Genomic DNA, 115,343 nt, shown 5'->3' on the forward strand with positions numbered 1-115,343 from the left:
TCTTTGATAATATCGCTCATCAAAGCAAAGGTATCTTTTTCCATACCTTTGGTCAAAGAAACAATAGATTGCCCACTAATAAAGGGAGCGATACTTTTCAGCGTTTCACGAAAAGCTAAGCCCGGTACAGCAATAAAAATAATATCAGTATCTTTTACTGCCGCTTGTAGATCGTGGCTGTATTTGAGGCGATCATCAAGCTTATAGCCTGGCAAATATTTTTTATTCATCTGCGACTTTGCCATCGCTTTGACGGTACGCTTATTACGTACCCAAAGCGTGGTATCACAACCATTGCGTGCTGCTAAATTTGCCATCGCGGTGCCAAAGCTGCCACCACCTAAAAAAGCCAAACGCAGCTTGGTCGGATTGTTATGAATCTCTGCCATATTTTTTGCTACGGCAGATTCCACCGCACTAGGATTTAACTTCTTACGTCCAATGCCTGATTTGGTGGCGCGCTCAATGATGCCGGACAACAGACTATTCTGTTTCTCAATCATTTTTTTATCATCTTGGTTACTATCTATATCTGTGTTTGTATCTGTATTTTTATCATTAGCGCTTGTCATATTTTTTTATCCAAATTGACTGACTTTATTATGAATAGAATTTATGCTGAGTATACAGTGAGACTAACATTATGTATGAACAATTATTTATAAAAATTAGCGGTATTTATTAAACAGTCAACTTAATTGAAAAAGCGTCTCAATCAAGTCATTGTTGTTATTACCCAGATTTTGCCAAGGCAATGCTACTCCGATAAATGTATTACTCAAAGCGTACGAGTGGCTCAATATCAATCGGCTTACGTGTTGGCATATCACAAGGACTACTACCAGTATAAACAAAAGCCGTGACATAATCATCTGGACCGACGTTGAAATAATCTTTAACGGCTGGCTCGTTACACAGCAGACCTGTACGCCAAACGGTACTAAAGCCTTGTGCTTTTAGCGCTAAAATGAGGTTTTGAACCGCTGCACCCGCACTGAGCATTTGCTCAAAAGGCGGTACTTTTTTATGCGCTTGCATATAGGTGACGACAGTAATAATAACTGGCGCGCGTAACGGCATGTTATAGGTTTTCTGTCGTGCTTTCTCAGACAGCGTTTCGCCCTCTTGCGCCGCTTGTGCTTCGGCTGCTGCCAAAAAGGCACGACCCAGCTCATGACGTGCATTGCCCTGCGTGATAATGAAACGCCAAGGTTGCAACTTTTTATGATCCGGGGCGGTGACGGCACAGTCGATAGCTACTTTAATCTGATTTTCTGTCGGCGCAGGGATATTAAGATTGCCGATGCTACGTCTCGATTTAATCCAATTAATCAGTTGTTCATCAGTCACTTGCGCGTTTGTCACTATTGGGCTTTCGGTATTGTCTTTCTGGTTATTTTCGTAATCCTTTTTATCTTTTGAGGTACTCATGGCTCATCCTTATTTATTACTATATATGGTTGTTATTTTTGGCAATTATTCGTAGGGTTGTTATTATAATTTTATAGAATAGGGATGGAAAAAAGCCAGCCTATAATAGCTGGCTTTATATAGTAGCTTAAATCACTAGCTTCAATCGTAGCTAACTTCAAATAAAAACTATGCTGCATCCTCATCTTCTGTACGATGCTCCATTTTCAGATAATCTTCTGACTGCATCTCAAGCAAGCGCGAACGGGTACGCTCAATCTCAAACGCCAGCTTCTCGCCTTGATACAACTCAAGAATTGGCTGCTGCGCTCTAACCAGTAACTTAACGCGACGATCATAAAACTCATCAACCAGATAAATGAAACGGCGTGTTGGATCGCGTAGGTCATCATTTAGAGCTGGTACGGCGTTGACCAATACGGTATTGAATTCCTTAGCGATGGCGATAAAATCAGACGCCGAACGTGGCTCCATACATAAATGACGGAAATCACAGAATAGAATATCTTCGGTTCGAGCATTGATTCTAATTTCGCGACCATTAATGATGATGGGCTCGTTACTGATCTTCTGATTATTAGATAAGCTGGCAAAACGGTTGGCTAACCAATGGTGATTGGCTTTGGTCATGGGCGATTCATACAGCTCGGCTTGCTGCAACACACGCAAGCGATAATCAATACCAGAATCAATATTCATCACCATGGTGTGGCGTTCAACTTCGGCGATAGCAGGCATAAAGCGATCACGATGCAAACCATCTTTATACAGTCCTGACGGCTCAATGTTCGAAGTCGCCACCAAAGTGATACCTCGATTGAATAACATAGTGAACAAATCACCTAAAATCATGGCATCAGAGACGTTGGAGACAAAAAACTCATCAAAACAAATAATCACGGCTTCTGCATAAATGATATCAGCAACCTTCTCTAACGGATCGCTCTCACCTTGTATTTTATTTAACTCTTGATGGACACGCTGCATAAAATGGTGAAAATGTTGGCGCATTTTGCGATCAATGGTCAATGAATCATAAAACATGTCCATCATCCATGTTTTACCACGTCCCACCCCGCCCCACATATACAAACCTTTGGGTGCAGCAGGCTTTGACTTTAGAAAACTAAAAAAGCCTTTTTTTTGTACCGCGCTATCATTGAGCTGATGGTACAGCTCATCTAAATAGCTCATCGCCTGATATTGCTGCTCATCTCGAGTAAACTCATCAGTGCTAATAGCTTGCTCATAACGTTGTAGGGGAGATAAACTCATAATACGACTCATCATTAGACAACATAAATACTAGAATAAAGTGTTGATACCGACAATCGCTACTAACTTATGATTTTTACACTGAGATAGTAGCAACTGATATATCAGAATGGCTCATCACAACCATTCTTTAGGTTAACACAGCTCAAGGTCGTACAAATAACCAAATGAACTACCCGCCGCTTTAGAAGCGGGGGTTTCTTAGGTAACACCCATACTTAGTACGATATTCTGTACCAGCGGTTAGGCGAATTGACTAAGCTAACTCCCTTGCACCAAGGGTTCTTTGAGTTTTAGACAGCGCAATCCTTCATTGAGGATATTGACACTGGCGTTGAGGTCACGGTCATTTTCGGATTTGCAACTTGAGCAATTCCACGACCTATCACTAAGTTTCAGCTCGTTTTTACCAAGAATATGACCACAGCCTGAGCAGGTTTTTGATGATGGAAACCATCTATCAACCTTAATAAGCTGCTTGCCATACCAATCTCCTTTATAGCTCAGCATGGTGGTAAAAGCTGACCATGAACTGTCGCTGATTGCTTTAGCGAGTTTATGGTTTTTGAGCATCCCGCTGACATTTAAGTCCTCAATCACAATAATGTCGTGGTTTTTGACAATATTGAAGGACTGTTTATGTAGAAAGTCTTTACGGGTATTGCTTATTTTCTCGTGAATTTTAGCGACTTTAAGTTTCTGTTTTTGATAGTTTTTACTGTCACGCAGTTTACGATTGTCTTTTTTGGCAACCAAGGCGCGTTTAGACATGATTTTTTGAGCACGAGCCAATTTATTTTGCAGCTTTGACAGAAACTTAGGATTAGCAACTTTAGTGCCATCAGATAAGACGATAAAGTCTGTTAATCCTAAATCAATACCGATGTTTGATTGGGTTTTTGGGAAGGGTGCCGCAATGGTTTCAACCAAAACACTAACGTAATACTTGCCTGTAGGCGATTTTGATACCGTTGCGCTTTTGATTAAGCCATGGATAGACCGATGGATATTAGCTTTAATAGGACCGATTTTAGGCAGCTTTATAAACGAGCCATCAATCGCCACTGTGCCTTTTTGATTATTGGTGGTGTAACTGTCTTTTTTACCTTTATGCTTGAATGTCGGAAAGCCCACATTAGGTTGTTTGAAAAAGTGCTGAAATGCTTGATGTAGCTGCATTTGTACATTTGCCAACGCCAAGCTATCTACTTCACGCAACCATTCAAACTCTTTTTTATATTGAGCTGGGGTGTTTTTAAGGCTCTTTTTATCCAGCTGGTAATGCTCTTTTTTATCAGCCAGCATTTTATTCCAAATAAAACGAGCGCAGCCAAACGACTTAGCAAAAAACACTTTTTGCACCTCGTTGGGGTAAACCCTAAACTTATAGGCTTTATGGATCTGCTTGCTCATTATTAATTTTTCTCGATGGTGACTGATGCCTGATTAAGTATTATACTACTTTAACAACCACTCGTTTTTAAGCAGTCATTGGCATCATTATGTCAGTGATCACAAAGCCGCATTCATCCCACCGCCTATAGAGGACGGGGGAGTTCTGCGGAGTGCTGTTAAATTATTAAAACATTTCAATACTGAGTGGCGCAAAACTAGTTTGAGTGACTAAAGCTTATCAAGCGTTTGTTAGACCATACTATGTATCGCCGTTATAAGTATGCTGCTCTAGTAGCTTTTTTAATTCCGACAAGCGCCCATGAAAAAAGTGACCGGCACCATCGACGACACTGACAGCTATCCCTAATTTTTCAGCAAATGCTTGCATGTTGTCAGGGTCAATGACTTCATCAGCATTGCCATAAATCTCAAAGGTCTTGTCCGCTGGCAAGCTGATATCACTACTGTCATTTTTTTCAACAGATGGCGCGATAAGGGCAATTTTTGATATCTCAAAATCGCTTAAACCCCATATATGCGGTGATACCATGACTTGCTCAGCCACGCGCGCGGTCACATAACCACCAAATGAAAAACCACCAAGCCATAATTTTCGTGCATGGGTTTGCTCTGCAATCCATTGTAACACGGTCATTGCATCCACCACTTCACCTTCAGCATAATCATGCTCGCCAGTTGACTGCCCCACACCGCGAAAATTAAAGCGTACCACATGCATACCGTTGTCACGAGCGAAGCGATACATGGTGGTGACGACTTTATTGTTCATCGTACCGTCGAACAACGGGTTGGGATGACAAAGCAGCGCCACTGTATCCGTATTGGAGTCATTAGGATTGTCTTGTTGCCATAACGCGTCGACTTCGAGCACGCCAGCAGGAGCGGGAATCAATTGCATAAAATACTTACTAATTAAAAATGAATAGCTCAATTATCCTAGATATGGTTTATATTTCAAGTGATTTGCTGTGTATTGCTCATGTATATCGCCTTTTTTGATTTTAATGGTACGACACAATAACCAAAATATAAGAAACAGACATAATCAGTGGCTTTTTGGCAAACTCAGCGCCGCTTTATTCATGCCAATTTTAGTATGCAATATAAGCGCAATACCAAACACAATAACCGCCTAGACACTCAATACATGAATAGGTTAGATTCATCCTGTCAAAGTGTTAGCTTGTTATTTTATTAACGCCTTAACGCCTTAACACATTGTTTAATTGATGCCATATTTAACCAAAGTACTTCACAATAATTATGTTTCACTTTTAGGTTCACGCTTGCATTTTTAATTTACTGGAATGAGGAATAACTTATGAATACTTTTAATAAAACCGCCACTTTAGCGGCAACTTTAGTCGCCGCACTCGCTTTGAGCGCCTGTCAAACCACGCCTTCATCACCAGTTATCCAGCGTGCAAACTCTCTTTATGAGACGACTGGTATCGCCCAAACCAAAGTAAAGGCTCAGCAAAACGCACTTGATAGCGCTAAGGCGACTTGCCGAGGTAAGCAGGTTATTATCGTTGATGATACGGTGAAATATAATGGCATATTAAATGAAAACACAGGTCGTATGATTGGTCAAGCTGGTGCAGTTCTCGGTACAATTCTTGGTACTGGCTCGCCAAACTTATCACGTGATGACGATTATGAATATATGATTAGTTTCCGTTGCCAATAAGCGATAACGTTAAACTGCCTTTATCTCATCAATAAGTAATATATAAAGGTAACCTAGAGCCAATAAGCTGCGATAAAGACCATATATTAATCGCAGCTTGTTGGCTTTGCTTTTTGTGCAGAGGCTTTTGGGGTAAACTACCCTATCTCACATTTCACCCTTCTACCTCGCCTAGCTGGTCTCTAAGCTTTCATTACCTTTGGTCTACTATTATGCGCAAACCCAATCTTTCAAATACTAAACAAGCGAGCACTGCAAAATCAAAGGTACTAGCGCCTGCCAAAGATTTAGCGACCTTAGAAGCTGAGCTGGCTGAGCAAGAAAACAGTCTAGAAGTCAATTTAGAAGATACGGTTCTGCGGCTTAGTGATTACTTATCAGCGGTTGATATGGTTATTAAACAAACCTTTAATCACCGTGTATGGGTCAAAGCTGAGATTCGCAACTTATCTAGCAAAGGTGGGCATTATTACTTTGAATTGGCAGAAAAAAATAATGACGGTAAAGTCATCGCCAGCTGCCGTGGCAATCTTTGGCGCTTTAAAGCGGCGCGCGTCTTAGCGAAGTTTGAACGTGCAACCGGTATGCCTCTTGACCGTGATTTAACGGTTCTATTAAAAGTATCAGCAGGCTTCCATGCGCAATATGGCTTCTCGCTCACGATTGAAGATATTGATCCTAGCTACACGTTAGGCGATTTGGCGCGCCAATATGCCGAGATGGTTGATCGCTTGACTGGTGAGGGACTATTACATCTCAATCAACAGCTGCCGACTCCGTTTGATATCGAACATGTCTTAGTCATTGCCCCTGAAAAAGCAGCAGGATTAGGCGATTTCCAAGCGGATGCCGATAGACTCGCTAGCACTGGGGCTTGTCATTTTCATTATCATCACGCGACCTTTCAAGGCAATCATGCCCCTGCTGAAATCCGCCAAGCAATCGTCAGCGCCCAGCAGCAATTTCAAGATACTTATCAGCATCTACCCGACTTATTGGTTATTATTCGTGGTGGCGGCGCAGTAGGTGATTTGGCTTACCTCAATGATTACGAGCTTGCCGCCTTAGTCGCTGAGCAGCCTATACCGGTTTGGGTTGGGATTGGTCACGAGCGTGACAAAGTCATATTAGATGAAGTCGCGCACAGCAGCTTTGATACCCCGTCAAAAGTCATCGCGGCGATCAGTAGCCATTTAGCACAGCTAGTCACTCAGACGTTACAGTATCAAGCACAAATCAAGCAAGCTGCCCAGCGCCAACTGAATATCGCTGAGCAACAAACGGCACGTCAATTAAGCCAAATACAATCACAAACGATTGGTCAATTAACGGCATTACAAAAAGACAGTGACTATGCGTGGCGTAGTATTCAGCAAAGTGCAAATCGCCAAGTGAAGCAAGCAGCCAGACAAACAGGCGAGCTACGCGCACAAATACAAGCCTCTGCTTATCAGCAATTATCAATCGCCTCCACTTATAGTAAAAACCATCAAAAAACGATTATGCAAAGTACTCAGCAGCAGTTAATACAAGCACGGCGCGATAGTGAGCATCTACGTGATATTGTACTCTTGCATCGACCGTCTCGCGTGCTTAAACAGGGCTATAGCATGCTCCTTGATGAGAAAAACCAACGTATACTAACCAGTAGCGTACAGCTTTATCCTGAACAGACTATTCATATCGTCTTAAAAGACGGTAAGGCAAAAGCACAGATTATTGATATTAAGATTGATAAAAAGCCCACAGAATCCACAGAAGCTTCAACCTAACGCCATAATAATACTCCACGATTATTTATTACTTACTTTCACTTTGAACATTAGGAAACCTTATGACCACCCCTACTCGCAAACGCAAAAAAACCGCCCCAAAAACCTTTAAGGCGGCTTACGATATTTTAAAAACCAATGCAGCTGAATTGCAGCAACAAGATGAACCTGATATTGATAATCTAATGACCACCGTTGAAGAGTCTATTGCCGCTTATCGCGTTTGTGAGACTCGCATTAATGCCGTACAACAAGCATTGGATGCGGCCTTTGCCGAAGAAGATAAAGCTGAGAAAAGCGATAGCTAAGCCAACTTTCTTTACTCTGGCTCATCCACCTCAAATACTTGGCGCAAATAGGCAAGATACGTATCATTATTGATCATGGTCTTGCCTGGACTGTCAGACAACTTCGCGACTGGCTGACCATTGCATTCAACCAATTTTAGGACGATATTTAATGGCGTTATACCCATATCGTTGGTGAGATTGGTGCCAATACCAAAGCTGGTTTTGATCCGATCTTTAAAGTATTGATGTAAATCCCACGCCTTATTAAGATCTAAACCATCACTAAAGGTTAAAATCTTAGTTCTAGGATCTATTTTTAGCTTGTTATAATGGGCAATTGCTTTATCGCCCCAGATATATGGGTCGCCACTATCATGACGCAGACCATCAAAAAGCTTGGCAAAATACAAATCAAAATCACGTAAGAATGCATCCATCCCAACGACATCGGTCAGCGCAATACCCAAATCGCCGCGATATTCATGCACCCAAGCTTCAAGAGCGGCTTTTTGTGAGTCACGCAAACGCACATCCAATGCCTGAAATGCCTGCATAAATTCATGCGCCATAGTACCTATTGGCGTTATCCCGAGCTTTTTTGCTAAATAAACGTTAGAAGTACCACTAACTATTTTTGGTTCGGCATTGTGTAATGTCTCAACCACATGAGCTTGCCAATGTTTATTGAAACGCCTACGAGTACCGAAATCAGCGACAATAAATGGCGGTATATCATGACTATTTTTCGCTTGTGCCGCAGCATAACTGTGCAATAATGCGACTTTTTTATCTAACCGACGCTGCCCTTCTTCAATCACACTAGTATCTGATAAAGCATTAAAATATAGCTCATTGACAATGGCTAGTACGAATACTTCAAAGAACATCGCCTGAATCATTGGGCCTTCGATATCGATAAACAAGCGACCTTTATCATCGGTGCTGACAGTAATAAAACGCCGTTTAAGTTTAAATAACTCTAAGTAGTCAACGAAGTCTGAGCGCATAAAGCGTAAACCACGTAAATACTCTAATTCATCTTCTAAAAACCGCAATTCGCATAAACTGTCTAGTTGTTTTTCTAGTTGTTCTTTAATATCAGCTAATGGATAAACGGTGTCTTCATTGTTACGACAGCGAAAACGGTAGACACCATGGGTCTGTGGAAACTGATGCAGCATGGCTTGTAGCATCGTAAATTTGTACAAATCGTTATCAAGTAACGAGGTGATAATAGGTTCAAAAGTTGTAGTTGTAGAAGTATGGGTAACGGTCATGTTACAGCCTTAAAAGCAAAGATGAAAAATCGCTAAACGAAGCAAGCGACAAAATAGGTGCACGTAGTTATAGTAACTATATAGAGTTATAGCTACTATATAAAAGTTACTGAAAGATTAATCATAAGCGTTTGAGTATAACGAAATTTAAGTTGTTTTTCATAATTCGCAAACTATAACAGCAAAAATACTACGATAACAAACCTGTTCATCATTTTTTTATCGTATGTCATATGAAAGTATGAGCCATAAAAAAGACGCTAAGCATTGCTTAACGTCTTTTTTGCAAGATTAAGTACCAACATTAATTATTAAGGCTTCGCTGGTTTAACCAATTTGACCAATGGTGCATAGCCTGATTGCGACATCACATCGACTGGGATAAACTGCAATGCGCCACCATTGATACAATAACGCAGGCCGCCACGGTCTTTTGGACCATCAGGGAATACATGACCGAGATGCGAATCCGCTACCCGTGAGCGAATCTCAGTACGCACCATATTAAATGCCATATCATCGTGCTGAGTAATCACTTGCATATCAATCGGCTTAGTAAAACTTGGCCAACCGCAACCAGATTGGTACTTATCAGTCGATAAGAATAATGGCTCACCGCTCACCACGTCTACATAGACACCAGGTGCAAATAATTCATCATATTCATGACTAAACGCTCGCTCAGTTCCGGCATCTTGGGTGATATTGTACTGGGCTTTGGTCAGTGTATTTTTCAGCGCCCCTTTATCAAACCCAGCATAACGCTTAGGATCTAACGTCTCAGCAACGCTGTTTACAGGCGCAAGCTTAGTACGTGCTGTGCCTTCAGGCTTATCATCAGCAAGGCTTAAATCAACATGACAATAGCCGTTTGGATTTTTCGCCAGATAATCTTGATGATACATCTCAGCCAAGTAGAAGTTGTCTAGTACTTCGTTTTCAACGACTACCTTTTGCTTATATTGACTTTGCACACGCTTAAGTGCGGCATCAATAACGGCTTTATCTGCTTTATCGGTATAATAAACGCCTGAACGATACTGTACACCGCGATCATTACCCTGCTTATTTAAGCTGGTTGGATCAACCACGCGGAAGTAGTATTTTAAAATAGTATCAAGATCGGTTTTATCGGCATCATAAGTGACTTTGACTGCTTCGACATGTCCTGAGCCACGAATCACTTGCTCATAGCTTGGGTTGGCACTATCGCCATTCGCATAGCCTGACACGGCATCTACGACACCATCCACCCGCTCCATATAGGCTTCAACGCCCCAAAAACAGCCACCAGCCAAGTAGATTGAGCGGGTATTAATCGCTTTACCTTTGTCATTATAATAAACGCCATCTTTTTGTTTGATGGTCTCAATCTTACTATTGTTATCCAATGCTTGGGCATTTGCTGGTTTAGCACTGCCGGCTTTTAACTCAGAAAAATCATTACCGGCATTTTCAGCGAGTGCATAGGCTTGCTCTGCTGACATATTACCTTTGACTAAATGCACCAAATTACCATTTTTATCGAGTATCGCCCAGCTTGGATAAACCTGTACGCCAAGTTTGTTAATCAATTCGCCTGAGGCATCGGATAATACTGGCAATTTTGGATAATCGGCTTGCACGCCAGCATACCAAGTACTGAATTCGCCATCAGCTTTTTCATTCAAATGACCGGGGCTTACAACAGTAACAACATTCAAATCGGCAAATTTAGGGTCAGTGCGCCATTCTTCAGTTTCTGCCAGCGTCCCTAAGCATAGCGGACACCAGCTTGCCCAAAACTTAACCAAGGTTGGTTTATTAGGGTCAATCACTGCTGCCCCATTCTTACCCAAACCTTTGGTCAGCTGTGGCAATGCTTGCATTTGTTTGAGCATATCAGATGGCAACATATCACGTGAGCTTTTCACGCCACTGTTTTGCGTGCTCTTGCTTGCGCTACTACTCGCATTATTCTCCGCACTGCTCATTTGTCCACAAGCGACTAATATTCCTGCACTCAATACCGTTGTCACGCCAAAAGCGCTGACGTTCTTTAACCAACGCGATGATGAGCGTTGTGAATTTGTCGCTAAATCATTAGCGTTGCTGCGATCATTATTGCGAATTTTTTTATGTGGCATGATATGTCCTTTTTACGAAGTCTTACGGCCATGAGCTAGAGATGATAAGGTCGCTCATGGTCTTCTTACGTTATTGATTAGAATGAGTGGGACGAGATTTTTGGAGAAAATAAACGTGCTGTAGAGCTACTCGCTACTTTTAAGCAAAGATAGGTAAAAAAATATGATGGTTGCACAAGAAATTTTGCAATCTGCTCATGTTATTAAAATAAAGCTATGTGCTAAAACAAACCTGTTTGATAAAAAATTATCTACATTAGATTATCTTAATAGTATACATCGATACTGGAGTTTACTTTAATAGTAAAGTATGAATTGCTACACTTTTTTAACAACGTAGTAAGAGTAGTGATATAGAAGAGGTATGCTTAATGCAATGGTTAGCATCTATATGTCATATATATAGAGATAAGGCTGAGTAAATAAAAGATATTATCAAGACAATCAATGAATTACCAAAAGTATTCATTAGATAACTTAATATAAATTGAGATTAAACTATCTTATTAATTAATTTTTAGCACGCATGAATTGTTTGACGTAGTCATCGGCAGGATGGTGGCGCAAATCACTTGACGTCCCTGTTTGTACCAAGCGTCCTCCATTTAAAATACTGATACGCTGACCTACTTTAACGGCTTCATCAATATCATGAGTAATAAAGACAATCGTTTTATGCAGACGCTCTTGTAACTCTAGCAATTGATCTTGCAATTGGGCACGAATAAGCGGGTCAAGCGCAGAGAACGCTTCATCCATGAGTAATATTGGATTGTCTGTCGCCAGAGCACGAGCCAGCCCGACGCGCTGCTGCATACCACCTGACAGCTCGTCAGGATAGCTTTGCTCCAAGTTTGAAAGCCCAACTTCATTAAGCCAGTGCCGGGCAATCTCATGGCGCGCGCGCGCGCTCATTTTTCGTACACGTAAACCATAAGCAACGTTCTGTATGACTGTCATATGTGGTACTAAGCCAAAGTGTTGAAATACCATACTGACCGTTTGCTGGCGATATTGCTGCAAGCCTTTATCATCAAGCTCTAAAATATTTATAGCAGATGGAGAATTTACAGTTTCTAATGCATCAGTAGCGGGTTTGGTATTAATAGCCGTATCGACCCATATTTTGCCGCTGGTTGGATCAATCAAGCGATTGATATGCCGTATCAATGTCGATTTACCAGAACCTGACAGCCCCATAATACAATGTAACTCGCCCGCCTTAATGTTTAAATTGATATCATAAAGGCCGACCGAATAGCCCGTTTGTTCCTTTACCGCAATACTATCCATACCCTCAGCTAGCAAGGCTAATGCAGACTGTGCTTGTGCGTTACTGGCATTATATATCTTACTAATATTCTCTAGCTGGATATGATTCATGATGACTCTCGTTATTTTTATTGTTCCATAGCTTTTATTATCACTAAGGCTATTTACGTATCTGACTTCTATCATCAAGCAAACTACTATCCAATTGGATGTTTGCCTGCGTCAATGGTTTTTTGCCGCGCGCGCTTGCCTTGCCCAAATGCTTGAGTAATACGGTCGATGATAATCGCTACGATAACGATAGCGGTACCTGCCTGTAATCCCTGACCGATATTGAGCGTTTGAATAGATTGTAATACATCTTCACCAAGCCCAGGCGCGCCAATCATAGAGGCAAGCACCACCATCGCAAGCGACATCATTACAGCTTGATTAATACCTGCCATGATACTGGGTAGCGCTTGCGGCAATTTAATCCAAATAAGCAGTTGCAAATGTGAACTGCCAAATGAACGCCCTGCTTCGACCATCTCATGGTTGACTTGAGTGATACCCAAAGTCGTCAGACGAATCAATGGCGGCAGCGCATAAATAACCGTCGCAAATAGCGCTGGCACTTTACCAATACCAAACAGCATCAGCACCGGTATTAAATACACAAAACTTGGCATAGTCTGCATCACATCTAGTATAGGAGTGACGATCTTGCGGAGCAACTTACTACCCGACATAGCAATGCCAATAGGAATACCAATCACCACCGTGACCAATACCGATACTATTAATAGCGCCAACGTGTCAATCAGCGCGCCCCATAATCCAAATGCCCCAATTAAAAACAAGCCTGCACCGCACGCCAGTGCAAACCAAATCTTACGTACGCCAAACCACGCTAAGACAGTCACTAACGCAATAATCAGCCATGGCGGAATAATGGTTAATAATCGCTCGATAGGGATGAGTAAATACGTTAGCGCCATCGTACTAATAGCACGGAATACGTCACCGTAATTTTGTACGACGCTTGCTAGTGCCTTATTAAGTGGCGTCTCAAGTGACCATGAGGGGAAGAACTTTGATGATAAGCCTAATGAGTTCGTATTAGATACTGTTGTATCAGTAGCGATAGTAGCGCCTGTTAAGCTAATACCTAACTTAGCAGCAAGGTTCTTGGCCGCCTCATTCGATACCCATTCTTGCCACACATTTGGGTTGTCACGCAAAAACGCCAACGCTTGCTCCTCCCCGCTACGCTTACTTTCACTCATCTCCAAGATAGCGCCATTGAGCTCATCAGAGGTAAACTGTACTTTTTTGAAAACATCCGCCAGCTCAGGATTGGCAGCGATAAACGGAGTAGATACAGCGATACCTAGAGGTGATACAGGGAATCCAGAAACACAAGCAGATATGCCATCAGCGAGTAGCAAGTCTTGCCAGCACTCATCTTTATAAGCTGCAAATTCTAACACTGCAAAATCATATTTTGCCATTAAACCAGTAGGCTGCCAATAATAGAACAATAGCGGTTTATGCTGCTCAAAAGCGGAGGCAATCTCCGCATCGAGAGCAGCACCCGTACCTGGATGCGCATTATTAAACACACTGTCCAAACCGGTATTTTTGAGAAGGCGAGTATTAAAAATCTCACATGTCCAACCAGATGGACAATTCATAAAGCGTGACTTACCAGGGTTTTCAGGATCCTTAAAAAGCTCAGCGTATTTAGGTAGGTCCTGATAGCCGCGCAATCCAGGGTTTTCATCCAGCACATACTTAGGAACGTACCAACCTTGAGTCGCCCCGCCTTTCAGCGTATCGCCAATCACTGCGACCTTATTCTGGGCAATGGCTTGCTCCATGATTGGGGAACGTCCAACCCATTGTTCACCAATGACTTGGATATCATTTTGTGACAATGCCGTTTCAAGCGCCGGACCTGCACCGGGCACTTCTGTTACTTGACAGCCGTAACCACTCTCAGCGATATATTTGAGTACACCCGTGGTGAACTGTCCACTCTCCCACGTTAGCGCTCCAAACTTAATCGGCGTGTCACAAGTTGGCAAGGCGGCTGATACTGGTGGAGACAGTAATAGCGAGCTTATGAGCAATAAGCTAAATGCAATCCATTGGCGCACGGCATGTCCTATTTATCATTTTTATCGTGACTAGAATGACTATCCTTTAGCTTAATAAAACTGATTTTTAACCAAGCCTTTATTGCTAGACATCCATTTAAAAGTAACAGCAATATCGTTTAGACTCACTACAAAGTGTAGCGATTTATAAGACTGATAACAAATGTTTATTTGTCAATCATTAAGACTACTCTCTACATTTTAATGGTCATAAAAGATATGGCTGTTAAGCTTGATAAAATTCAAAATTTAATTGTATATAAAAAAATAGCACCTACCTGAGTAGATGCTATTAATTACAGAAAATCTGTATGCATATTTAAAATTATTACTCTAAAGCTCTATTTCAAGAACAGCGCCATGGCCTTTTTAAATAAGCCACCATACGGCGGTAATAAGATATTCAGACCGTTAATTCTGGATTGTATAAAGATTGGCTTCATATGGCTTAAACGCTCAAAGCCCGCTTTACCATGATACGCCCCTGTACCTGAGTCGCCAACACCGCCAAATGGTAAGTCATGCTGCACCACATGCATAACAACTTCATTAATACAGAGACCGCCCGATACTGTGTGGGTACGAACCTTGTCTATGTCACGGTTATTATCACCGAATACATATAGCGCTAACGGACGTGGACGCTCGTTGATGAAGGCAATGGCGTCATCAAGGGTGTCGTAATGCATTAACGGTAGGATGGGTGCAAAGATTTCATTTTGCATCACGTCACTATCAGGAGCAGGCTCGCTGACAATTACCGGCGGCATTAGACGAGTTTCAACATTAGAGTCAGCAGCAGTAAGCTTATGAACACCCTCACCTGACAAACTGTCTAAATATCCTTTAACCCGTTTAAATTGCTCACCATTGATAATGCGCGAGTAGTCAGGGTTGTCTTCTATATTAGGATAGTGCTTTTCCATCCACTCTCTTGCTAGACGAATAAACTCTTCATGATATTGACGCTGGATGAGCACATAGTCAGGCGCAATACAGGTCTGACCTGCATTCAGGGTTTTGCCCATCATCACACGGTTGACGGCGTTTTCTAAGTTTGCACCTTCTAAAACTACCACAGGAGACTTACCACCCAGCTCAAGCGTGACTGGCGTTAAATTAGGAGCCGCAGCCGCCATGACCTTTTTGCCGACCGCTGTAGAGCCGGTATACAGCAGATGGTCAAAAGGCAATTTACTAAATTCTTCAGCAATCTCAACCTCACCAATCACCACACAAACCATATCGGGTGAAAAATAACGCGAAATAGTATCTGCAAAGGTTTGCGCAAATTGTGGCGCCGCTTCACTCATTTTAATCATAATGCGGTTGCCAGCGGTGAGCGCATCAATCATTGGTCCTATTGCCAAAAACAATGGGTAGTTCCAAGGAACCATAATACCAACCACGCCCAATGGTTGTGGCAGGATCTCATTGTGTGCAGGCATATAAAGCGCTGAAATCGATACACGCTGCGCTTTCATCCATCTTTTACCGTGTTTTTTAGCATGACTGATACCAGTAAAGCTAGGGAATAACTCGGCAAACTGAGTTTCTGACTCACTACGATAGCCAAAGTCTGCGCTAATAGACTTAGCAAGCAATGCTTGATTATCACTCAGCATCACCTCTAAATTATCAAGTTGATTTGCACGAGTGGCCCAATCATTAATGGGTTGAGTACGGCTTAATTTTTTCAAGCGTGAAAATTGCGCCTGCATATCAGCCACTGTCTTGACGGTACTAAGCGAGTCATACTCATTGTAAGTATCGTTCGTATTTTCGGCCTGATTGTTTTGGGCTTGATTGTTCTGATTATTGTCTGTCATTTATATTCCTTTTCATATGCGTTAGAGTCGGCACGCTATATTAAGTTTAAGACTCTATATTTTTTATTAGACACTGTGTTTATATAAATATCTTACCTACACAGTAGCGTCTAATAATGAAAGCTGATGAGATTCCATTCAATGCGTTCTATTCAATAGCATTTAATGTAGCGCATTGACCAACAAATGAACAGCACCTTTAATTGACTACTGGGTTTGTATAAGATGCGTGTCCGTTAGCTGATACGTGATTGATATTTCACGGTGTTTTTAGACTAGCTATAGAAGTGAAGGCTTAAAAAATGAGACAATTATTCTTAAAATTTAAATTTGGGCGACAATATTAAAACTGCTACACTCAATATTAGCTAGACACATCCATCTGAACAACAAAACTATAAGACAGCCACTCTCATGCAAAACGCCAGCCAACCGCTTAATGATACACTTATCACAAAATCGCTCTCAACCGCCGATTATGTTCCTACCCTCGATGCCATGCTATCGCGTACATTAGCGCGTATTGCCCTCAAAAAAGAGCAAGGGCTGCGTACTCCTGATGAGTTATGGATTGTCGATCACAATGACGTCTATACACTTGGACAAGCCGGTAAAGAAGAGCATATCTTACAGCGTACTAACACGCCTATTATTAAGACAGATCGTGGTGGTCAGGTGACATGGCACGGGCACGGTCAGCTGGTTATTTATTGGTTGTTTGACTTAAATAGCTTAGGCTGGAGTGTACGCAATATGGTCTCGCATGCTGAACAAGCCATCGAAGATCTGGTCAATGACTGTGTAAAAAGCCCATCATCATCTGACCCCATTCATATCAGCGCCCGTGCTCGCCGTGATGCACCCGGTGTTTACTTATATGCTGACACCTCTGAAGAAAACAATAGAGATACAGATGTAGAAGCATCTGCTGCTGACATAGATATCGATATCGATAATACAATTATGCTGGGGAAAATTGCTTCGCTCGGCTTCAAAATTAAGCATGGTTTTAGCTACCATGGTATCGCCATTAATTTAAATTGTGATTTATCAGCATTTAATGCCATTAATCCGTGCGGTTACGCTGGGATGCAAATGTTACGGCTGGCCGATTTTGTCAATATGGATAAACAGACGGACCAAGCGCTCAATGAAAAATCCGCGACCGATATTTCCAAATCGCTCACTTATGAGCAAGTCACTCAAAAACTTATAGACAATATCGCTGAGCGTCATGCAGGACGTATCAAATTGCGAGCACTAGCGCCAAAGTAAAAAGTAAATTGATTGAGTCTCTTTTTGCATAATCCTTTTTTGCATAATATCGTGCGCGCTTAGACTTAAGCATTGTGAGAAAATTTGATTCAAACTTGTTATAATCGTCAGCGGCACAAGTTGGGCGCAGCAACAATCCTTGTACGCCAACCTTTATCCTTTTACGACTCAAACATTCATAACAAAAGCAAATTGGAGTATTTTATGGCAGATTTCAATAAAATTTTAGACGCAGGTGACGTCGACGGTGGCATCATTAACGTGGTAATAGAAATTCCAACAGGTAGCAGCCATAAAATTGAGTGGAATCGCGAATTGGCTGTATTTGAGCTTGATCGTATTGATCCACAAATTTTTGCCAAACCTTGCAACTATGGTTTTATCCCGCAAACGCTTGATGAAGATGGCGATGAGTTGGACGCATTAATCATCACTGAATACCCATTAACGACTGGCATTTTCTTAAAAGCTAAAGTTATCGGTGTTATGAAGTTCGTTGATGATGGCGAAGTGGATGACAAAATTGTCGTCGTACCAGCGGATGACCGCAATAATGGCAATGCTTATAACAGCTTAGCTGATTTGCCTGAACAGCTTATCAAACAATTAGAATTCCATTTCAGCCATTATAAAGACCTTAAAAAAGCCGGTACAACGGTTGTCGAATCTTGGGGTGATGTTGCAGAAGCCAAAGAAGTGATTAAAGAGTCTATTCAGCGCTGGAAAGACATATAAACGATAGCCGTTTTACTTTAAAAGTAAACCAGCCCTGATAGTTTATAAAATGAGGTTTATCATAAGTAAGATAAACTTTATAAAAAATACCGCAGACACGCTGATGACTGCGGTATTTTTTTGCTTGAATTCCGCTCGTATAAAATGGTTATAATAACCCATATCATACCTACCTATTATCACGCTCAAATAAGGACAGTCATGTTTGACTCTGATTCAGGCTCAAAGCCTACCAATGCAAAGTTGCCAAGGACAGTTATTATGATGGTCGAAAAAGGCAATCTGGTAATGGCGATTAAGACTTTAGCCGCCGATGAAAATATCAGTATGGATGCCGCTAAATCTCGGATAGATGCTTACGAGCTAAAGCTGAAGAACGAGCAACAGCAAAAACTTAATACTATCGCCAATAAACAAGGTATACCGAGTCAAGCCTTTAGCTTTGATAGAGAGCCGGTTGAGGAAGAAACGGAGCGCTTGATTAAGAGTCGGGTCAAGTCTACCCCGCCCGAACAAGGTTTCCAAAGCTTACAAGATGGTGTCGACAGTCAACTCAATGATTTGGGCTATAAAAAGCCACTGTTGCCCTATTGGGCAAAACGATTATTAATTATCGCGATCATCATGGCAGGATTGTTTTGGATATTATGGCGTGTGTTTGGCTAGTCTGTTTTAAGTGGTTCCTTTATAGCAGTCTATTTTGAGTGGTCTGTTAATAGGTTTGAAGGCTGAAATAGCTGGTTCCGCTAGGGTATAGTTTTTTCTAACTATCTCTATTACTTTAAATATGAACAAAGGACATCAAGATGAATAAAGAACTACCGAATGATGATACTGGGAATGCATTGCAAAGATTAAAAGATGATGGAACAGATTTGACAAAAATGATTGAAATGGATTTTTTTATCTCAGTACCATCTGAGAGTTTTGGAATTTTAATAATAGAAAAAATTAAGGAAGCTTTACCAAATGCTACTTTCGACATTGAAGAAGAAGAAGATTTTACATGCTATTGCAAAATATCCATGATTCCTAGCTATGATGATGTAGTAGAAACTGAATCATTACTGAATGCTATAGCAAAGCCGTATGGTGGTTATATAGATGGTTTTGGATCTTTTGGTAATTAAATCAAAAACCAACCTTTGAGCTATACTGAAGAAACTGTAGAGATAAACATTGTAGATTTTAATCAGACAGCTCAGTGGTTATAACCCATACTATTAATTTCATAGTCATGAAAATCATATCTAACACCAGCAGTTCGAAGCCTATATAGCGCAACGAATATCTTCCCATAATGGTGTTAAATCGCTACCTTTTTACGGTCTGAAATGGGCGGTAGAAAACCCGAAAAACCCCCGATTATTCCCATAGCAGACGTTATGACAAATGAATTTAGAACCGAAAAAGTTATCAAGTAGATAACTATAGAGATATCTCACACCATGCTATTAGTTTGCATATATAATTAATGACATCAATAGTAAGTAGAAAAAAGTCATGCCACTGCTTAAGTTTTCGGTCGTAAATAAAACAACGATTTTTTTAATAGCGGCGATGTTCTCCGCCTCGGCTATGGCAATGGATTTTAATCAACCAGAACGATTAGCCTATCAAGGCGATGCTATATCTCAATCAAACCCTGAAGTGATGTACTACAAGGGGCAAAGAGAGCGTAAGAATTATATTGAATCAGCTAAATCTTATCAAAAATTTGCCGACAAAGGCGATGTTAGAGCTCACACCGTCTTTGCAATAAATATAACAATAGCCAAAATATGCGTCAAGATTATATCAAAGCAAGTGAGTTGTATTGAAAATTAGCCAGCTAATGGAATACTAGTGCTCAATATAGTGTTGGCAATTATTACTACTACAAGAGCAGAGGTGTGCGTTAAAATAAAGATAACGCAAACGCACTTTCAAACATTAAATAAAAGATAGTTCGCATTTCTAACCATACGCTAGCTAAAAAAACACCGCTATCCTATCCGTCTATATCATTATCAATAATTTTAAGGCATTAAAAAAGGACGCTGCAGCATCCTTTTTTATTTTAGGTCAAGGCTAATAAAAACCCTATTCTAATGGTGCTCACCAGGTAAGATTCTGGCAAAGGCACGCTGCGCAAGGTTTGGTTTTTTATCAGTAGTTAGACCAGCGCGGGTGCTTGGGAAAATACGATAGCCTATCGATTGAATACCAACGTTGATCGCTGGTGCTAATGAATAAGTAGCAGAAGCAAATTTACCCATGTTGCTAGCGATACTGTTTGGTTTATGAACAATCGCCTTTGCAACCATCATCGCCGCTTCATCAGGCATAAGCGCGGGCATATAACGATATAGTTTAGTCGGCTCAATCATCGGCGTACGCACCAATGGCATGAATATATTAGTTATCGTCACATTATCACCTTTTACTTCAGCGGCGAGGCAACGGCTAAAGGCGTCCAATGCCGATTTCGATGCAACATAGGCAGCAAAACGCGGACTATTTGCCAATACACCAATCGATGAGATATTAACAATTTGACCAGTCTGACGTTCAATCATCGTCGGCAAAAACCCAAGGATGATTTTGACGGCACCAAAGTAATTAATATCCATAGTGCGCTCAAAATCATGGAAACGATCAGTAGACTCGTGAACCGAACGGCGAATCGAACGACCGGCATTATTTACTAATACATCAACATGACCGAAATCAGCCAAAATTTGCGCGCTGACTGTTTCAATAGCATCCATATTGGTCAAATCACAAGGATAATAACTGGCCTTACCACCAAGCTCCTTAATACGTTCTTTAACGGCTTTTAGCTTATCTTCAGTACGTGCCAATAAGATAACATGAGCACCGCATTCACTGAGTAAAAAGGCTGTACGCTCACCAATACCGCTTGATGCCCCTGTGATAATAATGTGCTTATCTTTGACCGCTTTAATGATTTCTTTTTTTGAGGGATTGGCCATGAAACATCCTTTTAAGAATTAGACTTCCGTTAATGTTCGCCTAAAGAATAGCAAATATAGTTGGATTAAAGGTAATAAATAAGCCGTAAAGCCCATTTATTTTGATGGTTATTAGCATTTAATAGCGTATTAACCCGTTTATTGCTCAAATTGTGAGTTTTTGCTCGTTATTCGTGAGCGTGTAAAAAATCCTCGACTACCCGAAACTGACCAGCGGTGCTTTCTTCACCATACATGGCTTGGCGAAAAGCATTAGAGTTGGGAATACCTGTGGTATACCAGGCAATATGCTTGCGAGCAATTCGGCAGCCTGAGTATTCACCATAAAAACCGTAAAGCTCCTCTAAATGCGCCAGTACAATTTCTTTTATCTCGCTTACGCTAGGTGCATCAAGGTTTTCACCCGTACGTAAAAAATGTTCAATATCACGAAATATCCACGGTTGACCTTGGGCAGCGCGTCCAATCATCACCGCATCACAACCGGTCAAATCATAGACACGCTGCGCTTTTTGCGCACTATCAATATCGCCATTGGCGATTACTGGAATACTAATGCTTTCTTTGACCTCACGTATCAGCTCATAGCGTGCCTCTCCGGTGTACATATCTTCGCGCGTGCGTCCATGAATGGCAATCGCCGCAATACCAGCTTGCTCAGCTCGCTTTGCTACACGCAGGATATTCTCACGTCCATTCTCATAGCCCAATCGCGTTTTTAAAGTAACGGGTGCATCAACAGCATTGACAGCAGCATCCAATAAACGCGCTACCAAATCCTCATCTTGCAATAATGCCGAACCTGCCAGCTTACGGCAGACTTTTTTGGCTGGACAGCCCATATTGATATCAATAATTTGCGCGCCATTATCAATCTGATAACGAGCCGCTTCTGCTAACTTATCAGGTTCAGCGCCCGCTATCTGCGCAGAAATAGGCGCTATCTCATTATCAAAGTTGGCACGGTATAGCGATTTTTTGCGCGCATACAGTGCCGTATCAGCGATAATCATCTCGCTGACTGCATGACCAGCACCAAACGATTTACACAATCTGCGGAACGGATTATCCGTCACGCCAGCCATCGGTGCGACTATCAGACGGTTTTCAATCGTCAAGCCGCCAATCACTAATGGCTGCAATAAAGGGTGATCTGAGACAGGCAAAGACAAAGGTAAAACAGGAGAATCAATAGACATAAAAAACGGCTTGCATCCTAATGAAAATAAGTCAATGAAAACAAGCCGTTATTCTAAGCATTCTTAATATTATTGCAAGTTATTAAAGCAAGCTACTTATCAAACACACTGCCCTGCTCTAAGGTAATATCATCATCATGTTCTTGCATACGCCAAGGTAAAATATCCGGCGAAACATTAACGAAGTGTAGATATTTTTCAAATTGATCAATAATGTCATTAATCACTGATTCAGACTCATAACCATATAAATCATAAGTCTGGCCACCACGGCGCAGATATACTTCAGCGCGATGATCATGCTGTTGTGGTAATTTATCAGCGCCCTCTTCAGTGTAATAATCCGGTGTGTCATGCTCAGACAAACGTACCTCATACCAAAACTCAACACCATCGCCGCGTTGCAGCTCTAGTACCGCACGATTATTAATTGCATCGTAATTGACATGAGTCGTCCAACCAGTTTCTGTAAATTTCTCTGAGACTTCTACCATCGAAGGCATAATAGTCTCTTTGATATAGCTCAAGACTTTATCGCGAGTTGGCTGATCGGCCATATAGTCAATGCGCTCACGCCATGCGGATGGCTTGAGCAGATGTGGCGGGATTCTATTATCGTTATCTAGGCTCTGGTTACGATGCCCTTCAATACGTAGCGCGCGCCACATACCAAATATCGAAATTAATATAATAACGGCAAACGGTAACGCGCTGACAATAGCTGCTGTTTGTAGCGCTGTAAGACCACCGGCTATAAGGAGAGCAGCTGCTACTGCCCCTTCAGTGACCACCCAAAACGTGCGCTGCCACCATGGTGTATCACTACGTCCACCGGCTGCCAAAGAGTCAATAACCAATGAACCTGAATCCGATGAGGTTACAAAGAAGGTAATAATTAATAGCACCGTCAATGATGAGACAATCTGAGTAAATGGTAAGTTCTCTAATAGTTTAAATAACGCAATCGCTTGGTTATTTTGTACTTCAGTAATCAGCGATTCATAGCCATCGACCATAATCATATGTAGCGCAGTATCACCGAATACTGAAAACCAAAAGAAAGTAAACAAGGTCGGCACCAACATCACACCTAACACAAACTCCCGAATGGTACGACCACGGCTAATTTTGGCGATAAATAGACCGACAAATGGCGCCCATGCGATCGTCCATGCAAAGATAAATAGTGTCCAACTACCGATCCAATCACTCGATTGATACGCTTGCAAGCTAAAGGTACGCTCTACGATATTACCTAAATAACTGCCCGTATTTTCCATAAAGGCATTAAGAATAAATATGGTCGGACCAACAACAAATACAAACAGCATCAGCGCGGTTGCCAATACCATATTTAGAATAGACAGCCGCTTCACGCCTTTATCCATCCCCGCTAACACCGATATTAGAGCGGCCGCTGTAACCAGCGCAATAATAATCACCTGAACCGTGTTACTAACCGGAATCATATCTGGTAGCAGATAGTTTAAGCCGGCATTAATTTGCGATACCGACAGACCTAAACTGGTCGCGATACCGAACATCGTGCCCACAATCGCAAACACATCTACGGTATGACCGATAGGACCATAAATTTTATCACCGATCAATGGATATAATGTTGAGCGTATCGACAACGGTAGCCCATGACGAAAGGAGAAATACGCCAATGACACGCCTACCACTCCATAAATCGCCCAAATATGAAAGCCCCAATGAAAATAAGCAATTTGCATCGCTTCTTTGGCAGCCTCAATGGTTTGCGGTGTCGATAACGGTGGACTAGCAAAGTGTATCACCGGCTCTGCTACTCCGTAGAATAGCAAGGCTATGCCATAACCTGCCGAAAACAACATAGCAAACCATTCAAGAAACTTATACTCAGCTTCAGCATGATCGGGGCCTAATTTAATACTGCCATAAGGTGAAAATGCTAGAAAGATAATAAACATTAAAAATATGGCCACGGCCAACATATAAAACCAACCGAAAGTATCGGTGACAAAATTCAGTACGGTACTAAATAGCTCGCCAGCTGCTTCGGGATTAACCGCAGTGCCGATCACTAATAGCAGCATAATGGCTGCTGCCGGTACAAATACTGGCAATAAAATGGTGGAACGGGATGACTTACTCTTCATAAAGATGTTCTCATTAAAACGGACACCTTAAAGAAACCTCTAAAACCAGTTTCTTAAAAAGATATATCCTCAAATTATTCTTAAGGTGTTAAAAAACGATGCTTTGTTTAAAACCCTAAAATGGAATGAGCAATAATGTCAAAATAATCGACAACGCTCAGATAAGCGATAATGCCCAAATAGAAGTAATGTTTACCACAAACCCTTTATAAACCCCAGTATTGATGTTAGTTTGTAACATTATTTTAACGTTTATTACATGACTATTACCAAGTAATAAAAAAGGCAACTTGTTAGTTGCCCTTTTATAATTATTGAGAAAATCAATTCTTTATACTGTTTTGATTAAGAAAACTCATAGGAAAATCATAAGAAACTTCAAATTCAAGCGTTAATAATAGCTGCCAACTGCTGAGCCTGCTCTGCCAATTCGTCTTGATTGGCCATCTTGATGGCATGCTTACCTAATTCATGGATACTAGAGGGAATCAGGTGCACATGGTAATGAAAAACGGTCTGTCCCGCTTCAGAACCATTTAACTGCATTTGAATAATACCTTCACGTTTAAACACTTGACGCTGGGCCTGCATAATTTTTTTACAAGTCATCAAAACAGCTGCTGCGTACTCAGGCTCAAGATCAGCCAAGTCAACCGCTTTTTGCTTAGGGATGACCAATACATGCCCTTCTGCTTGCGGCATGATGTCCATAAAAGCGAGGGTTTTATCGTCTTCATAAACCTTATGATATGGAATATCACCGTTTAGCATTTTGGCAAAAATGTTGTTGTCATCGTAAGCGGTCTGTTGACTGACTTGACTCATTATTTTATTCCTTTAGTTGTTATTGAATTGATATTAAATTTGATGTCTACAATATAGTGGACGAAATATGGTAAGAGTACAAGTTGGTGACACCGTAAAGTAAGTTGAAAATCAAACGGTAATTAAGCAAATAGTGACTTTGACCATCCAAGCACGCTAATTTATTGGCGTGCAACCCTTATTAAATGTTATATTAATCCTCTATTTTAATAACCCTACGTTTATGGATTTGACAGCCTTGCCCACTCAATCATCAGATAATCATGACACTTATTCAGAACCTCACAATACAGCAACGGCATCTGTATTAGATAACGCTATGGCTGATAGCGATGGACAAGAGGCGTCTACTATCGCGAATAGTACTCAAATCACTGATCCTAACGCTATTATTTTAGCTGAAGCTGTGACCGATAAGACAATCAGTTGGCAGATACATAATTGCAAAATCAGTAAAAAGACCGTCACGCAAGATTTGCCGTTGCCGTTTTTATATCACTATGACAGCTTAGAGGATGCTATTAAACAGACACATCCGCTAACACCCGTTTTACTCGCTAAATTTAATACGCCCATGACTGCTGCTGAGGCCGCTAAGCTGATTGGTATCGACGAAGCACTCATATCCAGTCCGTGGCATGTCAAAGTGATTGGCTCATTGGTGGTATTTAGCGAAGCATTACAGTTAGCCGTTCGTTTGCATTGGACCAATACGGGCAAAGACACGCAGCAGATTTATACTCAAAACGAAGCTGACGCTATCATTGCTGCTTTTAAAGAATGGCAGTTTTTTGGTCGTATTGATGTCCTCTATAAAAACGATAAGCAAACACTAGTCAGTATTGATGAGCAAGCTGAAAGTAATAAGCAGCTACTTACTATTGATACGAGCGCTGATTATCAATTCTTGCCAGCGACTCATGCATTGGTCGTTATCGCTAAGCTAGAAGCAGATAAAACTGAGTTACCTTGGTTTGAAACCGCCATTTTAGAGCGTCTTGCATAAATTTTTGACCCTCAAGTCTTGATGATTATCGTCTAATTATTTTTAGTTACTCATATCTAATGGTATGGTAACGACCTAGTATTATTCACTAGTACTCACTCTCTATAAAAAGCACACTATTAATATAAAACCTAAAGGTGAAAAGTTTAAGTCACCTCGCCTCATTGTAAGGAATATCACATGGATTATCGCTCAAAAACTTCTACCGGCGGTCGTAATATGGCAGGTGCGCGAGCACTATGGCGCGCAACTGGCATGACGGATGACGACTTTGGCAAACCTATTATTGCTATTTCTAACTCATTTACCCAGTTTGTACCTGGGCATGTGCATCTGAAAGACTTAGGACAATTGGTCGCGCGCGAGATTGAAAAAGCGGGCGGCGTCGCAAAAGAGTTCAATACTATTGCAGTCGATGACGGTATTGCCATGGGACACAGCGGCATGTTGTACTCGTTGCCAAGTCGCGACCTAATTGCTGACTCTGTTGAATATATGGTCAATGCTCACTGTGCAGATGCATTAGTTTGTATTTCTAACTGCGATAAAATCACCCCAGGTATGTTGATGGCAGCTATGCGCCTCAATATTCCAGTGGTATTTATTTCAGGTGGCCCAATGGAAGCGGGTAAAATTATCGCCAGTACCGTGGCACACAGTCATAACAATGACGGCGGAAGTGATGCGCAAAGTGTTGACAGTAAAGGTAATGCCATTCGTAAGCTTGACCTCGTTGATGCGATGATGGATGCCGCTGATGACAGCATTAGTGATGAAGATGTGTTGGCGATTGAAAGCTCAGCCTGTCCTACTTGTGGTTCGTGCTCTGGTATGTTTACCGCCAACTCTATGAACTGCTTGACCGAAGCATTAGGATTGGCTTTACCGGGTAATGGCTCACTATTGGCAACGCACTCGCTACGTCGCGAGCTGTTTTTAGAAGCGGGTCGCACTATTGTTGCACTAGCCAAACGTCGCTATGAGCAAGATGATGATTCGGTGCTACCGCGCTCAATCGCCACTAAAGCGGCCTTTGAAAATGCCATGACCTTAGATATCGCGATGGGCGGCTCTACCAATACCATTTTGCATCTGCTTGCTGCTGCTAACGAAGCCGAGGTTGACTTTAAGATGCACGATATTGACCGTTTAAGTCGCGGTGTCCCTTGCCTTGCCAAAGTTGCACCGGCTTCACAAAAGTATCATATGGAAGATGTGCATCGTGCTGGCGGTGTATTTGCGCTATTAGCCGAGCTTGATCGTGCCGGCTTGCTCAAAACTGACTTGCCGACCATTCATAGCGCGACGATGAAAGAAGCGATTGATAAATGGGATATTATGAATCCTGAAAATCTTGAAGCGCGTGCACGATACATTGCAGCCCCAGGCGGCGTACGTACGACTCAGGCATTCTCACAATCGAAAGAGTGGTCGAACCTCGACGTCAACCGTGAGTCAGGTTGTATTCGTAGTGCCCAGCATGCTTATTCAACAGATGGTGGTCTGGCGGTATTGTACGGTAATATTGCGGAACGCGGTTGCGTGGTCAAAACCGCTGGCGTCGATGACAGCATCTTAGTCTTTACTGGTCGTGCGCGTATTTTTGAGTCACAGGATGACGCAGTCGCCGCCGTATTAGCTGACAGCATCGTCGCCGGTGATGTCGTTATCATCCGCTACGAAGGCCCTAAAGGTGGTCCGGGTATGCAAGAAATGCTCTACCCAACGACTTATCTGAAATCTAAAGGTTTGGGTAAAGAGTGTGCGCTACTGACCGATGGTCGTTTCTCTGGTGGTACATCAGGCTTATCAATCGGTCATGCCAGCCCTGAAGCCGCTGAAGGCGGTGCGATTGGTTTAGTCATGGAAGGCGATACTATTCATATTGATATCCCAAGCCGTACGATTAATATGCAGGTGAGTGATGCAGAATTAGCTGCTCGTCGCGAAGAGATGGAAAGTCGTGGTCGAGATGCTTGGAAGCCTGTGAGCCGCGAGCGCCATGTGACACCTGCGCTACGTGCCTATGCGGCGATGACTACCAGTGCGGATACTGGCGCGGTACGTGATGTGAGTCAAGTAGAGCGCTAAACGAGCCATTCAATCACCACCTTTTTAAACAGTCGATTATTATAGAGTGATCCAAAGCCTGCGCTATGCAGGCTTTTTTTTCACCAAAAAACAACGTAGACATTATTCTGATAACGTTTATTTGCGGTATTGCAAGGATTTTACCGTCATTATAATTACCTATTGATAACGGCTATGTTATGACAAGCGTATGGTCTGTAATTCAAATATATTAAATATCATCCACAACAGCCTTTTATTTTGATAAATAACTGACATTGATCGTTAATTTCAAATTATTGAATAAACATAACAGTGTGCGCAAACCTTATGATTGAAAATTATAATTTATTCTTATTGGTCTGCGGCATTGCCTTCTTATCTGGCGCCCTGTTTCCCATCCTTTTTAAACGCACTCCCATCTCATTGCCTATGTTACAGGTGAGCTTTGGCTTACTAATGGGCTATTGGTGGACGAGTCTGGCGTTTCTCAACCCTATCGATAATGGTCTGATTATCGAAAAATTGACGGAAATTGTGGTATTGGTTTCTTTGGTCGGTGCTGGTATCAAAATTGATACCAAGCTATCTTGGCAACTATGGCGCCCAACGATGCGCCTATTGATCATCACTATGCCGATTGGTATTTTTGCGATGGCAGTCTTAGGCTACTATGCCTTTGGTATGACACTGGGCGCAGCAATCTTATTGGGCGCCGTACTTGCCCCTACCGATCCCGTGCTGGCATCAAGCATACAGGTTGGGCCACCTAACACTGGTGGCGAAGATACACCGCGTTTTACGCTAACGTCAGAAGCTGGATTGAATGATGGCTTGGCGTTTCCTTTTGTCTATCTCGCGATTAAGATAGCGGAAGCCTATAACGGAGGACAGCGTTTTACGGGTGAGATGCTTTGGTCATGGTTTACCCACGATGTGCTATGGAAAGTTGGCGCAGGTTTGCTGGTTGGTATTATCGTTGGCAAAGTAATGGCAAAACTGGTGTTTTCGAAGTACAGCCGTGAGATGACTATTTCTCAAGGCTATGTAGTGATAGCCCTCACTCTGCTAGCATATGGACTGGCAGAATATGTCCATAGCTACGGTTTTATTGCGGTATTTATAGCAGCATTTGTATTCCGCCGCTCAGAACATGAGCATAGTTATCATCATAAACTGCATGATTTCGCTGAACAATCAGAAGGTTTGCTGATGTCGTTGGTACTCGTCATCTTTGGCATGTTCCTTGGTCAAGGTCTACAAGCTGGGGTCGAGCTGACGTGGCGCGTCTATATTGTCAGTTTCACTTTTTTATTGCTGATTCGCCCGCTTGGGGGGATTATTGCCTTATCCGGACTTAATCTACCCCGTACTGAAAAGTATGCTATTTCCGCACTGGGTATTCGCGGTATTGGCACCTTGTACTATTTGTCTTATGCACTCAACCAAGGATTTTTCAACGATGAAGATGCCCTGAAACTTTGGATAGTATGCTCAATTGTGATTTTAACGTCTATTTTTATCCATGGTTTAAGCGCAGTAAGGCTACTGAAAATGACACCAAATAAGCCGCATCAATAGCATTAACCGTATATCTCAAGACTGATATTCATAAAAATTTATGCCCATTAAATCTCAGAATCAACCAACGCTAATACTGCTTCAGTCAGCGCAAACTGACGGATATCATTGAGCATAGTCACATCAAAGTTATGGATAAAGGCAAAAGACAATTGCCGCGCAGGGTCACACCAAGCAACCGAGCCGTTATAGCCCATATGACCAAAGGCTTGCTCAGTATCATTTTCAGTATCATTTTCGGTATTATTGTTAGTATCGCTTATAGCCTCATTGAAACCATCACCTTGGCAGACACTAAATCGACGATGATAGCCCAAACGCCAATCCATATGGGCGGGCATCACCGCATCCATGCCAGTGACTTGCGGAGTTGATAATTGTTTAAAAGTTTTCTCATCAATCAGTGTTTGCCCTTGCCACACGCCACCATTGGCTAGCATCGCATAGATAGTCGCTAGGGCGTGCGCTGAAGCCACACCATTGGCAGCGGGTATGATTGCCTGTAGCGTCTGTTTATCGTAATAATCAATAGGTTGTTTATTGGCAAGTACGAGAGCAGCCTTATAATTTTTGAGATTGAGCTGACTGTTATTAAAATATAAGCGATTGATCTGTGCGGTATCTAAGCTTGGTATTTCATCAACAATTTCACTATCCGTTTTATCTACTGTTATTTGGTTTTTTATCGCTTTTTTCTGCCAACAAGCATAACTTGGTAAGCTTGTATAAGTATGTAGAGTATTTTCAGAGTCCGCTCTTAAGACTGGTTTACTACGGCGAGGACGCGCTTGTGCTGACTGCTGGCGGCTTTCTTGACTGCCCTCTTGCGCTACTACATCAAAATTCTTAACCAATCGTGCAACCTTGCTTACTTTGCTGTCTGGTACGCCAAAATAGCAGCTATCTACAATGCCCAAAGGGTGCGTCAAATAATGATGTAGCGCCTCAGCCAATGGCATATCAGTGACTGCTTCTATCACGCCTCCTAATACCCAGCCATACACCAACGCACTATAAGCGCTGTCATATAATGCGGCATTTTCAGGTACGGTTGTTGGCATTGCTGCGACTTTTTCGAGCATTACCTCCCAATCAAGCACCGTGTCATTATCTACCTCAATACTCTGAATCGAAAATACATTGGCCTGATGAGACATAACGTTACGCAAGGTAATTTGTGCTTTTCCCTGCGCTGCAAAGGCTGGCCAATAATGAGCAATAGGTAGATCATAATCAAGCATCTGCTGCGATACCAATACGTGAGTTAATGTTGCTAATATACCCTTACCAGTAGAAAAATTAAGCGACAACGTATTAGAACTCCATGACAAGTCTGATCGTGCCATACCGACACTCGCCTGCGCGATACACTTCCCAGCTTGGTAAACCACCAGCGCGCCACCTGCTGGCGCATCATCAAGCTGTAAATCCGTTAGTAGCTGCTGTAAGCGTTGCTGAATCTTAGGATTGATATGTTTATTAGAGTCTTGTTTATTATTTTCATCATTATTTATCATGACTTCCTCATTTTTTATCAAATATTGCGTTTTTATCGAGTATCTAAATGCTCAAGAATAAAGGTTTATGATATAAGTTTGCTAATAAAAAAGGCCACCTATTGGTCGCCTCTTTGTTATTCAGTAACAATTATATTTTAGCGCGGTACTAATAGGCGATTATGGACTTCTTCTGCAAGTTTGGTGAGACCATGACTGCGTCCACGCTCCATAGCCGTATCCATTTTACGCCCACGTAACCAACCGGCTCGCAGCGCCATTACTGCTCCTGCACGATTACCAGAACCACAATGCATGACTATTTTTTTACCATGATACTGACGTAATATATTATCAAATGCCAATATTTTAAGCTGTTTTAAATCTTCAACACCGCTGATAGGTAACTGCTCATAATACATACCTGCGCGCTCAACAGCCGCGCGCTCCTCAAAGCTCAACTCATCATCAGGTTGTAAATTGATCACCAATTCAACCCCAGCTGCTGCCAAGGCCGCCACTTTTTCGTCATCAAGCGCACCGCATACAATGGTGTTTTCATCAGGGCGAAAATAAGGCTCGAAAATAGCTGCGAGATTGATGCCGTTATCAGCAACAGTATTGTCTTTAGGCTGATTAGCAGCGCTTTGGTTTATAGCTGCTGAGTTATCAGCTTGGGTTGGATTGATCGCATTTTCAAGTAAAGTCATAATTATAAATTTGTTCGTTAGATAGGGCTATTAGGATAGAAAAATCTTAATTTACTGGTTTGCATCCTGCAACTTAATCACACCTACAAGATGCGGCTTGTCGTTTTTAGAGCTAAATAGCCCAAACTCACAACTGTCTTCTGCGCTTTGTAACTGCGCCAACGAATCAGCGATAAGCTCTACTTCTGCTGGCAAGAAAATAGGTAGCTTAAATGATACCTCAACCGTGCAAGCATCCGGCAGCTCATCCATCATTGCCAAACATTTGGCTTTTGACCACATGCCATGAGCGATTGCTTTTGGAAAACCAAAGGCGCGCGCTGATAGCGGATGCAGATGGATAAGATTAAAGTCGCCTGAAACAAACGCATAACGACGACCGATATCTTCTGGCACTTCAAAGATACTATGCACACCCTCTTCATTGACTGTCGGCTTAACCGTCACTGGACGCGGGGTGCTTTTTTTATCCTTACTACTGGCAGGTTTTTTGCTACGTGATAAATAAGTAGACGTTCCCTGCCAAATGATTTCATCCTGTGATTTTACAGTGGTAACAAAATCGAACTGCTGACCTTGCGCATGATCACGTAAATTATCAAACGTCACCGCCATTGCAACCGTTTCACGCTCGCCAATAGGGCGATACTGGGTCACGCTGTTATCAACGTGTACCAGACCTAACATAGCAAACGGAAATGGCTCTTTGACCATCATGTTCATCTGCAAAGTTTGTGATAACACAGAAAAATACGTAATAGGCACTTTGCCGTTGTCAGCAAAGCCACAAATCTTACGGTAATCGTTAAGGTTGCTTTGGTCAATATGCAAATCGTCCACATAGTAAGTCGCTTGCGGCAACTCATCGCGACTGACTTTACCATTGCCGATAGGCAATAAACTTTTTACGATATTAGCATAGGTAGTATGCGCTTTTGGCAACGCATCATAATGTTTGTCTGACATAATAAATCCTAAGTGGGGCTTGAGCAAATTTTATGGCTGCATCTAAAAAGTTATAAATTCGTTGATTGAAATGTATGGTTTAACAATAAAGTAGAGGCTACCTTTAATCAATATGATTATTTTTAATTAAAGTAATAATGGTTTACCAGAGTGAAAAATCATTCAACTTATTATTACTGTGTTTTTATCATAAAAAAGCCACCCTTGGGCAGCTTTATTACAATTTATCAGCAATTTTTTCGTAAGCATATGTGAGGTAAATTGAAATCACACTTGATAGCATGTATTTATCGCCGGCTTATTTATCACACATAGCTACTAATAAATCGATATTATGCACCTAGTAAGCTTTGACCACAAACACGAACCGTATTGCCATTTAGACCGCCAGAAGCAGGTGATGCAAACCATGCAATGGTCTCAGCCACATCTACTGGTAAGCCGCCTTGGCTCATTGAGTTCATACGGCGACCAGCTTCACGAATGGCAAATGGAATCGCTTCTGTCATTTGTGTTTCGATAAATCCTGGGGCAACAGCATTGATCGTCATGCCTTTTGCATTGTCTTCTAGCTGCTTAGCAGTTGCATTAACCAAGCCGATGACACCTGCTTTAGAGGTGGCATAGTTGGTTTGACCCAAGTTACCAGCAATACCTGAGATCGATGACACACAAACAATACGAGCGTTGTCTTTTAGCACATCATTATCAAGCAAGTAGCGGTTCAGCTTAGCGATACTGCCCAAGTTGATATTGATAACCATATCCCACTTCTGCTCATCCATATTGGCAAGCGTCTTATCACGAGTCACGCCAGCGTTATGAATAATGGAATCTAGTCCACCACGTTTTTTCGCCGCTTCGGCGATTTCTGCGCCCGCTTCATCACTAGTGATATCAACCATTAAGGCAGAACCGCTAATTTCACTAGCGACTTTCTGCAAGTCAGCTTGCTGCTGCGGTACATCCAAACAAATCACATGTGCGCCTTCACGAGCTAAGACACGGGCGATTGCTTCACCAATACCGCGACTTGCTCCAGTCACTAGCATGGTTTTGCCGCCTAAAGGCTGCGTCCAATCAACATCAACTGAGTCACCTTTACTAACACGTACGACCTGTCCTGAGACGTAAGCTGAACGGGCTGAGGCGAAAAAGCGTAGCGTTGAATCTAGATTCTGCTCTGCGCCTTCTTCAACATAGATAAGCTGGGCAGTAATACCACGTTTAAATTCTTTACCAACAGATTTCACGAAACCTTCAAGCGCGCGCTGAGCCAATGCCGTTTCGATATCAGTGATAGCTTCTGGTGGACGACCAATGACGATCACTCGACCTGATTTTTCTACACGGCGAGCAACGCTATGAAAAAACTCATAAACTTGTTTAAGATCAGCAGCATTACTGATATTACTGGCATCAAACAATAAAACTTTGAATTTATCATCACTGCCAGTATTGGCTTTTGCTTTAACGCCCGCATCAGAAAGCGCATCTTTTGCGTCATCGCCACTGTTCACAAATACTTCAGTGTGAAGTTCTGACAAAATACGCGCCACTGACTCACTGATCGTTTTATCAGCACCATTCGCACGGCCAACTAATACACTACCGCGTACCGAAGGTTGACCACTATCAAAACGATCAAGATCTACTGGCATGGGTAAACCTAAATTCTTCGCCACTTTTTTACCAATAGAAGACTGAACAAAATCACCATAACGGTCTGACATAATATAATCCTATAGTTAACGGTTAAAATAACAGTAAACAAAAATGCAATGCGCCTATTATAGAGACTCACCTACATCATCATTCATAAAAATTATTAGTATTTAGTAAATGGGTGTAAATCTGCCTTAACTATACACTTCCATGATAAACAAGTCCAAAAGCTACTAATGTCTATAACAATCTGTAAACAAGCCAGTATACAAGATGGCAACTTTTTCTAGCTTCAAAAAGCCTTAGCTTGTGCTAAAATCAGACCTATAAGTTATGGCAAACTCATTTATCGATAACAATATATTATCAAACGCACTGTTATGCAATGCTTTTAATCGATACTAGCCAGTTTATAAGGCTTATACTTATATCCATCAAAGCTTGCAACGACTGTAAATAAGCGTCACATCGTTTGCTAAAGATATACAGTAAGGCTATAAAAAGCGCCTTATGATCAGTAACCATGTTGTGTAATATGTGCCGCAATAAATGATAATATCTGCATATGTTGTTTAAGGTGTCTTGAGCTTGCTCGAAAGGTTTTAAATATCTTTTTATTGATATCTCTCTTTTCTTCTACCCATACTTTTTAAGGATAATATTATGAGTAATAAAAACAATCACCCAGATAGCCCTGTTGTTGAAGCTACTGTTGTTAAAGCTACTGATGCTAAAAGCACAGATACTGCTGCTGATAAAGCCGCGACTGATACGAAAAAAGCTGACACTAAGGCTACAGACTCAAAAGTAGCGAGCCCTAAAAAAGAAACTCCAGCTAACACTAGCAAAAGTACGCCTGCTAAAGGCGATACTGTTGCTAAAGATGGTGCTGCTAAAGAAAGCAACGAGAAAGCTAATAACGACAAAGACAGCACTGATAAAAAAGATGCTGATAAAAAGGTCGAAGCGACAACTGCCAAGAAAACAACCACGGCTGCTAAAAAAGCCAGTACAACCAAGCTTAGCTCAGGTCAGCATCGTGTGGCTATCTTAGGTGGTAACCGTATCCCATTTGCACGCTCAAACGGTAGCTACGCTGATGTTAGCAATACTGACATGCTAACGGCTGCATTAGATGGTCTGATTGAACGTTATAATCTACAAGATGAAAAAATTGGTGAAGTGGTTGCTGGTGCAGTCATGAAATTAAGCCGCGACATCAACTTAACTCGTGAAGCGGCCCTAAACACGGCGCTTAACCCACATACCCCAACTTATGATATCTCACAAGCTTGTGGTACTGGCTTGCAAGCAACATTTGCCTCCGCCAATAAAATCGCCCTTGGTATCATCGATTCAGCCATTACTGGCGGTGTTGATACAACCTCTGATGCTCCTATCGCGGTCGGTGATGGCTTACGTAAAGTCTTGATTAAATTGGGCGCCGCTAAAGACAACAAACAACGTCTAAAAGCACTAATGGGTCTAAATCCAAAAGATTTAATCGACTCACCACAAAATGGCGAGCCACGTACTGGTCTATCAATGGGCGATCATCAAGCGATCACCACGCTTGAATGGAACATCAGCCGTGAAGCGCAAGATGAGCTTGCTTTTAATAGCCATCAAAACCTAGCACGTGCTTATGACGAAGGTTTCTTTGATGATTTAATCACCCCATATAAAGGTCTGACTCGCGATAACAACTTGCGTCCAGACACCACTTTGGAAAAACTGGCCAAGCTAAAGCCTGTCTTTGGCAAAAAGAATGCCAAACCAACCATGACTGCTGCTAACTCTACCCCACTGACTGATGGCGCGTCTTGCATCCTATTGGGTACTGACGAGTGGGCTGCAGCACATGGCCTAAAACCATTGGCTTATATCGTCCATCAAGAAACAGCCGCTGTTGACTTCATCGGTAAATCTGGTGATACAGAAGGTCTACTGATGGCGCCTGCTTATGCCGTACCGCGTATGCTTGAGCGTGCTGGTCTAACTTTACAAGACTTCGATTTTTATGAAATTCATGAAGCGTTTGCCTCACAAGTGTTATCAACCCTTGCTGCATGGGAAGACGAGAAGTTCTGTGAAGAACGCCTAGGATTAGATGCGCCACTAGGCTCGATTGATCGTAGCAAACTAAACGTGAATGGTTCTTCACTTGCTGCAGGACATCCATTTGCTGCTACTGGCGGTCGTATCCTAGCAACTGCTGCCAAATTACTGGATCAAAAAGGTTCAGGTCGTGCGCTTATCTCTATCTGCGCAGCGGGCGGTCAAGGTGTTACTTGTATTCTAGAGAAGTAAGACTCGCTGTTACTTAGCTAAGCTATTGTTTAGCTAAATAGTAGCTCGTTATAAAAGCACCCTTTAATCCATAGATTAGAGGGTGCTTTTTTGTCTTAATGAAAATATTTTTTAAACGATAAGGCTAATAGCGCTAATAACGTCGTATCTAACAACCTAATATCCAACAAAATAGTGATGAAATAGTTAGATAATTAGACAGCTAAACAGTTAGACGGTGAAAAATAGCCAATACATAGCTTCATGATTAGATATGCTAAAGTAAAGGTCATACCTATAATAACCATAAAAATATTTATCAGGAGCTTACTATGAACAATCCCTTCTCAGCAAGTGACCCCAAATCCTTAACAGCGCAAGGATCTAGTGAAATGACCTTACCTGAGCAAGTGACGTTCATCGAGCGGATGGATAAAGATCTCTTAAACGACGAACTACGACGCAAGATGCATCAAGACTTAATTGATAGTTATGATGAAGAACTTGAAAACGAGATAGATGATTATGTGCGCGACTTTCGTTTTGATGGTCGCGAGATGAGTGAGCAAGAGCGCCTAGATCGACGCACTTATTTTCAAGAGCTGGTACGCTTGCAACGTGAGCTTATAAAACTGCAAGATTGGGTGGTTGATCGCGGTGAGCGCATTGTTGTGATATTTGAAGGACGTGATTCTGCGGGTAAAGGTGGCGCAATCAAACGTATTACCCAGCGATTGAATCCTCGTGTTTGTCGCGTCGCAGCTCTACCCGCACCCACTGAACGTGAGCAATCACAATGGTATTTTCAGCGTTATGTGGCGCACTTACCTGCTGCTGGTGAGATTGTTTTATTTGATCGCAGCTGGTATAACCGGGTAGGCGTCGAGCGTGTCATGGGGTTTTGTACAGATACGCAGTACGAAGAATTTTTCCAATCGGTACCGGAGTTTGAGCGTATGCTGGTACGTTCGGGCATTCGCTTGGTGAAATATTGGTTTTCAATTACTGATGATGAGCAGCATTCTCGCTTTATGAGCCGGATTCACGATCCATTGAAGCAGTGGAAGCTGTCGGCGATGGACTTACAATCACGGCGGCGCTGGGAGGATTATACCAAAGCAAAAGAGACCATGTTTGAGCGTACTCACATTCCTGAAGCGCCTTGGTGGGTGGTCGAGGGCAATAATAAGAAACGCGCAAGGCTCAACTGTATTGCGCATTTACTCGAGCAGATTCCTTATAAAGAAGTGCCGCGCGATGAAGTAGAGCTGCCTGAACGAAAGCGCGACGATGAGTATTACCGCGAGCCTATCCCCGATGATATGTATGTGCCGCCGCGTTATTAGCACTCACATTTTCCCATTGTCTAAAACTATACTGCTAATAAAAAACAGCCTTATAAAAGTATAAGGCTGTTTTTATGACATCATTTTTAATGGAGCCGTCTCTTTAATATCCATCTTAATCACAGCACCTAGGATTACTGATAGGCATCAATACTACATAGTATAAGTAGATTGTAAGCTGTCAATCTTACCCGCCAATAAACGTTCGACTTCGTTTTTGATTCTTAGTCCAGACATATCAGTGCCAATTTGTACCGCAAAACCCGCTGGTCGACCACTTTGAGCCTTGGAGTTAATCCAAACCACCTTGCCATTCATGGGTAAACGCTCGCTAGAATTGGGCAAAGTCACGGCAATAAACACCTCATCGCCCAGTTTTTGCGCTCGGTCGGAGGGTACAAACAATGCGCCGTTAGTAACAAAGGATAGATAGCTTGCATATAACATATCCATATTTTCAATATGACAGGTTAAAATCCCACCACGTCCTGGCATTGCCATAGTCAGCTTCCTTTATCAATGAAGTTTTCTGTATTTTTCAATACATTGTTAATGGTATTTAAGCGCAAACCATAAATATTAAATATGAATTTGATGCCACTAATCGTATTTTTTGGTTTGCTATCTATTATAAATTAGCCAATTCTTGCATCAGCTTATCATAGGCAAATTTTTCTTGCACATTTTGTTGTAGTGCTATTTTCGTCTCTAGTAAGCTATGTGCAAAAGCCTCTAGCCCAGTATCGACAGGTTTATAATCACTTAAAGTCGTTAAAAAATTAATGTCTTTTTGCAGCGCATCAAACCCTAAACAAACACGGCGGATATCAAGCAACATTAGCTCAGACAGCTGGATAAACTCTGTAATACCGAGCTGGGTTTGCCAATAATCGCTTGCTGCTACGCTACTACGTTTCCCGCTACGCAATGCCTGCCATGTTGTCAGCCAGAGCGCACGCTTGCTATACCACGGCGCATGAGCAAGTGCTATCGCCGCTAAAGGCGCACCATTCGCTAATTGTATGAGCTGCTCAATCGCATCCGTACCAATCGCTTCACGATTAATAGTACTACCCAACGCTTGAGTAACATAATCCATTGAAATAGCAGGGTCAATCGTTTGTAATGCCAGCTGCTGCACACGACTTTTGATCGTCGGTAGCAACTGCGCAGGTGCATCACTAATCAACAATAAATGGACTTGTGCTTGTGGCTCTTCCAAGGTTTTAAGTAGCGCATTAGCAGCAGCAATCGTCATTTTTTCAGCATGATCGAGCACACAAATCCGCATACCTTGCCCACCTTGATAAATAAAAGGCTGTAAGGCACGGATATCATCCACCTTTATCTTTAGTGCTGCATTACTAGCTGCTTTGGCAGACTTTTTGTCTTTGCCAGTACTATTGGACCCTTCTTCATTATGAGCATTATCGGCACTGACTGGCATACTGACAATTGGCAATACTTGTAAACTTGGATGGGTACCCGACCTAAGCCACTGACAGCTCTCACAATCTCCGCAAGCGCCGAGTGGATTGACATCACGCTTGCGGCATAATAGCCATGCTACCAAACGCCATACAAAAGCGCGCTTACCCATTCCTTGCATACCAGCAGCCAAGAGCGCATGCGGCAAAGATTGCTGCGGCATTGATACTCGCTTCGTCAGCTGTGACCATAGCTCTTTTTGCCACGGTAATAACGGTGCAAAATAAATATTATCTGTCACAGGTATCATGGACATCATAGGCACTGTACTTGTCGTTTCTGTCATGTCACTCATAGCTATCGCTCAATACTTTTGAATAAGGAATAATAATTTAGCACTTAACCAAAAATTATATTATTTTACTTAGGCTATTTAATATCAACCGTTTTGAAAAGCTGACAAACTCATGGCATTTAAGCGGTCTAAATCTTCTTGCGTATCAACGCCTGCTGGAAGCGGACACGCTGCTGTTGCGATAGCAATATGCCCGCCATTTTCTAACACACGTAGCTGCTCTAAGCTTTCTAGTATCTCGAGGGGCGTTTGTGGCCAGTGGACAAACTGCTGTAATAGACTAACGCGATAAGCATATAGCCCTAAGTGACGAAAGGCATTTTTTGGTGGTTGTTTATTATTCTCATTTGCTAATACGGCATCACGCTCACAAGGAATCGCTGCTCGACTAAAATAAAGCGCCCGCTGCTGCTGGTTAGAAATCTGACTGACTACTTTGACGACCGATGGACGTATAAAAGTATCATAGTCTTCGATCGGTTCACACAAAGTCGCCATCACACTATCAGCATCTTGCACCAATAATGCTTTGACTTGCTCTAACAATAACGGCGGCACTAGTGGCTCATCACCTTGCATATTGACCACAATATCATGCGCAGCCCAGCCTTTAATGCTAGCAACTTCAGCCAAACGGTCGGTGCCTGAAGCATGCTCGCTACTGGTCATCACGACATCAAAGCCTGCATCTATACAAATTTTGGCAATTGTCTCATCGTCAGTAGCAATACACATATCATCAGCAAAATCAGCCAATTGTGCTTTTTCAGCTACCCAAAGTATCATAGGCTTGCCATGAATATTTAATAATGGCTTGTCAGGTAATCGCGTGCTCTTAAGACGTGCGGGAATGACAATATGAGTTTTGACTGGCGTAACTGCTGGCGACATGGTCTATTCCTAAAAAATTATCCAAAGTTTTCAATTATAAGCTTTAGACGTTTGCTCTCTCAAATTTTTCATTATTCATAGCGATCTTCACAGTTCGTAATTGCTGCTGTAATTGTTCATAGCAACTATCGGATAATACTGCTGTCACTGGTAATACCCATAATCTGCTGACCAGCTCTTTATATTCATCACTAAGCGTTTGATTAATAGTAGCTTGCACTAGTAACGCTCTTATTTTAACCGCATCTTTACTCGTCACAATGATAGGATGCTCGGTATACTGCGACAATTCAGTTAGACTAAAATCATAATGGTCAGGATAAGGATGCTGGATGACCTCAAAATCAAGCGAGTCTAAGGTGTCAAAAAAACGCTGTGGATAACCAATACCACTCACCGCGTGTACTAGATTGCCTCTCTCAGGTGCCACAATATTTACTATAGCTAAACCATCGACTTGATCATTACATGACCATAAGAGCTCTAAATCATCCGGCTGTAGATGCATCGTTAAACGCTCAGTCAGAGAGGCATTACTGTCAGATTTATCATTATGAATTGATGAGGCGTCTGTCTTTTGATGATAGACGACTTGCGCCCCTTGTAACCGCGACATGGGCTCGCGTAAATATCCTGTTGGTAGCAGCTGCTTATTGCCAAATCCGCGTGCCGCATCTACCACAATCCATTCAATATCACGTTGCAGCGCATAATGTTGTAAGCCATCGTCGGCAATAATTAATTGCAAGTCAGGATATGACTCCAACAAAGTAGTAACCGCTCGCTGACGACTCGGACATACCGCCATTGCAGCCCCTGTCATATTGACAATCAAGCATGGCTCATCGCCCACCACACTGGGTAAACTATCCGACCTGACCAAGGCTGGCATCTGACTACTATCGCCACCATAACCACGACTGATGATGCCTATTTTTATGCCTTGCTGCTGCAAATGACGCACTAAAGTAATGATCAATGGCGTCTTGCCACTACCGCCAACTGTAATATTACCGATAACCATTACCGGAATAGGCGCGCGGTAACTTGCAAACAGTCCTATTTTATAAGCTTGACGGCGTAACAGTATAAGCAGAGTATATAGCCAACTAATAGGCAACAAAAACCAAAGCCAAATGGCTTGACGTTGCCATGCACGCGTCATTGTCGTTTCAATACTCATTATAATTTGCGACTTATCCTATTCATCTAGTACTATTTATTTTATTCGGCAAAACACTATCAATTAAAATTGGCTAATAACCGCTATTCAAAATCGCGAGCATACATTTGCGCATAATGACCGTGTAATTGCATCAGCTCAGCATGCGTACCTAGCTCGACGATCCGCCCGCCATCTAGCACAGCGATACGATCAGCAGACTCAATCGTGGTTAAACGGTGAGCGATGACCAGCGTCGTGCGATCTTTCATAATATTATCAAGCGCTTTTTGAATATAATATTCCGATTCATTATCCAAAGCACTAGTGGCTTCATCTAATATCAAAATCGGCGCGTCTTTCAATAATGCTCGTGCAATAGATATACGCTGACGCTGACCGCCTGACAATTGTAAACCTTCAGCGCCCACTTCACTCTGATAGCCATTCGGCATTTTCATAATAAAATCATGAGCAAACGCTTCCTTCGCTGCTTTCTCCACTTCAGCCTGAGTCTTATTGGCTAAGCTGCCATAAGCAATATTATTAAAAACCGTGGTATTAAAGAGCACCACTTGCTGATTGACCATAGAAATCTGGGCGCGCAAACTCTCAAGCTTAATGTCTTCAATCGGCATGCCATCAAGTGTAATCTGCCCTGAAGAAGTCGATAAGGTGCGCGTTAGCAAATTTACTAAGGACGATTTACCAGCGCCACTACGTCCAACTAGTGCCACTGTCTCGCCTGCACGCACGTCTAAAGTAAAGTCACGCAGTGCCACAGTTGAATCTGGATAAACCAAACCAACGTGCTCCAGTTGAATACTGCCCGTTAATGAAGGTTCCAGTATACCAGTGTCTTTTTCTTCAGGCTCATCCAGCAATTCAAATATAGATTCACCGGCTGCAAGACCTCTCTGTAGTTTCTGATTAACATCGGTCAGTGAGCGTACCGGCTTACTTAACAGCCCTGCTGCAGCGATATAGGAGATGAACTCACCTGCCGAGATATTTTCGATGACCGATGGACGTAGTGCCAGCCACACTACGACCGCCATCGCCGTTGCCATCAGTAACTGTACCGCTGGAGTATTAATACTATTGGTGACAACTATTTTCATACCTTGGCGCAGATTCTTCTTTGATACATCATCAAAGCGCTGCGACTCGTAGGCTTGGCCACCATAGTTCTTCACCACTTGATAGCCACCAACGACCTCGTTGGTTATATGACTAACCGCACCCATGGTTTCTTGAACACCTTTGGAGAGTTTCATATAACGCTTGGAAGCAAAATTAACCAACCATAAGATTGGCGGTAGTACCAAAAACAAAATCAAGGTTAAACGCCAATTGGTATAGAGCAAAAACCCTAACAAAGCTATCACGGTCAAGCCATCACGCACTAGCGTCTTCATTGAATCAGTACTAGCTGCTGTCACCTGTTCTACGTCAAAAATAAGCTTAGATGAAATTGTGCCAGAAGAATTGGCTAAGTAAAACGAGCTCGGCAAACGTAGTAATTTATTAAATACCTCTACCCTTATTTTATAGACAAGATTGCGCGATACCAAAGCGGAGTAATAATTACCCAAAAAGCTACCCAATCCACGCACAAAGAACAACATAATTATCAATGCAGGAAACCAAGCTTGTTTGCTTCGATCATTTTGATTAATAGCATCGGTGATATATTGTAATAACTTAGCAATCCAAATCTCTGTTGCCGCATTAATAGCAAACCCTACTATAACTAATATCAGCGCCCACCAATACGGCTTAAGATAACTCAATAGACGCAATAATGTCTTAAGCTTAGGTATTGGCGTTGCCTGTAAAATATCGGAGGTTTTGGTTATGTCAGGTTGGCTCATAAAAGCCTCAATTTAGGTATAATAACTAGAATGAATCGCACTAATCAAGCAGTGCTAACGATAGAGATAGAGCGTCATAAAACAATCGGAGCGCTTAATAGCGCTATTTAATAACACTATTTAATTCCATTATAAAAAACCATCCACAATTATTGTGGTAACGGTTGACCAAGCGGGACAACGGTACTGATGTTTATATTTAAAAAGCCTAATTTACCAGCGACGTCCATGACTCGTATCACTGATTGATGAGTGGCATTAGCATCAGCGGCAATGACAAATAGCATATCACGATTACTACCTGTCTCTTGCTGTAGCATGCTGATTAACTCAGCTTCGTTACTACTGGCAAGAGTGATACCATTGACCAGATAACTACCGTCTTCTTGCACAGCCACCTCAATACTATTTTTGTCTTCTGTCAGCGCGACACCCTCAGCTTCAGGAAGAATAATATTTAAGCGGCTAAAATGGTTAAACGAAGTTGCTAGCAGTAAAAATACGATCAAAAATAATAAGCAATCAATCATTGGGGTTAGATTAATTTCAAGCGGCTCAACAGTTGGTTTTCTAAAGCGCATATTACTCTCTTCAATGTACTTAATACTAATGGGCTTAATGTAGGATTATCATAACTACTATATTACTATTATTACAAACTAGCGGTTGCCACTTTATCTAAACCCAAGCCGTCAATTGAACGCTCGGCTTCTGCCTGATCATCTGCCATTATATGTTGCGCAGGCGTATTAGGCTTATGAGTATGCTCTAACAATTGATAATCATATAGCTCTTGAATCATGAGCCCTGCTTGGGTCTCAAACTGAGCATTGATATCAATAATACGGCGCTGGAAGTAACGATAGGCCACCAGTGCTGGAATAGCGACAATCATACCAGCAGCGGTAGTGATCAGCGCCTGTGACACGCCAGCAGCAAGCATCGTAGGGTCTTGCATCGCACCATCAGTAATGGCTAAAAAAGATGATATGATACCTAATACTGTGCCCAATAAGCCAAGCAATGGCGCAATCGCGCCTATGGTGCCAAGCATATTGATGTTTTTTTCTAATTGATGAACTTGTACACTGGCACGGTTTTGCATATGCATCGTCATCGACTCTAAGCCATACTGGCGATAGAGCAAACCCGTCGCTAGAATATCGCCAAGAGGGCTTTTTTCTTTGACACTTATTAACTGCGTACGGCCGATATCACCATTTTCACGTAGGCGAGTTATTAACTGCTCGCGCAATCTATTAGGTACAATTTTATTAAACTGTAAAGTATGGCTACGCTCGATAATAATCACTAACGCCAAAATTGAGCACAACACGATAGGCGTCATCAGCCAACCACCCGCCTTTACCAACTCCCACATACGAACTCTCTTCTATATTTTTATAAAAATAGTTGTCATCAAGATAACTTGACAAGATAATTTGAACAGTAATTCCAAACGCATTCAATACCTTAAGCTTGTGCTTCTATATGCTTAATTAAGGCGGCTAACTGATCTTGGCTATGGAAAAATATCTCGACGCTACCCTGCCCATCCTTTTTATGCTTAAGCTTAACTTCCGCCCCTAGCATGTCTGTTAGCCTCTGGGTTAAACGTTCAGCATCGCGAGATTGTGCTTGTTCAGTGCGATTGGCTTTGGGCGCTGGCTGCAAGATAGATTTAACAAGCTTTTCAGCTTCACGTACAGTCATGCCACCATCAATTATTTTTTGGGCGATAATAGGCTGCTGCTCAGAGGATAAGGCCAAAAGTGTGCGCGCATGACCCATATCTAGGGCGCTATTCGCTAAATGGTCTTTCACCGTATCGTGTAATTGATTCAGACGCAGTAAATTCGATACCGTGGTACGTGCCTTGCCGACTACTTCAGCAATCATGGCATGACTCATACCAAACTCAGTATGAAAACGCTGTAACGCTGCAGCTTGCTCAATCACTGACAAATCTTCGCGCTGAATATTTTCAATCAAGGCGAGCGCAATCGCCAGCTCATCTGATAGGGCGCGCTCAATCGCTGGAATAACTGACTTGCCTGCCATTTTTGCGGCACGCCAGCGACGTTCACCTGCGATGATTTCATGAGTCACAAACGCTTCACTTTTGTCCTCATTCGCCAGCAATGGTCGGATAACGATAGGCTGCATGACGCCGTGCTGCTCAATAGAAGATGCCAACTCTGCAAGCGCAGTCTCACTCATGTCACGCCGTGGTTGATACTTACCCGCTTGCAATCGTGTCACATCAATTTGCACCAAACTGATTTGATCTTCAGATGCACTATTTTCTGTGCCATTCACTCGATTAATAGTAGCATTGCTTTTAGTCATCGTGCGCGGCGAACGCGCTTTACGATTAACAGTATCTTTTGACTCCGAAGTAATTGACTCGGAAGCAAGCGACTTTACACTGGCTTTTGCCTGAACCGTTTTAGCAGACATTGTTGTATCTAATGTTTCAGTTGGCAAAGTCGCATCAAGCGCAGCCATATCATCTTGCAAGGCAGAGGCGGTAATTTTCTTTTCTTTTTTGATTGACCCCAATAAGGCATCCAAACCTCGATTGGCAGCCAACCCTCTTTTCTTCGCCATGATTACCTATCCTCTAACGCTAAAATAAAAGCCAAATAATTGTTAATGCGGCTTACTAATAAATAATATATTAAGTACTTTTCAGTACTTTGTTGTTTGGCTGATCGTTTGCTGTTATGACTAATACACTGTGTTCATAAATAGCCATTTTCTCTTCTATCAATATAACTAGTTGCTTTGTTTCATGACTTCAGCGGCTAACTTTTGGTAGGCGCGCGAGCCTTTTGACCATCTCTCATACGCAATAACAGGCAAACCATGCGCAGGTGCTTCTGCTAAACGGATGTTTCTTGGAATATGAGTCTTATACATAATATCGCCAAAGTGAGCTTCAAGTTCGGCAGACACATCGCGAGCCAAGGTATTACGGGCATCAAACAATGTTCTCACTACGCCGCGAATATATAGCTTCGGATTCAGCTCGGTTAAGCGCTCTATCGTCTGTGATAAGTCAGCCAAACCCTCTAAGGCATAATACTCACACTGCATCGGAATAATAACGCTATCAGTCGCAACCAAAGCATTAATCGTCAGTAAATTCAAGCTGGGCGCACAGTCTATAATCACATAATCATAAGCAGGCTTTTGAGCCGCTATTTGATCATTGACCAAATCCGCCATCGCTGTTTTAAATAGCTCATGACTGTTGGTTTTACTCATCAAAGTAATATCCATGCCAGCCAAATCACGATTGGCGCCGATAACGTCAAATCCTGCTGGACTGCTGACAATAGCATCAGATAGCGATACGCCATCAAGCAACACATCTGCTATGGTCAACTCTAGCTCATTTTTGTCTACGCCAGTGCCACTAGTCGCGTTGCCCTGTGGGTCTAAGTCAATCAGCAGTACGTGTTTGCGCTTGGCAGCCAAACTGGCGGTCAAATTTACCGCCGTCGTAGTTTTACCTACGCCGCCTTTTTGATTCGCAATTGCTATGATTTCCATACACTCGCTCAATTTAATTAAGATCTATTACTGGTTTTTATTTAAGCTGTTTTTTTATAACTTATTTTATGCCGAATCTCGTTAAAGCTTATTTAACTCAAATGCCCTACTATTCAAATACTAAATTAGTGATAACAAGGTTTAAGCTTTATTGTCTAAATAATATAGTAAATGATATTTCATAATAAAATATTTGTTGTGTCATGATTGTTTGTGTGCTCATAGCTTAGACATTTTTATAAGACAATTCAATTAAATGACGACTATCATGTAAACGTGGCACATTAAGTTTAATGGTCTTAATCTCCCAGTTATCGCCCAGTGCTTGTAGCTCCTCATCGCTCGGAGCCTTACCTTTCATCGCACATAAGTAACCACCATCGGCTAGTCTTGGCTGTGCCGCGTCAACAAAATCTATCAAACTGGCAAACGCTCTAGATGTGACCACATCATAGCTGGCTTCATGCGCTTCAATACGCGAGGCGATAGGCTGCATGTTACTCAAACCAAGCTCGCTGCTGATTTGCTTAATAAAACGAATCTTTTTCTGATTACTATCAAGCGCAGTACATGAGCGCTCAGGTTGGCAAATCGCAATAATAACCGCCGGTAAGCCTGCGCCCGTGCCGATATCAAGCAGCGGCCCTGATGGTAAATGCGTTATAATAGCCAAGCAGTCGATGACATGTTTGATTAGCGCCTCTACTGGGTCAGTAATGGCGGTCAGATTATACGCTTTATTCCATAATAAAAGCTGGTCTAAATACAATAATAACGTGCGCTGCTGCGTCTCACTCAATGCTAGACCCAGCTCATCGATCGCTTGTGCCAAGATATGTGCTAGTGTCGGTAATTGCGCGCCAAGCTTTACAAAGCCTGTCGGATCAATATGGATATTACCCGTGCTAGCAGATGATGAAGATATTTTAGTAGAGTCTGACATACAAGGAATTATCCAGTTTTGATACGTGAACCGTCTATTTTATCATGCAGGCTGCCCATTGAATAGTTGCAGATTGCGCCGATGTACGCCATCTTATACTATCTACGCCTACATTGAGTCGTTATTCTTCCTTGATAGTCTTAAAATTATCATATCGAAGTTAAGGTAAGCGCACTCTTATTAGCTAAAACATGCATCTCTGTATGATACAAAATTGCGCCTAATGACTTCTCTAAAACGTGGCTATATCTTGTAAGATGTCCTATCCATTATAAAAAATTGACCATCAAGAACCAAATGTAAAAATCAAGCATTAAAAATAAATAACCATTCAACCTTATTAAACGACTGACCATACGCTTATGACCGAACAGCCAAACACCCTTATGAATCAAGACCAAAAAGATGCCAGCCATATGATAACGCCTGCCAGTACCTTAAATAATAAGCAGACACATAATAAGCAAACAGATAGTGAACCAGCAGCGCCTATCACGCCTCATCCTATATTCACAGAAGTTAATCAGCGTTGCCTTATTGCTGCCGAACAGCTTAAACGCTATAGTGAGCCCAGTCTGCTACCCACAGATACACGCACCGCACCAGATTTAGATATCGGTTTTGGGCAGCAGCGGGCGCTTAAGGCGTTGTACACTGCGCTCGACATCCACGCTAGTGGCTATCATGTGTTTGCCGCTGGTGAAAATGGCTTAGGTAAAAGGACAGTGATTAGTCGCTTGCTAAGTCGTATCGCTGCCGACGCACCGACGCCTGATGATTGGGTCTACGTGCATAATTTTACCGATCCCCGGACGCCTCTAGCTTTGCACTTACCTGCCGGTCAGGCAGCGCTATTGCAACAACAGGTCAACAACTTATGGCAGCAAGCTAAAAAGCGCCTGAGCCAACGCTTTCGCAGTGATCAATATCAAAGCAAAATCGAAGCCATCAAAAATGACACGCATCAAAAAGAAAGCCATGCCTACGATGCGCTAAATGCTGAGGGCAAACAGTACGACTTAGCGTTGACATTCCGCTCATTTGATAATAAAGCGGTGTTTGTACACCCCAGTCAACTGCCTGCAGAAGAGAACCCTCCTCTTGCTAATAATACAAAAATGGCGAGCAGCAATAAAAGCCAAACAGCGACAGATAAAACCAAAAATACAAAACACCATGCTGATATTCATATCGATGATAATACTCATACTAACGATGCTAATAATGCCGACAGCAATAATAAGTATGATGATAGTGAATACGGCGGTCGCGAATATGAAGCTGAGCTGAGTAATTTTGCTCAAAAGAATCATATGCAAAAGCGGTTGAGTCAGCTGACGATTGCGTTAGAACAATTAGAAGATGAAGCCAATGATGCGATTGAAGCCTTACATCGCAATATTGCACGGCGGGCGCTACAACCTTTGTTTGCCCCTGTGTATGAGCTATTTACGACTCATCCGCTGGTCATCGAGTATCTAAAAGCAGTATTTGCCGATATGGTTACGCATGTCGAGCGTATCGTCAATGGCGATGATGAGGAATTTGTGACGGCGCTGCTGGCCACGACACCTAGTCGATATGCAGTCAATGTCATTGTCAGCCATGAGCCAGATAGTGGTGCACCCGTTATCTTTGAAGATTTGCCGACTCACTTAAACTTACTGGGTCATGTGGAGCAGATTACTCAGTTAGGTACGGTTACCACTGACGTCAGTATGATTCGAGCGGGTGCCTTACACCGCGCCAATGGTGGTTATCTGCTCTTAGAAGCCAGTCATTTGCTTGAGCACCCTTATGCTTGGCAAGGTCTCAAGCGTGCTTTACAGTCACGTAAAATCAAACTCTCTAGCCTTGAGCAAATGCTAACCCTAACAGGCAGCTTATCATTATCACCTGCGCCTATCGACCTTGATATCAAGGTAATTTTGCTAGGTGAAGCAGATCTATATTACCAATTACTTGAGCTTGAGCCTGAATTTGATGCGGTATTCAAAGTGCGCGCTGACTTTCATGATGATGTGGTTCGCACCCATGAGCACGAATTGGCGCTGGTAGGAAAGATGGCTGATATTATCGATTATGCCAAGCTTTATCCTTTTGATAGGAGCGCGCAAGCTGCCCTGCTTGAATACCTGAGCTTACAAGCGGAAGACCAAGACCGCTTGAGTCTACACAGTGATTTACTCATTAAACTCTTGCATGAATCCAACCGTCAGGCGCGTTTAAGTGGTCAAAATATCGTGAGTGCAAATCACGTCACGCAAGCCATCGAAGATATGGATGAGCGCTCAGGATACTTGCGCGACCTATATTGGGATGAGCTGAAAAATGGTCAACAGCTCATCCAAACTCAAGGAAGTGCTGTCGGACAAGTTAACGCCCTCACTGTAGTAAGTTATGCGGATAGTGAATTCGGCATGCCAGCACGTCTGACTGCGGTCATTCAGCCAAATATCGGTACTGGTGAAATCCTCGATATCGAGCGCGATGTTGATTTGGGCGGTAGCTTACACGCCAAGGGTATGCTGATTATGACCAGCTATTTACGCGCGCTATTCAGTCAGCATCATGCGCTAAATTTTAGCGCCTCACTCGCTTTTGAGCAAAGCTACGCTCATATTGATGGTGATAGTGCGACGGTCAGTGAAGGCTGTGCGCTTTTATCGGCCTTAGCAAATGTACCGATCAATCAATCCTTTGCGATTACGGGTTCTATGAACCAGCTGGGTGAGGTGCAAGCAGTCGGTGGTATTAACGCCAAAATTGCAGGCTTCTTTGATGCTTGCCGCGAGCAAGAACTGACCGGACAGCAAGGTGTGGTCATCCCGATGGCAAATGTCAAACAGCTCATGCTGCGTGACGACATCATTACAGCCGTCAAAGCTGGCAGCTTCCATATATATGGCGTGCATACACTCAATGAAGCGCTAACCTTGATGACTGGCTTGCCTATCGATACCATGAATAAAAAAGGTCGCTATCGTAAGGAAACGCTGTTTGGTAAAGTCTTAAGCCGCTTGATGTTGTGGGATGAAAACCAAGATACTAATGACGACATTGATGATAAAAAATCAAAAAAGAAGGCTAATAAAAAGCGTAAAGCAAAACGTCAAAAAAAAGAAGATAAAAGAAAAGCAGTTAAGAAAGACAAAGACGTAACGACCGACGAACATTCCTAGACGTTACGATGCTTTTCTGCGATGATTATCTGTTAGTGATTCGCTGCTAATGATTTGCTACTAGCCAATTATTAATTAGCTCAAAATCTGACTCATGACTTTATAAGGTTATCTCTGAATGACTGTAGCTCATACTGACGCCGATCGTCTCCAAGCTCAACACTCTGTTGATGAGCAAGCAAATGCGCTTGTGGTTTCGGACAATAAAGCCTCTGAAGATACAGCCGATAATCGTCACGGAGCAGCGACAACTGCGCGGCAGTGGCAAGTCTTATCACAGCTACAGCGCAATCGCTGGGTGGGTACTACTCATGTTTATGAGCAACTTATATTGGCAGGCTTTGATATCAGTTTACGCACGGTACAACGTGATTTAAATGCACTCGCCAAACGCTTTCCTATTGAAAAAAATAACGCTAATCCACAAGGCTGGCGCTGGTGCGATGATGCCCCACTACAAAGCTTACCGCATATGAATCTATCGCAAGCGGTTGCTTTTAATATGGTCGAAGCCAATCTGACCCAACTATTACCACCCGTTATCCTAGATGAATTATTTCCTTGGTTTGACTTAGCACGTCGACAACTCAAAAATAGTAAAGTAACTCACTCATGGATTGATAGAGTGCGTATTGAGCCCGCTACTCAGCCTTTGATTGCGCCGCATATTGATTTAGATAGTAAAGATAATATTTATCACGCCTTATTTTATCAACTACAAATCAAAGCCTGCTATACCCGTAGCAATAAATCACAAGCCAGCGAATATACCTTAAACCCTATCGCTATCATCCAGCGTGGGGTAATTATCTATCTGCTAGCGACGCGCACAGATGACCCAGAATTGATTATTCGCACCTTTGCCTTACATCGATTTGCCAGCGTTGAGATACTTGAAAGTGCAGCGCAAACGCCTGATAATTTTCAACTGGATCACTATTTGGATGCCGGTGGCATGGGTTTTAGCCACCCTCTATTTAGTCAGCTGCCCAATCATGGTAAGCAGGCTACTATTGAGCTGAAATTTACCAAACAAGCGGGCAAAAGCTTAACGGAAAGTAAGCTCAGTGAGGATCAAACTGTCACGATAAATAGTGATAAAACCCTGACCATAAAGGCAACGGTTAATTTAACCTCGCAACTGGTTTGGTGGTTACGTGGCTTCGGTAATGGTTTATTAGATGCCAAACCCGCACTACTTTATCAAGCGGTATTAGACAACCCTTTAAATGATGAATAGTGGCTAATGCTTGTTGGCTAAGCCAATGACGCTACAATTTAGCAGCATTTAAAATATTACAACCAATTAAAAGATTAAGAACTAAAAAGGAATATTATGTCGACCACTAACCCATCACCACTACTTTCAGACAGTTTAAGAGGACTGGGTTTGGATGCGGGGACTTTGTTTTTTGCGCTCAATTATGAATTTACCAAAATTGAGCAAAAGGGCGTGTTTAAAAACCTAAAAAAGCGTTTTATAAAAGATAAGAGCGCCATTGATATCGATATAGCCTGCGTATTGTATGATGATAACTGTACTATCAGCGACATCGTATGGTTTAAGCAACTGCGTGATAAAGCCGAATCGGTTTGCCATCAAGGCGACAGTCTTAATGGTAAAGATCGCGGCGATCAAGCGATGTATCTTGCGCCGCTTGATCAAGAGCAAATCAGGCTTTACTTGGATGAAATACCAGCCCATATCACGCATATTGCCTTAATTGCTAACTCATACCACGGGCAGTCTTTTACCCGAGTCAAAAAAGGTGAGATTCACTTAAGTGATGATGAAGGCAACCGCTCGTTTGAGGTCAACTTAAAACAGCTACCGCGTGATTGCATTACCCTTTGGGTGGCACATTTGCGCCGAGAAGTAGACGACTGGCATCTGACGCTACAAAATCTACCGCTTCCCGCGACAGACTTGCCAACAGCAGCAGCACAAGTAGCGCACGAATTGGCACGCGCTTTACCTATTCCACAAGGAATATAAGCTTAAGAAAAGAATGATTATTCAGTAATCATAAAAAATGGTGAGGCGTTATTAATTAACGCCTCACCATTTTTTGTTTTATGCAATATTAAGTTTTGATTTATTAGAAATATTTAAGTATTAATTTTGCACGCTATCGACTCAGCTTTATTCTAACGGCTCACCGCAGTGCGGACAAAAATTCTTTTGCCGCACTTCTTTTTCACGGCGCTCAAGCTCTCGCTCACGTAATACTTGCAGCACAATCTCCTGTGCTTGCTCCTTATCTAACCCAAGCTCTCGGCGGATTTTCTCAATCATCATCTGATTTTGCACCAAATCAAAATCACTATCGACCAACTGTTCTCGAAAGTCTTGCTCAAGCTCTTCGCGGCGCTGACTGAGCTCATTTGCCAAACCAGTGGCTAAAATACCAGCCGGTAATGCAGCAAGGCCGACACCCAATATGGTAATAACCGCACCTAATATCTTACCCGCATTAGTAATCGGCGTCACATCGCCATAGCCTACTGTCGTGAGTGTCACTACCGCCCACCACATCGCTTTCGGTATCGATTCAAACTCCTCTGGCTGTGCGTGATTTTCTACCAAATAGATGCCGCTAGAGGCGGTCACAATCATAATAACTAAAATAAAAATAACAGCTTGAAATGAGCCTTTTTCTTTACTAATAACCACCAATAAAATACGTAACGAGGCAAAATAACGGGTGAGTTTAAGAATTCGAAACAGACGCAAAATACGTAAGAAACGCAAATCGATACTGACAAAGAAGTTCAAAAAGGCTGGTGCAATCGCAATAATGTCAATCAATGCAGAAGGACTTTTTAACCAGTCCCAACGCTGACGCCAAGTGGTATTGTCCGGTTTGGCGTCAGCAACACTCCATAAACGTAGCAAATATTCGATAGAAAATACCACAATTGAAAAATTTTCAAACCAAGTGAAGTATTCTTGATAAGGGTAATACCAACTATCGACAGATTCAGCGATAACTGCAGTGACATTCGCCATTATCAAAAAAATCAGAAAATAATCGAGGTAGCGACTAAAGAGCGTATCATGCTCATCGTTCTGTAAAGTATTATAAACAAAAAGACGCAAGCGCCGTATAAATTGGAGTAGCATGCCGTCCCTGTTCGGTGTAACACCGGTTTTGTATTAATAAAAAATGTAGTATTGAGAAAAGCCGTTATGAGAGATACAAAATGGTTTGACAGATACACAGCTAATTAGTTAGACATATTAGGTACTTAGTCATAAAAACATCTTGTTTCGACCACTAATTTACTGACAATTGATTGAAAAACCTATCAAAATTAAAAGCTATTTTCTTATAGTCTTTATTTTAGAACTCTTTTATATAGCAGTTTGACCGCAGTCTATTTTTATATTAAAACCAATATGGCTGTTTTATTCATCAAACGCCATTATTATACAAAATTTAGATAATAAATATGTGTCGCAGCTACCAATATAATAGCAATCGCAATAAAAATGCAGCGTAAAAATCGCTCATCCGCTCTTAATTGATTGCTTAAGTTTTGAGCAGGTAGCAAAAACAAGCCACACTTTGGGCAGCAAGCGTCTATTTGGTTTAACAGCTTAATTGAGCGGGCATTTTCACAGCGAAGCGGCGAATTGCTACAGTAGCCGAGCATAATAGGTAACCAATTCCTTTATAAAATAGCGGCGAAAAACGCCACACTAAAATGATGATAATGATTTAATTAATAAACTCTAACTTAACTTATCTTAATGACACTGATTGTAACTTAAAATAGAAATAACACTGTTTTCTATTTAAAACCTTACTCTTAGTAAGGTTTTTGTACTATAATGCAACCGTAATGTTACGAGTTAATCCATAACCCTAACATTGCATATTGGTAACTAATGTCATCCCTCATTAGAAATTTACCAATAATCATCTATTACGTTGAGGAATTAAATAATGAAACTACAATCCCTAGTTTTAGCCGCTGCTACTGCACTTACTATGACCACTGCTTTTGCTGTACCTGCTGGTACTTGGACAGTTGCTGCTGGCGCACACTATGTTGACCCAAAAAGTGATAATGGTGATGTCACTATAAGTGGTACAAGCTATGCTGTAGATGTTGATGGCGATGTACGTCCAACTATCAGTGGCGAATACTTCATCGCTAATAACGTTGGTGTTGAATTACTAGCTGCGATTCCATTTCATCATGACTTCACTTTAACTGATTCTTTAAATAATGAAATCACAGGTAGAACTCAGCATTTACCACCAACTCTTTCACTACAATATCACTTCGATGATTATAACCTGCCTATGAACGTAAAACCGTTTGTTGGTGTTGGTGTAAACTATACTACGTTCTTTAAAGAAAAAGCGAATGTTGCAGGTACTGAATTAAAGCTTGATGACAGCGTTGGTGTTGCTGGTCATATCGGTCTTGATATCCCATTTGCTGCAACTGAGTCGTTCCGTATTGATGCGCGCTATATGGACATTAAGACAGATGCTACGCTAAATATTGGTGGTATTTCACAAGATATCGGTAAAATCGACATTAGCCCTTGGGTTTATGGCGTTGCTTTTGTAAAACAGTTCTAATTTAGCCCATTGCTATGTATTGAAGAACAAAAGTAATAAATAAAAGAAGTCAGCTTAGTAGCTGGCTTTTTTGTGTCTATCATTTACCTATGTTTCGATGAAATAACAGATAATAAAAAGACCATCCGTAGACAGTCTTTTCATTATTCATATTATTTTTAAGTAATACTAAAATTTATAGCAAGATACGACGTGGATCAGCTAATAAGCTAGCAACATAACGAGTAAATACCGCCGCATCAGCACCGTTAATCACACGGTGATCATATGATAACGACAATGGCAACATCAAGCGTGGCTCAAAAGTTTGCTTAGTAGCACTCCATTTTGGTTGCATAGTTGCTTCTGATGCGCCCAAAATACCCACTTGTGGCCAGTTCACCAGTGGCGTAAACGCAGTGCCACCTAAGATGCCTTGACTTGAGATGGTAAAGCTTGCACCTTGCAAGTCTTTGGTGCTCAGCTTTTTATCACGAGCTTTAACTGCCAACTCGCCGATTTCAATGGCGATTTGCTTAATGCCTTTTTCGTGAGCATTTTTAATCACTGGCACGATTAAGCCATCATCTGTCGCTACCGCTATACCCATATTTACGCTTTTGCGTAGGATAACTTGAGTATTATCATCGCTTAAATGACTGTTAAAGCGCGGATGTTGGGTCAACGCATAAGCCGTTGCTTTGACGATAAAGGCTAAAATCGTCAGACCAACACCTTCAGCTTTCATACCACCTTTAAGCTCACTACGCAGATTTTCTGTCTCTGTAATATCAGACAAATCAAACTGCGTCACTTGCGGTAAGTAAGTATTATAATTCAGCTGCGGTATAGACACCTTTTGCAAGCGGGTCAAGTCTTGGGTTTCTGTTTCACCCCAAATCTCAACATTACTCATATCAGGCAAGCTTGGTAGGCTGGCTCTAGATGCACCGGCTCCAGTAGCTTGTTTTGTCGTTAGGCTTTGTTTGACATGAGCAAACAAATCTTCTTTTAAGATACGCGCATTCAGTGCTGAACCTGCCACCTCACTGATATCCAAACCCAACTGACGTGCAAGCTTACGCACAGCAGGACCAGCATATACTTCAGCTGACTTCTCATTAACCTGAGTTTCTGTTAGCTTACTGCTAGCGGCAGTCGCAGCGACATTATTCGTCGCAGCCGCAGATTTAACCGCTGCTTGTTTTGGTTCACCTGTAGTCTGAGTTTGCGGTTCAGACGTAGCAGCTTCTTGCTTACTGGTTGAAGCTTCTTTAACGTCAGGCGTACCAGCTGCATCATTACCAGCTGCAGCGTCATTACTAACAATAATGATAAAGTCTTGGCCATTGGCAACCATATCGCCCACTTGCACCAGTATTTTTTCAACTTTGCCTGCTTGTGGCGCTGGTACTTCAACCGAAGCTTTATCTGACTCAATCAGTAAAATTGACTGATCGGCGCTGACTATATCGCCGACACTGACCATAATTTCAGATACTTGCGCTTCATCAACACCTAAATCTGGTAGCGCATGGGTAGTCGCTGTTGCTGCTTGTGGAGCAGTTTGAGCGGTATTTGACTCAGCTGCTACTTTATCACTCTGCTCTTCTTTCTCCGTCTCTTCTTGCTTAGTATCACTAGACTTATCTTGATTGTCAGCGATAGGTGTCTCTTTACCTTGGCTATCATCTTGACTGTCAGCATCGCTTTCAATCTCAATCAACACCATACCTTCACTGACTTGATCGCCAACTGCAACATTAATTTTAGTTACTTTACCAGCAGCAGAGCTTGGTACTTCGACCGAGGCTTTATCAGATTCAATCAGGATAATATTATCGTCTTTTGTAATGACATCACCAACTTCAACCATAATCTCACTGACTTCGGCACTATCGACACCCAAATCGGGGGCTTTAATTTCCATGTTTTATCTCCTTGTCTTATGGTTATTTTTCTTTGACGTCATCATCATTGAGCAAGGCTGCATCGGCTTGATCTTCAGCGCGACCTTCACTGCTTATCTCTTCATCATCTTCAGCGACAAACTCAGGTACTGGGTTTGGATTGATATGGTCAGGTGTTGGTGCTGGAGCATCTGGGAAGTGATCATAGTGCGGCTGTTGCTGCCATGCAGGTGGTTGATCCGCTTCGATACCGAAGCTTGAAATTGCGTCTTTTACCAAGCGCATTTCAACTTCGCCTTCGTCAGCCAAACGTTTGAGCGTTGCCACAACGATATGCGCCGCATCGACATGGAAGAAGCTACGTAGATTCTCACGGGTATCAGAGCGACCATAACCATCGGTACCAAGCGTGGTATAAGGACGGTTATCAGGTAACCAAGCACGGATTTGTTCTGAATAATTGCGCATGTAGTCTGTTGCTGCAACGACCACACCTTCGTGCGGAGCAAGTTGCTCAGTGATCCACGAAACTTTTTCTTCTTCCATAGGATGCAGACGATTGTAATCATCACAAGCCATACCATCACGAGTCAGCTCGTTAAAGCTGGTCACGCTCCAAACGTTGGAGGTGATGTTAAACTCATCTTGTAATATGCGCGCCGCCTTTTGCACTTCACGTAAGATAACACCAGAACCTAATAGTTGTACTTGAGTTGAGCCATTATCTTCAAGTAAATACATACCGCGCTTAATGCCTTCTTCTGCGCCTTCTGGCATCGCTGGCTGGTCGTAGTTTTCATTCATTAGCGTCAAGTAATAATAAACACGTTCGCCTTCACCATACATACGACGCAGACCATCATGCATCACGACTGCCAGCTCATACCCAAAGCATGGATCATAAGTCACACAGTTAGGCACCACGTTAAATAGAATTTGCGAATGACCATCTTGATGCTGTAAGCCTTCGCCATTTAGCGTGGTACGACCAGCCGTTGCGCCTAGTAAGAAGCCTTGCGCTTGACAATCGCCTGCTGCCCAAGCCAAATCACCAACACGTTGGAAACCGAACATTGAGTAGTAAATATACATCGGAATCATCGGTAATGCGTTCACAGAGTAGCTGGTTGCTAAGGCGATCCACGTACTCATTGCGCCAGCTTCGTTGATGCCTTCTTCCAACATATGACCATCAATAGCTTCTTTATAACCCATCAAAGCTTCGCTATCTTCTGGCGTATATTTTTGCCCAACAGCCGAGTAAATACCCAATTGACGGAACATACCTTCTAAACCAAAGGTGCGTGCTTCGTCAGGTACGATAGGTACCACACGATCTTGAATGTCTTTATTTTTGAGCATAGCAGCTAGTAGACGCACAAACACCATAGTGGTCGACTGCTCTTTTCCGTTGCTGCCTTTTAAGACGCGATCAAAAATCGACAACTCAGGAATATTTAAAGGAATATGCCCACTGCGGCGATTTGGCAGATGACCACCTAACGCTTCACGACGACCTTTAAGATACTTCATCTCTGCTGAATCTTCGGCTGGACGATAAAACGGTAGCGTCTCTAATTGCTCATCGGTAAATGGCAAATCAAAGCGATCGCGGAAATACATCAAGCCTTCTTGATCAAGCTTTTTAACCTGATGCGATTTATTCACCGCTTGGGTTTGGGTAGATAGACCATAACCTTTAACCGTTTTGACCAAAATAACGGTTGGTTGATCTTTGGTCTTCATTGCTTCACTAAATGCCGCATAGACCTTCATTGGATCATGACCACCACGGTTCAAACGTGAGATTTCTTCATCCGTCAAGGCATCTGCCATCTCTTCCAACTCTGGATATTTACCAAAGAATTCTTTACGGGTAAATTCAGGCGTTCTCGCTTCATACAGCTGATACTCACCGTCGACCGCTTCTTCCATACGGTGTTTGAGAACACCCGTATGATCCTTATCGAGTAATGAATCCCAATTCCCGCCCCAAACGACTTTAATCACCCGCCAGCCTGCACCGCGGAATACGGATTCTAACTCTTGAATGATCTTACCGTTACCACGAACCGGACCATCAAGGCGTTGCAAGTTACAGTTAACAACCCATATGAGGTTATCCAACTTCTCACGACCAGCAAGAGAAATTGCACCCAAGCTTTCTGGTTCGTCAGTCTCGCCATCCCCTAAGAATGTCCAAATCTTGCGACCTTCTTTCTCTAACAATCCACGGTTTTCCATATAGCGATGGACGTGGGCATGGTAGATTGACATGATAGGACCTAAGCCCATCGAAACGGTTGGAAACTGCCAATAATCAGGCATTAAGTACGGATGTGGATAGCTTGATAGACCTTTACCACCGACTTCACGGCGGAAGTTTTCTAGCTGCTCTTCAGTCAAGCGACCTTCTAAATAAGAACGCGCATAGATACCAGGTGCTGAGTGACCTTGGTAGTAAATCATATCGCCACCGAAATGATCGCTGGCAGCACGGAAGAAATGGTTAAAACCTGTTTCATAAAGGGTCGCACTTGAGGCGAATGTCGCTAAGTGACCACCCAAATCGTCATCGTTTTTATTAGCGCGCATGACCATTGCCAAGGCATTGTAGCGAATCAAGGCACGAATTTTGCGCTCGATCGTCAAGTCACCTGGATACATCGGTTCATCTTCAACGGCGATGGTATTGATATAAGCCGTATCGAGACGGTTAAATGGTAGGCCTTCTTGCACCCCCATGTTATATAAGGCTTTTAATAAGAACTGCGCACGATCTTTATCAGCATGCTTAATCACAGACTCAAAAGCTTGGAGCCATTCCTGCGTTTCGCTGCTATCAGCATCCTTGTAATAATTCATCTTTTTCAATCCTTGTTATCAGTCAGCCCTGCATGATGGCAGGGTCTTATTAATTAAATAGTGTGTAATGAGCAAACGCTTTACTTGATGACTTCCTTGCTGCATCTAAGCATTCCATTGTCTTATGCGATTTATATACAGCTAAGTTATACAAAATAGTGGCACTGTACATTAGCATACCTGTTGAATAAGCATAATTATAAAATAGAATATACACTTAACTGTGTCTATTCAGTCATTAAATGATTATGGCAGTCTATTATAGGCGCTTATGAGTCAATTGTTTATGGCTGTAGAGAAATGATGATATGACAAGTATTTCTAAAATAAATAGTGATTATTTTTTTGGGGTGTTTAAGAAAATTGTTTGGATATTGCTAATAGAGAATATTGTGTAGCATAGATTTGTATTTGGTCATAATAAAACCGCCATGCATCTGTTTTTCAGGAAAATAACGTCTAACCACAGCAGTGATTCAAGTACTAAAAATACTTGATGAATATTTTTCCCTTCATTAGTAGAGAGCTTAGGATTATTATAAATTGGTATAGCTGTATTTTCCAGATGAAGGTTTTATTTTTTACACATTAAGAACCACTATTGTTTTACTTCTAGTGATATTATGTGATTATTTGTAATAAAATATTTTAAAGCTAAAATTGGATTTTATTAAATCTTTACATGCATAAAAACCAATCGAAGTAATAGCAGTTTGATCAAAATTAAGCTAATAGAGGATATGGTATGAAAAGTTTTAATTTTTTTCGCAGTATTTTATTAGCTAACTTAGCGTCGATGCTAATGCTAAGTAACGCTCATGCCAGTAACACATTAAAGATGGACTTAACCGCAAATCAAGTCATTAAAAATGATGAAGGAATAATCATTTATATACCAGTTCGCACGGCTCCAGTTGGAGCGGTTATCCAGTATAAAGCTATTTATAGCAATATAATTAATAAAGATATTCAAGATTTAGCGGTCGTATTACCTATTCCTGCTAATATGACTTTTACTGGTGAAGCAAATCCAGCAAGCGCTCAAGCGAGTATCGATGGTAAGAATTACGGAGATATACCATTGATGCGTAAAATGGAGGGAAAAATGGTTAAAATTCCATTCTCTGAATACCGTACTTTGCGCTGGAATATAAAACTGTTACCAGCGCAGAAATCAGCCGCTGTCGCTCTAAATACAATTGTTAACTAAGTCTCAAATTACCAGCACTGACCTCTATCAGCTTACTATTCACTATAAGGTGTTTACATTATGCTCCATTCTGCTATTAAAGTAGCCACTTATAAAAACCCTATTTATGCTGCATTGTCAGCTGTGTTGTTATTATCGACTGCCTCGTGCGTATCAACCGCACCTTCTGCAACTCAAATCGGCACCATGAATACAGCTGATTATTGTCAGAGTCAGACTCTAACACCTTCCTATAAAAACCAAACTACGCAGCAGCGTGCTATGAGCTGTATGCTGGCAGAGCTACAACATTATCAACAAACAAACATGACAGCACATCAACAGTATTTTGCCTACAAAGCTCAAGCTTGGCTCAACTATGCCATCCATAAAGACAGCATGAATAGCCGCTCACCTGCCGGACTAGAAGCAGCACAATCTGCAGAAACCATCCTGCAAGCGTTAAAAAATGGTACGGAACAAGACCTTACTCTCATTGAAGACATACCAAAAACATCGGCGCTAATGCGACCTGATTTATGGGCGAATTTAAGCGCCCTCAAAGACAGCGGTGGTATCGTAAGTGCTCCTCGTGAAATAGCATTTAGTGAAGTGGCATTAATCTGGGCAGCGACAGACCAATGCGAGCATAGCTCACGGCAGGCAGGCAGCCATTTCCGCATGGCAGACCGCTGGCTTGAACAGGCACGTGAAGCTTTCGTCAATGCTCATGATTCTAAAACAAATATTGCCTTACAAGATCTTGTCGTACGTTATTACGAGCAATACGCAACTCTAGATTCAAGTGGTGATCGTTGTAATGGTCAAGTGTTACCATCCCTCGACCAGATGTAGATACATCAACCGCTGCAAATTTTTTATAAGCCTAATGAATAAAATTTAGCCATAAAAAAATCCAACATTTAAATGTCGGATTTTTTATGCAATATCTATCTGCAAAATTTAATACACAGATTAACGGTTTTTACGTGGTAGTTTTTCTGGTAAATAGCAGCGTAAATAAGCGATAGATGCTGTATTCGCTTCTTGTAAATACTTATCTGTAATGCGCTCATGACGGCGATAAGATACGGTAAAGATGGCGTTAATAATACTGAAGGTAATCAATAACACATCTTGAATATCTTCGAACTTTGGTACTTCATAACGCTCAGATAAGCGCTTATAGATCAGCTGAACGACTTGATGGTCCATATGCTCGCCAAAACTATCACCTACAAAATCAGGCGTGTTGGTACCATAAATCAATTTAGCTTTGGTCTGATCTTCATCAAAAATCTTCACACAACGATCAATTAGTCCGGTTAAATAGCCTTGCCATCTATCATAGTTATCCGTTTCGACTGTAGTTAACCCTTCTAAGATATCGATTGCATTCAAAAAGCGCAATGCTAAGAATATGGCTTCAATGTTAGGGAAGAAATGGTAAGCAGAGGCTCTTGGAATACCTGCTTCTTCACATACAGCGGCTAAAGTGATATCATTAATAGCTTTAGTTTCACTCAGTTTTTTAGCACCCATCAATAATTTTTGACGGCGTGCACGGCCTTGCTGACTGGTAAATTTAAATTTATTAGGCACCAGCTTTTTTGCCAGCTCCGAATCTACCAGTACATCTTCAATTTTGTCGTCTTTATTTTCACTCATGAGAAATCTCTTAATGTTACGCCCTATCTTTATAAATATAGTCTTCATCGGATAGCATGTGCCCTAAATCGAAGGGCCACCTCTATCAACCAGTAATTTGGGCTAATAGTACCGCCACTACACTCAACGAAGAGGCATGATAAACGCTTGTACACTCTCAAGCAAGGGGCATGAATAGGTTAAAAAACAATTAATCAACTAATTATAAAAAAAGTTAATTGTGCAGCTTTATTTTCGCTCTTATAATACCATGATCGATGACTCTATCTGCATAATCCCACTTCAAATGGTCATTAAAATAGTCAACTCGTTCAACCTGACCAAGCGAAAACTTACTATCAGGTAGAAATTCTTCCGAAACAAATAACTGATCTATTACTTCTGGCATACCTTGATAAATATGGGTATATGCCACATCTTTCATCCAGCCATAACGCGCTTGGATTCGAGCAGCATCAAACAATGCAACGTCGCGCATACTTTTGTCGTAATTGACTTCGCCTGTCTCTGTCATTAATTGGGTAGTAACACTATCAGTGACGTCATTCATATCACCCAACAAAATCAATGGCTCACGAGTATGTCGTAAGCGCTCTATGACAGACATACGAATAGAGGCTGCTTCTGCGGCACGCATACATAAACTACGAAGCTTGGCACGGACTCGGATATTTGGATCGTCCATATCTTCTAAAAGATTGCCTGCTTCATCGCGCAAGAAAAAAGCACGTTTACTTTTTAGATGCGCGGTAATGATCGTTATCGGTTGCCCAAATGCATTGACACGTAATATGAGCGGCGGACGATTAAAGCGCTCATAAGGACCAATATCAGGGATATCAATCACCGCCTTTGGAGCGACTTCTTCAAGCAAACTACTTTCTAATTGCTCAAATCGGCTAATAATACCAACTGCAGGGGTATTTTGTGCCCCTTTACCTTGTGTATAAGGACTTGCTCTATTATTACTTGCCAGCGGAATCACCACGTGTTCAGGCTTAAAACCCAATGACACTGCCAATGCTTCAAGTGCATTGCTGTCCCACACTTCCTGTACTGCAATGATATCAGCATGTGCTTTTGCTAATAAGTCTGTAATACCACGCAGCTTATGTTCGTATTCACGATCACTATAAGCGGGCGCATTTGGATAATAAAGTCGGTTAGGGTTGGCAAAATTGAGCAAGTTAGCAGTGGCTATGTAAAACTGCTTATGATTACTTTCAGTATTATTGCTCATAAATTACCTATTATTATTTTCAAGCTTTATTTTCGCTAGCTATTTTTGATAATCAGCTATATTTTCACTAGGTATATTCATACATAGTAATATACAGCAAAAAAGCCTCCAAAGAAATCTTTGGAAGCTTTAAAATAGCATAAAACTGGATTATTTTGCCCTTGAATAAAGGGAGTATACAATCGAACTAAATCTAGTAATGAGATAGTAAGCTTTAGCATTGTTTACTTACTTAAATTAAATACGCTATTAATTGTACTTAATTAATATCAGGCTATCTATCTCTGCTATTGAGTACTCTATTAATTGAATAGATGGATTATGATAAACGGTTCCATGCATCACGTGACGCTCTACGCGCATCATTCCATTCCATACGTGACTCACCTTTTACTTCATGCCATGAGCGTTCTAGATCAGACTCATGATCTTCAAAGCGTGCATCAGCAGGATAACGGGCGCGATTGGCATAGCCTACCGCATAGGCTGGGTGTAAATCACGGTCAAAATCATGACCTTCTTTATAATAATCAGCATTAGCATACTCTGCACGCCAATAAGCTTCTTCACGGGTTGGGTCAATCGCTTCTGCTGCTGCATGACCTGCACCGCCACCAACGATAGCGCCGATAGCACCACCAATCAAGGTACCTAGTGGACCTGCCATTGTACCAATAGCTGCACCCGCTGCGGCACCGCCTAAACCACCAATACCAGTACCTATTGGATGTGAACCTGGCTCACCTGTAATGATGTCAGCATTCAAATCTTTTTTTGCTTCTTTCGACATATGTTTTACTGCACTGCGGTCGATACCGTCATGATCTTCTATAATATTGTCATCTTCATGTCTAATGACTCTGTTATCTATCGTATGATCACTACCGGTTAATCTACGTTCGTTATCGTCAATGATTCGCTCTCTGTCACCTACTTCAAGATAGTCTTCGTCAACTACACGGTTATTAGGATCTGTAATACGGCCATCGTTATTCATAATATTATCCTTAAATGATTTATTATCTATTAGATTTATTTAGTGCTAAAAGATTAGCGGTCTTTTTTATTTAACTTGCTAAGTTATCTAACTTTTACTTAATTCATCTAAAGTATATGGATTCATAGGTAAGGACAGATAGACAGATTATGTAAACTATGTCCAAATTACGATGGTCTTGCGTTACAGCCTGTATCTTTCTAAGCGTCTTGTAGGTCAGTCTAGCGTTTTAAGTAATTTTTAACTGAGTTATTACATTGGTTAAACGCATTCCAATCACTTACATGACTCTCAATGCTCTATCGACTGCTTGTTGCCATTTATTAAGATGCTGCTCACGGACATCCATGGACATGGTAGGTTCGAAAATTCGATCGACTTGCCATGAGGCTGTCATCGTTGCTTCATCGTATAAACCCGTTTTTAAGCCCGCTAGTAACGCTGCCCCTTTGGCAGTGATTTCTGTATCTTTAGGGCGCAATACAGGCACATCAAGTAAGTCTGCCTGAAACTGCATTAGCAAATCGTTATTGGCAGCACCGCCATCAACTCTTAGCTCAGTGAGTGGATGAGGGCTGTCTTTTTGCATCGCAATAAGCACATCATAAGTCTGATAGGCAACAGCCTCTAGTGCAGCACGGGCAATATGAGCTTTAGTCGTACCGCGACTCATACCGGTGATACTAGCGCTGATATCCGAGCGCCAATAAGGTGCACCAAGTCCTGTAAATGCCGGCAGTAATACAACATCCTCACTGCTATCAACTTGCCGTGCTAAGTCCTCGACCTCACTGCTTTGTTTAATCATCCCCAAATTATCACGCAACCACTGAACGATTGCACCTGCCATAAAAACACTACCTTCTAAAGCGTAAGTGACCTCTCTTTTGGGTGGCTGCAACATACGTCTGCCTGATTGCACAATTTTCTCAAACGATAGATTTTCTGGACGAGTCGGCACAGACTTTCGTTGCCAAGCGATAGTCGTTAATAGTTTATGCTCGCTAAGCTTAGGCTTTTGACCGATATTCATCAGCATAAAGCAACCGGTACCATAAGTATTCTTTGCCATACCAGCATCGAGGCAGCCTTGCCCAAAAAGTGCCGCTTGCTGATCACCCAATACCGCATGAATGGGGATTTGTTTGGCAAACAGACCTTTTTTGGTTTTACCAAAATCACCGTCAGATGGTAAAACTTTAGGTAATATATTCATCGGTATCGCAAAAAGGGCACATAACTCCTCGGACCACGCCAGCTTATGAATGTCATATAACAAGGTGCGAGACGCATTGGTCACGTCAATAACATGCTCACCGCCTGTTAGCTTATATATCAGCCAACTGTCTATGGTGCCGACGGCTATTTCACCCTTATTGGCGCGCACTCTCAATTTAGGATTATTTTCTAGCAACCAAGCGATTTTACTGGCACTAAAATAGGGATCTAAACGTAAGCCTGTGATACGCTGTACTTCGCTTGCCATGTCATCCTGACCAGTCTCACCGCCATGAGTCATAGCAGTCGCGCTTTCAGCGGCAAGCGTTTTACAATAATGTGCGGTGCGTCTGTCTTGCCAAATGATAGCAGGCGCTAAAGGCTTACCCGTTTGCTTATCCCAAATAACAATAGACTCACGCTGATTGGTAATCGCAATACTGCTGACATCAGTGGCAAGTAGTCCCGCCTGATTGATCACATCATGCGCACAACTAATTTGGGTTTGCCAAATTTGTTGCGCATCTTGTTCGACAAAACCTGCTTTTGGGGTTTTTAAAGTCGTTGGCTGTTGTGCCATTTTAATCGGACGTGCATGATCATCGTACAATATCGCTCGACTCGATGTTGTTCCTTGATCTAAAGCCAAAATATATCCTGCCATCACTCACATCCCGTCTTATTTTATTTATTTCTAATAGTCATTATAAATTTATAAAAGCATAAATGCAGTATAGACAATATCATTGATTTTATATCGACTACTTATAAAGCGTGCAAAATCAAAGAAGAACATATTATAAATAGTGGTATGATTTGATATAAATAAAATCTCTACCATAAAATCCATGTTGATACAACGCAAAATAAGAAAATACTGAGCATTGACCCGTCACCATTGTGCCACTACAGTGTACGCTTTGTTATCAATAACAAAGTCTTAGTATCTGTGAATAAATTATAGTATTACCTTTGCCTTATCAGTGGTGAAATATAATAAACAATAATCGATATTACCGGCTTGATGCCAACGATGGGTATTTTGCATACTGAGCGTGGTTGATAGCGTCGATGTATTGGGCGTGATTCTAATGACTTTGTACTCTAATTAACGGCTTATGTGACTTATGAAATTTGCTTTATCGACTCTATCTACTACTGTGATGACGATTACGCTCATAGGTATAGCTGCGTCTACCGCCGCCAGCGCTAATGAGAATACGATTGGGGCACAAAAAATCGGCTTACAGAATGAAGTGACAACCGTCGCTGTGACACAAATTATTGATGCTGACACTCCAATCAATACTCAAAACGTAGATAAGTTAGGGCGTGTTGAAACAGTCACTACAAATACTGAAATTGATAAAACTGAGCATCGCAAGAGTCTGACCACTCTTATCGATCCTATCACTCATAAGAGTGTTGATAATAGCTATCCTTTAGCAGTCTCTAGCCTCTTAAGCCTTGAGCAAGCACAAAATATCTTATTGCAAGTGTCACCAAAAATCGCTGCTAACCAAGCGGCGATTGCCGCCAGTGAATATCAAACTGACGCTCTCAAAACCATAGATCATCCGCTGGTATTTGCTAGAGTTTCTGCCAATGCTTACAATTTGGACGCAGATATTGATTTATCGACACTCAAAAACGGTATTGTCAACGATATTAATAGTAATGTGGATAATATCATCCCCCCTATTCCAGATTTGCCAAATTTTGGTGAATTGGTTGGTGAGCGTATCCCAGACAACTACGAGTTAAAGCGTTCGGGCTCAACCACAGGCGCAGGAATTGGCGTGGTATGGCCTATTTATACCGCTGGACGTACTACGGCGTTAACAGGCGTATCTAACGCCCGTACCCAAGAAGCCGTCGCAGACAGCATCTTGGATACAAACGAGCTTTATAATACCTTGATTGAGCGTTATTTTAAGGCGCAACTGGCCATCATTGCCGCCTACTTACGCGATGATGCTTATGATACCTTGCAACAGACTGATCATATGGCGCAGCGGCTTTTTGAAGAAGGTTTCATCTCACGCGTTGATCGCTTAGAAGCACAATCTGCGCTTGCCGACGCCAAAAGCGAATCCGTCAATGCCAATAATGATGCACGGCTAGCAATGATGGCTTTACAACGCTTATTGCGTACTGAATATCGCATCAAACCCTCGACGCCGCTATTTGTTTCTAGCCGTCCTCTACCAGATGTAACCTACTTTCAAGATTTGGCACTCACCAATCATCCAGGTTTACAAAAAGTCGCGTCTAAGCGTGCGCAGGCCCAGCAGCTACATGCGCTGTCAGATACCGGTTATAAGCCTACCGTCATGCTATACGGTTACGGGCAAGTGGAAAAAGATCCCAGCTGGGTAGCGGGTATATCTGCAAGCTGGAAGCTATGGGGCGGGCTCGATAAAACCGCATCATTGGCATCAAGTAATGCCAAAATACGCCAAGCCGATTTGTCTGAGATTGAAGTCAGTGACAATCTATTATTACTGGTCGAAAAAAACTGGCACGATGTTAATAATGCCCAATCACGTTATCAGGCATTACAAAGTAACGTTGAGCTGGCAGCAGAAGTGCTGCGTTTGCGGCAGTTAGGGCTGCAAGAAGGACTAAATACCCCGATTGAGGTAATCCAAGCACAAACACAGTCTCTTAAAGCGCGTACCGAACAAGCGCAAGCGGCGAATACCTATGTACAGTCACTCGCAGCGCTTATGCAAAGCTGCGGTACGCCCCTCGCCTTTAACGCTTATCTTAATGCCGCCGATATTCGGCTACCAACATTGTATGAGAAATAGCATCTCTAATAGAGCGTCTCAAACCAGTATGACGCTCTATCAGACAACACCTTTAAAATATTAAACAACAAACGATTTATTCTGCTTATTACCGACTTTATTGCCTTAGGAATCTCACTGTCATGACTGAATCTACAAACGAATCAGACGACTCACGCAAACTAAATGACTCAGACCCATCAACCGAATCAAGCAATACTGATAATGAGCAGGTGCCCATTGAGCCTGTGGTTGATACGACTGATATTGGACAAGAGCAAACAGTCCCGAGTTATAAGCGCGATTCAGCAAAAACCGATAAGTCTGCGATGATAAAAAAAGCAATTTTGGCGCTACTTGTGCTGATTATATTAGGCGCAATTGCTTATGGTTTGTACAAAAGCAATCAGCACAATGAGCCTGAGATTATTACCTTGCAAGGGCAGATGCAAATGCAGCAAACGTCCATCGCGGCAAAAGTGCCCGGACGTATTGCAAAAATTATGGTCACAGAAGGTGATGCTGTTACGGTCGGTCAGCAGCTGATTGAGATGGACTCTCCTGAGATTAATGCGAAGATCAATCAAGCGCGTGCCGGTAAGCAAATGGCACAGAGTCAATTAGATAAAGCAGAAAATGGTGCCCGCCCGCAAGAGATCGCTCAAGCAAAAGCGGCGTGGCAAGCCAACAAAGCGGCATCTGATTTGGCCGAAAACACTTATCAGCGTGTCAATCGCCTTTATGAAGAAGGACTGATGGCACGGCAAAAACGCGATGAGGCTTATGCGCAATATTTGGCCACCCAAGATCAAACTGAAGCCGCACGTTTGCAGTATGAGTTAGCAATGGAAGGCGCTCGCAGTGAGGATAAATCAGCGGCAACAGCACAAGTCGCGCAAGTCGATGCCCAATTAGAAGAAGCTTTGGTGGCAAAAGAAGAAGCTAACTTAAAAAGCCCTATTGCTGGCGTTGTGGATACTGTCATTGTCAATGCAGGCGAAGTGATTGGCCAAGGGGTTCCTTTACTTACCTTGGTCAATACCAATGAGCAATGGGTGGTATTAAATGTCACTGAAACGTATTTGAACCAGTTTGCGATTGGTCAGCGCTTTACTGGTACTATTCCCGCTTTATCATCGCCTGAGAAACCTTATACCAAACAGTTTACTGTTTATGCCACCTCTACGTTATCTGACTTCGCAACTTGGCGCCCGACCAATAACGACGATGGTTTTGATGTCCGTACCTTTGAAGTCAAAGCGCGACCGACAGCGCCAGATAGGCGGATTCGCTCGGGCATGAGCGTTGTTGTGCGCATCAATCCCGCCCTTGTTAATCAGACTCAAGAGTAAGCCATGCGCCTAACCAAGCTAAGTAGGCTAGGTAATGCTTTTTTACGCAGTGCTGCCTACGAGCGCCGTTTTTTAGCCAAAAATCCTTGGGATTTTAGTATGGTGGTGTGGATACCATTGGCTACTGTGTTATTGATTTGGTGGATTTTCTCTCAAATACAAATCACAGATTTACCCATTGGCGTGATTGACAATGATCGAGGGCCTGTAGCCAATACTGCCGTACGTTATTTGGAAGCCAATCCCAATTTGACGGTAAAGCAGCTTTATCATTCGCCTACTGCTGCAGAAGCAGCCATCTTGCAACGTGATATTTATGCCGTGGTTATTATCCCTGAGGATTTCTCCCGCAATATCTCATCAAGCAAACCCGCTCCCATCATCTTGCAAGTAAATGCTCAATACGGTACCCACTCTGGCATCATTCAAACCAGTATACAGTCCGTAATTGGTACATTATCGGCAGGCGTTGAGATACAGCGTTTAGTGAAACAAGGCGTGTCACCACCACAAGCGGCGATTGCTTACTCACCTATTAGTATTCAACGTATCAGCTTGTTTAATGCTGTTACCGATTATCAACAATTTTTGGCTTCAACGGTCATTCCTGCACTGTTGCATATTTTAGCAATGGTTGTCGGTGCAACAACCATCGGCCGTGAGCTGCGTGATAAGCGCATAGGACGTTGGTATCGCTTTATTGATGGCAGTCGCTCTGACTTGACATTACCGTCTAATAATATTGAAGCTAATACATCAGATAACGTGGCAAGCAGTCAATTACCAGCACCAAAAAATGTGAGTGTTTTAGTATTAATATTTGGCTTATTGGGCAAGTATTTTTGGCCAATATTGGCTTATAGCATATGGTCAATACTGGCAATATGGCTTGCAGCGCCGCAGCAATCCATCGCCATCAGCTCTATCATTGCCACTTATCTCGGTCTGGTGCTATTGATGATGCTATCATTTTGGCTGGGGGCAATATTCACCCTGGGTTCATACTCATTACGTATGGGCTTGTCAGCCACTGGTTTTATTTCAGCGCCTTCCTATGCATTTGCGGGCGTTACCTTCCCTTATATCGCCATCAGTGACAGCGCCCAACATTGGTCAGATGCCCTACCACTCACCCACTATCTTAAGCTACACATTGCCCAATTACAGATGCAAGCGCCGGTTGCTGTGTCATTGCCAATTGTCTATGGGCTCACTCTAGCGACGCTTATCGCTATGTTTTTAACCGCTTTGTTGAGTAAACGCGCACTGGCGCATCCTGAACGTTGGGGAGCACGCTAATGTCATTATCACCAAAAAATAATTTATCTACCACAACGTCAAATTCAACAGAGAATTCATCATCAACAAGCTTCTTTGGCAGCTTTTTACAGACCATCAAAGACGTCTTCTCTGATAAAGGCGTGCTGTTATTATTGATGATTGCGCCTATTATTTATGGCTTCTTTTATCCTTGGCCGTATTCAACGGAAATCGTTAACCATGTACCTGTTGGTATTATTGATAAGGACAGTAGTAATTTATCACAAACCATCGTCCGCTATGCAAGTGCCAGCCCGCTGCTAGATACAAAACGCTTTTTAAATGAGCAAGAAGCCATCGATGCCATGTGGACAGATGAAATCGCGGGTTATATGGTTATCCCAAGCGGACTTGAACAGCAAGTGTTATCAGGAAAAGCGGCTAGTGTCAGCGTTCTGGGTAACGGCGGCTATTTTCTGTTAAATAAAAACGTACAAATGGGGTTTTTACAAGCGGTCAGCACCGTATCAGCAGGAATTGAAGTTAAAAAAGGCGTAGCACAAGGGGCTTATTTATCCACAGCTGCTGCCAACACCCAAGCAGTGCCATTAAAGATTATCCCTTTGTACAATCAAACAGAAGGTTATGGCGCTTACGTCGTGCCTGCAGTATCCATTCTTATTTTGCAACAAACGCTTTTGATGTCAACGGCGATGCTGGTTGGAACTTGGTATGAGCGACGTCGCCATAAAACCAGTATTCGCGGCTGGCTTGGTCGTATTGCGGCGATGAGCATGTTCAGCTTCGTTATTGGCTGCTTTTATTATGGCTGGGCATTCGAGCTCCACCATTATCCGCGCGGGCAAAATATGCTTGGCAGTCTATTATTCCTACTGTTGTTTTGCCCAACTGTGGCAACGCTTGGTTGCGTAGTGGGCCTTTGGTTTCGCCAGCGTGAGCGCAGTATGCAAATCTTAATTTTCAGCTCGCTGCCGATGTTTTTCGTCAGCGGTTACCCGTGGCCAGCAAACCAACTGCCAGAATTCTTACAAATCATTCGCTGGTTATTACCAACCACACCCGGTATCAACACCTCTGTTCAGCTTAATCAAATGGGTGCTAGTGTCGCGCAAGTGGCGACAGGTTTTTATGCGTTGGCAGGTCTGTGGTTGTTTTACTTTTTGCTTCTACTATTTATCCGTTGGTTTACGTCAGAGCGTAAAAGCGCTTATTAACGTAGAAACCTAAAAACTACATTAATATGACTTTAAAGTATTTTGAGGAGTCTAAGAAATAAGATGAAAATGAAAATGAAAAAAGAATTTTTAATCGGATTTTGTATGATGTTAGTTATCGTCCTTTCTTTTTTAGCTTATGATGCGTATAAAGGCTTTCAAGTAGGAATGGGTGTATAAAAATAGTTTTGAAGACTTCATTTCATGCACTATTAAGATAAAATCTGAAAGTTCAAATATATATAACCAATAAAAAAGCGCCTGCTAAATTGCAGACGCTTTTTTATTAATCAACTTTAAGCTTTTTGACTTTTAGAACACACGGTTAAGGCCATTTAATGCTGCTACTCGGTACGCTTCTGCCATCGTTGGATAGTTAAAGGTGGTATTCACAAAGTACTCAAGGGTCGCATTACACTTCATGACTGCTTGGCCAATATGAATAATCTCTGAAGCATGGTTGCCATAGCAATGAATACCTAAAATCTCTAATGTCTCACGATGGAATAAGATTTTCAAGACCCCAGAACGCTCGCCGATAATTTGTGCGCGTGCCAGATGCTTAAAGAAAGCTTGACCGACTTCATAAGGAACTTTAGCATCAGTCAGCTCTTGCTCCGTCTTACCGATAGACGAGATTTCAGGAATAGTATAAATACCTGTCGGTACGCTAGATACTGGCTCAGCATCACTATCACCGACCATAAATGCTGCAGCACAACGGCCTTGATCATAGGCAGCTGAAGCTAAAGATGGCCAACCGATGACATCACCAGCCGCATAAATATTGTCGACTCCAGTACAGTAGGTATCATCTACTTTTAACTGACCACGGCTATTGGCTTCAAGCCCCACCGCTTCTAAATTTAAACTTTCTGTATTACCTGAGCGACCATTTGACCATAGAATAGCATCAGACTTAATTTTTTTACCACTTTTAAGATGCAATATTACACAGTCATCATGGGTCTCAAGATGATCAATTTCTTCGTTGTTACGAATAACGACGCCAAACTGTCTAAAGTCATGGGCAAGCGCATCGCTAATCTCGCTATCCAGATAACTTAACAATTTATTTTGGTTATTAATTAAATCAACTTTATAACCCAGACCAGTAAAAATAGAGGCATACTCACAACCAATGACCCCTGCACCATAAATGATAATCTTTCTGACCACATAATCCATTTGTAATATTTTATCAGAGTCAAAAACGCGCGGATGATCGAAGTCTAAAATTTCAGGACGATAAGGGCGGCTACCAACGGTAATAATAGCTTTATTAAAAGTGATGGTTTCGAAAGTATTTTCGTCAATTTCAATTCGTAATGTATGCGCGTCAATAAAGTTTGCCCAACCTTGAATGACCTCGATACGATTACGCTCATAAAAGCGCGCGTGAGTGGTGACCTGATTGCGAATCACTTGACGCGCTTTGGCTAAAACGATATTTAGTGGAACTTGTTCATAATCCATCGCTTTGGTGAACATTGGGTCACGGCGAAAGTTAATTAAGTTAAATACTGATTGGCGCAGCGCCTTACTCGGAATCGTACCGACGTGGGTTGAGTTACCACCGACTTGCTCACGCGGATCAATAACCACTACTTTTTTACCAGATTTGGATAACTTCATCGCGGCTGCTTCACCAGCAGGACCTGCCCCTAGTACGACAGCATCGTATTCAAACTCATGTTTGTCATTTTTTAGGCGTTTTGAGTCTTTGCTGAAGCCCGATTTAATATCAATACGCGTATCATCGAGCGGATTGACCAAATCAGGATGATGCATGATATCGTCAGTGACCTGCTCATGGGTTTGTTCGATTCTCTCTTTTTTGTTTTTACCCTCAGTATGCTCAGGGTTTGGCGCGCGGCCACTCTCTTTATTAGACACCTCAGTGTGAGTATCTTTACCGGTATCATTGGTCGCGTCGCTTATAGGTTTGCTTCCCATCGTATCCTCTTTATTAATTTATGACTCTGTTTTTTTAGGCTATGAATGCATCAATATATACATGAAATCAATGTCATGGCGCTAAAGTTTGCCTACCATACGTGGTGATAAGATTTTTTGCAATCTCAGCTACTATGACGCTAGAGCTGTCGTTATTTTTTAGATAATGCAGTGAATGTTTTTAATTAGCCGATGCGGCGTTTTAGACCGGTCATCTGTAAGATTCGAGTGGCAATCTCTTCAACCGACATCTCTGAGACATCAAGGCTTGGAATGCCCTGAGAAGTATAAATACCTTGTATGGCACGCTGTTCTTGCTGACATTGTTGATAACTGGAATAACGGCTACCTGCGCGGCGTTCTTGACGGATTTTCACCAAGCGATCGGTATCGATGATCAAACCAAATAGCTTATGCTTATGCTCGCGTAAGGCTTTTGGGAGCTGATTGTCGTTTAAGTCTTCTTCAGTCAAAGGATAATTGGCCGCACGAATTCCGAATTGTAGCGCCAAATATAATGACGTTGGGGTTTTACCAGAACGTGACACCCCGATAAGAATAATATCTGCCGCATGATAATGACGGGTACGCGCCCCATCATCGTTATCTAGCGCAAAATGCACCGCATCGATACGTTCTTTATAGGTTTCAGAATCGACATTATCGTGCGCATGACCTGAATGTCCATCCGGCTCTACACCGGTCTCTTCCGCTACGCGTCCGATTAGACCTTCATACATATCTAGATTACAGCTATGTGCTGAGTTAATTTTTTCACGAATCTCAGGGTTTACAATGGTATCGAACACCAATGGCAGTAAGCCATCTCGTTGATAAGCCATGTTGATTTGCTCAACCGCATCTTCAGCACGCTCTAAATTATCCACATAAGGCAACACTCGCGTCTCAAAAGGTACTGAGGCAAATTGACTCAAAATAGCGCGTCCAAGGGTTTCTGCGGTAATCGCAGTGCCATCAGAGATAAAAAACGCCGTTCTTATATTTTCTGTGTTATCGACCTCTAATGCTTGTTTATTCTGGATAATAGCGTTCGGGAATTCAGACAGATTGTTTGAGTACATAACGTTGACACCTTGGTTGAAACCTCAATAGCATTCTTTAATCAGCGCTTAATAGTGAGCGCTTGATCATTTTTGATGTAATATCTAACCCTATTCAGTTAGTATTTCATCATTTAATTTTTAATATTCCAGTCATATGCGCCACATATTGATGCTTTATATTATACCTATAATAGAAGGCTAATAGTAATCAATGTTACAGGCGTACACTTAGAAGCTGACACCAAAACCAACCTGATTAAGAAATAGTTTATGGCATTTCATCGATTGTCTTATGACAATATCGTATGCACTATATATAGGTATAAATTTTATATAGGTATAAATTTTAACCCTATTTCAAAACCTTTTTGCTTCCTTGCAAAAGAATCAGTTAACTTTATTAAAAAGCTTATAAAATTAGAAGATAGGAAACAATCCATATTAGTATTTCTATCGTATCTTGCTAGCTATATTTTATGACTTCTAGCATTAAATATGTAGCAAACCCCACAATTTGTATATTTTTCATCATTTTTTTGCTTTAACCACTCGAAATTGTCCAAATATAGCGGTATAATCGACCTTTATAATCCTTACTAAATAACCTTATTTTCTGGAGTTATCATGGCAGCGCAATCTACAGCACTTGTAATCAATCTAGATCAGCTAGGAAAAGACGATATTGAGACAGTTGGTGGTAAGAATGCTTCACTTGGCGAGATGATCAGCCACTTGTCTGATTTGGGCGTTAGTGTTCCAGGTGGCTTTGCTACAACTTCAGATGCGTTCAATCGCTTTTTGACAGAAACGGGCTTACTTGACAAAATTAATAGCGAACTTAAAGAGCTTGACGTTAATGATGTTAATAAGCTTGCTGTTACCGGCAAAAAAATTCGTAACTGGATTGTTGAACAAGAGTTACCAAAAGATTTAGAGCAAGCAGTGCGCAAATCATTCGAAGAAATGAGCGATGGTAAAGATATTGCCGTTGCTGTGCGCTCTTCTGCTACTGCTGAAGATTTACCAGATGCATCATTTGCTGGTCAGCAAGAAACTTATCTAAACATTCGCGGTATTGATAACGTTCTTATTGCGATTAAAGAAGTATTTGCATCCCTTTATAACGACCGTGCTATCTCTTACCGTGTACATAAAGGTTTTGAGCATGAAGGCGTAGCCCTATCTGCGGCTGTACAGCGCATGGTTCGCTCAGAAACTGGTGCTGCTGGCGTCATGTTTACCCTAGATACCGAAAGTGGTTTTGATCAAGTAGTATTCATCACTTCAAGCTACGGCTTGGGCGAGATGGTTGTTCAAGGCGCTGTAAACCCTGATGAATTCTATGTATCAAAACGCTTACTTGCTAATGGTAAACCTGCGATTATTCGTCGTAACCTAGGTAGCAAGCATAAGAAAATGATTTACGGTGATGAAGGTAGTACCACCAAATCTGTGAAAATCGTCGATGTTGAAAAAGAAGATCGCATGCAGTTCTCTTTATCGACTGAAGAATTGAATTCACTTGCCAAGCAAGCGATGACTATTGAAAAGCATTACGGTCAAGCGATGGATATCGAGTGGGCTAAAGATGGCGATACTAATGAAATCTTTATCGTTCAAGCCCGTCCTGAAACCGTTAAGAGCCGTCAAGACAGCAACGTCATGGAACGTTATGTCATTAATACCACTGGTGCCAAAGTATTGTGCGAAGGTCGCTCAATCGGCCAACGTATTGGTGCTGGTAAAGTTCGTATCGTTAACAACTTAAACGAGATGGACAAAGTACAAGAAGGTGATGTGCTAGTATCAGACATGACAGATCCGGATTGGGAACCAGTCATGAAGCGTGCGTCAGCTATCATCACTAACCGTGGTGGTCGTACTTGTCACGCGGCAATTATTGCTCGTGAGCTCGGCGTACCAGCGATTGTTGGTTGTGGTAATGCCACAGAACTATTGGTTGACGGTCAAGACGTTACCGCTTCTTGTGCTGAGGGTGACACAGGCTTTATCTACGAAGGTCAGCTTGATTTTGAAGTAAAGACCAACTCTGTTGAATCTATGCCAGAGCTTGCCTTCAAAGTAATGATGAACGTTGGTAACCCAGATCGCGCTTTCTCATTTACCCAAATGCCAAACGAAGGTATCGGTCTTGCGCGTCTTGAGTTTATCATCAACCGTATGATTGGTGTGCATCCAAAAGCATTACTAAATATGAACAGCTTGCCACGTGAAATCTCACAAGCGATTAATGAGCGTATTGCTGGTTATGCTTCTCCTATTGACTTCTATGTTGATAAATTGGTTGAAGGTATTTCAACGCTAGCGGTTGCCTTTATGGATCAGCCAGTTATCGTTCGTATGTCAGATTTTAAATCAAACGAATACGCTAACTTGCTTGGTGGTAAATTATACGAGCCGTCAGAAGAAAACCCAATGCTTGGTTTCCGTGGTGCTAGCCGCTACGTGTCTGATAACTTCCGTGACTGCTTTGAGCTTGAGTGTAAAGCACTAAAGCGCGTACGTGATGAGATGGGCTTAACCAACGTCGAGATTATGATTCCATTCGTCCGTACGGTTGGCGAAGCGAAACAAGTCATCGAATTACTTGAGAAAAATGGTCTAAAACGTGGTGAAAACGGTCTACGCATTATCATGATGTGTGAACTACCAACCAACTGCTTACTTGCAGAAGAGTTCCTAGAGCACTTTGATGGTTTCTCAATCGGTTCAAACGATTTGACTCAGCTAACACTTGGTCTTGATCGTGACTCAGGTATCGTCTCACATCTATTTGATGAGCGTGATCCTGCGGTTAAAAAGCTGTTGTCTATGGCAATCGATGCTTGCCGTAAAGCAGACAAATACGTCGGTATCTGTGGTCAAGGTCCATCAGATCATCCAGATCTTGCTTACTGGCTCATGGAGCAAGGTATCAGCTCAGTGTCATTGAACCCTGACTCAGTATTAGATACTTGGTTCTTCTTAGCAGGCGAAGAAGTAAAGTAAGCTGTAACGTTACGTCACAACGTTAATTCACACCGTCATTTAAGATACACAGATTAGGGTCTATTTGATTTTTTCAAATAGACCCTAATATAATGTATGACAAATAGTGACTTAAAAATAGTCATTTAAAGATAGTGACTTAAGACATGACTAACTATGCAGGCAATTATGCAAATTTTCCTTGCTCGAAATAACGTACAAGCCGGTCCATACACCTTGGATCAGCTCAATATCATGCTCACCTCTGGTGAAGTACAACTAGATGATTTGATCTGGCACGAAGGCTTAGATCAGTGGCAACGCGTTGGTAATTTAACCAATAATCAAACGTTCTACCGTCCTGCTCATATAGCGACACCGGCTGTTAATGATTCTATTATTAATAACGTCACTGTATTCCCAGAGGATGCTGACGCAAGCAATGGTCAAGATGACAAATCAGTATCGCTAGATCGCCTATATGGCAAGCCTGAACGTCTAAAAGATAACGCTAAAAACACCAAAAGTGATATGACGACCAATCGTCAATATACGCCGAATAGCAATGTGTCATTAAATAAGTCTAACGCTACCAAGGCTACAGATAAAGTAGTCGGTAATGTGGTACTTGCGCCTATCATGTCACGGGTATTGGCGACGGCGCTTAATGCTTTACTGTATCTATTAGCGATTTTTCCGCTAGTCATGGCATTGACGAAACTGGATGTGGATTATACTAAGTTTCAAAACATCCAAGATATGGATACCGCTTATCAGTATTCAATGACCCTAATGGAGAGCATTCCTAGTAGCACCTTGATGATATCGCAAGTCATGGTCTTCGGTTTGTTTGCCTTGCAACTGCTATTTATTACTTTGCGTGGTCAATCACTGGGTAAGCTGATTACGGGTATCCGTGTGGTCGATCAAACCACTCATCGTCTGCCGTCGTTTTTAAAGCTTATCGGCATGCGTACCTTGCTGCTATTTATTATTTATAATTTACTGTTCTCTTTTACCAGCTTTTTAGGTTTTGTCATCATTGGTATTCATTATTATATGGCCTCTAAAAGCCCTGAAAATATCGGTTGGCATGACAAACTGGCTAAAACCCTAGTGGTTAAAGCTGACAGCAGTCAATTAGTAAAAGAGCCTAAAATAAAATAACCCTTTTGTTGGTTATTAATACCTCTGATGGTTGTGATAAAAAGCAGCGTATTAGCGTTGCTTTTTTATTGATAAAAGAACAATGATTTCAATTAATAATTTTTATTAACAGCGGCGCATTGATTAACCTTTGTGTTCATCAGTGACTACTGTTATAATACGGCGCTTTATAAACTAAGCTTATTCTCTGTTATTTTTTATAATAATGGCTAGGATTTGAGCTTACCTTATAAATCTCCTTGCTATTAACATAGGGTTAATAGCTACTAATCCGTAAGGAGTCATAATGCGACATTACGAACTGGTGTTACTTGTACACCCAGACCAAAGCGACCAAGTGGTCGGCATGGTTGAACGCTATATCAAGTTAGTTCAAGACAACAACGGCACCATCCATCGTCTAGAAGATTGGGGTCGTCGTCAACTGGCTTACCCAATTAACAAGATTCACAAAGCTCATTACGTTCTTTTCAACATTGAAACTAACGGTGAGACTTTAGCTGAACTTGAAGAATTATTCCGTTATAACGACGCGATCATTCGTAGTCTAGTTATGCGCCGTGACGACGCTGTCACTGAAGAGTCGCAGTTAGCCAAGAATGCCGATGAAAAACGCGCACGCAAAGCAACTACTCGTCGTCCAGATCGTGATGATAATGACGACAACGACAACAACAGTGATGACTAATTAAAGGAGAATACTCATGGCACGTTTCTATCGCCGTCGCAAATTCTGCCGTTTCACTGCTGAAGGCATCACTCACATCGATTATAAAGATGTTGAATTGCTAAAACAGTACATCAGTGATAATGGTAAAATCGTACCAAGCCGCATTACCGGTACCTCTACTAAATATCAGCGTCAACTAGCTACTGCTATCAAGCAAGCTCGTTATTTATCGCTACTTCCGTATACTGACAACCATCAGTAATTTAACCGTTAACTAGGAATGACTCATGCAAATTATTTTGTTACAGCGTATCGTCAACCTTGGTAAACTCGGTGAAACTGTCGATGTGAAACCAGGTTACGGACGTAACTTTCTTATCCCTTTGGGTAAAGCACTACCTGCTAACGCAGCTAACATTGAAAAATTCGAAGCACGTCGTGCTGAACTTGAAGCTGAAGAAGCTAAAGAAGTAAGCGTTGCTCAAGAACGTGCTGATGCATTAACTGACGTTAATGTTATTATGCGCGCTAAATCAGGTGACGAAGGCAAGCTATTCGGCTCTATCGGTACTCGCGATATCGCTGAAGCATTGACTAACTCAGGTCTAGAAGTTGACCGTGCTGAAATCAAGCTTCCTGAAGGCACTTTACGTCAAGTTGGCGAATATAATGTTGATATTCAACTACATCATGACGTTACCGCTACTATCCTAGTTACCATTCTTTCTGAAGATGGCGACAAAGAAGAGCAAGCTGTAGAAGAAGATGTAGCAGACGAAAACGAAGACTATTCTGAAGAGTAATTTTTAGAATATCTGAGTTCAGTCTATATAAAAAGCCAGTAACGTCATGTTGCTGGCTTTTTTGTATTAGCAGCTATATTCGCACTCACAAGATGAGCTTGAATACCTACTTTAAGATAGGTGGCTGAGACTGCTTACTTCCGCTAGATTTTTACCTCAATTGTTCACCGCAATCTATAATAATAAATTTTAGCAATAACAAGTAACACATCACCCATACGACTGATACTTAATAATAAAATACTACCCATAAAATCGTCTTTAATACGATCCGCTGAATTGATATTCTGTCTATACTTAGCCACAGATATGACAGGATAATATGATAAATACCGGTGATAAATTAAAATGTATTCAAGGTAATGATGTGTACTTAGAAGGTGAAGTTTATACTGTCGGTAGAATCGTCAATAATAAGTATTTCCAGATATTGACTAGCAGTAACGATGACCATTGGTATGCTACATTAGATAATGAAGGTATATATGTCAGCTTTGACTCTAATACAGCACAAGACAATAAAGCTCGATTTGATAAGCTAGCTTAAAGATAAGCTATCTTGGGGGCTATCTCTTTGGCTGAAAATCTGGTCGACTACATAATTGATAATTTACAGAACGCGGCCATTCAGCCGCTAACTTTGATATATACTGGCTAGCGGCAATCATTTTGGCCGCGTTACTCCAGCATACATGACCAACGACTAATATTGGCGTCCTGTCTCTCTCACAAGATCGTTCAATGCTTCTCGCATACAACCACTCTTCAACACGTTCAAATAATTGCTGCAAACTCTCGCCATTGTTTGGCGCAAAGTGAGCAAAATTATTGCACCAATCATCAATGTGTTTTTTCGCAATTTGCACCCAAAGCCGACCATCCTAATGTTGATACATACAAAACAAAAACCACATACTCTGATAGTATGTGGTTTTTGCCACCGCAAAGTTAAGATGGCATCTTTTTAAGTTTTAACATTGTCAGCTTTTTGGTAACACTATTTTATCAAGTACCACTTAATACCATCGCTAAGGCGATCTCTAATGGTTTTGATTACTTTAATAGTATCTTAGGTTATATTGGTCTAGTGATTATATTTGATACGATTATCAGCCTAATCTTTGAAAAAACGGGTGCCGCTATTGTGATAGCAATACAAGCATCGTCTTTATCTGGTTATTGACCTTGGTATTTATATAACGCCTTAGTTAAGTTATTAAAAAATAGATTCAAAGAGATATTTAAAGAGAAAGCCATGAAGATTTTAATCGCCCCCGACTCGTTTAAAGAAAGCTTAGAGGCATTGGATGTTTGCCACGCTATCCAAGCTGGGTTCAGTCAAGTATTTCCTGACTCTGATTATAAGCTACTGCCTATGGCAGATGGTGGCGAAGGTACCTCTGCGGTGTTGTCCTATGTATTGGGTGGTCGCTGGAAAGAAGTGCGTGTCCATGACCCCTTGATGCGACCCACTAGCGCAAAATATTTATTATTGCCTGATGAGACCGCTGTCATCGAAATCGCCCAAGCGTGCGGCTTACATCTATTGACTGTGGCAGAGCGCAATCCTGTCATTGCCAGCAGCTATGGCGTCGGTGAGCTGATTGCAGATGCTCTAGAGGAAGGCGTCAAGCGTATTATTATCGGTCTCGGTGGTAGTGCCACCAATGACGCGGGATTTGGTATGCTAACGGCACTTGGTATCAGGTTTCATGATAGTGATGATAATACGTTAGATCAAGGCGGCGGTGCGCTTGCTAAATTACAGCGATTAGATGCGACAAGCTTTCATGCCAGTGTGCTAGAGACAGTATTTGAGGTCGCTTGTGATGTAACTAACCCTTTATGTGGAGAGTTGGGTGCCAGCGCTATCTTTGGCCCTCAAAAAGGCGCTAGCTCGCAGCAAGTTAATGATTTGGATAAAGCATTAAGTCACTTTGCAACTATATGCGAGCAGCATGGCTATCAGAATTATCAAGAGATAGCGGGAGCAGGCGCAGCAGGTGGACTTGGCTATGCGTTAATGACCTTTTGCAACGCCCAGTTGAAGTCAGGCTTTGATACTGTTGCTGAGGTTGCTAACTTATCGCAGCACGTTGTTAATGCGGATCTTGTTATCACTGGCGAAGGTAAACTTGACGCGCAAACCGCCATGGGCAAGGTGGCTGGCGGCATTAGCCAGCTTGCCAAAGCCAGGCATACTCCAGTCATTGCTATTTGCGGCAGCGTTGATGGGCTAACACCTGCTCAGACCAGCCAGTTCGATGTCATTATGCCCAGTATCCAAAAAATAGATACCATCGATAACGTCTTTAAAAACGCTTATCGCAATATTGAAACCACCGCTACCAATATTGCTGCGGCAATAAGATTGGGTCAAAGCATGAGATAAAGAGCAGTCCTTTGAAGCTTTTGTTAACTGTCAGCAAATCTAGCTCACTCCTAGCTATTCATTGTAATTTTATAGTCATTTTTGGGTTTCATTAAAGCATGCTATCATTCAGATGACTATTGATAGCATCTCTTAGAGATGATTTTATAATTAACCTCTTTTTATCAAGGAAGATAAATGACAGAATTTAACCCAGATAAAACCGTACTCACTTCAACGGTAGACATCAACGAGCCTTTGGTTATTAGAGAAAATAATAAAGACTTAAGCAGCGTCGTTACCCTCACACTAAACCGCCCAAAACAATTCAACGCCCTATCCGTTGAGTTGCTTTCTGCGATGCAAACTGAGCTGGACAGCATTGCCCAAGATAATAATATTCAAGTTGTAATCATTGCAGCAAATGGTAAGGCGTTTTGTGCTGGTCATAACCTAAAAGAGATGCGCGCCAATGCAGATGAGGCTTTCCAGCGCGCACTATTCCAGCAATGCAGTCAAATGATGCTAACCATCAATCAGATGCCGCAAGTGGTTATCGCAAAAGTGCAAGGCATCGCTACCGCTGCTGGTTGTCAACTGGTGGCAGCCTGTGATTTAGCAGTTGCCTCTGATGACGCTAAGTTTGCCACTTCTGGCATAAATGTTGGGCTGTTTTGCTCCACGCCTGCTGTCGCTGTCAGTCGCAATTTATCTCGTAAACAAGCGTTTGAGATGCTGATTACCGGTGAATTTATCGATGCATATACTGCATTGCAGCAAGGATTGATTAATCGTGTGGCACCCGCTGAGCAATTAGATGCGACCCTTCAATCTTTGATAGATGCTATTACTGCCAAATCTTCGGTCGCTGTTAGAACAGGGAAAAATATGTTTTATAAGCAGTTAGATATGGAATTAGCAGATGCTTATGAATATGCTAGCGAGGTAATGACCTGCAATATGATGGCGGATGATGTAAGTGAAGGCATTGACGCCTTTATCGAAAAGCGCCATGCGGTATGGACAGGACGTTAAAGGTTATATCACCATACTAAAGCTACAAAACTAAAGTCACAAAAAGATGCCTTTAGTATGGTATTTAAGCCAATACAGTCCTTATCAATCATAAAAATAATTAGAAGGACGAACGGTAAGGTCTGATATTTACTCGGGTACTTCGGGCACTAAGGTAGCAAGCAGTTCATTTATCTCAACTTTGAATTCTCTATCTTCAATTTTATTGGCGCTTATTTTGGCGTTTTGTAGACTCTTGATAGCTGCATCAGTTTGACCCAATTCAAGTTGTAGTTCAGCCATAGAAAATGCAATCGATGACAGATGGTCTTTTGAATTAATCGCAGCGGCTTTGTCTAAGGCTTTTTGATAGATAACCAGCGCTTCTTCTAAATCTTCAGTGAAATCAGCCAATGTCTCCCATTGTTCAGGGTGATCTTTATCGCTCTTCTCATTTTCAATGCAAAGATCTTTTAGCTGCGCATAAAGCGAATCAAATGTCTTTTGATCGTTTTTACTGTCAGCTTCTAATAGGTTTTCTGCTAACACATAAATCGATTTATATATTTTGGTATTAATCATAATTTGTCACCCTTTTTTATTGCTCGTTAAATAACGATATCGTCAGTCCAAATAAAGCAAACACAGCTGTGAATATATTTCCTTAGCAAAAACGCCCCTCTTCTAAGACTCGGAGGCGTTTATACCATTAGAACTGCATTTTTTTAAATTATATTGATTATAAACTAATTAACATGAATAGCTTACAGAAAAGGGCGTGATATCGATATCACACCCTTTTACCTTTATTCAAATATCAAATTAAGCAAGTTATTCAGCAGCTATTACTGTGATTTCTACCAGTAATTCAGGACGCGCCAATGCAGATTCACCGCAAGCGCGGGCTGGTGGTTGTACGCCTTCAAACCACTTATCCCAAACTTCATTCATCGCGGCAAAATCAGACATACTTTTCACCCATACTGTCGCTGACAGCAGCTTTGATCTATCACTGCCTACTTCTTGTAGTAAGCTTTCGATTTTTTCTAGGCAAGTTAGAGTTTGGGCTTTGATGTCATCCTCAGCGTTGCCAACTTGACCAGATAGATAAATGGTCTGGTTATGAACAACAATTTTACTCATACGCTGACTACTATGGAGCTTTTGCATAGATTATTCCCTTTAAACAATTAGCTAGAAAAACGTTGAGCGCTAAATGGCTCGACATCGACCAATAGAGGCTTATCATGAATCATCTCTTCAACGAGACGACCTGTCATAGGCCCTAAAGTGAAGCCTTGGTGGCTGTGACCAAATGCGAACCACAAATTATCGTGAGCAACCGCAGGACCAATGACCGGCTTCATATCAGGCATACAAGGACGTGATCCTGCCCATGCCTCACTCTCAACGGCATCTTCTAGTGGCAATATTTTTCGAGCAAGCTTTAGTACCGTTTTCAATTGTCCAAAGTTCTTTGGCGCATCCATCGTGGTCATCTCAGCACCCGTCGTAATACGAATACCTTGCTGCATTGGCCCCATTACAAAGCCTTTATCCATATCGAACATGCTGTGATTGATGGTATTTTTTTCGGTCACTTTAAAGTGCTGATGATAGCCGCGCATCGGGAACAATGGCAGATTATAACCCAGTGGTTTGATCAAATCATTAGACCAAGGCCCAGCTGCGATGACCAATTTATCACTATAGTAGGTCTCGTTATTAGTGATAACCTTCCAACTGCCCTCTTCTTGGACAATTTCTTTTACACTGCTTTCTTTAATAGTCCCTTCCATCTCTTGGAAGTTTTTCGCATAGGCTTTTACTAGCGAGCTTGGGTTCGAGACCTGCCAAGAGTTAAGCCAGTGGATTGCCCCAACGAAACCTTCAAAATTGGCGCTAGGCTCCATTGCTTTTAACTCTTCCACCGTCAGTACGTTATGCTCGACACCTTGATTGCGAGCGTCGATAGCCAATTCAACTGCTTCTTTAAGCGTCTCTTCAGAGCGATGTAGCTGCAACCAACCATCACGAGTAATCAGCTCGTCAGCACCAGAAGCGGTAATCATGGTTTGGTGCTCACTGGTGCAATGCTCAATCAGCGTCTGCCACTCGGCTTCTATTTTTTTGACTGAAGCTGGCGTAGAGTATTTCCAATACTGCAAAAGCGCTTGATGATAACGAAGAATCGCTGGGATTCGATAACGAATATCGGTACCCTGGTTCGGCAATACCCGTATCATTTCAGTCAGCTGGCGCGGAAACGGATGCGTATGAATCGCCTCGCGTTGAATCAATCCCGCGTTGCCGTATGAAGTCTCCGAACCCGGTAGTTTCTTATCTAAAAGTAAAACTTGAGCATTGTTTTTTTGTAGATGCCAAGCAACTGATGTGCCAACCATCCCTGCACCGATAACGATAACTTCATAGCGCATAACATGTCCTTTTTTAAGGTCTTAATACAGAGTGTCTAATAAAATGCATATAACGACTAAGGTGGTAATAGTAACGCATTGAGCCCAACATTAAACCCTTATCTCATAATTATTTTTGTCATTAAACACTTTTAGTTATGTGTTTTTCTAAGAGGTATTTTTGATAGGAATAGTGAGAGAAATTAGCTGAAATAGAGTCATATATTTAATAACTCATCAATCATCGATACTAAGAATAGCGATAGTCAGCGCTCATTTTTTAAAAACTAGATGCGACTTATTACTATTAATTTCTGTGCTATAGTTTGGTATTTGTTTTTAGTTTATGATTTAAGCACCTTATAAATAACACCTAAGAGATATCAGTGATTTCAGGGCTAATTTTTTGATGATTTGGAAGAGTTAATAGATGAGTATTTACGTAAAAAGACTGGCCTCTCAGATTGAATTCATTAAGCAGTGCGCTTTGATGAAAAAGACTCCTACTCAAGACTTCGTTAAACACAACGATTTCAATTGTACTGAGGAGCAAGTGATAGGTTTGCCAGGTATTAGTCTCAATGTCACAGACGACACCTCCGAGGATGTTTGGCTTCGTTTAGAGCGCTTACGTGAAAACTCTGCCCCACAACCTAGCAGCGCGCTATTAGCAAGCTGGTTGGATATGCCAACAAAGTTCAGCGACCAACCTTTATTGAAAATAAGAATAAAAGCACACCAATTAGCAGATAATGGCCTTAGAGATTATGAGGAAGCATTTACCCCATTTGAGGTTAAGGATGAGCAACTAGCTTTAGAAGATGACTCATTAACCACAGAAATTTATCTAAAAGATTTTTCTGATAGAGATATGCTGCAAAATGAGTTTAAAAGTTATATCGACAATATCTGGAAACCTTGGCTGATAGAAGAAAAACTTGTACGCCAAAGTATTGCTTTATATGCAAAGCTATTTAAGCTCAATCAAATGCTGCAAGGCAATCTGGCTGACGAATCACTGGAGCTGGTTTGGGGTGTGGGTATTGCTGTACAAAAAAATACTGATAATAAACAAAACAGCGAGCAAATAAAGTATCCATTACTAACCCAGACTATCGAGATAGCATTAGATCAAAAAACAATGGCTTTACTCATAAAGCCTAGCCTAACGCCTCCCATCTTTGAAACCGAACCTTTTTCTATGGATGAGAATCAAGGTTTGGCTAAACTATTAGAAGTCTGTAAACAGTTTTATGAGTCAGAAGATGTTTTATTAAATCCTTTTTTGCCCAGTAGCTATGAGCCTATCTTAAAATCAGCGGTGACCTTGCTTGATTCTTCTGGCGTATATTGGCCAGAGCACACAAGTACTGATGCGCGAAAAATACCTAAGGCTCAGAATAACCTTATCGTCACTGATACATGGGTGATTATGGCACGCCCCAGAAGTAATAATATATTTTTGCAAGATTTAGCTAAGTTCGCGGTCACACTCGAAAACAGCGACGACATTCATTTACCAAGCGCTCTAACCGCCATCTTGACAGAACCTGCTACAGAAAATAGAGAGTTAATACTACCTGCTTACCGTGGTCTATCCATGGTGAATGGCAGTGATAACTATGTAGGCACGCCAGCAGAGTTGTATTTCCCCAAAGCATTCAATAATGAGCAGGTGCAAATCATACAACAACTAGATGTCCACGAGGGTGTGGTCGTTCAAGGCCCTCCTGGTACAGGCAAGACGCATACCATTGCCAATGTTATTTGTCATTACTTAGCACTGGGCAAGCGAGTTTTGGTCACCTCAATGAAAGACCCTGCTCTAAAAGTCTTGCAAGAGCAACTGCCTGAATCTATTCGACCACTAGCGGTTAGTCTATTGACCAGTGAAAATGAAGGGTTAAAGCAGTTTGAATATACCATTAAGAAAATATCGAGTGAAGTTTCTAGTATCAATCGCGAGGTCTACAAAAAAGAAATCGTCATGCTAGATAATCAAGTTGATACCGTTCATGCCCAGTTGGCCAGCACTGATAATAATATTACGGCTTGGGCACGGTTAAATCTTGATAATATCGTACTGGATAGCGAAACGATTAAACCAATAGACGCAGCAATTGAGGTTGCTCAAAACAGGCAGCTGATTGAAAGCTTCCCCGATACATTAGGCATAGAAGATACTTTTACACCTCGATTTACTCCTGCCGATATTACTGAGCTAAAAAAAGCAAGAATAACGCTCGGCATTGACTTGGATTATCTTAATAAAAAATTCCCTGCTGTTGCCGACACGCCGCCTATTAATACGATAAAGCAACTGCACCAAGATTTGATTTATACCAATGAATTAAAAAAAGCAGAACAGCAAGGTGAGATTCCAAGTTTAGTAGACGACAGTGCTAACACTATAAGCATTGCTCACGAAGCTGCTTCTAATACCTCCCATCTAATTGATCTTCTGCAAAAAACGGAAGCGGTTGGACAGGAATGGACAACTAATATTCAGCAGCACTTAGATGACCAGACGAAGCAAGATATCATCGCTCACCTAACTATACTTAACGATGAAATCAAAACGCTTTTTGATGAGAGAACCATTTATTTAACCAAACCCATCACGATGGCTGATGACTTGGATAAAAACCCAGAACTTGTTAGTGCGGTCAAAAATCTATCTGAAGGTAAGAAACCATTCGGTATAGCTGGGATTTTTGGTAAGTCAGCCGAAAAGAAAAACCTTGAAGCTATTATGATAGTCTCAACACCACCCGCAAGCGTAGAGGATTGGCAATATATATCGAGCTTTATAGCGTTTAGGAAAAAGTCACAAGAGCTTATTGTGAAATGGAATGCATTATCGAATGATCTATCTCTACCATTATTCGATGTATCACCTGATAACTTATCGAATTTAAATTCAGCCGTTTATTTATATGAAGACATTATTAATAGCAGAAACCTACAGCACAATATTAAACAAGCTCTAGACGCTATCTTCTTGGACTGGGATATTCTTTCTACCGCACCTTTCAATAAGGATGTTTTAGCTGAAATTAAAAACACCCTTGACCAACATTTAAAAAGACATAGTCTGGCGAAGAGCCTGACGCTAAAAGAGTCATTACTTAACGAGCTTACAGACTGTAATGGTGCCATTAGTGAAAAAATAATTACCTTTCTAAAGCAACAAGTCGGTAGTCAGATGTTGTCTGATACTGCATTACAGACAACGTGGGAAAATCTGCTAAATGAGCTACAGCGAGTGAGTAATCTTGCAACAGACTTAGAGACTGTCGCTGCCATCACAGAGATTATTGAAAAAAATGGCGCGCCGCTCTGGGCGGAACAATTGCGTTGTCAGCCTTGTGTTGAATCTGAAGATAAGTTGTTATCTGATAACTTATTGCCTGGTAATTGGCAGCAAATTTGGCGGCTTAATAGATTAAAGAGCTTTATAGACAGCATAGATGGTCGCAGAGAGTTGGTTGATCTAACCAAAACTCGTAGCCACTTAGAGTCAGATTTAGCAAGACTCTATCAAGAAGCTATCACCAAAAGAGCTTGGCTAAAAGTCGCAGAGAATGCGACGCCAAACGTTAGAGCTTCTTTAGAAAAATACCGCTCTGCTATTATGCGTATTGGTAAAGGAACAGGTAAAGGCGCCCATTATTATCGGCGTGAAGCGCGTGAAGCCTCTGCTGGCGCAAGCGCTGCCATCCCCTGTTGGATTATGCCGCATTATCGTATTTCTGAGTCCTTACCAGCAGAGTTCGGGAGCTTTGACTTAGTTATCATCGATGAAGCGTCTCAATCTGACTTGACCGCGCTACCAGCAATTATGAGAGCGAAAAAAGTTTTAATCGTGGGTGACGATAAGCAGGTTTCACCAGAAGGTGTTGGTCTCGATATCGAAAAAATTCGTAATCTCATGGCGCAATATTTGAGCAATCAAGTGCCTGTATATCGCTCACAAATGTCACCTGATCGCTCAATATATGACTTATTTAAAGTGGTGTTTGCTGATAGCACCGTCATGTTAAAAGAACATTTTCGTAGTGTTGCGCCTATTATCGAGTTCTCAAAACGTGAGTTTTATAATCACGAACTCATACCGTTACGTAAAGCAAAACTCTCAGAACGCCTAGATCCACCATTAATTGATGTGTATATCGCTGATGGCTATCGTAAAGCAGATATTAACCCTTCAGAAGTCAGATTTATTGTCGATGAAATCAAAACTCTTGTGTCTGATCCCACTTATAAAGGTAAAACCATCGGCGTCGTTTCGTTATTAGGTAATAAGCAAGCGCATAGTATTATGGAGTTACTCAATAAAGAATTGGATGAAGCGCTAATGACCGCATTTGATATTGCCTGCGGTGACGCTAGAACCTTTCAAGGTAAAGAGCGCGATATCATGTTTTTGTCACTGGTCGTTGCACCAGGTGCTGCCCATGCGCAAACGAGAGATACTTTCGCTCAGCGCATGAATGTTGCCGCATCAAGAGCGCGCGATAGAATGTACTTGGTACGTAGCATCGAGCTGGACGAGCTTAGCCAAGCTGATCATTATCGAGCAGAACTCATCAAACACTTTCAAGCGCCGTTTATGCAAGATGAAGAACTGGTCGCTGATTTGCGTGATAAGTGTGAGTCACCTTTTGAGACAGAAGTCTTTGATCTTCTCGTTGAGAGAGGTTATCGAGTCATGCCGCAAGTTAAAGCAGGTGCGTACCGAATCGATATGGTTGTCGAAGGTGAAGAGGACAATAGCTTAGCTATCGAATGTGATGGTGATAGATATCATGGGCCTGATAAATGGGACAGCGATATGCAACGTCAGCGTATTTTGGAGCGTGCTGGCTGGAAATTCTGGCGTTGCTTTGCCTCTACCTTTATAACCCATAAACAAGAAGTCATTCAAGATTTATTGGCAGAGCTGGAACATTTACAGATTTATCCAATCACTACCGACCAGTCTTACCGCAGCTCATACGTCGAGTCTAGAGTGGTCAATACCGTTGAAGAACCAATGGTTAATATAGAAGCTGATGCTTAGATATCTATCATTTATTAGATACTCAGCTCATAGCTATTATCATAATTGTCTTGAGAAAAATCCGTATTGTATCAAAACACGGTTTTTTCTGTTCTTAACTCCTTAAACTTAAATAATCACCATTCACTACAAGCCACTATTTTACCTAACTTATTAATACAGACAGACGTACCATCATTTTTCTCTTCTATCTGTGCCGTACCATTATTAAAATTGAAATACGTTGCGCCAAAAGAAGTAACACTCATCCTCTGTACTTTATCGTCCGAGAACTTGAAAGGAATAACAGTTCTATTGGCACCATCTATGAAGCCCCAACTCTTACCTTTGCGCACGCCAGCGAGCTGCTCACTAAAAGGTCTGATTTCATCATAAATGAAAGGAACAGCAACAGCTCCCGTCTTGGTAACAAACCCCCATTTATCATCTTTAATTACACCGAGCAGGCCTTCATGAAAACCATAGTGTCCACCCAAATGACCATCCAGACCGTCGTATTGCGGGGCAACAACTTCTTTACCGTTAGTGTCTATAAGACCCCATAATTCAGTATTAAAGTCATAAACAGGCGCCCTATCATTGCTGAAAGGATCAATCATGACGTAGTTATTTTCAAAACTGAGAATAACTTTATTGCTAGTATCGATTACACCATATGCACCATCTTTACCAACGACAATTTTACCTTGATAAACAGGGTTCGCCCAAACCTCATTGTATTTGTCATCAGGGCCGATTAAATTATCATAAATAGTAGGTACAACCAGTTTACCTTGCGCATTGATATAGCCGACTTTGTCGTTCTTTAAAACAGGCATAAAGCCATCACTATATAACCACGCCTGAACTTTATCAAAAGCTTTGAGACTGGCTGTTACTTTACCTTGTTTATTGAGTAGCGCTTGTGGACGATAATCGTCATCATAAGCAACAAATAACTGAGCATCATCAGTACATTGAATATTACTATAGTTACTCTTTGGCGGTATGCAATCCTCAGCAGCTAAAGCAGATAAACCACTGACTGAAGCAATAATTGGGACTAATAAAACTTTAGCTATTTGCTTATACAAAACCTGCTGCCTCCAAATATCATCGTTATGAATATGAAAAACCACTCACCACCACACTGGATCATCATTTTCATCTATAGCCTTTTTTCTGGTCTCGACCATTACCTTATCAGCAGGTAACTCAGCGATAAATCGTGATACTTTATCGAAATACCCTGAATAGCTTGAGAAGTAATCTGGCGCCGTTAAAAACAATCTATTCTTAGCGCGACTACAGGCCACATAAAACAGCTTACGCTCCTCTTCCAACTCTTCAAAATCACTTAGTGAGCGGTAATGCGGCGTCATACCATCGACCAATGAATTCACAAATACCACTGGCCATTCAAGCCCCTTGGCACTATGAATGGTAGAGATGGTTACCTTATCGTTACTTTCCTCTCCTTGCTCAGGATCGCCTGCGGTCGCCACTGAGTCATTAGGTGGATCAAGAGCCAAATTTTCTAAAAACTTATCAAGGCTATCATGCTCTGCTGCTAAGTTTTTGAGGACGCGAAAATCCTCACTACGCTCACGCCAATTGTCTTCATTAATTTTTAAAACTGGCATATAAAACTCAAGAACCAGCTCGATAATGGTTTCGACAGATTCTGCTTCACTGGCTTTGCTCAGCATTTTATACAACGGCTCAAGTTGGGTACTTTTTTTGGCAAAATTTGCCATCATCAACGGCTCAAAAGAGTTATTATCGGCATTGATTGCTTGAGTCAATCGCGTTGCAGTGACTGCCCCCACCCCTTTAAACAAGGTTAAGATACGATGCCATGCAATGGTATCGTTGGGGTTATAAAGTATTTTGACAAACGCCAAAACGTCTTTGATATGGCGTCTTTCAATAAACCGAATGCCGCCCACCACGATAAACGGAATATGACGTTCCATAAATTCGAGCTGGACGTAGTTGGATTGAAAAGACGTTCGACACAAGACGGCAAAGTCTTGATAATCGTAGTCGGACTTCAATTCTATAATTTTATCAGCGATATATCGTGCTTCCTTGGTTTCATCGCTTAAACGGCGAAATACAGGCTTTAATCCGTCGATGGATACCGCAGAGTACAACTGCTTTTGATAACCTAGCGTGATTTGTGCGGACAAAGCATTGATATAATCAAGCACAGCTGGGGTACTGCGATAATTTTGCTCAAGCTTAATGAGTTTCGCTTCGGGATAACTCTCTCCAAACAATAAGATATTTTCATAATTGGCACCGCGAAACGCATAAATACTTTGGTTGTCATCACCGACGACCATTAACGACACCGATGCAGGTGCACAAATGAGGTCAATCAACTCTTTTTGCGGGATATTGGTGTCCTGATATTCATCCACCATGATGTAACGATATTGCTTTTGTAGCAGCTGCCGAAAGGTGTCATTGCTCTTTAAATGACGTACTACTTGACTAATAATGTCATCAAAATCGTATAAATGATTGGCGCGCTTATACTGATGAAAATCAACCGCCAATTGCTCAATAATAGGAATGTGTACGGCAATATCAGGATAGCTACTTTCAATCAACTCACGGATATGAATACGCCGATTTCTGGAGGTTGAAAAGATATTTTGCAAGGTTTTTTTGCGCGGAAACGCTTGATTGGTTATTTTTATCGGATAATTTTTTTCTTTATGAATCAAATCGATAGCATCCTCACTATCGCCCGTATCTAAAATAGTAAAGCGCGGATTGATACCAAGCAGCCCTGAATATTGGCGCAATAACATGTTGCAAAAAGAATGAAATGTGCCGCTAGTGATATCGTTTAGCACTTTGCTATTTAGTTCGCTGTCACTCGCCCGTTTATTAAAAGAAACTGTATTTGCCAATAAGGTTTTGGCGCGACTTTTGATTTCATTGGCCGCCTTACGGGTAAAGGTCAGTAATAAAATCTCTTTAGGCGACACACCGTTTTCTATCAGATAGCTGGTTCTATACGTCAGAGTTTTGGTTTTACCGGAGCCTGCACCAGCAATGACCAACACCTTGCCCTCAATAGTTGTAGCGGCTAAGAGTTGGTTGGGGTTGAGCTCACTGGCATAATCAACTTGTAACCCTAAATGACTGGCAAGCCTTTGCCCTAACACCTCAGCATCAGCATCCATCAAATTGGCTTCGAGCTTCTTAATCGCCTGTTCAAGACGCGTAAGCTTTGGCTTCATCTCGATGAAATTTTGCGGATAATTATAATGGTGTGTAGCAAAAATTGTGGTGGTCATTATGAGCGATTGCCTTTGATATTGTTTGTAGCGCAGTTTATTATTAGCATACGGAATAAATGAGATAAACAGACGTTTAATCTGTACGCATGGGTCTAGATATCGGAATGAAATGTTATGCTGTTACTAGGGCGTGTCCCTAATCTGGAAAAGTAAGTTCAAAAGCCTTAAAATATAGAGACTATTTCAAACATGGCCCTCTACATATGGCAAGAACAGTGCTCACTGATAATACATGGGAACAACTCCAAAGTACCATGAAAGCTCATGGCTGTCATACTTGGAAAAACGACAGACAAGTCATGGAAGCCATACTGTGGAAACTTCGTACGGGCGCCCCGTGGCGTGATATACCGAGTGAGCTATGTCCATGGAAAACTGCCTACAATCGCTTTAATAGGTTGTCAAAAAAGGGGTTGTGGGAGCAATTTTTTTTGACCTACGAGCAAGTATTGATGAAGAGTGGGTATTCGCAGATGGAAGCTACATCCGCTGTCACCAGCATTCAAGCGGCGCCAGACGAGGAGAGCTTCGAGCTACCGGAAAGTCACGAGGTGGAACCACCACTAAGATTCATCTCGCCGTCGATTCGCATGGAAACCCGATTGATTTTAAAATCACTGGGGGTGATGTCCACGACAGCCAAGCGGTAGATGACATTATAGAGATGCTAACGGATGCGACCTACTTTATTGCTGATAAAGCTTATGATTCTGAAACCATTAGAACTAGGCTAAAGCAAGACAACATAAGCCCTGTCATCCCTAAAAGAAAAAACGCTAAGCAACCAGACCTAGCGTTTGATCACTATTTATATAAGCTACGACACTTGGTTGAAAACACATTTGCAAAGCTAAAACACTTTCGTAGTATTGCGACTCGCTACGAAAAACTGGCACGAAATTATAAATCTATGCTATATCTGGCTTGTACTATGATCCACTGCAAACTGAATTAGGGACACGCCCTAAACTATTGATGATAGCTAAACGGCTTTGATTATGATTTACAGATAGTAGCTTAGCATAATAATGAAAGCACTAAACGTGGTTGATAATGAGTGGTAAAAATCCAAATATCTAGCATAACAACCTCACCCATATTGGGTTAAATTTGCTACAATACGCCCAATTTTGATTTCACATTTCATTAAGTTTTAAGCTAATTGATTCTATTACTATATTGAGAGACTACTATGGGTTTTAATTGCGGCATCGTCGGCCTACCAAACGTGGGTAAATCCACCCTGTTTAACGCCTTGACCAAAGCGGGAATCGCCGCTGAAAACTTTCCATTTTGCACCAAAGATCCCAATACTGGCATCGTGCCTGTTCCAGATCTACGCCTCAAAAAACTGGCTGATATCGTCAATCCTGAGCGCGTATTACCAACGACGATGGAGTTTGTTGATATCGCAGGTTTGGTCGCTGGTGCGTCAAAAGGCGAAGGCATGGGCAACCAGTTTTTGGCCAATATCCGTGAGACCGATGCAATTGCTCACGTGGTGCGCTGCTTTGATGATGACAACGTCGTTCACGTCGATGGTCGCGTCAGCCCTATTGATGATATCGAAACCATTAATACTGAATTGGCATTGGCAGATTTAGAAGCGGTTGAGCGTGCTATTTTTAACTTAACTAAAAAAGCCAAAGGCGGCGATAAAGACGCACAAGCCATGCTTGATGTGTTCAAAAAAGTCGAACCATTATTAGCAGAAGGTCAAGCCGCACGCGCCGCCAATCTCGATGCTGATGAGAAAAAACTGATCAGAAGTTATGGTCTCATTACCCTTAAGCCTACCATGTATATCGCCAACGTCTCTGAGGATGGCTTTGAGAATAATCCCTATCTTGATGCAGTGCGTAACTATGCCACTGGTGAAGACTCTATCGTTATCGCGCTATGTAATCAAATTGAATCTGAGATTGCCCAGCTTGATGAAGATGATAAAAAAGACTTCTTGGCTGAGATGGATATGGAAGAAGCGGGTCTTGATCAAGTCATTCGCGGTGGTTATGATTTGCTTGATATGCAAACTTACTTTACCGCTGGCGTTAAAGAAGTACGCGCATGGACAGTAGCCGTAGGTGCAACAGCACCTCAGGCAGCTGGCGTGATTCATACAGATTTTGAGCGCGGCTTTATTCGTGCCGAAGTGATTGCTTATGACGACTTTATCGAACACAATGGCGAAAAAGGCGCTGCTGCTGCCGGTAAATCGCGCTTAGAAGGTAAAACCTATATCGTGCAAGATGGCGATGTGATGCATTTCCGTTTTAACGTCTAATTTTAAATACTTAAGTGCTGAAACAATTAGCTAGGTTAATGGCTTAATAGTTTTCCAGCTTAATTATTTACTTACACAGTCTTAGCATATCACTACTAAAAAGCCAGCCTCGATGCTGGCTTTTTTATGCGCTTGATTTTAGTATGGTAAGCACAAACCCTTTACCCATCCAAAATTTTTAAAAGAGCTTAAATCGTTTAAAATAATAATGACGAATAGTGGACTATGATTTATGAGTACTCAATTTGATAAACCAAGCAGTCCAGCTGAGCACTGGGCGCGACTATTTAGTGCGCAGCGTTTGGGCAGTCATAAAAAAGCCCCCGCTCAAGACAGCGCACGTTCCTCTTTCCATAAAGATTATGACAGACTGGTGTTTTCGCACTCCTTTCGTCAGCTGAATCAAAAAACCCAAGTACATCCACTGACCAATCAACTGGGCATTCATACACGCTTAACGCATTCACTTGAAGTCTCTTGTATCGGACGCTCTTTAGGCGTAATGGCAGCAGAAAAACTCCATGATAAATTAGAAGGTGGTTTACCTGACGGTGTCACGCCAGCTGATGTCGGTGTGATTGTCCAAGCGGCATGTCTTGCGCATGATATCGGCAATCCGCCTTTTGGTCATGCTGGAGAGTACGCCATCCGTGATTGGTTTATGCACTCTGAACGGCAAGCAGTTCTGAAAAATATGAGCAGCAATGAGCAATTAGACTTGCTGGCTTATGAGGGTAATGCCCAAGGATTTCGTATATTAACTCGTAATGAACACCACCCTGATTTGGGCGGTATGCGCTTAACTTGCGCCACTCTAGGGGCATTTATGAAATACCCTTGGCTGGCGACCCATAGCAACGAGATTCATCAAGCTAAACCTATTAGCAATGTACAAAAATTTGGCTGCTTTTATAGTGAAGCCGCGCAATTAGAAGAATTAGCAGCATGTTTAAGTCTACCACGCTCGCAGCAACACGATGGTTTTGCCCGTCATCCTCTCGCCTACTTATTGGAAGCCGCTGACGATATCTGCTACGCACTGATAGACTTGGAGGATGGTATCAATCTGAATATGCTCACCTACACTGAGGTGGCTGCTATCTTTTATGAGCTCATTGGCGAGCGTCCTAGCATTATCAGCTTGCCTGCGCATATGTCAGTCAGGCAACATCTGGCGTCACTACGTGCACGAGCGATGATGCGCTTAGTAAATGCGGTAACAGATGCCTTTGTGACTAATAGTGATGCGATGCTGGCGGGTACATTACAAGGCAGTTTATTTGCGCATTGTGATACGACCGTTCAAAGTGGTATTACCCAAGCCAAAGAATTGGCACGTGATAAAATCTTTAACCACCCAAGCAAAGTACGCATGGAGCTAATGGCCAATCAATGCCTGCATCGCTTGCTAGATGCTTTTATGCCACTGACTTGGACAAATCATCCTAGCGCGCCAATGTCGTTTGAGCAGCAGCGATTATTAATGTTGCTAAAACCACATCTTGATGAACATCACCGAATTTTATCGGCTGATATTTATCAAAATATGCTTAATGTCTTAGACTTTATAACCGGCATGAATGACCATGAAGCTTATCGATTAGCCCAAGAGCTGCAAGGACATTGGGGGACTGTTGTTTAAAAGCTACATTTAAGCGTATTTCATTCGTATTTTTGCAATGAAATGAGTATGATAGACATCTATCTGGTAATTTTGAAATATTATGAGCAGTCGCGAACAAAAAAAACTTCAAACTCGGCACGCTTTTTTTAATGCGGTGCTCGATTTATGTATGACAGGACAGTCTTTTAGCTCTATCAGCCTCAGACAGGTCACGCGTGAGGTTGGCGTAGTACCGACCGCATTTTATCGCCATTTTGATGATATGGAATCACTCGGTCGCGCCTTGGTCATCGAGGAGTTGGGCGGTACGCTAGCAACCTTAAGTGAGAGCCTACATATTGGGCGCAAACGCAGCTTCGAGCGTCAAATTGCTAAAAGCATTCAACTGTTTTTATATATGGTCAGTGAGCAGCCCTGCTACTGGCAGTTTTTAGTCAGTGAGCGCTATGGCGGCTCAGACGCTGTACGTAAAGCCATCAATGAGCTTATCAAAAAGCATGGTCAAAGCTTAGCAGAAGATTTGGCGCTCCAGCCTGCTTTTACCCATATTAATACCTATGACCGTAGGCTACTGGCTGAGGCTGGGGTTAATATGTTCTTTTCTTGGATTATTGATTGGCTAGAGCTGTCTTATACTGAAGACCATGACGATGAAGTTGATTTGGCTGAGATTGAAGATAAGAAGCAGCTCATGCTACACAATTGCACGCGCCAAGCACAGATGTTGTTTTATGGCGCTTATAATTGGAAGTCTACTGAAGAAACGCATTTAAGCGATTAAGACGATATTTCCGATTGGCGCTTACTAGCTTATGTTTAGACTTCTCTATGTAGCGTTTAAACTATAAGAATAAGCGTTAAAAAATTGGTCGAAATGCCCAAAGGCGCTGGGAAACCACTTTAACGTCTTTGGGCTTTTTATTGTCAGCACTTTTAGTATTTTTATCAGCATTGTTGGCGCTATCATTACTGCTATTGTTATTTTCCACCTCATCGTTGGCTGCAGTTTTGCTAATCATAATAGTTGCATAACGTTGCCTTGCTTGCCCAATATCTGCATTATCAGTGGCAGTGATAAGCGCCATAAAAGCTTGGCTATCAACCGCTAGCAATGGCGTTAGTGCTTTTCGTTGCTTTTCATCTAAAGCACTCAACATTGGCAATTGCCATATATCATCGATAGATTCGAATACTTGCTTTGCTCTTAGGTCGACGACGGTTTGCATCTGTTGGCTGGTTGCGCCGTCTATCAGAGCAGCAAGCAAGACTGGACTTGTTGTATTAATATTAATAGGTAAATAATACGGCACGACTGTGATATAAGGTCGTAGCGCCGCCAATACCTCAGCATTTACACCCTTCACATTTTGCAGCTGGTCAATATTGACCAATGATTGATTGGGTAAGTTTTTATCCGCTGAGTTATTGGACTGCTGAGCATAAACCGTACTTTCATCACCGCCATCAAGATACACTTCGCTGTCCGCATCTTGATAATCAAGGACGGCAATGGCAATGTCTGGCGCCAAATTTAATTGGGTTAAAAGCCTTTGGAATACTTCTAAGGCTACAGCATCAACGGCTCCATTATGATATAAATTATTGATATTAAAGCGACTGGCTTCGTCACGCATTTCAATGCCAATACTATGTAGACCCAACGTATAAAGAGGTATAGGCTGTGCCCAAATATCTTGCTCGCTATCGGTGTCATTCAGCTTAGCGTCAGCACGAATCATCGTAACGGCTAATTGCTGACCGGCATTGATATCTTGTAATAGCTGATTTTGATCAAACAGTAAACCGCTGCGTCTAATGGCAATTTTTTGGCTGGCAAGCATTGCTCCTGCGACCACCGTAATGCTTACCACTAATAACAAAATAGTGAGCAGCGCTACCCCGCGCTGAGAGTCGGCTTTCATTGGCATAACTGGCATGCTTGGCATAAATCGCCTCTATTATTGACCAAATGGCGCATTTTAAATCTTGTTCCCTGAATTATTATTGTCTACATTGTCATTGGCTGTATTATTATTGCTCGTGCCGTTACTACTATCATTATTGGTATCGTTATTGCCACTACTGCTGTTGTTATCGCTATCATTGCTATTACCGTTGCCGTTAGCATTATTAGGAGCACTATTTTTATTGGCACTGCTATTCGGTATTGGCTGAGGAGCAAGCGCCCATTGCCAAGTAATCGGCATATCTTGATAAGTAAAATTGATGGCAATACCTTTTGGTAATAGTACGATCTTAGGCTGAGCATTGGCTGAAGCTGCTCCTTGCCCAGATTGGGTATTGGCGCTGGTATTGTTACTGTCTTTATTAGGGAATTCTGTACTCATTTCTGGCAAATAGGCTTGCCAGCGCCCCGCTGTCACGCCTTCAAGCAAAATACTATCCAAACTGATGCTATCACTACCTCCGCCTATACTGGTATATTGACGGCGAATGAGGCGCTCATCAGCAAAAATATATTCGACGTGCTGCACACTAGGACTACTTTGATAACGGGGGTCAGGATCAGCAAAACGGACAAAGCTGATATGCTCACCATCCAAACTCATAAAAGGTTCAGGCACAGGCTGTGGCGCATTTTCTTGACTGCTACCATTCGCACTATTATTTGAATTATTGATATTTGAAGCATTGGCATTTTGAGTGCTTAATGCTTGATAAGGAATGATTTGCCCCATATCTTGTTGTAGCTGCAAATAAGCATATTGTAAAACGGCTAAATTATCCGCATGAAATTGCGCACGTTCTCGAGCACGATTAACGCTATCAAATACCTGCCAGCCTGCCACTGCTAACATCGCAAATATCGCCATGGCGACCATCAGCTCAAGTAAGGTAAATCCATGCTGCGATTTCACAGGCTACCTCCATTTGGGTTTGAGTCGGTCAAATCCAAACTACCAATATCTTGCTCAGCGTTACTTAGCATAATATTGATATCGGTCACTACCGTACGCGTCTGACCATCTATAATAGGAGCAACGGCGATATTCACCTCTTTTAATGCAGGGGTAATAGCATCAGAGACTGTCATCTTTACTAGCCAATCACGACCTTGGGCATTAATCGTTTGGGTGCGATTAGCAGTCAGCCACGTATCTTGAATCCGTAAATCAGCTGCAGCGTTTTGCGCAACAAAATGTGCAAGCGTGCGCGTCCGTAATATATCGACTGAGCTCAGATAAGCACTACTGGCACGGCTTGCAGCAACGGCAACGACCGCTAAAATCGCTAGAGCAACCATCACTTCAATCAGGGTAAATCCGTTTTCATACTTTGATAGAGTTGGCTTTCGGTTTATATAGGTAGGTTTGGCTTTCTCATTATTCATCATCAGTTATTGCCCTTGCCCTATCGACATACTGCCATCTGGCATAATCGTAATGACTTCACCCACCAAACGCGAATTATGGCGCACTTCAATGGTCACCGGCGCTGCTTGCCCTGTGCCAAACCATAATACTTGCGGTACCGTTTGATCTGTAAACCAAGGTTGCAGCGCTTGTGTTTGTCCTGTACTTGAGACGTTACCAGCATCTAGGCTTTGCACATTTAAGCTCACCCCAGCAGGCAATTCAGGCAAGGTAACTTCTGACTCAACCTCCCAGCTTGGCGTTGGTAATTTATCTTCAATCGCACTAGACATACTGGATAAATCAGCGGACAGCTCCATTGAGTTTTTAGGTGTACTGTCTCTACTAGAAGACGTGGAAGCGTCCGTTTGATAAGCAACATAAGGATTGGATAGAGTGACAATAACAGGGGTAACTTGACCTTGCTTATTCGCTTGTAGACTCAAACCCATTGGCTGCATACGTTCCGCCGACAACAGCCTAACGTAGCTCAATGAATCAGTCAGATGCTCATAAAAAGCGCGATTTTTACGCGATTCACTACTACCCACTGACAGGCTCATCATGCCAGCGAATATGGACAAAATAACCACTACTACTACGATTTCGACCAGTGTAAAACCAGCCTGCGTATGATGATGTGTTATTGGTGATGAGGGTTTTGACATACAGAGGTCATCTAGAATGGCGTCACTCTCTTAAAATGACGGTATATTTTGGGTGATATATAGAACGATAGATATGATTGACTGTGTTAAATAAAGGTTAATGTGCTGCCATATAGAATATAACAACACAGATTTTTATAAAATAGCTACTCACGGTTTTCAAGATATAGTAAAAACCTAATAATTGGCATTACGATGTTCTTCTGACTCGGTATCAATTTGCTCTACCAATTCCTGCATATCCTCATCCATTACCTCATCATCAGCGGCAGGATAATGGCTAGGCAGCTCTAACACTTGCTGGACAAAGGCATAGCGCAAAGTATCACGGCGTCCTAAGTAACGCTGATAAAAGCTTGAGTTCAATAGCCCAGCACCGCCCTGACCCATCGCCCAAATAGACGATAAATAATCACGCGTACTCAAACTGCTGTGCTCGTCCTTTAGATAAGCACTGATAATATCGATTAAACGCTTCATACGCTGACGGCGAATATCATAAAGCTCACCAAACAAGCGATTAAGACCCGTCACTGATGCGGCTAACCGCTCTTCGATTTGATTGAGTAGCATCGCTTTTTGTGGATTAAACAGTTGCTGAAAAATCATACGCGCGACACCTGCCGATGGGCAATCGTCAATGCGATTGATCTCAAACAGCTGTTCTTCGTAACGAATAATAATACGCAAATAAAGCTCATCTTTGCTAGAGAAATGCTTGTAAAGTGTGCCTTTAGCCAAATCAAGCTGATCTGCCAAGCTGTCTAAAGTGATATCACCATCGCCTGACTCAAGTAGCAATTGCTCTGCCATTGCTAAGATATTCTCTTCTCGTATCTTGAATTGATGCTGACGACTCATAATCTCTCCTAAAACTTGACAATATCATGCATATGACCACATTTTGCATTGGCGTATCGGTATCAAGAGTATGAAGTTATACAAAGGATGCGCGAAGACCACAATAGAGGAATATGCGTATGTTTGCTAAATAATCATTTATAATCATATGGTTACATTTAACACACCATTGCATGGCGCATAAAATCGCCACAACTTATAATAAATGACTGAGTGGTCATAGCATAACCATTTTAGTGATACTGTGCTAGTAAATTCTCAAAGTTTTTTGCAGTCAGCGTACCAACCTCCTCCGCACTACAGCCATACATCTCTGCAATACAACTGGCGACGTAGGGTACATAGGCAGGCTCATTAGGTCTGCCACGTTTGGGTACAGGGGCTAAGTAGGGACTGTCGGTTTCGATCAATATTCTGTCTCTAGGCATATTTTTTGCCGCATCTTTGATATTTTGTGCACTTTTAAAGCTAACGATACCTGAGAATGAGATATAAAACCCTAAGTCCAAGGCGCGTTTTGCCGTTTCCCAGTCTTCGGTAAAGCAATGAATAATGCCATGCTCAGCACCTTCTGCTTTTAGAATATCAATCGTATCTTCTTTGGCATCACGCATATGGACGACCAGCGGTTTTTTTAGGCTTTGGCTGGCATGTATATGACGCGCAAGGCTGGCTTGCTGCGCTTTTTTATTTTCCGTTGACCAGTAATAATCTAGCCCCGTCTCCCCTATTGCCCACACATAATCGGCATTAGCAGTTTCTATCAGACGCTCGACCGTCGCTGATTGTAAAACGCTGATGTCTTCACAAGGGTGAATACCGACGCTCATACCGAGATTTAACGTTTCATCGCCATAAGTCTTGACGATATTGGCAATCTCGTCATATTCCGCAAAATCACACATAATCGCCATCGCTCGCGTGACATTGGCTTCTTTCATCGCAGCAATCGCGCCGGACAATTGACCGTCGTACTTGGTTAAATCTAAACGGTTAAGATGACAGTGGCTATCAGTAAACATAAACAATCTCGTTATAGTGGCTTTTTAATAATAGTTTTTTACATGAAATTATTGTGATAAGAAATCAAGTTGGTAATAGTCTTCATTGCTCTAAAGAACGCACTTTTCAAGTAATGTTTAACAAACCTATCTTTAATACAGAATTGCCACTAATGCAGAGGCACTACTCGCATGACCTCTTCCATGGTCGTTAGCCCTTCACTAATGCGCTTTGCACCAGATAAACGCAGTGGCTGTACGCCTTCGCGGTAAGCTTGCTGCTTAAGTACGTCCAAGTTTGCATCAGCAGCGACCAGTTTTTTTAGCTCATTTGATAATGGCATGATCTCGTATAGACCAACGCGACCTTGATAACCCGTATGGCGGCAGTGCTCACAGCCCTGCGCTTTATATATTTGTGCGGGCACGGGCGCGCGCCATGGTTGTACCAATTCCTGCCATTGAATGGCAATCTCACTATCTGCAGTGACATTTACTGCTTGTTTGCAATGCGGGCATAATGTCCGTAACAGTCGCTGCGCCATCACGCCCAATATCGTCGCTGATGTCAAAAACGGCTGAATGCCTAAATCGTGTAGACGCGTGATTGAGCTTGGCGCATCATTGGTATGCAAGGTTGAGAGCACCAAATGCCCCGTTAAGGACGCTTGCACTGCCATATTAGCGGTTTCAGCATCACGAATCTCACCAACCATAATGATATCAGGGTCTTGGCGCATCAAAGAGCGAATACCATCAGCGAAGTGCAAATCCACCCCTGGATTGACCTGCATTTGGTTAAAGGCGGGCTCAATCATCTCAATCGGATCTTCAATCGTACAGACGTTCACCTGCTCAGTCGCCAATTGCTTGAGGGTACTATATAAGGTGGTCGTTTTACCCGAACCCGTCGGGCCTGTCACCAAAATAATGCCATTAGGATGAGCTGTCAGCTCATGCCACGTCTCTAACTGCTTGCCAGACAAGCCAAGCTGCGCAAAGGAGCGTACCAGTACCTCAGGATCAAATACTCGCATGACTAGCTTTTCGCCAAACGCAGTAGGCATAGTAGATAAACGCAGCTCAGTCTCCAATCCTTTTGGTGTGCGCGTTTTTAATCGTCCATCCTGCGGTTTACGTTTTTCGGCGACATTGAGCCGTCCCAAAATTTTGATACGTGCCGTCACCGCCACGATAATCGCCAGTGGCATCTCATAGACACTATGTAGCACCCCATCAATACGAAAGCGAACTTTACCTGTCTCTCGTCGTGGCTCTAGATGAATATCACTGGCGCGCTGCTCAAAGGCATATTGCAACAGCCAATCGACCACCTTAACGATATGTTGGTCATTGGCATCGGGATTGGTATTATCGCCGAGCTGCAATAGTGCTTCGACGTTGGTAATATCAGACGCTGCACGTTTATGAATAGAATTAGCACCAGCAATCGCTTGCGTGACTTGATAAAACTCTTGCCGATAGCGATTGATTTGCTCAGGGTTAATAAATACCGTGCGATAGCTTTTTGACTTAATGAGTTTTTCAATATTGGCGTGCCAGTCGGTATAAAAAGGCTGGTCGGTACCGATAACGACTTCATTAAGCGTCACTTCAATCGGCAAAATATGCTGTGAGCGTGCATATTCAAACGACATCAACTGCGTCACTGCTGGTACATCAACCTTTAACGGGTCAATACGGACAAGCGGCATATCTGCTTTGGCAGCTAACCATTGATTGAGCCATGCCAGCGTCAATTTATCCTCAGGATTATTATCAAGCGCATGACCATTTGGTAAGCCAAACTCACTAATAGTCAGTAGCGGATGCTGCGCCTTATTGCGGCGGCTGGTAATCACTAGATTATAGCCACGTTGATCGATGACTTTATCTGCTAACAATTCATCGAGACACCAACGCAAATCAATCACTATCGAGTACTTTTGAGCAGGCATAATTTTCTTCTTTTATTATTTAAGTCGTTTCAGCGCTGATAGTGTTAGCTGGTATTCCTTATACTTCTATTACTGCCGTTATCTGTAACTCACCCAACGCTATCAGCTGAAAGCTCACATCGATAGACTTATAGCGCATAACAAATGGCGTATTTATCTCCTTACGACGATAAGCAGGACGCGGATCTTGCGCAATTAATGCCTTTATAACGTCAAAATCAGATAGTAATAATTGCTTTTTTGTCTTATCAATGACTGCTGTTACAGTACGCGTATCTTTTTTACTGTCTTTCTTTTCTTCATAACTCTTTTGTTTTTCATTATTATTTTGTTTTTTATTATTGTTTTGTTCTTCGTTATTGGCACTTTGGTCGGCTATGAATTGCAAAAACTGCTCATATGCAGGCTCAGTGATAGTCACAGTCAACAATGCTGGAGCAGTTGGCGCAAAGCCACTTTTTGTATCAGGTACTGCGTCACTATAAGCTACATAGGGCTTGATATCGATAATTGGCGTACCATCTATCATATCAGCACCGCTAATGATAAGTAACACCCGACCTTCTACAATCTCAACAGCTTCAAGCTTAACCACAGATAGTCCGAGCGCTGAGGGGCGATACATACTGCGACTGGCAAATACGCCTATTTTTTGATTGCCGCCCAAGCGTGGCGGTCGCACTTGCGCACGAAAGCTGCTATTGGCTTTATTAAGCTGGCTGTCATCATTAGCCGGCTCGTCTTTCTTTATCTGTTTTTCTTTATTTAGATAGTTATGATGAAACTGCCAACTGATCCAAATATGGCTAAAATCTGCCAAACCAATAAAGGCTGCAGGCGTATTATAAGGCGCAATCATTTCAATCACGCTGGTTAAGGCAACCAAATTTGGCTGTCTCGGTGCGCCAAATTTTTGTGAAAGCGGCGCATGATGGTAGCCGATAATCGGTGACGTATGATGACTCATAAGCGAATCAGTCTGACAATTCATAAATCAAATCCAAAAAAGCGAAACCGTTATTTATACTAAAAAATAAGGGCTATACAAACTAAATTTGGCGAATCATACAAAATAACTCGCTAACGATATTCCATTTTATCATGCTATAGAAAGGCAGCTAGACGGATTTTTATTTTAAAGTTTGTTATGATGAGCAAGAAATTTATTGAGAATGGCTTGCATTCATAAAACAATGACTTCAAATCTTGCTTTTATGGGCGTTACTATCACCTCATAATACTGAATAATAATGTTAAAATAACGGTTGACGCGATAGGCTAAGCCACTAAATAGACTCTACACGCTATTAACTTGAAGCATTTTAAATCTATCATTGAAGATTTTTATTTGATACTTATTTATTTAATAGCTATTTTAATTGACTGATACAGATTATCACTTACTAACGAGGACTTTATGTCAAAACTCCGCACCGAAACGGTTACAGAGGTTCATCATTGGAATGATGCACTATTTAGCATCAAGACCACTCGCGACGATGGGTTACGCTTTCGCAATGGCGAGTTTGCGATGATTGGTTTGGTCGTTGATGGCAAGCCGTTGTTGCGCGCTTACTCGATTGCCAGTCCTAATTATGAAGAACATCTAGAGTTTTTCTCCATTAAAGTGCAAGACGGTCCATTAACGTCGCGTTTGCAACATATCAAAGTCGGCGACGAATTATTGGTCAGTAAAAAACCAACGGGTACTCTCGTATTAGACGATCTATTACCGGGCAAAAACCTCTATATGCTGTCAACTGGTACTGGTGTTGCGCCATTTTTAGCATTAGCACGTGACCCTGAAGTCTACGAGCGTTTTGAAAAGGTAATTTTGGTACATGGTGTGCGCGGTGTCAGTGACTTGGCTTATCGTGATATGTTCGAAAACGAGCTACCGAATGATGAAATCTTTGGTGAAGAGTTCCGTAAAAAATTCATTTACTATCCGACTGTCACTCGCGAAGAATTTAGAAACACCGGGCGTATTACCGACCTAATGAAATCTGGCAAATTTTTTGAAGATATTGGCTTACCACCTATTAATAAAAACGATGATCGTGTCCTCATATGCGGTAGCATGCCTTTTAATGCGGAAGTCTCAGCGATTTTGGATGGCTTTGGTCTGACCGTCTCACCACGTATGGGCGTCCAAGCGGATTATGCGGTTGAGCGTGCCTTCGTTGGTTAAAATATAATTTTTTATGCAAAATATAATAAATAATTCTTGACGCTCAAAAATAGGCTGCTATAATACGCAGCCTATACAGAGTTAACCCTGTAGCCCAATTCGATAATGTTTAGCAGTACAAACTTTATCACCTAACACGCCGGTGTGATGGAATTGGTAGACATGACGGATTCAAAATCCGTTGCCTTTAAAAGCGTGTCGGTTCAAGTCCGACCACCGGTACCATATACGAAACCCTTACAGTCTATAGATTGTGAGGGTTTTTTATTACCTCCTATTTATGATATCTTAAATATGCTTAGAGCAATCATTTAGAACCGTTCAGTTGTTGCCAAAATAGACACCACTAAATTTTAGGTGCAAAAAAAGCCCTACCTAGTAGGTAAGACCTTCTTTAATAAAAAATTGTGTATTAATTACCCTAGATTCAAGCTAACTTAACTCTATATCTATCATACTATTCAGCATCATCTAATATTTTATTAAGCGTTTCCACCATGTCATCATCTATGATGCTGTCTTCTACATAGTCAACTAACTCATGTATGGTCGTCAGATCCATTTCCCGAATACCCAAGCTTACCAGTTGCTCGTTAATAGACGCTAAGCTTTCTGTATCTTCAGGGTTGCCTAATACATGCTCTTCAAATCCATCACTGACAAACCAGTAGATTTTTTCTAACAAACTATTTCTCTTGGTTAACGTAGAATAACTATCCCCATGGATAAACAAATTAAAACGATAAGGCATCTCTACATCATTGATAAAAAAAGTACGCTTACATTCTAGTGTATAGGCTTGTTCCTGTCTGTCTTCAGAGCCTTCGTCCTCTTTATAGTTTTCATCTTCCTCAATCTCTTCTTTTACCAATCCCTCTAATATCTGATAACGCCCCACTTTGACTTTATGATTATAAATAATACAGGAATCAGCGATGGCCTCAAAAATGACCGCACTGACATCTAACGTATAGTCATCAATGTCATAAAAGCTTTTTAAAAAAGGCAAAAACTCTGTGATTTTATCTTCAGGTACTTCGGTAAGAAATTGTTGCTCGTATATCTGAACCATGTCTTCAGGCGAATAAGTATTGGCGGTATTGGTCTCATTTCTGCCAGTAGGCGTCAAGGGTACAAGGTTATATGGGTTATTATTGGTCATTCAGGACTGCCTTTTCATTTAAGTGAGCTTTATTAGATCTTTATCACTACAAAGCTATAGGTTACTGCAAAAGCACAGGTTACTACAAAGCGATAAGAGAGGCTAAATTCACTTTTTTAAGTGTCTTTAGTGCCTCGAAATCTATGAATACATTATCTCTTATTCAGTAACTTTTAGATATATTGTTCACTTTATCAAAAAAAAGAATCACGCTGAATATTAGCGTGATTCTTTTTAAAATACTTCAAGCACAATGAGTTAATTTCTTATGATGACTTTTTATAGTGAGGAAACTATAAAACCTACTGAACTATTTAGCCATACCTCTTAACTAACAGCTTGTTTCGCTTCATGCTTGCGAACACTCGTTCCATCTTTGCGACTGATCGTTATTCCTGTAAAGCCAAACAATATCGTTAATAGTAGCGATAGATAACAAAAGAAAGCGTAAGGTAGATAATCGAGCACTGGTACACCTAATGCCTGACTGATAAATACACCACATACACTCCAAGGTACTAAAGGATTGATAACCGTACCGGCATCTTCAATCGTGCGCGATAAGTTTTTGGGATGCAAATTCAAGCGTTCAAACGTCGGGCGAAAGGCAGTACCTGATAGTAAGATACTTAGATACTGCTCACCGATTAAGACGTTGATACTTAAGGCTGCCATAGCGGCGGCAAAGATAGCACGCCCTGAACTGGTCAGCATATCTCTGATACCTAATAATAGTGCAGGCAAAATACCCAAGGCACGCAATAAACCACCTAAACTCAATGCCAATATCACAATAGTCTGCGTAAAGAACATGCTCTGCATACCACCACGTGAGATCATACCGCCTACTTCGCCCAGCTCCAAGTTTTCGGCAGGCGCATAGCCGCCAAACATGTAATTACCTAACTGTCCGATACTGGGTGTACTGTGCAAATAGGTAATGATTAAAGCGCTAGCAATCGTATAAATGATGGTATAGATGGCATTCACTCGGCATAACGCTAATACAACTAGCACAACAAACGGTAGCACTGAATAACCATGGACTAAGCCGCTATCGACAAGCTGCGACTGTAATAGGGTAACTTGATCTAAATTGCCAGTACCTGTCTGCCCAGAGAAGTACCAAAACAGTCCTGCTGTAATGAGCCACGCGGGCACCGTGGTATACATCATGTTGCGAATATGCTCAAACAAATCAATACCTACGACAGAAGAAGCAAGCGTACAAGTATCTGATAAAGGAGACATTTTATCAGCAAAGAATGCGCCTGAAACGATGGCACCTGCAGCGATAGCGACGTTGGCATCAAAAGCATTACTCATCCCAATAAAGGCCACGCCTATCGTCGCTGCCGTGGTCAAACTACTGCCTAGCGCCACCCCAATAATTGAGGTCAAGACAAAGGCAGAGATATAATAATACTGCGGTGAAATGAGGTCAAAACCATAATACATAATGGTGGGAATAGCGCCCGACATCATGAGAGCGGCGACTAGCAATCCAATAAAAAACAATAAATAGATAGCACCAATACCACTAACGACGCCTGAAGACATTTGCTCCTGCATCTTCTCAAAGCTTAAGCCTTTGAACATACCTAGTGCCAACAACACAGCAATAGCAAGCATTAATGATAGGTGCGGAACCCAGCCAAAGCCGATCATGGTGACACCCATAATCGCAATGACAACGCTAGCAATGATAAAAGCTACCTTAGGAGATAGCTCAGTAAGTACTTGTGGTGGCATAACACATCCTTATGTTGCCATAATATTTTGGCGTTAGGGTTGGCGTTGAGGGTCGTAAGTTTAATGAGTTGCAATACTGATTGCTACGCTCATTAGTTATCCAATAAAGTATCGGTCTTGGCTGCCATAACAAAGTCATTGCGATGCAGTCCTTTAATGCTATGTGACCACCAAGTGACCGTAACCTTGCCCCACTCAACCAATATGCCAGGATGATGCCCTTCTGCTTCAGCGATGTCTGCCAGTTGATTGGCAAATGCCATCGCCGTGACGAAGTTCTTAAATTTATATTGACGTTGTAATTGCTTAATGCCATCAACTTCAATCAATGACCAATCTGGGATTTGTTGTAATAGCTCTTGTGCTTCAGCATCGCTGACCGTTGGTGCGCCAATGCGGCATGCTTCACAGCTGGCTTGTGATAATGTAGTCATTATAATGTCCTTTTTTAACTATTTATTTTTAGTGATTATACGTCCGTGTTTATGCTTTTTTACTACTCTTAAAATAAGTTATAGGCAGTTCTATATAAAATCGATACGATCGTAATAAAGTAAATAGCCACGTGCTACTGTTATAAATTTTTCTTGCTTGCTGTTCGCAAGCGTGACAGAGACTACGAAAAATTTAATCCAGTAGCACTCGTACCGGTTTTAAAATAAATCAACTATATATATTCATTTTTTTATTAAGTGCTTTCGACAGCGTAAGTTGGCTCAAACAACCCTAATGACATGGCTTGTTTGACGACTCCCATGATGTCGCTATCGACAATATCAAATAACGTATCCAAATCATCAATGACATAGTAAATCGGCTGAATATGATCGATACGATAAGCGGTACGTAGTACATCGAGTAAATCAAATGCGCGATGCTCTGGCTGTGCCTGCTGTTGGGTCTCTGCTTGCTGCTCAGAACTGTCATTGAGTGCATAAACGGTTTCAGAAGGTGAGCTTAAGATACCGCCGCCATAAATACGGCGGCTATCTTGCGTCTTTCCAACCAAACCAAACTCGATGGTAAACCAGTAAAGCCGTGCCAAAAACCATCTTTCTTCTTTACTGGCGTTTAGTCCAAGCTTACCGTACGTCTCATTAAAAGTCGCAAACGCAGGATGGGTCAGCATTGGGCAATGACCGACGATTTCATGGAAAATATCAGGC

Annotated in this window: 93 protein-coding genes and 1 tRNA gene (2 of these 94 cut by a window edge); 39 read left to right on the forward strand and 55 right to left on the reverse strand. The window is 41.9% G+C overall.

All coding sequences use genetic code 11. From position 1 onward, the window contains the following. The 5 genes from DABAL43B_RS08715 to DABAL43B_RS08735 form a co-directional block, all read right to left on the reverse strand. A protein-coding gene (locus tag DABAL43B_RS08715; protein ID WP_079692003.1) for an NAD(P)H-dependent glycerol-3-phosphate dehydrogenase crosses the window boundary here: on the reverse strand, positions 1 to 572 show its 5' portion. The gene continues 739 nt to the left of window position 1, outside the view; the window shows 572 of its 1,311 coding nt (coding positions 1-572); its start codon is at positions 570 to 572; the stop codon falls past the left edge of the window. Positions 573 to 774: 202 nt separating this feature from the next. Next, on the reverse strand, positions 775 to 1,431 hold the full coding sequence (locus DABAL43B_RS08720; protein WP_079692004.1) for a nitroreductase: 657 nt from the start codon (positions 1,429 to 1,431) through the stop codon (positions 775 to 777). 168 nt (positions 1,432 to 1,599) lie between these two features. After that, on the reverse strand, positions 1,600 to 2,706 hold the full coding sequence (zapE, locus tag DABAL43B_RS08725; RefSeq protein WP_079692005.1) for a cell division protein ZapE: 1,107 nt from the start codon (positions 2,704 to 2,706) through the stop codon (positions 1,600 to 1,602). Positions 2,707 to 2,967: 261 nt separating this feature from the next. Then, positions 2,968 to 4,119 carry an IS200/IS605 family element RNA-guided endonuclease TnpB gene (gene tnpB / locus DABAL43B_RS08730; protein ID WP_079690638.1) on the reverse strand — a complete coding sequence of 384 codons (1,152 nt, stop codon included), beginning with the start codon at positions 4,117 to 4,119 and terminating at the stop codon, positions 2,968 to 2,970. A gap of 241 nt (positions 4,120 to 4,360) precedes the next feature. Continuing rightward, positions 4,361 to 5,020, reverse strand: a complete 660-nt coding sequence (locus tag DABAL43B_RS08735) for an alpha/beta hydrolase (protein WP_079692006.1) — start codon at positions 5,018 to 5,020, stop codon at positions 4,361 to 4,363. A gap of 423 nt (positions 5,021 to 5,443) precedes the next feature. Between DABAL43B_RS08735 and DABAL43B_RS08740 the strand changes: the two genes are divergently transcribed. The 3 genes from DABAL43B_RS08740 (at position 5,444) to xseB (ending at position 7,892) form a co-directional block, all read left to right on the forward strand. After that, positions 5,444 to 5,812, forward strand: a complete 369-nt coding sequence (locus DABAL43B_RS08740) for a hypothetical protein (protein ID WP_079692007.1) — start codon at positions 5,444 to 5,446, stop codon at positions 5,810 to 5,812. A gap of 212 nt (positions 5,813 to 6,024) precedes the next feature. Then, positions 6,025 to 7,584, forward strand: a complete 1,560-nt coding sequence (xseA, locus tag DABAL43B_RS08745) for an exodeoxyribonuclease VII large subunit (RefSeq protein ID WP_079692008.1) — start codon at positions 6,025 to 6,027, stop codon at positions 7,582 to 7,584. A gap of 62 nt (positions 7,585 to 7,646) precedes the next feature. Then, positions 7,647 to 7,892: an exodeoxyribonuclease VII small subunit gene (gene xseB / locus DABAL43B_RS08750; RefSeq protein WP_079692009.1), complete on the forward strand. Its 246-nt coding sequence runs from the start codon at positions 7,647 to 7,649 to the stop codon at positions 7,890 to 7,892. Positions 7,893 to 7,903: 11 nt separating this feature from the next. Here xseB and pncB read toward each other — a convergent pair whose 3' ends face one another. From pncB to DABAL43B_RS08775, 5 genes are all read right to left on the reverse strand, one after another. Beyond that, the gene (pncB, locus tag DABAL43B_RS08755; protein WP_079692010.1) at positions 7,904 to 9,151 is read right to left on the reverse strand and encodes a nicotinate phosphoribosyltransferase; all 1,248 of its coding nucleotides are present in this window, start codon (positions 9,149 to 9,151) and stop codon (positions 7,904 to 7,906) included. A gap of 311 nt (positions 9,152 to 9,462) precedes the next feature. After that, complete coding sequence (msrAB, locus tag DABAL43B_RS08760) at positions 9,463 to 11,277, reverse strand: bifunctional peptide-methionine (S)-S-oxide reductase MsrA/peptide-methionine (R)-S-oxide reductase MsrB (protein ID WP_079692011.1); 1,815 nt, start codon at positions 11,275 to 11,277, stop codon at positions 9,463 to 9,465. A gap of 510 nt (positions 11,278 to 11,787) precedes the next feature. After that, positions 11,788 to 12,660: an ATP-binding cassette domain-containing protein gene (locus tag DABAL43B_RS08765; RefSeq protein WP_079692012.1), complete on the reverse strand. Its 873-nt coding sequence runs from the start codon at positions 12,658 to 12,660 to the stop codon at positions 11,788 to 11,790. A gap of 86 nt (positions 12,661 to 12,746) precedes the next feature. Continuing rightward, positions 12,747 to 14,690 carry a glycine betaine ABC transporter substrate-binding protein gene (locus tag DABAL43B_RS08770; RefSeq protein ID WP_171996340.1) on the reverse strand — a complete coding sequence of 648 codons (1,944 nt, stop codon included), beginning with the start codon at positions 14,688 to 14,690 and terminating at the stop codon, positions 12,747 to 12,749. A gap of 341 nt (positions 14,691 to 15,031) precedes the next feature. Then, a complete protein-coding gene (locus DABAL43B_RS08775; RefSeq protein WP_079692013.1) occupies positions 15,032 to 16,519 on the reverse strand; it encodes a coniferyl aldehyde dehydrogenase in 1,488 nt (495 codons plus the stop codon). Between the two features lie 414 nt (positions 16,520 to 16,933). On the opposite strand from DABAL43B_RS08775, the gene DABAL43B_RS08780 reads away from it, so the two are divergent. From DABAL43B_RS08780 to DABAL43B_RS08800, 5 genes are all read left to right on the forward strand, one after another. Next, complete coding sequence (locus tag DABAL43B_RS08780; RefSeq protein ID WP_079692014.1) at positions 16,934 to 17,794, forward strand: lipoyl protein ligase domain-containing protein; 861 nt, start codon at positions 16,934 to 16,936, stop codon at positions 17,792 to 17,794. 204 nt (positions 17,795 to 17,998) lie between these two features. Continuing rightward, on the forward strand, positions 17,999 to 18,529 hold the full coding sequence (locus DABAL43B_RS08785; RefSeq protein WP_079692015.1) for an inorganic diphosphatase: 531 nt from the start codon (positions 17,999 to 18,001) through the stop codon (positions 18,527 to 18,529). Between the two features lie 201 nt (positions 18,530 to 18,730). Beyond that, positions 18,731 to 19,195, forward strand: coding sequence for a hypothetical protein (locus DABAL43B_RS08790; RefSeq protein ID WP_079692016.1), 465 nt, complete (start codon positions 18,731 to 18,733; stop codon positions 19,193 to 19,195). Between the two features lie 140 nt (positions 19,196 to 19,335). Further along, complete coding sequence (locus DABAL43B_RS08795) at positions 19,336 to 19,659, forward strand: ribonuclease E inhibitor RraB (protein WP_079692017.1); 324 nt, start codon at positions 19,336 to 19,338, stop codon at positions 19,657 to 19,659. Positions 19,660 to 20,032: 373 nt separating this feature from the next. Next, positions 20,033 to 20,356 carry a hypothetical protein gene (locus tag DABAL43B_RS08800; RefSeq protein ID WP_079692018.1) on the forward strand — a complete coding sequence of 108 codons (324 nt, stop codon included), beginning with the start codon at positions 20,033 to 20,035 and terminating at the stop codon, positions 20,354 to 20,356. Positions 20,357 to 20,616: 260 nt separating this feature from the next. On the opposite strand, the gene DABAL43B_RS08805 is transcribed toward DABAL43B_RS08800, so the two are convergent. The 4 genes from DABAL43B_RS08805 to DABAL43B_RS08820 all read right to left on the reverse strand — a co-directional run bounded on the left by DABAL43B_RS08805 (position 20,617) and on the right by DABAL43B_RS08820 (position 25,669). Continuing rightward, positions 20,617 to 21,504, reverse strand: coding sequence for an SDR family NAD(P)-dependent oxidoreductase (locus DABAL43B_RS08805; RefSeq protein ID WP_079692019.1), 888 nt, complete (start codon positions 21,502 to 21,504; stop codon positions 20,617 to 20,619). Positions 21,505 to 21,671: 167 nt separating this feature from the next. After that, the gene (dusB, locus tag DABAL43B_RS08810) at positions 21,672 to 22,703 is read right to left on the reverse strand and encodes a tRNA dihydrouridine synthase DusB (protein WP_079692020.1); all 1,032 of its coding nucleotides are present in this window, start codon (positions 22,701 to 22,703) and stop codon (positions 21,672 to 21,674) included. A 92-nt stretch (positions 22,704 to 22,795) separates the two neighbouring features. Continuing rightward, on the reverse strand, positions 22,796 to 24,844 hold the full coding sequence (locus DABAL43B_RS08815) for a BCCT family transporter (RefSeq protein WP_079692021.1): 2,049 nt from the start codon (positions 24,842 to 24,844) through the stop codon (positions 22,796 to 22,798). A 384-nt stretch (positions 24,845 to 25,228) separates the two neighbouring features. Continuing rightward, positions 25,229 to 25,669, reverse strand: a complete 441-nt coding sequence (locus tag DABAL43B_RS08820) for an HIT family protein (protein WP_079692022.1) — start codon at positions 25,667 to 25,669, stop codon at positions 25,229 to 25,231. A 238-nt stretch (positions 25,670 to 25,907) separates the two neighbouring features. Between DABAL43B_RS08820 and DABAL43B_RS08825 the strand changes: the two genes are divergently transcribed. The 3 genes from DABAL43B_RS08825 to DABAL43B_RS08835 all read left to right on the forward strand — a co-directional run bounded on the left by DABAL43B_RS08825 (position 25,908) and on the right by DABAL43B_RS08835 (position 30,326). Continuing rightward, a complete protein-coding gene (locus DABAL43B_RS08825) occupies positions 25,908 to 26,675 on the forward strand; it encodes a hypothetical protein (protein WP_227516664.1) in 768 nt (255 codons plus the stop codon). Positions 26,676 to 26,855: 180 nt separating this feature from the next. Beyond that, positions 26,856 to 28,766: a dihydroxy-acid dehydratase gene (ilvD, locus tag DABAL43B_RS08830; protein ID WP_079692024.1), complete on the forward strand. Its 1,911-nt coding sequence runs from the start codon at positions 26,856 to 26,858 to the stop codon at positions 28,764 to 28,766. 309 nt (positions 28,767 to 29,075) lie between these two features. After that, positions 29,076 to 30,326: a cation:proton antiporter gene (locus DABAL43B_RS08835; protein ID WP_079692025.1), complete on the forward strand. Its 1,251-nt coding sequence runs from the start codon at positions 29,076 to 29,078 to the stop codon at positions 30,324 to 30,326. Between the two features lie 47 nt (positions 30,327 to 30,373). On the opposite strand, the gene DABAL43B_RS08840 is transcribed toward DABAL43B_RS08835, so the two are convergent. The 4 genes from DABAL43B_RS08840 to DABAL43B_RS08855 all read right to left on the reverse strand — a co-directional run bounded on the left by DABAL43B_RS08840 (position 30,374) and on the right by DABAL43B_RS08855 (position 35,231). Next, on the reverse strand, positions 30,374 to 31,843 hold the full coding sequence (locus DABAL43B_RS08840; protein ID WP_079692026.1) for a serine hydrolase domain-containing protein: 1,470 nt from the start codon (positions 31,841 to 31,843) through the stop codon (positions 30,374 to 30,376). A gap of 137 nt (positions 31,844 to 31,980) precedes the next feature. Continuing rightward, positions 31,981 to 32,532, reverse strand: coding sequence for a beta-lactamase hydrolase domain-containing protein (locus DABAL43B_RS08845; protein WP_079692027.1), 552 nt, complete (start codon positions 32,530 to 32,532; stop codon positions 31,981 to 31,983). A gap of 51 nt (positions 32,533 to 32,583) precedes the next feature. Continuing rightward, a complete protein-coding gene (locus DABAL43B_RS08850) occupies positions 32,584 to 33,498 on the reverse strand; it encodes a MaoC family dehydratase (RefSeq protein WP_079692028.1) in 915 nt (304 codons plus the stop codon). 332 nt (positions 33,499 to 33,830) lie between these two features. Then, positions 33,831 to 35,231: a 3-oxoacyl-ACP reductase gene (locus DABAL43B_RS08855; protein WP_079692029.1), complete on the reverse strand. Its 1,401-nt coding sequence runs from the start codon at positions 35,229 to 35,231 to the stop codon at positions 33,831 to 33,833. A gap of 595 nt (positions 35,232 to 35,826) precedes the next feature. On the opposite strand from DABAL43B_RS08855, the gene DABAL43B_RS08860 reads away from it, so the two are divergent. Both DABAL43B_RS08860 and ppk2 read left to right on the forward strand, forming a co-directional pair. After that, positions 35,827 to 37,473: an acetyl-CoA C-acetyltransferase gene (locus tag DABAL43B_RS08860; RefSeq protein ID WP_079692030.1), complete on the forward strand. Its 1,647-nt coding sequence runs from the start codon at positions 35,827 to 35,829 to the stop codon at positions 37,471 to 37,473. 311 nt (positions 37,474 to 37,784) lie between these two features. Continuing rightward, positions 37,785 to 38,798, forward strand: a complete 1,014-nt coding sequence (gene ppk2 / locus DABAL43B_RS08865) for a polyphosphate kinase 2 (protein ID WP_264753814.1) — start codon at positions 37,785 to 37,787, stop codon at positions 38,796 to 38,798. Between the two features lie 153 nt (positions 38,799 to 38,951). Here the strand turns inward: ppk2 and DABAL43B_RS08870 are convergent, their stop codons facing one another. From DABAL43B_RS08870 to rsmG, 10 genes are all read right to left on the reverse strand, one after another. Further along, positions 38,952 to 39,299 (reverse strand): PilZ domain-containing protein, encoded by a 348-nt coding sequence (locus DABAL43B_RS08870; protein WP_079692031.1) that lies wholly within the window; start codon positions 39,297 to 39,299, stop codon positions 38,952 to 38,954. A gap of 127 nt (positions 39,300 to 39,426) precedes the next feature. After that, positions 39,427 to 40,581: a hypothetical protein gene (locus tag DABAL43B_RS08875; protein ID WP_079692032.1), complete on the reverse strand. Its 1,155-nt coding sequence runs from the start codon at positions 40,579 to 40,581 to the stop codon at positions 39,427 to 39,429. 84 nt (positions 40,582 to 40,665) lie between these two features. Beyond that, positions 40,666 to 41,472 (reverse strand): 3-deoxy-manno-octulosonate cytidylyltransferase, encoded by an 807-nt coding sequence (gene kdsB, locus DABAL43B_RS08880; protein WP_079692033.1) that lies wholly within the window; start codon positions 41,470 to 41,472, stop codon positions 40,666 to 40,668. Between the two features lie 43 nt (positions 41,473 to 41,515). After that, positions 41,516 to 42,655, reverse strand: coding sequence for a tetraacyldisaccharide 4'-kinase (gene lpxK / locus DABAL43B_RS08885; protein ID WP_079692034.1), 1,140 nt, complete (start codon positions 42,653 to 42,655; stop codon positions 41,516 to 41,518). Positions 42,656 to 42,738: 83 nt separating this feature from the next. Then, positions 42,739 to 44,508 (reverse strand): lipid A export permease/ATP-binding protein MsbA, encoded by a 1,770-nt coding sequence (msbA, locus tag DABAL43B_RS08890; RefSeq protein ID WP_079692035.1) that lies wholly within the window; start codon positions 44,506 to 44,508, stop codon positions 42,739 to 42,741. 149 nt (positions 44,509 to 44,657) lie between these two features. Further along, positions 44,658 to 45,089: an ExbD/TolR family protein gene (locus tag DABAL43B_RS08895; protein ID WP_079692036.1), complete on the reverse strand. Its 432-nt coding sequence runs from the start codon at positions 45,087 to 45,089 to the stop codon at positions 44,658 to 44,660. A gap of 71 nt (positions 45,090 to 45,160) precedes the next feature. After that, positions 45,161 to 45,889: a MotA/TolQ/ExbB proton channel family protein gene (locus tag DABAL43B_RS08900; RefSeq protein WP_079692037.1), complete on the reverse strand. Its 729-nt coding sequence runs from the start codon at positions 45,887 to 45,889 to the stop codon at positions 45,161 to 45,163. Between the two features lie 92 nt (positions 45,890 to 45,981). Then, on the reverse strand, positions 45,982 to 47,118 hold the full coding sequence (locus DABAL43B_RS08905; RefSeq protein ID WP_079692038.1) for a ParB/RepB/Spo0J family partition protein: 1,137 nt from the start codon (positions 47,116 to 47,118) through the stop codon (positions 45,982 to 45,984). Between the two features lie 168 nt (positions 47,119 to 47,286). Further along, entirely contained in the window at positions 47,287 to 48,066 is a 780-nt protein-coding gene (locus DABAL43B_RS08910) for a ParA family protein (protein ID WP_079692039.1), read from the reverse strand. A 226-nt stretch (positions 48,067 to 48,292) separates the two neighbouring features. Beyond that, positions 48,293 to 49,009: a 16S rRNA (guanine(527)-N(7))-methyltransferase RsmG gene (rsmG, locus tag DABAL43B_RS08915; RefSeq protein ID WP_079692040.1), complete on the reverse strand. Its 717-nt coding sequence runs from the start codon at positions 49,007 to 49,009 to the stop codon at positions 48,293 to 48,295. A 362-nt stretch (positions 49,010 to 49,371) separates the two neighbouring features. On the opposite strand from rsmG, the gene DABAL43B_RS08920 reads away from it, so the two are divergent. From DABAL43B_RS08920 to DABAL43B_RS08930, 3 genes are all read left to right on the forward strand, one after another. Beyond that, positions 49,372 to 52,191, forward strand: a complete 2,820-nt coding sequence (locus tag DABAL43B_RS08920; protein WP_079692041.1) for an ATP-binding protein — start codon at positions 49,372 to 49,374, stop codon at positions 52,189 to 52,191. A gap of 118 nt (positions 52,192 to 52,309) precedes the next feature. After that, complete coding sequence (locus tag DABAL43B_RS08925; RefSeq protein WP_079692042.1) at positions 52,310 to 53,431, forward strand: helix-turn-helix transcriptional regulator; 1,122 nt, start codon at positions 52,310 to 52,312, stop codon at positions 53,429 to 53,431. 96 nt (positions 53,432 to 53,527) lie between these two features. Next, positions 53,528 to 54,187 (forward strand): TerD family protein, encoded by a 660-nt coding sequence (locus DABAL43B_RS08930; protein ID WP_079692043.1) that lies wholly within the window; start codon positions 53,528 to 53,530, stop codon positions 54,185 to 54,187. A 147-nt stretch (positions 54,188 to 54,334) separates the two neighbouring features. Here the strand turns inward: DABAL43B_RS08930 and DABAL43B_RS08935 are convergent, their stop codons facing one another. Next, complete coding sequence (locus DABAL43B_RS08935; RefSeq protein ID WP_079692044.1) at positions 54,335 to 55,315, reverse strand: ion transporter; 981 nt, start codon at positions 55,313 to 55,315, stop codon at positions 54,335 to 54,337. 826 nt (positions 55,316 to 56,141) lie between these two features. Here DABAL43B_RS08935 and DABAL43B_RS08945 point away from each other — a divergent pair. Beyond that, a complete protein-coding gene (locus DABAL43B_RS08945) occupies positions 56,142 to 56,789 on the forward strand; it encodes an OmpW/AlkL family protein (RefSeq protein WP_079692046.1) in 648 nt (215 codons plus the stop codon). A 175-nt stretch (positions 56,790 to 56,964) separates the two neighbouring features. Here DABAL43B_RS08945 and DABAL43B_RS08950 read toward each other — a convergent pair whose 3' ends face one another. Continuing rightward, on the reverse strand, positions 56,965 to 58,698 hold the full coding sequence (locus DABAL43B_RS08950) for a 2-oxo acid dehydrogenase subunit E2 (RefSeq protein WP_079692047.1): 1,734 nt from the start codon (positions 58,696 to 58,698) through the stop codon (positions 56,965 to 56,967). Between the two features lie 22 nt (positions 58,699 to 58,720). After that, positions 58,721 to 61,543, reverse strand: a complete 2,823-nt coding sequence (gene aceE / locus DABAL43B_RS08955; RefSeq protein WP_079692048.1) for a pyruvate dehydrogenase (acetyl-transferring), homodimeric type — start codon at positions 61,541 to 61,543, stop codon at positions 58,721 to 58,723. Positions 61,544 to 62,288: 745 nt separating this feature from the next. Between aceE and DABAL43B_RS08960 the strand changes: the two genes are divergently transcribed. Both DABAL43B_RS08960 and DABAL43B_RS08965 read left to right on the forward strand, forming a co-directional pair. Continuing rightward, positions 62,289 to 62,753 carry a hypothetical protein gene (locus DABAL43B_RS08960; RefSeq protein WP_079692049.1) on the forward strand — a complete coding sequence of 155 codons (465 nt, stop codon included), beginning with the start codon at positions 62,289 to 62,291 and terminating at the stop codon, positions 62,751 to 62,753. A 60-nt stretch (positions 62,754 to 62,813) separates the two neighbouring features. Further along, positions 62,814 to 63,587 carry a hypothetical protein gene (locus DABAL43B_RS08965; protein WP_079692050.1) on the forward strand — a complete coding sequence of 258 codons (774 nt, stop codon included), beginning with the start codon at positions 62,814 to 62,816 and terminating at the stop codon, positions 63,585 to 63,587. Positions 63,588 to 63,707: 120 nt separating this feature from the next. Here DABAL43B_RS08965 and DABAL43B_RS08970 read toward each other — a convergent pair whose 3' ends face one another. The 4 genes from DABAL43B_RS08970 to glpK all read right to left on the reverse strand — a co-directional run bounded on the left by DABAL43B_RS08970 (position 63,708) and on the right by glpK (position 68,519). Continuing rightward, positions 63,708 to 64,400: a TetR/AcrR family transcriptional regulator gene (locus DABAL43B_RS08970; RefSeq protein WP_079692051.1), complete on the reverse strand. Its 693-nt coding sequence runs from the start codon at positions 64,398 to 64,400 to the stop codon at positions 63,708 to 63,710. Positions 64,401 to 64,614: 214 nt separating this feature from the next. Beyond that, positions 64,615 to 65,640, reverse strand: a complete 1,026-nt coding sequence (locus tag DABAL43B_RS08975; RefSeq protein WP_079692052.1) for an endonuclease/exonuclease/phosphatase family protein — start codon at positions 65,638 to 65,640, stop codon at positions 64,615 to 64,617. 319 nt (positions 65,641 to 65,959) lie between these two features. Next, positions 65,960 to 66,430 carry a hypothetical protein gene (locus tag DABAL43B_RS08980; protein WP_227516786.1) on the reverse strand — a complete coding sequence of 157 codons (471 nt, stop codon included), beginning with the start codon at positions 66,428 to 66,430 and terminating at the stop codon, positions 65,960 to 65,962. A gap of 487 nt (positions 66,431 to 66,917) precedes the next feature. Continuing rightward, entirely contained in the window at positions 66,918 to 68,519 is a 1,602-nt protein-coding gene (gene glpK, locus DABAL43B_RS08985; RefSeq protein WP_079692054.1) for a glycerol kinase GlpK, read from the reverse strand. Positions 68,520 to 68,982: 463 nt separating this feature from the next. Here glpK and DABAL43B_RS08990 point away from each other — a divergent pair, with 463 nt between their 5' ends. The 4 genes from DABAL43B_RS08990 (at position 68,983) to DABAL43B_RS09005 (ending at position 74,494) form a co-directional block, all read left to right on the forward strand. Continuing rightward, positions 68,983 to 70,668: a TolC family protein gene (locus DABAL43B_RS08990; protein ID WP_079692055.1), complete on the forward strand. Its 1,686-nt coding sequence runs from the start codon at positions 68,983 to 68,985 to the stop codon at positions 70,666 to 70,668. Positions 70,669 to 70,790: 122 nt separating this feature from the next. Then, positions 70,791 to 71,999 carry an HlyD family secretion protein gene (locus DABAL43B_RS08995; RefSeq protein WP_079692056.1) on the forward strand — a complete coding sequence of 403 codons (1,209 nt, stop codon included), beginning with the start codon at positions 70,791 to 70,793 and terminating at the stop codon, positions 71,997 to 71,999. Positions 72,000 to 72,002: 3 nt separating this feature from the next. Then, complete coding sequence (locus DABAL43B_RS09000) at positions 72,003 to 73,298, forward strand: ABC transporter permease (protein WP_079692057.1); 1,296 nt, start codon at positions 72,003 to 72,005, stop codon at positions 73,296 to 73,298. Next, on the forward strand, positions 73,298 to 74,494 hold the full coding sequence (locus DABAL43B_RS09005) for an ABC transporter permease (protein WP_079692058.1): 1,197 nt from the start codon (positions 73,298 to 73,300) through the stop codon (positions 74,492 to 74,494). The genes DABAL43B_RS09000 and DABAL43B_RS09005 overlap by 1 nt, the downstream gene beginning before the upstream one ends. 312 nt (positions 74,495 to 74,806) lie before the next feature. Here DABAL43B_RS09005 and sthA read toward each other — a convergent pair whose 3' ends face one another. Continuing rightward, on the reverse strand, positions 74,807 to 76,450 hold the full coding sequence (gene sthA, locus DABAL43B_RS09010; RefSeq protein WP_079692059.1) for a Si-specific NAD(P)(+) transhydrogenase: 1,644 nt from the start codon (positions 76,448 to 76,450) through the stop codon (positions 74,807 to 74,809). 185 nt (positions 76,451 to 76,635) lie between these two features. Further along, complete coding sequence (locus DABAL43B_RS09015; protein ID WP_079692060.1) at positions 76,636 to 77,532, reverse strand: pyruvate, water dikinase regulatory protein; 897 nt, start codon at positions 77,530 to 77,532, stop codon at positions 76,636 to 76,638. A gap of 606 nt (positions 77,533 to 78,138) precedes the next feature. On the opposite strand from DABAL43B_RS09015, the gene ppsA reads away from it, so the two are divergent. From ppsA to DABAL43B_RS09045, 6 genes are all read left to right on the forward strand, one after another. Continuing rightward, complete coding sequence (gene ppsA / locus DABAL43B_RS09020; protein ID WP_079692061.1) at positions 78,139 to 80,523, forward strand: phosphoenolpyruvate synthase; 2,385 nt, start codon at positions 78,139 to 78,141, stop codon at positions 80,521 to 80,523. 156 nt (positions 80,524 to 80,679) lie between these two features. Next, positions 80,680 to 81,669 (forward strand): RDD family protein, encoded by a 990-nt coding sequence (locus DABAL43B_RS09025; RefSeq protein WP_079692062.1) that lies wholly within the window; start codon positions 80,680 to 80,682, stop codon positions 81,667 to 81,669. 286 nt (positions 81,670 to 81,955) lie between these two features. Then, positions 81,956 to 82,357, forward strand: coding sequence for a 30S ribosomal protein S6 (gene rpsF, locus DABAL43B_RS09030; protein WP_079692063.1), 402 nt, complete (start codon positions 81,956 to 81,958; stop codon positions 82,355 to 82,357). Positions 82,358 to 82,373: 16 nt separating this feature from the next. After that, positions 82,374 to 82,601, forward strand: a complete 228-nt coding sequence (rpsR, locus tag DABAL43B_RS09035) for a 30S ribosomal protein S18 (RefSeq protein ID WP_058368567.1) — start codon at positions 82,374 to 82,376, stop codon at positions 82,599 to 82,601. Between the two features lie 25 nt (positions 82,602 to 82,626). Further along, on the forward strand, positions 82,627 to 83,142 hold the full coding sequence (rplI, locus tag DABAL43B_RS09040; RefSeq protein WP_079692064.1) for a 50S ribosomal protein L9: 516 nt from the start codon (positions 82,627 to 82,629) through the stop codon (positions 83,140 to 83,142). 322 nt (positions 83,143 to 83,464) lie between these two features. Then, positions 83,465 to 83,689, forward strand: a complete 225-nt coding sequence (locus tag DABAL43B_RS09045; RefSeq protein ID WP_079692065.1) for a hypothetical protein — start codon at positions 83,465 to 83,467, stop codon at positions 83,687 to 83,689. 19 nt (positions 83,690 to 83,708) lie between these two features. Here the strand turns inward: DABAL43B_RS09045 and DABAL43B_RS09050 are convergent, their stop codons facing one another. Next, a complete protein-coding gene (locus DABAL43B_RS09050) occupies positions 83,709 to 84,008 on the reverse strand; it encodes a histidine phosphatase family protein (protein ID WP_079692066.1) in 300 nt (99 codons plus the stop codon). Positions 84,009 to 84,130: 122 nt separating this feature from the next. Between DABAL43B_RS09050 and DABAL43B_RS09055 the strand changes: the two genes are divergently transcribed. The 3 genes from DABAL43B_RS09055 to DABAL43B_RS09065 all read left to right on the forward strand — a co-directional run bounded on the left by DABAL43B_RS09055 (position 84,131) and on the right by DABAL43B_RS09065 (position 86,548). Then, on the forward strand, positions 84,131 to 84,325 hold the full coding sequence (locus tag DABAL43B_RS09055; RefSeq protein ID WP_264753815.1) for a hypothetical protein: 195 nt from the start codon (positions 84,131 to 84,133) through the stop codon (positions 84,323 to 84,325). Positions 84,326 to 84,397: 72 nt separating this feature from the next. Next, complete coding sequence (locus tag DABAL43B_RS09060) at positions 84,398 to 85,534, forward strand: glycerate kinase (protein WP_079692067.1); 1,137 nt, start codon at positions 84,398 to 84,400, stop codon at positions 85,532 to 85,534. Positions 85,535 to 85,711: 177 nt separating this feature from the next. Continuing rightward, complete coding sequence (locus tag DABAL43B_RS09065) at positions 85,712 to 86,548, forward strand: enoyl-CoA hydratase (RefSeq protein ID WP_079692068.1); 837 nt, start codon at positions 85,712 to 85,714, stop codon at positions 86,546 to 86,548. A gap of 129 nt (positions 86,549 to 86,677) precedes the next feature. Here the strand turns inward: DABAL43B_RS09065 and DABAL43B_RS09070 are convergent, their stop codons facing one another. From DABAL43B_RS09070 to DABAL43B_RS09080, 3 genes are all read right to left on the reverse strand, one after another. Continuing rightward, positions 86,678 to 87,109, reverse strand: coding sequence for a Replicative DNA helicase (locus DABAL43B_RS09070; RefSeq protein ID WP_079692069.1), 432 nt, complete (start codon positions 87,107 to 87,109; stop codon positions 86,678 to 86,680). 249 nt (positions 87,110 to 87,358) lie between these two features. Further along, positions 87,359 to 87,697: a RidA family protein gene (locus tag DABAL43B_RS09075; RefSeq protein WP_079692070.1), complete on the reverse strand. Its 339-nt coding sequence runs from the start codon at positions 87,695 to 87,697 to the stop codon at positions 87,359 to 87,361. A gap of 20 nt (positions 87,698 to 87,717) precedes the next feature. Beyond that, on the reverse strand, positions 87,718 to 88,965 hold the full coding sequence (locus DABAL43B_RS09080; RefSeq protein WP_079692071.1) for an NAD(P)/FAD-dependent oxidoreductase: 1,248 nt from the start codon (positions 88,963 to 88,965) through the stop codon (positions 87,718 to 87,720). 409 nt (positions 88,966 to 89,374) lie between these two features. On the opposite strand from DABAL43B_RS09080, the gene DABAL43B_RS09085 reads away from it, so the two are divergent. After that, positions 89,375 to 94,006 (forward strand): AAA domain-containing protein, encoded by a 4,632-nt coding sequence (locus DABAL43B_RS09085; protein ID WP_079692072.1) that lies wholly within the window; start codon positions 89,375 to 89,377, stop codon positions 94,004 to 94,006. Between the two features lie 116 nt (positions 94,007 to 94,122). Here DABAL43B_RS09085 and DABAL43B_RS09090 read toward each other — a convergent pair whose 3' ends face one another. Together DABAL43B_RS09090 and DABAL43B_RS09095 are read right to left on the reverse strand one after the other, a co-directional pair. Continuing rightward, positions 94,123 to 95,079: a WG repeat-containing protein gene (locus DABAL43B_RS09090; protein WP_145952526.1), complete on the reverse strand. Its 957-nt coding sequence runs from the start codon at positions 95,077 to 95,079 to the stop codon at positions 94,123 to 94,125. A 45-nt stretch (positions 95,080 to 95,124) separates the two neighbouring features. Beyond that, a complete protein-coding gene (locus DABAL43B_RS09095; protein WP_079692074.1) occupies positions 95,125 to 97,299 on the reverse strand; it encodes an ATP-dependent helicase in 2,175 nt (724 codons plus the stop codon). A gap of 206 nt (positions 97,300 to 97,505) precedes the next feature. Between DABAL43B_RS09095 and DABAL43B_RS09100 the strand changes: the two genes are divergently transcribed. The 4 genes from DABAL43B_RS09100 to DABAL43B_RS09115 all read left to right on the forward strand — a co-directional run bounded on the left by DABAL43B_RS09100 (position 97,506) and on the right by DABAL43B_RS09115 (position 101,991). Next, positions 97,506 to 98,257, forward strand: a protein-coding gene (locus DABAL43B_RS09100; RefSeq protein ID WP_197684655.1) for an IS5 family transposase whose coding sequence is annotated in 2 segments (ribosomal slippage) — positions 97,506 to 97,734 and positions 97,734 to 98,257 — 753 coding nt in all. Because the reading frame shifts where the segments join, the coding sequence is not laid out codon by codon here. A 237-nt stretch (positions 98,258 to 98,494) separates the two neighbouring features. Next, a complete protein-coding gene (gene ychF, locus DABAL43B_RS09105; protein ID WP_079692075.1) occupies positions 98,495 to 99,586 on the forward strand; it encodes a redox-regulated ATPase YchF in 1,092 nt (363 codons plus the stop codon). 232 nt (positions 99,587 to 99,818) lie between these two features. Beyond that, positions 99,819 to 101,228 carry a deoxyguanosinetriphosphate triphosphohydrolase gene (locus tag DABAL43B_RS09110; protein WP_079692076.1) on the forward strand — a complete coding sequence of 470 codons (1,410 nt, stop codon included), beginning with the start codon at positions 99,819 to 99,821 and terminating at the stop codon, positions 101,226 to 101,228. Positions 101,229 to 101,310: 82 nt separating this feature from the next. Then, a complete protein-coding gene (locus DABAL43B_RS09115) occupies positions 101,311 to 101,991 on the forward strand; it encodes a TetR family transcriptional regulator (RefSeq protein WP_079692077.1) in 681 nt (226 codons plus the stop codon). Positions 101,992 to 102,067: 76 nt separating this feature from the next. On the opposite strand, the gene gspK is transcribed toward DABAL43B_RS09115, so the two are convergent. The 8 genes from gspK to tsaA all read right to left on the reverse strand — a co-directional run bounded on the left by gspK (position 102,068) and on the right by tsaA (position 110,063). After that, a complete protein-coding gene (gspK, locus tag DABAL43B_RS09120; protein ID WP_079692078.1) occupies positions 102,068 to 103,156 on the reverse strand; it encodes a type II secretion system minor pseudopilin GspK in 1,089 nt (362 codons plus the stop codon). 33 nt (positions 103,157 to 103,189) lie between these two features. Continuing rightward, on the reverse strand, positions 103,190 to 104,089 hold the full coding sequence (gene gspJ / locus DABAL43B_RS09125; RefSeq protein WP_079692079.1) for a type II secretion system minor pseudopilin GspJ: 900 nt from the start codon (positions 104,087 to 104,089) through the stop codon (positions 103,190 to 103,192). After that, positions 104,086 to 104,565: a type II secretion system minor pseudopilin GspI gene (gene gspI, locus DABAL43B_RS09130; RefSeq protein ID WP_079692080.1), complete on the reverse strand. Its 480-nt coding sequence runs from the start codon at positions 104,563 to 104,565 to the stop codon at positions 104,086 to 104,088. The genes gspJ and gspI overlap by 4 nt, the downstream gene beginning before the upstream one ends. A gap of 3 nt (positions 104,566 to 104,568) precedes the next feature. Further along, positions 104,569 to 105,252, reverse strand: a complete 684-nt coding sequence (locus DABAL43B_RS09135) for a prepilin-type N-terminal cleavage/methylation domain-containing protein (protein WP_079692081.1) — start codon at positions 105,250 to 105,252, stop codon at positions 104,569 to 104,571. Positions 105,253 to 105,429: 177 nt separating this feature from the next. Beyond that, positions 105,430 to 106,113, reverse strand: coding sequence for a TetR/AcrR family transcriptional regulator (locus tag DABAL43B_RS09140; protein WP_079692082.1), 684 nt, complete (start codon positions 106,111 to 106,113; stop codon positions 105,430 to 105,432). Positions 106,114 to 106,346: 233 nt separating this feature from the next. After that, positions 106,347 to 107,135: a TatD family hydrolase gene (locus DABAL43B_RS09145; RefSeq protein WP_079692083.1), complete on the reverse strand. Its 789-nt coding sequence runs from the start codon at positions 107,133 to 107,135 to the stop codon at positions 106,347 to 106,349. Between the two features lie 149 nt (positions 107,136 to 107,284). Continuing rightward, positions 107,285 to 109,072 carry a GspE/PulE family protein gene (locus tag DABAL43B_RS09150; protein ID WP_079692084.1) on the reverse strand — a complete coding sequence of 596 codons (1,788 nt, stop codon included), beginning with the start codon at positions 109,070 to 109,072 and terminating at the stop codon, positions 107,285 to 107,287. Between the two features lie 58 nt (positions 109,073 to 109,130). After that, positions 109,131 to 110,063: a tRNA (N6-threonylcarbamoyladenosine(37)-N6)-methyltransferase TrmO gene (gene tsaA / locus DABAL43B_RS09155; RefSeq protein ID WP_079692085.1), complete on the reverse strand. Its 933-nt coding sequence runs from the start codon at positions 110,061 to 110,063 to the stop codon at positions 109,131 to 109,133. A 426-nt stretch (positions 110,064 to 110,489) separates the two neighbouring features. Here tsaA and DABAL43B_RS09160 point away from each other — a divergent pair, with 426 nt between their 5' ends. Both DABAL43B_RS09160 and DABAL43B_RS09165 read left to right on the forward strand, forming a co-directional pair. Further along, positions 110,490 to 111,263 (forward strand): ferredoxin--NADP reductase, encoded by a 774-nt coding sequence (locus DABAL43B_RS09160; RefSeq protein WP_079692086.1) that lies wholly within the window; start codon positions 110,490 to 110,492, stop codon positions 111,261 to 111,263. 138 nt (positions 111,264 to 111,401) lie between these two features. After that, positions 111,402 to 111,488: transfer RNA gene (locus DABAL43B_RS09165), tRNA-Leu, on the forward strand. A gap of 232 nt (positions 111,489 to 111,720) precedes the next feature. Here DABAL43B_RS09165 and DABAL43B_RS09170 read toward each other — a convergent pair. The 4 genes from DABAL43B_RS09170 to phhA all read right to left on the reverse strand — a co-directional run. After that, positions 111,721 to 112,425 carry a hypothetical protein gene (locus tag DABAL43B_RS09170; protein ID WP_079692087.1) on the reverse strand — a complete coding sequence of 235 codons (705 nt, stop codon included), beginning with the start codon at positions 112,423 to 112,425 and terminating at the stop codon, positions 111,721 to 111,723. Between the two features lie 327 nt (positions 112,426 to 112,752). Further along, positions 112,753 to 114,177 (reverse strand): Na+/H+ antiporter NhaC, encoded by a 1,425-nt coding sequence (nhaC, locus tag DABAL43B_RS09175; RefSeq protein ID WP_079692088.1) that lies wholly within the window; start codon positions 114,175 to 114,177, stop codon positions 112,753 to 112,755. Between the two features lie 92 nt (positions 114,178 to 114,269). Continuing rightward, positions 114,270 to 114,611 carry a 4a-hydroxytetrahydrobiopterin dehydratase gene (locus DABAL43B_RS09180; protein WP_079692089.1) on the reverse strand — a complete coding sequence of 114 codons (342 nt, stop codon included), beginning with the start codon at positions 114,609 to 114,611 and terminating at the stop codon, positions 114,270 to 114,272. A 254-nt stretch (positions 114,612 to 114,865) separates the two neighbouring features. After that, on the reverse strand, positions 114,866 to 115,343 hold the 3' portion of the coding sequence (gene phhA / locus DABAL43B_RS09185; protein WP_079692090.1) for a phenylalanine 4-monooxygenase. The gene runs 377 nt beyond the window's last position; 478 of the gene's 855 nt are visible here — the last part of the coding sequence; its start codon lies beyond the right edge, outside the window; the stop codon is at positions 114,866 to 114,868.

This window comes from Psychrobacter sp. DAB_AL43B, assembly GCF_900168255.1.
GTDB lineage: Bacteria > Pseudomonadota > Gammaproteobacteria > Pseudomonadales > Moraxellaceae > Psychrobacter.

Coding starts and splice junctions, on each gene's coding strand:
- aceE (WP_079692048.1), bottom strand. CDS start 61,543: ATGAATTATTACAAGGATGCTGATAGCAGCGAAACGCAGGAATGGCTC.
- DABAL43B_RS08835 (WP_079692025.1), top strand. CDS start 29,076: ATGATTGAAAATTATAATTTATTCTTATTGGTCTGCGGCATTGCCTTC.
- DABAL43B_RS08965 (WP_079692050.1), top strand. CDS start 62,814: ATGCTCCATTCTGCTATTAAAGTAGCCACTTATAAAAACCCTATTTAT.
- DABAL43B_RS09000 (WP_079692057.1), top strand. CDS start 72,003: ATGCGCCTAACCAAGCTAAGTAGGCTAGGTAATGCTTTTTTACGCAGT.
- DABAL43B_RS08860 (WP_079692030.1), top strand. CDS start 35,827: ATGAGTAATAAAAACAATCACCCAGATAGCCCTGTTGTTGAAGCTACT.
- DABAL43B_RS09005 (WP_079692058.1), top strand. CDS start 73,298: ATGTCATTATCACCAAAAAATAATTTATCTACCACAACGTCAAATTCA.
- DABAL43B_RS09180 (WP_079692089.1), bottom strand. CDS start 114,611: ATGACTACATTATCACAAGCCAGCTGTGAAGCATGCCGCATTGGCGCA.
- rsmG (WP_079692040.1), bottom strand. CDS start 49,009: ATGTCAGACTCTACTAAAATATCTTCATCATCTGCTAGCACGGGTAAT.
- tnpB (WP_079690638.1), bottom strand. CDS start 4,119: ATGAGCAAGCAGATCCATAAAGCCTATAAGTTTAGGGTTTACCCCAAC.
- DABAL43B_RS08990 (WP_079692055.1), top strand. CDS start 68,983: ATGAAATTTGCTTTATCGACTCTATCTACTACTGTGATGACGATTACG.
- DABAL43B_RS09065 (WP_079692068.1), top strand. CDS start 85,712: ATGACAGAATTTAACCCAGATAAAACCGTACTCACTTCAACGGTAGAC.
- DABAL43B_RS08945 (WP_079692046.1), top strand. CDS start 56,142: ATGAAACTACAATCCCTAGTTTTAGCCGCTGCTACTGCACTTACTATG.
- DABAL43B_RS08975 (WP_079692052.1), bottom strand. CDS start 65,640: ATGAGCAATAATACTGAAAGTAATCATAAGCAGTTTTACATAGCCACT.
- rpsR (WP_058368567.1), top strand. CDS start 82,374: ATGGCACGTTTCTATCGCCGTCGCAAATTCTGCCGTTTCACTGCTGAA.
- DABAL43B_RS08805 (WP_079692019.1), bottom strand. CDS start 21,504: ATGGCCAATCCCTCAAAAAAAGAAATCATTAAAGCGGTCAAAGATAAG.
- DABAL43B_RS09135 (WP_079692081.1), bottom strand. CDS start 105,252: ATGTCAAAACCCTCATCACCAATAACACATCATCATACGCAGGCTGGT.
- DABAL43B_RS08815 (WP_079692021.1), bottom strand. CDS start 24,844: ATGAAGAGTAAGTCATCCCGTTCCACCATTTTATTGCCAGTATTTGTA.
- glpK (WP_079692054.1), bottom strand. CDS start 68,519: ATGGCAGGATATATTTTGGCTTTAGATCAAGGAACAACATCGAGTCGA.
- DABAL43B_RS08870 (WP_079692031.1), bottom strand. CDS start 39,299: ATGGCAATGCCAGGACGTGGTGGGATTTTAACCTGTCATATTGAAAAT.
- DABAL43B_RS08960 (WP_079692049.1), top strand. CDS start 62,289: ATGAAAAGTTTTAATTTTTTTCGCAGTATTTTATTAGCTAACTTAGCG.
- DABAL43B_RS09115 (WP_079692077.1), top strand. CDS start 101,311: ATGAGCAGTCGCGAACAAAAAAAACTTCAAACTCGGCACGCTTTTTTT.
- rplI (WP_079692064.1), top strand. CDS start 82,627: ATGCAAATTATTTTGTTACAGCGTATCGTCAACCTTGGTAAACTCGGT.
- DABAL43B_RS08980 (WP_227516786.1), bottom strand. CDS start 66,430: ATGTCGAAAGAAGCAAAAAAAGATTTGAATGCTGACATCATTACAGGT.
- DABAL43B_RS08800 (WP_079692018.1), top strand. CDS start 20,033: ATGCCACTGCTTAAGTTTTCGGTCGTAAATAAAACAACGATTTTTTTA.
- DABAL43B_RS08920 (WP_079692041.1), top strand. CDS start 49,372: ATGACCGAACAGCCAAACACCCTTATGAATCAAGACCAAAAAGATGCC.
- DABAL43B_RS08930 (WP_079692043.1), top strand. CDS start 53,528: ATGTCGACCACTAACCCATCACCACTACTTTCAGACAGTTTAAGAGGA.
- DABAL43B_RS09170 (WP_079692087.1), bottom strand. CDS start 112,425: ATGACCAATAATAACCCATATAACCTTGTACCCTTGACGCCTACTGGC.
- DABAL43B_RS08935 (WP_079692044.1), bottom strand. CDS start 55,315: ATGCTACTCCAATTTATACGGCGCTTGCGTCTTTTTGTTTATAATACT.
- DABAL43B_RS08790 (WP_079692016.1), top strand. CDS start 18,731: ATGTTTGACTCTGATTCAGGCTCAAAGCCTACCAATGCAAAGTTGCCA.
- DABAL43B_RS08785 (WP_079692015.1), top strand. CDS start 17,999: ATGGCAGATTTCAATAAAATTTTAGACGCAGGTGACGTCGACGGTGGC.
- ppsA (WP_079692061.1), top strand. CDS start 78,139: ATGGCAGCGCAATCTACAGCACTTGTAATCAATCTAGATCAGCTAGGA.
- DABAL43B_RS09015 (WP_079692060.1), bottom strand. CDS start 77,532: ATGTACTCAAACAATCTGTCTGAATTCCCGAACGCTATTATCCAGAAT.
- DABAL43B_RS09045 (WP_079692065.1), top strand. CDS start 83,465: ATGATAAATACCGGTGATAAATTAAAATGTATTCAAGGTAATGATGTG.
- nhaC (WP_079692088.1), bottom strand. CDS start 114,177: ATGCCACCACAAGTACTTACTGAGCTATCTCCTAAGGTAGCTTTTATC.
- DABAL43B_RS08925 (WP_079692042.1), top strand. CDS start 52,310: ATGACTGTAGCTCATACTGACGCCGATCGTCTCCAAGCTCAACACTCT.
- DABAL43B_RS08950 (WP_079692047.1), bottom strand. CDS start 58,698: ATGGAAATTAAAGCCCCCGATTTGGGTGTCGATAGTGCCGAAGTCAGT.
- DABAL43B_RS08765 (WP_079692012.1), bottom strand. CDS start 12,660: ATGAATCATATCCAGCTAGAGAATATTAGTAAGATATATAATGCCAGT.
- msbA (WP_079692035.1), bottom strand. CDS start 44,508: ATGAGCCAACCTGACATAACCAAAACCTCCGATATTTTACAGGCAACG.
- DABAL43B_RS08970 (WP_079692051.1), bottom strand. CDS start 64,400: ATGAGTGAAAATAAAGACGACAAAATTGAAGATGTACTGGTAGATTCG.
- DABAL43B_RS08780 (WP_079692014.1), top strand. CDS start 16,934: ATGCAAAACGCCAGCCAACCGCTTAATGATACACTTATCACAAAATCG.
- DABAL43B_RS08840 (WP_079692026.1), bottom strand. CDS start 31,843: ATGATAAATAATGATGAAAATAATAAACAAGACTCTAATAAACATATC.
- DABAL43B_RS09060 (WP_079692067.1), top strand. CDS start 84,398: ATGAAGATTTTAATCGCCCCCGACTCGTTTAAAGAAAGCTTAGAGGCA.
- DABAL43B_RS09160 (WP_079692086.1), top strand. CDS start 110,490: ATGTCAAAACTCCGCACCGAAACGGTTACAGAGGTTCATCATTGGAAT.
- DABAL43B_RS08775 (WP_079692013.1), bottom strand. CDS start 16,519: ATGACAGACAATAATCAGAACAATCAAGCCCAAAACAATCAGGCCGAA.
- rpsF (WP_079692063.1), top strand. CDS start 81,956: ATGCGACATTACGAACTGGTGTTACTTGTACACCCAGACCAAAGCGAC.
- DABAL43B_RS08875 (WP_079692032.1), bottom strand. CDS start 40,581: ATGAGTGACATGACAGAAACGACAAGTACAGTGCCTATGATGTCCATG.
- lpxK (WP_079692034.1), bottom strand. CDS start 42,655: ATGAGTATTGAAACGACAATGACGCGTGCATGGCAACGTCAAGCCATT.
- DABAL43B_RS09095 (WP_079692074.1), bottom strand. CDS start 97,299: ATGACCACCACAATTTTTGCTACACACCATTATAATTATCCGCAAAAT.
- DABAL43B_RS08850 (WP_079692028.1), bottom strand. CDS start 33,498: ATGTCAGACAAACATTATGATGCGTTGCCAAAAGCGCATACTACCTAT.
- gspK (WP_079692078.1), bottom strand. CDS start 103,156: ATGCCAAGCATGCCAGTTATGCCAATGAAAGCCGACTCTCAGCGCGGG.
- sthA (WP_079692059.1), bottom strand. CDS start 76,450: ATGGGAAGCAAACCTATAAGCGACGCGACCAATGATACCGGTAAAGAT.
- xseA (WP_079692008.1), top strand. CDS start 6,025: ATGCGCAAACCCAATCTTTCAAATACTAAACAAGCGAGCACTGCAAAA.
- DABAL43B_RS08910 (WP_079692039.1), bottom strand. CDS start 48,066: ATGGAAATCATAGCAATTGCGAATCAAAAAGGCGGCGTAGGTAAAACT.
- DABAL43B_RS08720 (WP_079692004.1), bottom strand. CDS start 1,431: ATGAGTACCTCAAAAGATAAAAAGGATTACGAAAATAACCAGAAAGAC.
- DABAL43B_RS09075 (WP_079692070.1), bottom strand. CDS start 87,697: ATGCAAAAGCTCCATAGTAGTCAGCGTATGAGTAAAATTGTTGTTCAT.
- pncB (WP_079692010.1), bottom strand. CDS start 9,151: ATGACCGTTACCCATACTTCTACAACTACAACTTTTGAACCTATTATC.
- ilvD (WP_079692024.1), top strand. CDS start 26,856: ATGGATTATCGCTCAAAAACTTCTACCGGCGGTCGTAATATGGCAGGT.
- DABAL43B_RS08900 (WP_079692037.1), bottom strand. CDS start 45,889: ATGTGGGAGTTGGTAAAGGCGGGTGGTTGGCTGATGACGCCTATCGTG.
- DABAL43B_RS08845 (WP_079692027.1), bottom strand. CDS start 32,532: ATGACTTTACTTGAAAATGCGATCAATCCAACCCAAGCTGATAACTCA.
- DABAL43B_RS09070 (WP_079692069.1), bottom strand. CDS start 87,109: ATGATTAATACCAAAATATATAAATCGATTTATGTGTTAGCAGAAAAC.
- xseB (WP_079692009.1), top strand. CDS start 7,647: ATGACCACCCCTACTCGCAAACGCAAAAAAACCGCCCCAAAAACCTTT.
- DABAL43B_RS08795 (WP_079692017.1), top strand. CDS start 19,336: ATGAATAAAGAACTACCGAATGATGATACTGGGAATGCATTGCAAAGA.
- DABAL43B_RS08905 (WP_079692038.1), bottom strand. CDS start 47,118: ATGGCGAAGAAAAGAGGGTTGGCTGCCAATCGAGGTTTGGATGCCTTA.
- ychF (WP_079692075.1), top strand. CDS start 98,495: ATGGGTTTTAATTGCGGCATCGTCGGCCTACCAAACGTGGGTAAATCC.
- kdsB (WP_079692033.1), bottom strand. CDS start 41,472: ATGTCGCCAGCAGTTACGCCAGTCAAAACTCATATTGTCATTCCCGCA.
- tsaA (WP_079692085.1), bottom strand. CDS start 110,063: ATGAATTGTCAGACTGATTCGCTTATGAGTCATCATACGTCACCGATT.
- DABAL43B_RS08820 (WP_079692022.1), bottom strand. CDS start 25,669: ATGAGTCAAGTCAGTCAACAGACCGCTTACGATGACAACAACATTTTT.
- zapE (WP_079692005.1), bottom strand. CDS start 2,706: ATGAGTTTATCTCCCCTACAACGTTATGAGCAAGCTATTAGCACTGAT.
- DABAL43B_RS09140 (WP_079692082.1), bottom strand. CDS start 106,113: ATGAGTCGTCAGCATCAATTCAAGATACGAGAAGAGAATATCTTAGCA.
- DABAL43B_RS09150 (WP_079692084.1), bottom strand. CDS start 109,072: ATGCCTGCTCAAAAGTACTCGATAGTGATTGATTTGCGTTGGTGTCTC.
- msrAB (WP_079692011.1), bottom strand. CDS start 11,277: ATGCCACATAAAAAAATTCGCAATAATGATCGCAGCAACGCTAATGAT.
- ppk2 (WP_264753814.1), top strand. CDS start 37,785: ATGAACAATCCCTTCTCAGCAAGTGACCCCAAATCCTTAACAGCGCAA.
- gspI (WP_079692080.1), bottom strand. CDS start 104,565: ATGATGAATAATGAGAAAGCCAAACCTACCTATATAAACCGAAAGCCA.
- DABAL43B_RS09145 (WP_079692083.1), bottom strand. CDS start 107,135: ATGTTTACTGATAGCCACTGTCATCTTAACCGTTTAGATTTAACCAAG.
- DABAL43B_RS09110 (WP_079692076.1), top strand. CDS start 99,819: ATGAGTACTCAATTTGATAAACCAAGCAGTCCAGCTGAGCACTGGGCG.
- DABAL43B_RS09085 (WP_079692072.1), top strand. CDS start 89,375: ATGAGTATTTACGTAAAAAGACTGGCCTCTCAGATTGAATTCATTAAG.
- DABAL43B_RS08735 (WP_079692006.1), bottom strand. CDS start 5,020: ATGCAATTGATTCCCGCTCCTGCTGGCGTGCTCGAAGTCGACGCGTTA.
- DABAL43B_RS08895 (WP_079692036.1), bottom strand. CDS start 45,089: ATGCGCTTTAGAAAACCAACTGTTGAGCCGCTTGAAATTAATCTAACC.
- DABAL43B_RS08855 (WP_079692029.1), bottom strand. CDS start 35,231: ATGTCAGACCGTTATGGTGATTTTGTTCAGTCTTCTATTGGTAAAAAA.
- DABAL43B_RS09025 (WP_079692062.1), top strand. CDS start 80,680: ATGCAGGCAATTATGCAAATTTTCCTTGCTCGAAATAACGTACAAGCC.
- DABAL43B_RS08740 (WP_079692007.1), top strand. CDS start 5,444: ATGAATACTTTTAATAAAACCGCCACTTTAGCGGCAACTTTAGTCGCC.
- DABAL43B_RS09080 (WP_079692071.1), bottom strand. CDS start 88,965: ATGCGCTATGAAGTTATCGTTATCGGTGCAGGGATGGTTGGCACATCA.
- DABAL43B_RS08995 (WP_079692056.1), top strand. CDS start 70,791: ATGACTGAATCTACAAACGAATCAGACGACTCACGCAAACTAAATGAC.
- dusB (WP_079692020.1), bottom strand. CDS start 22,703: ATGTCTATTGATTCTCCTGTTTTACCTTTGTCTTTGCCTGTCTCAGAT.